At 55.1% G+C, this 115,343-nt stretch carries 95 protein-coding genes, 1 tRNA gene and 2 pseudogenes (2 of these 98 only partly in view); 38 read left to right on the plus strand and 60 right to left on the minus strand.

The genetic code is table 11. From position 1 onward, the window contains the following. On the minus strand, positions 1-415 hold the 5' portion of the coding sequence (gene hisG / locus CHB83_RS01010) for an ATP phosphoribosyltransferase (RefSeq protein WP_089331375.1). Its footprint begins 437 nt before the window's first position; the window shows 415 of its 852 coding nt (coding positions 1-415); its start codon is at positions 413-415; its stop codon lies off the left edge, out of view. Positions 416-940: 525 nt separating this feature from the next. Between hisG and CHB83_RS01015 the strand changes: the two genes are divergently transcribed. After that, positions 941-1,957: a DUF2911 domain-containing protein gene (locus CHB83_RS01015; protein WP_089331376.1), complete on the plus strand. Its 1,017-nt coding sequence runs from the start codon at positions 941-943 to the stop codon at positions 1,955-1,957. A gap of 116 nt (positions 1,958-2,073) precedes the next feature. On the opposite strand, the gene CHB83_RS01020 is transcribed toward CHB83_RS01015, so the two are convergent. The 9 genes and pseudogenes from CHB83_RS01020 to mnmA all read right to left on the minus strand — a co-directional run bounded on the left by CHB83_RS01020 (position 2,074) and on the right by mnmA (position 13,794). Next, positions 2,074-4,623, minus strand: coding sequence for a TonB-dependent receptor (locus CHB83_RS01020; RefSeq protein ID WP_089331377.1), 2,550 nt, complete (start codon positions 4,621-4,623; stop codon positions 2,074-2,076). Between the two features lie 10 nt (positions 4,624-4,633). Beyond that, positions 4,634-5,329 carry a ribulose-phosphate 3-epimerase gene (rpe, locus tag CHB83_RS01025; protein WP_394340133.1) on the minus strand — a complete coding sequence of 232 codons (696 nt, stop codon included), beginning with the start codon at positions 5,327-5,329 and terminating at the stop codon, positions 4,634-4,636. A 194-nt stretch (positions 5,330-5,523) separates the two neighbouring features. Further along, positions 5,524-5,844, minus strand: a complete 321-nt coding sequence (locus tag CHB83_RS01030; RefSeq protein WP_143436954.1) for a hypothetical protein — start codon at positions 5,842-5,844, stop codon at positions 5,524-5,526. Between the two features lie 206 nt (positions 5,845-6,050). Continuing rightward, a complete protein-coding gene (locus tag CHB83_RS01035) occupies positions 6,051-8,372 on the minus strand; it encodes a PAS domain-containing protein (RefSeq protein WP_262490724.1) in 2,322 nt (773 codons plus the stop codon). 12 nt (positions 8,373-8,384) lie between these two features. Next, positions 8,385-8,741, minus strand: a pseudogene (locus CHB83_RS24180) (PAS domain-containing protein); the annotation flags it as partial. Between the two features lie 18 nt (positions 8,742-8,759). Continuing rightward, positions 8,760-9,605: a PAS-domain containing protein gene (locus tag CHB83_RS01040; RefSeq protein WP_089331380.1), complete on the minus strand. Its 846-nt coding sequence runs from the start codon at positions 9,603-9,605 to the stop codon at positions 8,760-8,762. 169 nt (positions 9,606-9,774) lie between these two features. Then, positions 9,775-11,475, minus strand: a complete 1,701-nt coding sequence (locus CHB83_RS01045) for a S8 family serine peptidase (protein ID WP_089331381.1) — start codon at positions 11,473-11,475, stop codon at positions 9,775-9,777. Between the two features lie 279 nt (positions 11,476-11,754). Beyond that, the gene (locus CHB83_RS01050; protein ID WP_089331382.1) at positions 11,755-12,504 is read right to left on the minus strand and encodes a hypothetical protein; all 750 of its coding nucleotides are present in this window, start codon (positions 12,502-12,504) and stop codon (positions 11,755-11,757) included. A gap of 141 nt (positions 12,505-12,645) precedes the next feature. Beyond that, on the minus strand, positions 12,646-13,794 hold the full coding sequence (gene mnmA / locus CHB83_RS01055; RefSeq protein WP_072144853.1) for a tRNA 2-thiouridine(34) synthase MnmA: 1,149 nt from the start codon (positions 13,792-13,794) through the stop codon (positions 12,646-12,648). 271 nt (positions 13,795-14,065) lie between these two features. Here mnmA and CHB83_RS01060 point away from each other — a divergent pair, with 271 nt between their 5' ends. Next, a complete protein-coding gene (locus CHB83_RS01060; protein WP_089331383.1) occupies positions 14,066-14,689 on the plus strand; it encodes a beta/alpha barrel domain-containing protein in 624 nt (207 codons plus the stop codon). An 11-nt stretch (positions 14,690-14,700) separates the two neighbouring features. Here CHB83_RS01060 and CHB83_RS01065 read toward each other — a convergent pair whose 3' ends face one another. From CHB83_RS01065 to CHB83_RS01105, 9 genes are all read right to left on the minus strand, one after another. Further along, complete coding sequence (locus tag CHB83_RS01065; protein ID WP_089331384.1) at positions 14,701-15,540, minus strand: maleylpyruvate isomerase N-terminal domain-containing protein; 840 nt, start codon at positions 15,538-15,540, stop codon at positions 14,701-14,703. Between the two features lie 57 nt (positions 15,541-15,597). Continuing rightward, entirely contained in the window at positions 15,598-16,260 is a 663-nt protein-coding gene (trmB, locus tag CHB83_RS01070; protein ID WP_045689540.1) for a tRNA (guanosine(46)-N7)-methyltransferase TrmB, read from the minus strand. A 226-nt stretch (positions 16,261-16,486) separates the two neighbouring features. Next, a complete protein-coding gene (locus tag CHB83_RS01075; RefSeq protein WP_317044764.1) occupies positions 16,487-17,812 on the minus strand; it encodes a bifunctional folylpolyglutamate synthase/dihydrofolate synthase in 1,326 nt (441 codons plus the stop codon). Positions 17,813-17,962: 150 nt separating this feature from the next. Beyond that, positions 17,963-18,850 (minus strand): hypothetical protein, encoded by an 888-nt coding sequence (locus CHB83_RS01080; protein ID WP_089331386.1) that lies wholly within the window; start codon positions 18,848-18,850, stop codon positions 17,963-17,965. A 159-nt stretch (positions 18,851-19,009) separates the two neighbouring features. After that, a complete protein-coding gene (locus tag CHB83_RS01085) occupies positions 19,010-19,420 on the minus strand; it encodes an ExbD/TolR family protein (protein ID WP_045689531.1) in 411 nt (136 codons plus the stop codon). Between the two features lie 87 nt (positions 19,421-19,507). Next, positions 19,508-20,239, minus strand: a complete 732-nt coding sequence (locus CHB83_RS01090; RefSeq protein ID WP_089331387.1) for a MotA/TolQ/ExbB proton channel family protein — start codon at positions 20,237-20,239, stop codon at positions 19,508-19,510. A 104-nt stretch (positions 20,240-20,343) separates the two neighbouring features. After that, positions 20,344-21,513 carry an HU domain-containing protein gene (locus CHB83_RS01095; RefSeq protein WP_089331388.1) on the minus strand — a complete coding sequence of 390 codons (1,170 nt, stop codon included), beginning with the start codon at positions 21,511-21,513 and terminating at the stop codon, positions 20,344-20,346. 193 nt (positions 21,514-21,706) lie between these two features. Beyond that, positions 21,707-23,422, minus strand: coding sequence for a TonB-dependent receptor (locus CHB83_RS01100; protein WP_045689532.1), 1,716 nt, complete (start codon positions 23,420-23,422; stop codon positions 21,707-21,709). Positions 23,423-23,524: 102 nt separating this feature from the next. Beyond that, positions 23,525-26,746 (minus strand): tetratricopeptide repeat protein, encoded by a 3,222-nt coding sequence (locus CHB83_RS01105; protein WP_089331389.1) that lies wholly within the window; start codon positions 26,744-26,746, stop codon positions 23,525-23,527. A 189-nt stretch (positions 26,747-26,935) separates the two neighbouring features. Between CHB83_RS01105 and CHB83_RS01110 the strand changes: the two genes are divergently transcribed. From CHB83_RS01110 to CHB83_RS01120, 3 genes are all read left to right on the plus strand, one after another. Beyond that, a complete protein-coding gene (locus tag CHB83_RS01110) occupies positions 26,936-27,739 on the plus strand; it encodes a hypothetical protein (RefSeq protein WP_143436956.1) in 804 nt (267 codons plus the stop codon). Positions 27,740-27,836: 97 nt separating this feature from the next. Beyond that, positions 27,837-29,606, plus strand: coding sequence for an alpha/beta fold hydrolase (locus CHB83_RS01115; RefSeq protein WP_089331390.1), 1,770 nt, complete (start codon positions 27,837-27,839; stop codon positions 29,604-29,606). A gap of 161 nt (positions 29,607-29,767) precedes the next feature. Then, on the plus strand, positions 29,768-30,280 hold the full coding sequence (locus CHB83_RS01120) for a hypothetical protein (RefSeq protein WP_089331391.1): 513 nt from the start codon (positions 29,768-29,770) through the stop codon (positions 30,278-30,280). A gap of 12 nt (positions 30,281-30,292) precedes the next feature. Here the strand turns inward: CHB83_RS01120 and CHB83_RS01125 are convergent, their stop codons facing one another. Further along, positions 30,293-30,553, minus strand: coding sequence for a hypothetical protein (locus CHB83_RS01125; protein ID WP_089331392.1), 261 nt, complete (start codon positions 30,551-30,553; stop codon positions 30,293-30,295). A gap of 157 nt (positions 30,554-30,710) precedes the next feature. On the opposite strand from CHB83_RS01125, the gene CHB83_RS01130 reads away from it, so the two are divergent. Both CHB83_RS01130 and map read left to right on the plus strand, forming a co-directional pair. Further along, positions 30,711-31,244, plus strand: a complete 534-nt coding sequence (locus tag CHB83_RS01130; RefSeq protein WP_045689536.1) for a hypothetical protein — start codon at positions 30,711-30,713, stop codon at positions 31,242-31,244. Positions 31,245-31,649: 405 nt separating this feature from the next. Continuing rightward, positions 31,650-32,414 (plus strand): type I methionyl aminopeptidase, encoded by a 765-nt coding sequence (map, locus tag CHB83_RS01135; protein WP_089331393.1) that lies wholly within the window; start codon positions 31,650-31,652, stop codon positions 32,412-32,414. A gap of 43 nt (positions 32,415-32,457) precedes the next feature. Here the strand turns inward: map and CHB83_RS01140 are convergent, their stop codons facing one another. Both CHB83_RS01140 and holA read right to left on the minus strand, forming a co-directional pair. Beyond that, entirely contained in the window at positions 32,458-35,829 is a 3,372-nt protein-coding gene (locus CHB83_RS01140) for a DEAD/DEAH box helicase (protein WP_089331394.1), read from the minus strand. An 82-nt stretch (positions 35,830-35,911) separates the two neighbouring features. Beyond that, entirely contained in the window at positions 35,912-36,988 is a 1,077-nt protein-coding gene (gene holA / locus CHB83_RS01145; RefSeq protein WP_179225422.1) for a DNA polymerase III subunit delta, read from the minus strand. Positions 36,989-37,190: 202 nt separating this feature from the next. Between holA and tyrS the strand changes: the two genes are divergently transcribed. Further along, a complete protein-coding gene (gene tyrS / locus CHB83_RS01150; RefSeq protein WP_045690435.1) occupies positions 37,191-38,489 on the plus strand; it encodes a tyrosine--tRNA ligase in 1,299 nt (432 codons plus the stop codon). Between the two features lie 321 nt (positions 38,490-38,810). On the opposite strand, the pseudogene CHB83_RS01155 reads toward tyrS, so the two are convergent. Next, positions 38,811-38,984 (minus strand): annotated as a pseudogene (locus CHB83_RS01155) (histone H1); the annotation flags it as partial. Positions 38,985-39,225: 241 nt separating this feature from the next. After that, positions 39,226-40,476 carry an aminotransferase class I/II-fold pyridoxal phosphate-dependent enzyme gene (locus tag CHB83_RS01160; protein WP_045690434.1) on the minus strand — a complete coding sequence of 417 codons (1,251 nt, stop codon included), beginning with the start codon at positions 40,474-40,476 and terminating at the stop codon, positions 39,226-39,228. 280 nt (positions 40,477-40,756) lie between these two features. On the opposite strand from CHB83_RS01160, the gene accC reads away from it, so the two are divergent. Then, positions 40,757-42,265, plus strand: a complete 1,509-nt coding sequence (gene accC / locus CHB83_RS01165) for an acetyl-CoA carboxylase biotin carboxylase subunit (protein WP_089331396.1) — start codon at positions 40,757-40,759, stop codon at positions 42,263-42,265. 80 nt (positions 42,266-42,345) lie between these two features. Here accC and bshB1 read toward each other — a convergent pair whose 3' ends face one another. After that, the gene (gene bshB1 / locus CHB83_RS01170) at positions 42,346-43,065 is read right to left on the minus strand and encodes a bacillithiol biosynthesis deacetylase BshB1 (RefSeq protein WP_089331397.1); all 720 of its coding nucleotides are present in this window, start codon (positions 43,063-43,065) and stop codon (positions 42,346-42,348) included. A gap of 246 nt (positions 43,066-43,311) precedes the next feature. Here bshB1 and CHB83_RS01175 point away from each other — a divergent pair, with 246 nt between their 5' ends. Further along, a complete protein-coding gene (locus tag CHB83_RS01175; protein WP_089331398.1) occupies positions 43,312-44,328 on the plus strand; it encodes an aldo/keto reductase in 1,017 nt (338 codons plus the stop codon). Between the two features lie 129 nt (positions 44,329-44,457). Here CHB83_RS01175 and CHB83_RS01180 read toward each other — a convergent pair whose 3' ends face one another. The 7 genes from CHB83_RS01180 to CHB83_RS01210 form a co-directional block, all read right to left on the minus strand. Further along, a complete protein-coding gene (locus CHB83_RS01180; protein ID WP_245855246.1) occupies positions 44,458-45,615 on the minus strand; it encodes a M23 family metallopeptidase in 1,158 nt (385 codons plus the stop codon). A gap of 120 nt (positions 45,616-45,735) precedes the next feature. Then, on the minus strand, positions 45,736-46,719 hold the full coding sequence (gene trxB / locus CHB83_RS01185) for a thioredoxin-disulfide reductase (RefSeq protein WP_394340135.1): 984 nt from the start codon (positions 46,717-46,719) through the stop codon (positions 45,736-45,738). A 185-nt stretch (positions 46,720-46,904) separates the two neighbouring features. Then, a complete protein-coding gene (locus CHB83_RS01190) occupies positions 46,905-47,768 on the minus strand; it encodes a sigma-70 family RNA polymerase sigma factor (RefSeq protein WP_022823752.1) in 864 nt (287 codons plus the stop codon). A gap of 133 nt (positions 47,769-47,901) precedes the next feature. Continuing rightward, entirely contained in the window at positions 47,902-50,064 is a 2,163-nt protein-coding gene (gene pnp, locus CHB83_RS01195; RefSeq protein WP_089331401.1) for a polyribonucleotide nucleotidyltransferase, read from the minus strand. A gap of 197 nt (positions 50,065-50,261) precedes the next feature. After that, positions 50,262-50,537 (minus strand): 30S ribosomal protein S15, encoded by a 276-nt coding sequence (rpsO, locus tag CHB83_RS01200; protein WP_045688677.1) that lies wholly within the window; start codon positions 50,535-50,537, stop codon positions 50,262-50,264. 180 nt (positions 50,538-50,717) lie between these two features. Next, positions 50,718-52,151, minus strand: coding sequence for an LptF/LptG family permease (locus CHB83_RS01205; protein ID WP_045688678.1), 1,434 nt, complete (start codon positions 52,149-52,151; stop codon positions 50,718-50,720). A gap of 113 nt (positions 52,152-52,264) precedes the next feature. Next, positions 52,265-52,678, minus strand: a complete 414-nt coding sequence (locus tag CHB83_RS01210) for an START-like domain-containing protein (RefSeq protein ID WP_045688679.1) — start codon at positions 52,676-52,678, stop codon at positions 52,265-52,267. A 131-nt stretch (positions 52,679-52,809) separates the two neighbouring features. Here CHB83_RS01210 and CHB83_RS01215 point away from each other — a divergent pair. The 4 genes from CHB83_RS01215 (at position 52,810) to CHB83_RS23725 (ending at position 55,827) form a co-directional block, all read left to right on the plus strand. Next, positions 52,810-52,883, plus strand: a tRNA-Met gene (locus CHB83_RS01215). Between the two features lie 990 nt (positions 52,884-53,873). After that, the gene (locus tag CHB83_RS01220; protein ID WP_089331402.1) at positions 53,874-54,305 is read left to right on the plus strand and encodes a hypothetical protein; all 432 of its coding nucleotides are present in this window, start codon (positions 53,874-53,876) and stop codon (positions 54,303-54,305) included. 315 nt (positions 54,306-54,620) lie between these two features. Then, entirely contained in the window at positions 54,621-55,187 is a 567-nt protein-coding gene (locus CHB83_RS01225; protein WP_045688682.1) for a hypothetical protein, read from the plus strand. A gap of 502 nt (positions 55,188-55,689) precedes the next feature. Then, positions 55,690-55,827 carry a hypothetical protein gene (locus CHB83_RS23725; RefSeq protein WP_161806977.1) on the plus strand — a complete coding sequence of 46 codons (138 nt, stop codon included), beginning with the start codon at positions 55,690-55,692 and terminating at the stop codon, positions 55,825-55,827. 446 nt (positions 55,828-56,273) lie between these two features. Here the strand turns inward: CHB83_RS23725 and CHB83_RS23440 are convergent, their stop codons facing one another. The 9 genes from CHB83_RS23440 to CHB83_RS01275 form a co-directional block, all read right to left on the minus strand. Next, positions 56,274-56,714, minus strand: a complete 441-nt coding sequence (locus CHB83_RS23440; RefSeq protein WP_143436958.1) for a hypothetical protein — start codon at positions 56,712-56,714, stop codon at positions 56,274-56,276. Between the two features lie 565 nt (positions 56,715-57,279). Then, positions 57,280-57,624, minus strand: a complete 345-nt coding sequence (gene rplT / locus CHB83_RS01240; RefSeq protein WP_045688685.1) for a 50S ribosomal protein L20 — start codon at positions 57,622-57,624, stop codon at positions 57,280-57,282. Positions 57,625-57,778: 154 nt separating this feature from the next. Continuing rightward, on the minus strand, positions 57,779-57,973 hold the full coding sequence (rpmI, locus tag CHB83_RS01245) for a 50S ribosomal protein L35 (RefSeq protein ID WP_045688686.1): 195 nt from the start codon (positions 57,971-57,973) through the stop codon (positions 57,779-57,781). Positions 57,974-58,064: 91 nt separating this feature from the next. Beyond that, positions 58,065-58,682, minus strand: a complete 618-nt coding sequence (infC, locus tag CHB83_RS01250) for a translation initiation factor IF-3 (protein ID WP_072144859.1) — start codon at positions 58,680-58,682, stop codon at positions 58,065-58,067. A 224-nt stretch (positions 58,683-58,906) separates the two neighbouring features. After that, positions 58,907-60,856 carry a threonine--tRNA ligase gene (thrS, locus tag CHB83_RS01255; RefSeq protein WP_089331404.1) on the minus strand — a complete coding sequence of 650 codons (1,950 nt, stop codon included), beginning with the start codon at positions 60,854-60,856 and terminating at the stop codon, positions 58,907-58,909. A 158-nt stretch (positions 60,857-61,014) separates the two neighbouring features. After that, the gene (locus CHB83_RS01260) at positions 61,015-62,172 is read right to left on the minus strand and encodes a tetratricopeptide repeat protein (RefSeq protein WP_082455668.1); all 1,158 of its coding nucleotides are present in this window, start codon (positions 62,170-62,172) and stop codon (positions 61,015-61,017) included. A 79-nt stretch (positions 62,173-62,251) separates the two neighbouring features. After that, positions 62,252-63,067 (minus strand): tetratricopeptide repeat protein, encoded by an 816-nt coding sequence (locus tag CHB83_RS01265; protein ID WP_089331405.1) that lies wholly within the window; start codon positions 63,065-63,067, stop codon positions 62,252-62,254. Positions 63,068-63,246: 179 nt separating this feature from the next. Further along, positions 63,247-66,099 (minus strand): DNA gyrase/topoisomerase IV subunit A, encoded by a 2,853-nt coding sequence (locus CHB83_RS01270; protein ID WP_089331733.1) that lies wholly within the window; start codon positions 66,097-66,099, stop codon positions 63,247-63,249. A gap of 239 nt (positions 66,100-66,338) precedes the next feature. Further along, the gene (locus CHB83_RS01275) at positions 66,339-68,255 is read right to left on the minus strand and encodes a DNA topoisomerase IV subunit B (RefSeq protein ID WP_045688695.1); all 1,917 of its coding nucleotides are present in this window, start codon (positions 68,253-68,255) and stop codon (positions 66,339-66,341) included. 190 nt (positions 68,256-68,445) lie between these two features. Between CHB83_RS01275 and CHB83_RS01280 the strand changes: the two genes are divergently transcribed. The 3 genes from CHB83_RS01280 to CHB83_RS01290 all read left to right on the plus strand — a co-directional run bounded on the left by CHB83_RS01280 (position 68,446) and on the right by CHB83_RS01290 (position 71,966). Next, positions 68,446-69,630 carry an AI-2E family transporter gene (locus tag CHB83_RS01280; protein ID WP_082455670.1) on the plus strand — a complete coding sequence of 395 codons (1,185 nt, stop codon included), beginning with the start codon at positions 68,446-68,448 and terminating at the stop codon, positions 69,628-69,630. A 209-nt stretch (positions 69,631-69,839) separates the two neighbouring features. Further along, positions 69,840-70,310: a ferritin-like domain-containing protein gene (locus tag CHB83_RS01285; RefSeq protein ID WP_045688690.1), complete on the plus strand. Its 471-nt coding sequence runs from the start codon at positions 69,840-69,842 to the stop codon at positions 70,308-70,310. Between the two features lie 171 nt (positions 70,311-70,481). Then, a complete protein-coding gene (locus CHB83_RS01290; protein ID WP_089331406.1) occupies positions 70,482-71,966 on the plus strand; it encodes an exonuclease domain-containing protein in 1,485 nt (494 codons plus the stop codon). A gap of 588 nt (positions 71,967-72,554) precedes the next feature. Here the strand turns inward: CHB83_RS01290 and CHB83_RS01295 are convergent. Next, positions 72,555-74,096: a hypothetical protein gene (locus CHB83_RS01295; protein ID WP_089331407.1), complete on the minus strand. Its 1,542-nt coding sequence runs from the start codon at positions 74,094-74,096 to the stop codon at positions 72,555-72,557. A gap of 232 nt (positions 74,097-74,328) precedes the next feature. On the opposite strand from CHB83_RS01295, the gene CHB83_RS01300 reads away from it, so the two are divergent. Further along, positions 74,329-75,927: a hypothetical protein gene (locus tag CHB83_RS01300; protein WP_089331408.1), complete on the plus strand. Its 1,599-nt coding sequence runs from the start codon at positions 74,329-74,331 to the stop codon at positions 75,925-75,927. Positions 75,928-76,024: 97 nt separating this feature from the next. Here CHB83_RS01300 and CHB83_RS01305 read toward each other — a convergent pair whose 3' ends face one another. Then, positions 76,025-77,149, minus strand: a complete 1,125-nt coding sequence (locus CHB83_RS01305; protein ID WP_089331409.1) for a DNA topoisomerase IB — start codon at positions 77,147-77,149, stop codon at positions 76,025-76,027. A 318-nt stretch (positions 77,150-77,467) separates the two neighbouring features. Here CHB83_RS01305 and CHB83_RS01310 point away from each other — a divergent pair, with 318 nt between their 5' ends. Together CHB83_RS01310 and CHB83_RS01315 are read left to right on the plus strand one after the other, a co-directional pair. Then, the gene (locus tag CHB83_RS01310; RefSeq protein WP_089331410.1) at positions 77,468-78,277 is read left to right on the plus strand and encodes a M48 family metalloprotease; all 810 of its coding nucleotides are present in this window, start codon (positions 77,468-77,470) and stop codon (positions 78,275-78,277) included. A gap of 178 nt (positions 78,278-78,455) precedes the next feature. Continuing rightward, positions 78,456-79,640: an App1 family protein gene (locus tag CHB83_RS01315; RefSeq protein WP_089331734.1), complete on the plus strand. Its 1,185-nt coding sequence runs from the start codon at positions 78,456-78,458 to the stop codon at positions 79,638-79,640. Positions 79,641-79,724: 84 nt separating this feature from the next. On the opposite strand, the gene CHB83_RS01320 is transcribed toward CHB83_RS01315, so the two are convergent. Further along, on the minus strand, positions 79,725-80,171 hold the full coding sequence (locus CHB83_RS01320) for a YybH family protein (RefSeq protein ID WP_089331411.1): 447 nt from the start codon (positions 80,169-80,171) through the stop codon (positions 79,725-79,727). A gap of 57 nt (positions 80,172-80,228) precedes the next feature. After that, positions 80,229-80,972 (minus strand): monofunctional biosynthetic peptidoglycan transglycosylase, encoded by a 744-nt coding sequence (gene mtgA / locus CHB83_RS01325; RefSeq protein WP_045690318.1) that lies wholly within the window; start codon positions 80,970-80,972, stop codon positions 80,229-80,231. A gap of 127 nt (positions 80,973-81,099) precedes the next feature. Between mtgA and CHB83_RS01330 the strand changes: the two genes are divergently transcribed. Further along, the gene (locus tag CHB83_RS01330) at positions 81,100-81,735 is read left to right on the plus strand and encodes an LON peptidase substrate-binding domain-containing protein (RefSeq protein ID WP_089331412.1); all 636 of its coding nucleotides are present in this window, start codon (positions 81,100-81,102) and stop codon (positions 81,733-81,735) included. A 399-nt stretch (positions 81,736-82,134) separates the two neighbouring features. Then, positions 82,135-83,376, plus strand: coding sequence for a metallophosphoesterase (locus CHB83_RS01335; protein WP_245855247.1), 1,242 nt, complete (start codon positions 82,135-82,137; stop codon positions 83,374-83,376). 14 nt (positions 83,377-83,390) lie between these two features. On the opposite strand, the gene CHB83_RS01340 is transcribed toward CHB83_RS01335, so the two are convergent. Then, positions 83,391-84,314: a diacylglycerol/lipid kinase family protein gene (locus CHB83_RS01340; RefSeq protein WP_245855248.1), complete on the minus strand. Its 924-nt coding sequence runs from the start codon at positions 84,312-84,314 to the stop codon at positions 83,391-83,393. Between the two features lie 110 nt (positions 84,315-84,424). Continuing rightward, positions 84,425-85,234: a M48 family metallopeptidase gene (locus tag CHB83_RS01345; protein ID WP_045690316.1), complete on the minus strand. Its 810-nt coding sequence runs from the start codon at positions 85,232-85,234 to the stop codon at positions 84,425-84,427. Positions 85,235-85,429: 195 nt separating this feature from the next. On the opposite strand from CHB83_RS01345, the gene CHB83_RS01350 reads away from it, so the two are divergent. After that, positions 85,430-85,624 carry a hypothetical protein gene (locus CHB83_RS01350; protein ID WP_045690315.1) on the plus strand — a complete coding sequence of 65 codons (195 nt, stop codon included), beginning with the start codon at positions 85,430-85,432 and terminating at the stop codon, positions 85,622-85,624. 94 nt (positions 85,625-85,718) lie between these two features. Here the strand turns inward: CHB83_RS01350 and CHB83_RS01355 are convergent, their stop codons facing one another. After that, complete coding sequence (locus CHB83_RS01355; protein ID WP_179225423.1) at positions 85,719-86,411, minus strand: murein L,D-transpeptidase catalytic domain family protein; 693 nt, start codon at positions 86,409-86,411, stop codon at positions 85,719-85,721. Positions 86,412-86,649: 238 nt separating this feature from the next. On the opposite strand from CHB83_RS01355, the gene CHB83_RS01360 reads away from it, so the two are divergent. Then, entirely contained in the window at positions 86,650-87,045 is a 396-nt protein-coding gene (locus CHB83_RS01360) for a hypothetical protein (protein WP_143436960.1), read from the plus strand. A 105-nt stretch (positions 87,046-87,150) separates the two neighbouring features. Here CHB83_RS01360 and CHB83_RS01365 read toward each other — a convergent pair whose 3' ends face one another. Beyond that, on the minus strand, positions 87,151-87,555 hold the full coding sequence (locus CHB83_RS01365) for a hypothetical protein (protein ID WP_045690051.1): 405 nt from the start codon (positions 87,553-87,555) through the stop codon (positions 87,151-87,153). Positions 87,556-87,793: 238 nt separating this feature from the next. Then, positions 87,794-88,267: a DUF4199 domain-containing protein gene (locus tag CHB83_RS01370; protein WP_052695507.1), complete on the minus strand. Its 474-nt coding sequence runs from the start codon at positions 88,265-88,267 to the stop codon at positions 87,794-87,796. A gap of 306 nt (positions 88,268-88,573) precedes the next feature. Here CHB83_RS01370 and CHB83_RS01375 point away from each other — a divergent pair, with 306 nt between their 5' ends. After that, positions 88,574-90,196, plus strand: a complete 1,623-nt coding sequence (locus CHB83_RS01375; RefSeq protein WP_045690052.1) for an ABC-F family ATP-binding cassette domain-containing protein — start codon at positions 88,574-88,576, stop codon at positions 90,194-90,196. 18 nt (positions 90,197-90,214) lie between these two features. After that, positions 90,215-91,045 (plus strand): hypothetical protein, encoded by an 831-nt coding sequence (locus CHB83_RS23730; RefSeq protein ID WP_089331416.1) that lies wholly within the window; start codon positions 90,215-90,217, stop codon positions 91,043-91,045. Positions 91,046-91,159: 114 nt separating this feature from the next. Here CHB83_RS23730 and CHB83_RS23450 read toward each other — a convergent pair whose 3' ends face one another. Then, the gene (locus CHB83_RS23450) at positions 91,160-91,330 is read right to left on the minus strand and encodes a lmo0937 family membrane protein (protein ID WP_143436961.1); all 171 of its coding nucleotides are present in this window, start codon (positions 91,328-91,330) and stop codon (positions 91,160-91,162) included. Between the two features lie 347 nt (positions 91,331-91,677). On the opposite strand from CHB83_RS23450, the gene CHB83_RS01385 reads away from it, so the two are divergent. After that, positions 91,678-92,568 (plus strand): 3-hydroxyacyl-CoA dehydrogenase family protein, encoded by an 891-nt coding sequence (locus CHB83_RS01385; RefSeq protein ID WP_089331417.1) that lies wholly within the window; start codon positions 91,678-91,680, stop codon positions 92,566-92,568. Between the two features lie 256 nt (positions 92,569-92,824). After that, on the plus strand, positions 92,825-93,370 hold the full coding sequence (gene msrA, locus CHB83_RS01390; RefSeq protein WP_089331418.1) for a peptide-methionine (S)-S-oxide reductase MsrA: 546 nt from the start codon (positions 92,825-92,827) through the stop codon (positions 93,368-93,370). 79 nt (positions 93,371-93,449) lie between these two features. Here the strand turns inward: msrA and CHB83_RS01395 are convergent, their stop codons facing one another. Both CHB83_RS01395 and CHB83_RS01400 read right to left on the minus strand, forming a co-directional pair. Beyond that, positions 93,450-94,259: a hypothetical protein gene (locus CHB83_RS01395; RefSeq protein WP_045688595.1), complete on the minus strand. Its 810-nt coding sequence runs from the start codon at positions 94,257-94,259 to the stop codon at positions 93,450-93,452. A gap of 20 nt (positions 94,260-94,279) precedes the next feature. Further along, positions 94,280-95,104 carry a 2,3,4,5-tetrahydropyridine-2,6-dicarboxylate N-succinyltransferase gene (locus CHB83_RS01400; protein ID WP_089331419.1) on the minus strand — a complete coding sequence of 275 codons (825 nt, stop codon included), beginning with the start codon at positions 95,102-95,104 and terminating at the stop codon, positions 94,280-94,282. Positions 95,105-95,180: 76 nt separating this feature from the next. Between CHB83_RS01400 and CHB83_RS01405 the strand changes: the two genes are divergently transcribed. The 5 genes from CHB83_RS01405 to CHB83_RS01425 all read left to right on the plus strand — a co-directional run bounded on the left by CHB83_RS01405 (position 95,181) and on the right by CHB83_RS01425 (position 101,266). After that, positions 95,181-96,335 carry a glycosyltransferase family protein gene (locus CHB83_RS01405; RefSeq protein ID WP_143436962.1) on the plus strand — a complete coding sequence of 385 codons (1,155 nt, stop codon included), beginning with the start codon at positions 95,181-95,183 and terminating at the stop codon, positions 96,333-96,335. A gap of 95 nt (positions 96,336-96,430) precedes the next feature. Beyond that, positions 96,431-97,444 carry a 3-oxoacyl-ACP synthase III family protein gene (locus CHB83_RS01410; RefSeq protein WP_089331421.1) on the plus strand — a complete coding sequence of 338 codons (1,014 nt, stop codon included), beginning with the start codon at positions 96,431-96,433 and terminating at the stop codon, positions 97,442-97,444. Positions 97,445-97,554: 110 nt separating this feature from the next. Further along, positions 97,555-98,214: a metal-dependent transcriptional regulator gene (locus CHB83_RS01415; protein WP_045688590.1), complete on the plus strand. Its 660-nt coding sequence runs from the start codon at positions 97,555-97,557 to the stop codon at positions 98,212-98,214. A gap of 135 nt (positions 98,215-98,349) precedes the next feature. Then, positions 98,350-99,741, plus strand: a complete 1,392-nt coding sequence (gene mnmE / locus CHB83_RS01420) for a tRNA uridine-5-carboxymethylaminomethyl(34) synthesis GTPase MnmE (protein ID WP_089331422.1) — start codon at positions 98,350-98,352, stop codon at positions 99,739-99,741. Positions 99,742-99,979: 238 nt separating this feature from the next. Continuing rightward, positions 99,980-101,266 carry a citrate synthase gene (locus CHB83_RS01425; RefSeq protein ID WP_045688589.1) on the plus strand — a complete coding sequence of 429 codons (1,287 nt, stop codon included), beginning with the start codon at positions 99,980-99,982 and terminating at the stop codon, positions 101,264-101,266. Between the two features lie 100 nt (positions 101,267-101,366). Here CHB83_RS01425 and CHB83_RS01430 read toward each other — a convergent pair whose 3' ends face one another. The 7 genes from CHB83_RS01430 to lepA all read right to left on the minus strand — a co-directional run bounded on the left by CHB83_RS01430 (position 101,367) and on the right by lepA (position 108,485). Next, entirely contained in the window at positions 101,367-101,726 is a 360-nt protein-coding gene (locus tag CHB83_RS01430) for a hypothetical protein (protein ID WP_045688588.1), read from the minus strand. 227 nt (positions 101,727-101,953) lie between these two features. Further along, positions 101,954-102,388 (minus strand): hypothetical protein, encoded by a 435-nt coding sequence (locus CHB83_RS01440; RefSeq protein ID WP_045688587.1) that lies wholly within the window; start codon positions 102,386-102,388, stop codon positions 101,954-101,956. Positions 102,389-102,633: 245 nt separating this feature from the next. Then, on the minus strand, positions 102,634-104,583 hold the full coding sequence (locus CHB83_RS01445; protein WP_089331423.1) for an OmpA family protein: 1,950 nt from the start codon (positions 104,581-104,583) through the stop codon (positions 102,634-102,636). Between the two features lie 22 nt (positions 104,584-104,605). Then, positions 104,606-105,256, minus strand: a complete 651-nt coding sequence (locus tag CHB83_RS01450; protein WP_245855249.1) for a 7-carboxy-7-deazaguanine synthase QueE — start codon at positions 105,254-105,256, stop codon at positions 104,606-104,608. A 216-nt stretch (positions 105,257-105,472) separates the two neighbouring features. Continuing rightward, complete coding sequence (locus tag CHB83_RS01455; RefSeq protein WP_089331424.1) at positions 105,473-106,387, minus strand: bifunctional 5,10-methylenetetrahydrofolate dehydrogenase/5,10-methenyltetrahydrofolate cyclohydrolase; 915 nt, start codon at positions 106,385-106,387, stop codon at positions 105,473-105,475. Positions 106,388-106,399: 12 nt separating this feature from the next. Then, entirely contained in the window at positions 106,400-106,588 is a 189-nt protein-coding gene (locus CHB83_RS01460; protein ID WP_045688584.1) for a hypothetical protein, read from the minus strand. 109 nt (positions 106,589-106,697) lie between these two features. Next, on the minus strand, positions 106,698-108,485 hold the full coding sequence (gene lepA, locus CHB83_RS01465; RefSeq protein ID WP_045688583.1) for a translation elongation factor 4: 1,788 nt from the start codon (positions 108,483-108,485) through the stop codon (positions 106,698-106,700). A 240-nt stretch (positions 108,486-108,725) separates the two neighbouring features. Here lepA and CHB83_RS01470 point away from each other — a divergent pair, with 240 nt between their 5' ends. The 5 genes from CHB83_RS01470 to CHB83_RS01490 form a co-directional block, all read left to right on the plus strand. After that, a complete protein-coding gene (locus CHB83_RS01470) occupies positions 108,726-110,573 on the plus strand; it encodes a glycoside hydrolase family 15 protein (protein WP_089331425.1) in 1,848 nt (615 codons plus the stop codon). A gap of 153 nt (positions 110,574-110,726) precedes the next feature. Next, positions 110,727-111,677: a carboxypeptidase-like regulatory domain-containing protein gene (locus CHB83_RS01475; protein ID WP_089331426.1), complete on the plus strand. Its 951-nt coding sequence runs from the start codon at positions 110,727-110,729 to the stop codon at positions 111,675-111,677. Between the two features lie 129 nt (positions 111,678-111,806). Beyond that, entirely contained in the window at positions 111,807-112,160 is a 354-nt protein-coding gene (locus tag CHB83_RS01480; protein ID WP_045688580.1) for a hypothetical protein, read from the plus strand. A gap of 157 nt (positions 112,161-112,317) precedes the next feature. Beyond that, positions 112,318-113,166 (plus strand): carboxypeptidase-like regulatory domain-containing protein, encoded by an 849-nt coding sequence (locus CHB83_RS01485; protein ID WP_089331427.1) that lies wholly within the window; start codon positions 112,318-112,320, stop codon positions 113,164-113,166. Between the two features lie 383 nt (positions 113,167-113,549). Continuing rightward, a protein-coding gene (locus tag CHB83_RS01490; protein ID WP_089331428.1) for a methylmalonyl-CoA mutase family protein crosses the window boundary here: on the plus strand, positions 113,550-115,343 show its 5' portion. 1,686 nt of this gene lie beyond the right edge of the window; only the first 1,794 of its 3,480 coding nucleotides appear in the window; its start codon is at positions 113,550-113,552; the stop codon falls past the right edge of the window.

The raw sequence follows: 115,343 nt of genomic DNA on the forward strand, positions 1-115,343 counted from the left end.
CGCTAATGGTATGCAAGTTGGCTTCTACTCCCCGCTCCCGCAGGTAGGCACCCAGGATTTCCGGGTACGAAGTCGCAATATTTTTCCCCTGCAGGTCTGCCACCGAGTCATACGCGGCAGCCCGGGGCACGGCCAAACTCAGGCGGCACTTGCTAAAGCCCAGGCCTTCAATTTCCAGGTGGGGCAAGCCCGCTTCCACGAGTACGTTTTGCCCAACGATGCCCAAGTCGGCCACCCCATCCTGCACGTAGCCGGGGATGTCGTCGTCGCGCAGGTAGAGAATTTCGAGGGGAAAGTTGGTGGCTTCGGTTTTGAGCTTGTAGCTGCTGCTCAGAAAGCTGATGCCGCACTCCCGGATCAGGTTGAGGGAGTCTTCGCTAAGGCGGCCCGACTTCTGGATGGCAAGACGAATCATGGGGTAGTAAGAAAGTAGCGAGTAAAAGACAGCTAGCGGCCACCCAACGGGGCACTCACTAGAAATTTGCTCAGGGGAAATAGTAGGAAGCGGTACGGCAAGCAGGACCCGAACGTTGGAACTGGGCCATAAAAGGCCGGGGCCACCTGAGTGCGGGGGCCGGCGAACCTAGTGCGGCTCGCCCAACGGGGTCAATATGATGCGTATATTCCTCTAGAAAGAGGAATGATGCCCGCGATGATGGTGATGCAATACGCGCAGCCCGGCCGGGGCGCCACTACGAGGGGCAGCCAGCTGGCAGAGGGGGCTAAGGACTAATGCGGCGTAAAGCATACAGGCAGATTGCGAGGCAAATGTACGCGCCGGGCCGTAGGATGGAAACTTTTCAGGGAAAAATTTACCACAAAGGCAGACCTTTACGTTGTTCTAGTTCTCCAACCAGAAGTTGGCACCATTGTTTCAGGATGGCGGGAGACCCGTTTCTTGGCCTTGCTCACCTTCTGCTCACCACTTGTTGCGCTGCGTATGTTTTCTATTGCCCGGTTTTCGGCTCGTCTGGGCCTGGGTCTGAGTATGGCTTTTGCATCAACGGCTGCCTGGGCCCAAACCACCCCTGCGCTACCAACTGACACGGCCTTTGTCAAGCGTCCGGTGGCTACGCCGCCCGCCGCCCCCGTGCAGCCGGCTAGCCCCGGCGCGGGGGTACCCACGGCGCCCGCGTCCATGGCTAGTGCTCAGCCCGTTCAGCTGCCTCTACCCCAAGCAAGCCCCCACGCGGTGGTTACCCAAACGATAGGGTTGACGGAGGTAACGGTAGATTACCACGCCCCTGCCGTACGCAACCGTACCGTATGGGGTGGTTTGGTGCCCTACGACCAATTATGGCGGGCCGGCGCGAATGAGAACACCCTAATTCGCTTTTCAACTCCAGTGGTATTACACGGGCAAATGATTCCGGGCGGGCAGTACTCCTTCTACGTGTTTCCCCACGCCGATAAGGAATGGGAACTGGTACTAAACCGCGTCATCAACCACTGGGGCACCGAGAACTACGACCCTAAGGCCGACGTCATTCGCATTCCAGTAATGGCCGAGACGGCCCCATTTCACGAAACCTTGCTCTACTGGTTTTCCGAAATAAAGCCCACGGGAGCCCACTTAAACCTGACGTGGGAAAAGCGCACGTTGGTGCTACCCATCGAAACTGAAGTGCACAAGCAGGTTATCAGCGGCATTGAGCAGGTACTACAGCAGAAGCCCGGCGACTGGCAGCTTCTTGCCCAGGCCGCCGACTACATGGTGCAAAACAATATCCAGCCCGAGCGCGCCCTCACGCTCATCAACGAGTCGCTGAAGCTACAGGACGCCGCCACCAACAACTGGATTAAGGCGTGCTTGCTGGCGCAGCAGCAAGATTTCGGGACGGCTGTGGTGTATGCTCGCAAAGCTATTAAGCTGGTAGATAAGGAAGATTCGACCGTAAAGAACCAGCTCCCTACCATGCGCATAGCCCTCACGGAGTGGCAGGCGAAGGCCTACTAACACGACCATTACCTCCCAACGACAGCGGGGAGCTGCCGCCGCGTTTGCCAGATGGCTGCACGGCGGTAGCTCCCCGCTGTTCTATTCTACCCTGCCTATCCTATTGAGTGGCCGCCCTAGAACCGGGCAATGACGCGCAGGTTCACAACCCGGCGCGAGAGGAAATTGGGGATGGCGTAGATGCGACCATTCAAATCCTGTAGGTAGCTATAGCCCGCTACATTATCGGCACCGAGGATGTTGAGAATCTCGAGGCTGGCCCACAAGCTTTGCAGTTGCATTGCTTTACCACCGAACTGTGGCGCGGTCGTCCGTAAACTCAGCACTTTGGAAAAGCCCATATCTACTCGCTTATAGCTGCGGGTGAGCTTGTCAGTTCCGCGCAAATCAAGCAGGCCGGGTGGGCTAAAGGGCAGGCCCGTGCCGAATACCAAGTTCACGTAGCCTTTCACGGAAGGGTTGCCCGGCAGATTATCCTGAAAAAAGACGCCTAAGTTAAGGCGCTGGTCAGAAGGCCGCCGCAAATAGCCTTTGGGCACCCGACCCGTACTATTGCCGTTCGCGTCGTAGGTAGTGATGGAGTCGCCATCAATGTTTTCGCGGGTAGTGAGTATTCCGAGGCTAAACCAAGACTCAATTCCCTTCACAAATTCTCCGCTTACCCGGGCGTCAAGACCCGCGGCGTAGGCTTTGGCGTTGTTCTGAGCAAAGTACCGCAGCCGGACGTTGTCGATATCGTAGGGTACTACGTCGGTGAGGTACTTGTAGTAGGCTTCGCCCGTGAAGCGAAACGGCCGCCCCCACTGGGTAAAGCGCCGCTCGTTGCCCACAATAAAGTGCAAGGACCGTTGGGCCTTCAGGTCGAGGTTGAGTTGTCCCTGCTGGCGCTGGGGCGGGCCAATCTGGGCCCGCAACTCCCGGTAGAATGGGGGCTGATAGTACACGCCTGCAGCCGCCTTCCAGGATACGCGCGGATTGCGCCGGGATGTGAAGGCGTATTGCACGCGCGGACTCACGGTGGTCTGTCCATTCACCGTCCAGTAGTTTACCCGGGCACCGTAGGTTAGGGTGCGCAAGGAATCCAGGGCGTAGGTGTGCTGCACATAGCCCTGGTAGCGGCTGCTTTCCAGGGTTAGGTCAGACTGCAGGCGCGTGCGCCGGGCCGCGGGCACAAAGTCGGCCGAGTCCACGAAGCTATACTCATTCAGCTCATCCACTATTCTCTCCCGTCCGGCCTTGAGGCCCCAGCGCACCGTGTGGGCCGTGCCCGGCGTCCAGGTGCCGCGTGTTTCGAGGGTCGCAATCCGGGCTGTAAGGTAGTTCCGCGAGTGGTCAAAGCGGGAACCAATGTCGCGTTGCCGCACGGCTTGGTTGAAATCCGGATCATCCGGGTCGGTATTGATTTCCCCGAGACGGTAGGCGGCTTCCACATCGCGGTACTCAAACTCCCGCGAGTACAGCAGCCCCGCTAGCAGCTCCGCTTGCAAATTGGAGCGAAAGTTATGACGCAGGCTGAGCCCACCCTGATAGGTGTCGTACTGCATCCGTTCCCGGCCGCCGTAGCTAATAAACAGGCGCGTAAACTGGTTGGTGTTTGTGCTGAACGTGCTTTGGCCACTTTCCGGGTTAAAGCGGTAGTCGTTGTGGGCGAAGGTAGTTAGCAACCCCAGCGAAGTTTTGTTTTCGTCGCCTTTCGGTCCCAGGGCGGCCTTTATATAGGATTGACCGTCGTAGAAAGTAGGGTTGTAGCCCCCTTGCTGCTGCTGTAAGGAGTTGAGAACGTAGGTGGCATTCTTGTACCGTACGCCCGCCAAGTAGCTGATGCGCTTGTTCGGTGAAGTTGCTTCTACGTGCACCGAGCCGCCCACCAAACTAGCCGTTACGGATGCCCCAAACCTAGTCGGTTCCTTGTACTCTATACTCAGCACCGAGGACAGCTTGTCGCCGTACTTGGGTTGCCAGCCTCCAGTAGAAAACTCTACCCGGTTTACTAAATCGGGGTTGATGAAGCTGAGGCCTTCCTGCGCCGCGGCCGTAACCAAGAACGGCCGGTACACTTCGAAGCCGTTCACGTACACCAGATTTTCCTCGTAATTGCCCCCGCGCACGGAGTAGGTACTGCTCAGCTCGTTGTTGCTCACTACCCCTGGCAGCGTTTTGAGCACGGCATTAAAGTCGCCGAAGGGCGAAGGAATTTCCTTAGCCGTGCGCGGGTCCAGCGGAATAATGCTGACTTGCTCACGCGTATCTGTTTCAGTGGACCGCCCACGCACCGTCACGTTGCCCAACGCCCGCGAGTCTTCCGCCAGCGTGAGGGTAAGCTCCAGTGGATTCGAGAGATTCAAGGTGATGCGCTGGGTTTGATACCCCAAACGGCGCACCACCAGCACGGGTGGGTTTCCCCCTGCAGGAGATATCACGCCCAAGGTAAAGCGGCCCTGACTGTCGGTAGTAGCCCCGCCGCCGGGTTGCCCCTCCACTCCCACACTTACTTGCTCCAAAGGCTGCCCCGCGGCGTCGCGAATGATACCCTTGAGCAACACGCGGCTATTTTGCTGGGCTACCCCGGCGGGAGCCACCAGCACAAGGAGTGCACCGACTCCCGTTACTGGTCTTAGCGCTAACCGTAGCACAAGTGCCGAACGAGACAGGAAAGGGTGTGGCATGCAAGTACGCTTAATCTTCGGAGCTTACTATCGTTTCCAGCTCGCGGCGCATAGTAGCCAGGGTAGCCACGGGGTCGGGCGAGTTAAAGACAAACGACCCAGCTACCAGCGCATCTGCCCCGGCCTCCACCAAAGCGGCGGCGTTATCCATGGTCACGCCCCCGTCAATTTCAATCAGGGCTGCCGAACCGCTATCTACCAGCAGCTCTTTGAGGGCAGCTACTTTGCGTAGCGTGTTCGGAATAAACGACTGCCCTCCGAAGCCGGGGTTCACGGACATAATCAGCACTAGGTCCAAGTCGGCAGCCACATCTTCTAGCACCCAAATGGGCGTATGCGGATTCAGGGCCACGCCGGCCCGGCATCCGAGCTGCTTGATTTGCTGAATAACGCGGTGTAAATGCGTACATGCCTCGTAGTGCACGGTAATGTTGGCAGCACCAGCGTCGCGAAAGGCACTAAGGTAGTGCTGAGGCTCCTCAATCATGAGGTGCACATCAATGGGTTGCTGGGCGTGGCGTTGCACGGCCTGCAGCACGGGTAGGCCAAACGAAATATTGGGCACGAAGCGGCCGTCCATCACGTCGAAGTGCAGCCAATCGGCGGCACTGTCGGCTAGGCGTTCCAATTCGGATTGCAGATTGCCAAAATCGGCCGCGAGCAAAGAAGGCGCCAGCAGCGGAGCCATACGACGGGTAGAGTTCATACCACGAAAGTAGCAGTTTGGCGTGAGGTGCACATAAACAAGCCGAGCGGATGTAGCCAAGAAACGACGTGGCTAGTTGCTACTCTAGTTGAGACTTACTAAGCGCTATAAAAACAACGAGGCGCCCGAACCAATAGTGTTCAGGCGCCTCTGTTTCTACAAACCAATATGGACGAGGCAACAGCCGCAGGCTATTAGCTGGGTTTTTCCCACGCGCGCCAATCAAGTTTGCCGTCTTCCGTTTTGCGCAGGAATACCGTCTGATCATCGTCCTGACGCTTACCAAACGTAACGTCGCCGCGGCAGTCCAGGCATTTAAGCGAGGTGTATTTAAATTTATCCTGCGCTACCCGGGCCGTGAGGTCCAGATTATCGGAGCCACAGAGGCCACACTTGGGCACATCGGGGAAACTCAGCCGGTCGTATTCGGCAACCACTTCGTGGAAATTGGCGCCTTGCACCGTGAAGTGAAACTGTCGGCGCCCGATGCGCTTGGAGACCATCATTTGTAACATCTTGAAAAAGAATTGGGAGTAAGAAAAACAGCGTTTCCGCTGTCAGAATCAACAAAGACGAACGACGAATAATTGCGCTTTGACTAATTAAATTTGCAACAATCTAACCAAAATAGCAAACACAAGAACTGAACTTACTTCCCAAAACCGCCACATCTACAGCCTGTAGGCTACTTAGCGTCGGCATTTCACTGGCTATGAGGCAGCTATTGACTAGTAGCGGTGGCCGTTACCTGCAAGAGTAAGCGGTACAAGTCATCTTCCTCAAAAGGCTTGGTCAGACACGCGTTCATTCCGGCCGCCAAATACGCTTCCTGGTCCGCGTCAAAGGCGTTTGCGGTAAGCGCAATTAACGGAACGGAGGCGCGGGCAGCATCTGGGTGCTGCCGGACGGCACGGGTCACATCTACCCCACTCAGCCCCGGCATCTGAATGTCGAGTAGCGCGGCATCGTAGGACTTGGTTTCCAACTGGGCAAGCGCCTCCGTGCCCGTACCCACGGCATACACTAGCACGCCCCGCTGCTCCAGCAGCACCGTCGTAATCCATTGGTTTACCACATTATCTTCTGCCAGCAGCACCCGCAACCCTTCCAAGCCCTCGTAGTTAATAGGCACCGGAACAGCCGCCTCTGTGGTAGCATGTACCCGAGGCAAGGTAAGGGTAAAGGAAAAGGTAGTGCCTTCGCCCGGCGTGCTGCACAGCAGCAGCGAACCGCCCATGTGATGCACTAGTTGCTCACTGATGGCAAGCCCCAATCCCGTTCCGCCAAAACGATAACTAGTTGCCGCACTAGCCTGCGTAAAGGCATCAAAAATGCGTTCCTGGTGCTCCGGCTCAATGCCAATGCCAGTGTCTTGCACCCAAAACCGCACCGTCAGGGACTCAGCCACATCGACCAGTACGCTTGCCCCGAGTTGAACGCTACCCTGGGTAGTAAACTTCAACGCGTTGCTAAGCAAATTCAACAGGACTTGATGCAAGCGGTAGGCATCGCCCAGCACACGGGGCATTGCCGCGGTGGGTGGCTCTACCAGCAGCGTCAAGCCTTTCTGGGTAGCCAAGGCTGCTACCGTTTGCCCGGCACTTTGCAAAGCCATTACCAAGTCAAACTCAGCCTGATCAATTTGCAAGTGGTGGGTAGTGATTTTGGCCATATCCAGCACATCGTTCACCAGGGCCAACAGGTGCTGCCCCGCCTGCTGCATGGTGGTCAGGTATTCCTGCTGCTGCGGGGTAAGCGTTGTTTTCTCCAGGAGCACGGCCATCCCCAACACGCCATTGAGAGGAGTCCGGATTTCGTGGCTCATGCGGGACAAAAAGGATTCCTTAGCGTGAGCGTTGGCCTCGGCCTCCTGCTTAGCTTGAAGTAAAGCTCTTTCAGCGCGGATACCCTGAGTTACATCGTAGCCGGAGGCGACCACGTAAGGCGCGGCGTCTGCTTCCCGTACTTGATACGTGTAGTAATGGAGGTAGCGCCTCTCCCCAGTCGACGTCATAATGGTCATCAGGCGGGGTTCCGTAGTGGGCTGATTTGTACTAGCCAGGTAGTCAGCTACGGCAGACTGGTGTTCGGGCGGAATGGCTTCGCGAATGTTGCGGCCAATGAGGCGGGCAGCGGGCAGGTTCACCAACCGTTCAATGGCGGGATTCACCGTCAGCAGGGTACCCTCTAGATCGTGGGTGCAAATCAGCGCCTGGGAATAGCGTACTAAGTCGTGGTACTGTTTTTCCCGTTGCTCGAGGGCAAGGCGCGCCAGCTTTAGGTTGGTGATATCAGTACTTACCGTGAGTATTCCCGGGCTGCCATCGGCCGAGGCCATGGGACACATATACACCTGCAAGTGGCACGGCTCGCCTCGGCTCATGGTAAGCGACATCTCCGTTTTCAGCGGGCGGCTGGTAGCCATCACTTGTTTGTTCAACACCCGAATCTGCCAAAGCTCCTCTTGCACGGCAATGCTCTGCTCCTCCGTGGGTTGCCAGTGCTGCTTACTCCGTGACGCCAGCGCATCAAAGGCAGCATTACGAAACACCACTTGTCCGTTGGCATCCTTCACGTACACCACATCGGGCAGGGCGTCCACAATAAGCCGGACAAACGTTTGTTGCTCCCGCAGTTGCCTTTCTACCTGGCGCTGGCCTTCCTCTGCCGCGTAGCGCGCCGTAATATCAATACCGGAGCCTACTACTAGCTGCAAGGCACCACTCGCATCAAAAATGGGACGGAAGTTGCGTAAAATGTGCTTAACCCCTTTAGGCCCCGTCAACGTCTCCTCCCACGACACATCAGTCTTGGTGCGCACGGCCGACTCGAAGTGTTCTTGGCGCTGATCCGCCAAGGACATAGGCCGCCGCCGGGCCGCCATGTACTCATAATTGGTTTTGCCAATTACCTGTTGCCGGATGGAAGGATCAGAAATAGAGGATGGATTGACGAATAGGAAGCGGTGCTCGGCATCAAACACGGCAATATCAACAGGTAGCAGATTCAGAATTGCCTCGTAGAACTGCTGCTGCTGCGCCATTTGCTGCTCAGTACGCTTACGCTCCGTAATATCAATTCCGGAGCTAATTAGCAGTTGTGAGGACCCATCTGGGCCCACTGCGGAACTCAAACGACGCAGAAAAAAGCGCTGCTCCTGGCCCTTTTCTATTGTCTCCTCCCAAGTCATTTCCGACTTTCCACTCAGCACTTCCCGGAAGGCACGGCGGCGTTGCTGGGCAATGGCGGCGGGGCGCTGCCGGTGCTGGCACGACTCCTCGTTTGTTTTGCCAATCATCCAGCGCCGGATTTCCGGGTCGGGCTCAACGGAGGGATTTACGAACAGATAGCGTGAGTCAGCATCAATAACCGCTACGGCAATGGGTACTTGCTCCAGAATAGTTTCGTAGAACTTGCGCTGCTCAACTACTTACTGCTCGGCTTGCCGACGAGCTGTAATGTCGGTGAAGTACAGCACGGCACACTCCTCATTGGGCACGGCCATAGCCGTCAGGAGATAGTACTGGCCCTGCACGTCTAGTTCTGCCTGTATGGGGTCCGCCATCGTCAGCGCCTGTTGTACGAGCGCAGTGAGCTGTTGCTGGGCATGGCCTTGCGCATCAGCTGCCAGTGCTTGTAGCAGCGGCGCAGCCGCGGGGTTTGCATACAGCAGCTCTCCCGCGGCCGTCAGCCGCAGAATAGGACTGGGGCTTTGCTTGGGGATGTACGAAATCGTCCGCAACTGCGCGTCGCGCTGATGGCGTTCCGTCACGTCGCGGTAGCAGATAAGACGACCCGCTTGCACCTTATCCAACACTAAATAGTCTAGCTCTACCACCCGGCCATTAGCCAGCCGAAACTCTTCGCTGAGAACCGTCTCCCCCGCCGCATGGATGGCCTGGGCGCGCGCACCAAATTCCGCTGGGTTTTGAAAAGCCTGGTCAATAGCAATTGTATTGGCCGGGATGGGAGGATGGGTCTCGGCAATAGGCACCTCAGGGGGCAAGCTGAACAGCTCGCGGAAGTAGCTATTTACTAGCTGAATTGTACCCTCATGATCGACCAGGAGCAATCCTACCCGCATATTTTCCACCAGCGCCGATAACTGCTGCTGACAAAACTGGCTGTGCGTGGCGTTTTTGGCAATCTGCTCTTCCAGTGCTGCAATGCGTGCTTCAGCGGCGGCCAATGCTTCTTCCGCCTGCTGGCGGCGGCTCCGCTCCACTTCTACTTGGGCAGCCCAGGCATCGGGTGAGGATGACGGTGTTGGAGTCATAGCCTGTAGGATGGTCGTAAGCAATTCACTAGATATCGAAACCACCTTCGGTAAGGGTGGCTCTAACCAAATAACGTAGTTTCACCGTACTTGGTCGCATTCTGTTCCCCGCTGCAGTTGTTGAGCGGGTAGTAAGTTCACTGCCAAGCTGCGTGGTAGAGGCTATATTCTATAGCTTTACGAAGCGAAGGGTACGCTGTTCTTTTCCTGTACTCACTGTGCAAGTATACACCCCTTTGGTGAGCACGCCCGGATGCAAGCGCACCTCCGCCGCCGTAGTTGCCGCTACCTGCTGCTCCGTAACCAAGGCCCCACGGGCATCGAAGATGCGCACGCGAAGGGCTCTAGCTTGAAACGCAGGCGCCAGCTGCAAGTACAGCTCATCATCTTTCGCCGGATTGGGATAAATAATCAATTCCTGCCGGCCAGCAGGTGCCCCCGCCGCTAAAGGAGTGCCTGGGTTAGCCAGGTTATACGCCCGCACGAAGCTAGGAATGCCATAGCCCACTTGGTCGTCGGGAGTAGTTGCGCGGGTTCCGGAGCGTTGTAAGTAGCCGAGCACTTGCTGGGCGGTAAGCATAGGATTGGCCTGCCAGAAGCCCGCCGCCATACCCGCCAGCACCGGACACGAAAAGGAAGTACCACTACCACGCGTAGCAGCCCCCGAGGGACTGATAATGGCCGTTTGTAGTCCCATTGCCGACAAGTTCGGCTTGATACGCCCATCGGCCGTGGGACCCATTGAGCTAAAGTAAGCGCGATTCAGCAGGGAGTCGACCGCACCAACAGTTAGGATAGAGTCGGCGTCGGCGGGGGCTGTAATGTAGCGCCAGGTATTCCCGCCCTCGTTGCCAGCGCTGTTTACAACCAGCATCCCTACGCGGGCCGCCACGGTAGCAGCCCGCGTAGAAAGGGCCGTGCGCCCGTTCAGGTCGTTGTAGGTATAGTCGATAGAAGGATAATCAAAGGTGTTGTACCCTAGCGAGGAGCTAATAATATCGACGCCTGCGGAGTCGGCGTATTCAGCGGCCACCAGCCAGTTGGCTTCCTCTACCGGATGCTCCGAGTAAATATCTTCCGTAACGAAAAGACGGTAGGTAGCTTGGGGCGCCGTGCCAATGTAAAAACCAGGCGAGTTAGCGGCCATGGTAGAAAGGCAGTTGGTACCGTGGCTGTTTCGCCCGTACACTGCATTGTTTTTTTCTACCACGTTAAACGTACTGGCCAGCCGCTGCTCCTGAAACAACGGCGCAAAGGCGGCCGCGGTATTCACTCCCGTAAAGCCGGCATCAAATACGGCAATCTGCATGCCTTCGCCTCGGTAGCCCGCATCGTGCATAGCTACTGCGCCAATCATGTTGGCCTGGGTGTAGGCCGGCCCATACTGCGCGCGGGTTCCCCGCTGCTCAGCCGGCAGTTGTTCGCCAACCTCGCGTTTGCGAGAACCCGGAAGCCCACGGTTAAGCGTTTTGGCCGTACGCACGCACGGCAAAGCCTGCAACTGCAGCAGCGTGGCCGAATCACAGGCTACTATAGCGGCGTTGAACCAACGCGAGGTGTACCAGAGTTGTGCACCAGCCACCGCCTTCACCTGCTGCACGTAGCTGGGGTTGACCGGCAAATCGCGGGGTTGCACGGCAATATTCTGGCGCTGCCGGCGCTGAACAGCCCGCGCCGAAAGGAAGGCTAGCGGCTGCGTTGTGCTATAGGGCGAACCCGCCTTATCACGAAAGTAGATAAGGTGCTTGCGCACGGTGCCCGTAGTTTGCGTGGGGGCAACTGGCGTATTATGCGAAATAGGTGCTGTGGACGGAGTTGGCTCCGAGTTCGTCCATAATCCCGCAAGTAACAATAGGTGGGAGAGTTGCATTCAGATCAGAAAGTAGCGTACCGGAAGATACGAAGTAAAAGCCGGTTGGGCTTTTATACCTAGTTTATTTGCTATCCTAGAGAGGCAAATCTGGCTATAGAGAGGGTCGAATCTTAGCGCACTATATTGGTCCTTGGTCCTATAATAGAGCGCTGTCACTTGCAGAATCTGGCAACAGAGTGGGTATGGGAGTTGTTCACTATTGAACCGCTACCCTGCTCCAGCTAGCAGCAACTGTGCAATCCGCCTCCGTAGAATCCTACGGGCAACGATATGGAGTTATTTGCCAGATTCCACTAGCACCTCCCACCGCGACCGACCACTGTTAGGCCGGCTAGCATTTGGTATGCACCCCGGACTATTGTCGCAGAATGCGAAGTCCCGACGCACCCGGTACACCAGGCCCACCCCCTTGGCGTATACGGCACGGCGCACCGTAGCGTAGAAGAGGTTGACCTCGCCCCGGCCAAACAGGTTGCTGGTAGTTACCGTTTCGTTGTAGCTAAACTGGCGGCTCCCATTGCTGTAAGTAAAGGGCTGGTTTACGCGGTTATAGAAGCGGGTCTCGGCCGTAATCGAGTCTCGACTGTTGAAAGCATTCTGATTCCAGGTGCGCCCTTCCCGCACCGGGAACACCAGTTCCACCGTGCGCAGGTTGCTACGCTGCACTTGCAGGGCTTGGGCCGTGGGAGTTACTAAGAGCACACTATCAAAGCGCCAGGGCTCATTACGGGCGGCCCGGCGGTAGCGCACTACCTGGTAGGCCGGCAGGCCGGCCGCATCCGTTACCAGGGTAGAATCTTTTTCCTTGTACTGGTAGCGCTGGATAGTAGCCGTAAAATTGGAATAGGATGTATCGGCTACGTCATAAATGCGGTAGGCGCCCACGGCAAGGGGGTAATACTCGCGCCCTAACTCCGGACCCGCATCAGTAGTGTTTTCGCAGCCAGCAAGGGTTGCCGCCGTAACCGACAGCGCCAGTAGGGTCCGTAGCGTACGTTTCAACTCGAAGAAGTAAGGGTTGTGCATAAAGTATAAACTCGACCGGAAGATACGGCAAACGAAGGAGTGGGCGCACAAAAGAACGGCCCGGCACCTGCTTTCCACGTAGCAGATTGCCGAGCCGTTCAAAAATCGGGCCTATGCCCACGTTTGGGAGGCGCTTTCTAGTTATTCGGCAGCCAAGGCTACCTCCGCTGGTTCGGTTGCTTCACCAATGGTATGACGCTCAATCCAGCCACCGCCCAGCACATCTTGGCCGTCATAGAATACGGCAGCTTGCCCAGGCGTGACGGCGTGCACGGCCTGCTCAAAATACACGTAAATCTTGTCGCCCTTTTGCTCCAGAAACGCCGGAGAACCATCGTGGTTATAGCGAATCTTGGTAGTACTGGGCACAAGGCCTCGCCCCTCTAAAGAAGCAAACTTGCCCATATTGAGCTTGCCTACTACCGTTCGGGTACTGGCCAAGTCATCGAAATTGCCGAGCACCACCCGGTTCGTGTCGGGGTCAATAGCCGTGACGTAGGCCGGAAAGCCCAAAGCCACGCCCAAGCCTTTCCGCTGGCCAATGGTGTAGAAGGGGTAGCCTTCGTGTTTGCCTACCACCGTACCATCGCGCAGTACAAACTCACCACCGGCTACGCGCTCTTCCAGCCCTGGCACCCGGCGCCGCAGGAAACCACGGTAGTCGTTGTCGGGGATAAAGCAGATTTCGTAGCTCTCGGGCTTGTTCACAAGCTCGGTAAAGCCTCGCTCGCGGGCGAAATCGTAGATAGCCGTTTTGCGCAGCTGCCCCAGCGGAAACAGCGTGCGGCTCAGGCTCTCCTGGGTTACTCCCCACAGGGCATAGCTTTGGTCCTTGTTCTCATCTAGCCCCTTGCTGATGACGTAGCGGCCATTTTCCTGGCGTACTTGCGCGTAGTGGCCGGTAGCAATAAACTCGCACCCAAGCTGGTCGGCCCGGCGTAGTAGAGCATCCCACTTGATGTGCGTGTTGCACAATACGCAAGGGTTCGGCGTACGACCCGCCAAGTATTCCTCCGTAAAGTTGCTGATGACAAAGTCCCCGAACTCGTCGCGGATGTCAATGATGTAATGGGGAAAACCCAGCTCCACCGCAATCTGGCGGGCATCGTTGATACTATCGAGGGAACAGCAGCCCGTTTCCTTCTTGCTGCCGCCCGCCGAGGCGTAATCCCAGGTTTTCATGGTCATCCCAACCACTTCGTAGCCTTGCTCGTGCAGAAGCACGGCTGCTACGGAGCTGTCGATGCCGCCGCTCATAGCGACAAGCACCCGTCCTTTCGTTGTATTCATACGTGAATAAAATTGCGCCCGAAGCGTGAAAGGTTCCGGCCGAAGCAGCAAAGGTACGGGAATTGAAAAATAGAAGGTAGCAACACAGCAAATAGGTGCCCTTCAGGAAGAAGTTAGAAACGCTGATGCACCTCTGCCCCGCCAACCGAGTCGTAGTAAATTGCCGAAAGCAGCCGCGCAACCAAAATTTCCCCGAATATTGCACCCGCTACGCCGGGCTACCATGGCCGGGCGGCGTCTTCTCTCCTGCTCATCTTTTAGTTTTGCCTCTATGGCCCTCATCATACCCGTCATGGTGCGTGGCATCAACAACCTATCCGACGCCCGCTATTGCGCGGGCATGGGAGCTGATTGCTTAACGTTCCGCCTCGACCCCTCCTGGCCCGACCACCTTACCCCAGATGCCGTGCGCGAGCTTAGCGGGTGGGTGTCGGGCGTACAACTCATGGGGGAGTTTGATGGGCTGCCCATTGAAGAAATAAACGCGCTGGCTCAGGCCTGCGGGTTGCACGCGGTGCTCCTGCACCAGCGCCGCCCGGCCGAGGAACTGGCTCGCCTTACGGTGCCCGCCCTCAAGCTCATGCGCTGGATTCCGGATATGCTCCCCGAGGATGTAGACCTGCGCTTTCGGGAGCAGGCCTCGCTCTACCAAGGATTTGTGCTGGCGGCGGCGCCCGCCCAGTTGCCCAACTCGGCCGAGCTTACTCGTCTTACCGAGCAGGCTCGGACCTATCCTATTTGGCTGGGCGCGGGCTACGCACCTACTACCATCCGCAACTTCGCGGAGAGCGTGCGGCCAGCAGGCATTGTGCTCGACGGTGGCGATGAGATAAAGCCTGGCCTGCGCGATTTTGAGGAGATGGAAGCCGTATTCGAAGCCCTAGAATTAGATTAGCGTCTCCTCGCTTACGCCATGATGGCTAGCAAGGAGAATACGGGGTTAGTAAGACTTTCTGGCCCCTGGCAGGCAAGGTAGGCAGCGGCTTCGGCCGGGGGCAGGCTTTTGGTAAACAGCCGCCATGCTGCCGCTTCCGGTAGGTCAATGGTGGCCTGCACACTGCCCACGTATTCGCAGCCTACTTCCCAGCGGCTGGAGCTTCGGTGGAGAAACCACGTGCCGCCCGCCGGCCCACTTATGGTAAACTGCACCGTGGTGCCAGGCGCAGCCTCCACCGCCCGATAGTGGTGGGGCAGTGCGTGCACGCAAGTAGCAAGAAACGGATGGTACAGTGTGGGCAGTAGTAGCGCAGCTTCCTGCCCCACCGCTTGGCGGATTTGTTGCTGATGGTGCCATTTCTCCGTGTACTCCCGCGCTATATGAAAACGGTTGGTAGACTCGGCCTCGCCCGCCCAGGCTACTGCAAATTGGGCGGGCGAGGCCGGATCCAACGAATGCAGGAAGCTCGTGTAAGCAGGGCCGCTCACTTCCAGCAGCCATGCCAGCACGGCGGGACTAAGCCGTTGCCCTGCGGCTACCCAGGTTTGGTTAAGTGTGTTTAGGTACTCTACCACGTCGGCATAGGCGGACGTTGCGGGGCCCGGACCGCCAAAGTGCCCGTCGCGCAGCATGGACATACTGCGCAAATTACCATCCAGCAGGTGCAGGGCTACATCGCGCACCCGCCAGCCGGGCACCACCGTGGGCTGCTCCCACTCTGCTAGCGTTAGACGGCGCAACAGCTCCGACAGCAGCCGGTCAAGCTCCGCGAATAAGGGCAACGTGTTGGGCACTACGGCAGGTACCATACGCCAGGACGGTAGTAGAAGTGAAGAATGGGCCTACCACCGCGGCAGGCCCCCTACTCAGCTTAGTTGAAACTGCAGGTATTTGATAGGTACGCCCTGGGCCCGGTACTTGCTCTCGAAGTTGGTGACGATGTCCTCCGCGTGAGGCAGCAGGTCAGGCGTAGCGTATAAGTCTTTGGTGTGGGCCAGAATCGTAACTCCTGGGCGCGCTTGCACCGTTTCCAGGGAGTAGTCGAACAGCCCTTCATTATCGGTTTTTAGGTGCACGAGGCCACCCGGCCGGAGGAGTTGCTGGTACAGATCCAGAAAGCGTGGCGCGGTTAGACGGCGCTTAATATCTCGGTCGCGGGGCCTTGGGTCGGGAAACGTGATCCAAATTTCGTGAAGCTCACCCGGGGCAAAATGCGTCAGCAGATCGTGGGCGCGGGTTCGCACAAAGCCCACGTTGGTCAGGCCCAGTTCTTCGGCCCGCTGACTACCCCGCCAGATTCGGTCCCCTTTGATATCGAGCCCGAGGAAGTTGCGCTCGGGGTAACGAGCTGCTAACCCAACGGTGTACTCTCCCTTCCCACACCCTACTTCTAAGGTAATTGGGTTAGGGTTATGGAAGAAGTTCTCGTGCCAGTGCCCGCCCAGCTGTTGGTAATTGTCTTTGCCCGGCTCGACGATGTCATTGCGCCCAGCGTTGTCAGCAAAGCGCTTTAGTTTGATGCGACTCACGAAAAGTGAAATTGTGCGGTGATGAAGAGAGTTGTTTACTGGGCTAACATGCGCGTTAAGCTTGCCAGTGCATGCTAAGCACAGCACGTAGCGCACAATATCATGCAGTAAATCATCAGCAAAAGTACGGTACCCTCCCCACTATCTGCTAGTGCACCACCCGGGGTCAGGAGAAAGACCAATGGTAGCAAGCTCAGCGCCTGATCATGCGCCAAGAATCAGGCTGTTATAGCTCTTCGATTTCAGCCACTACGAACGTGCTGCCCCCAATAAATACTACATCATCGGCTCCGGCAGCGGCCCGGGCGGCGGCTACGGCTACCGGCACCGGGCCGTATGCTATACCCTGGAGGCCTTCTGCCCCTGCACGCTCGGCCAACTCAGTTGCGGGTAGCGCCCGCGGAATAGTAGCTTGGCAGAAATAGTACGTTGCGTCCCGTGGCAGCAGCTTCAGCATATTCGACACATCTTTATCGTTGACTACTCCGAGTACAAAATGAAGTTTCTGGTAGGTCAGCCGCGCCAATTGCGCCGTCACGAAACGCAGGCCGGCTTCGTTATGGCCCGTGTCGCAAACAACTAGCGGACGACGGCCCAGGATGGTCCACCGACCCCGGAACCCGGTAAGGCGGCTGACTTCGCGGAGCCCTTCCCGGACGGCACTTTCTGGCAGTATAAAGCCTTGCTGCTGCAACTCGTCCAGCGCGGCCAATACACCGGGCAGGTTTAGGCGCTGGTAGTCCCCGGCCAGCGCTAGCTCCACATTGTCGAGGTAAGGCATCCCCTCCCGAGTGATGCGCAGCAGCTGGGCGTCGGCATCGGGGGCGGGCGGGGCAACCAGTTCTACGTGGTAACGCTGGTCGGCGAAAAGAAGCGTAGTACTCTCGGCAGCGGCTTTCTGCACAAACACGGCTTCTACTTCCGGCTGGGTTTGGCTAACGATGGCAGGCACTCCGCCCTTGATGATGCCCGCCTTTTCTGCCGCAATCTGCGGTAGCGTGTTGCCGAGCAAGTGCTGGTGGTCGAGGCTGATATTGGTGATGAGAGAAACGAGAGGGCGAATGATATTGGTGGAATCTAGCCGTCCGCCCAACCCAACTTCAATTACAGCTACGTCTACTTGCTGCTCAGCAAAGTAGCAGAAGCACAAGGCCACGCACATTTCGAAGAATGAGGGCTGTACCTGCGCAAACGACGGCCACCACCTCTCTACCCACTCCACTAAGTACTCCGGTGCCACGTCTTGTCCGTTCACCTTGATGCGCTCCGTAAACTCACGCAAATGAGGAGAAGTGTAAAGCCCCACTTTATAGCCCGCCGCCTGTAGCACCGCCGCTAGCAAATTGCTACTGCTTCCCTTGCCATTGGTGCCCGCTACGTGCACGCTCTGAAACTGCTGCTCAGGGTGACCAGTCAATTCAGCCAGGGCTTCCGTGTTGCCTAGCCCTGGTTTGTAGCCAGCTTCTCCTACCCGCTGGAACATGGGTAACTGGGCGTACAGAAAATCGAGGGTCTCGCGGTAGGTCATGGCGGTGATAGTAGGAACGTGCACACATGGCGCACAGAACGGAAGGCTACCGATGGGAACTAGGCTACTTGCCTACCTCCGTCGGTCATGCAAAGGTCGCGTTCGAACTGGAAAAGCAAAGCCGCCAGCCGGAATCCTCCAACTGACGGCTTCGCATGTAGTTTTTCGGGGTGCTTACTGCACGGTAAAACGAAACGTGTAATAGCCCGTGGCGCCGCCTTCTGCATCGCTAGTACGGCGAAACTCCACGTTTGCCAGCGCATCGCGGCACACCTTATCCTGAGCTGGTGACACGTTGCCCGAAACTTTGGTGACGGCTTCTACCTCACCGTCGGCGTTGATCTTGATTCGGTAGCGCACAAAGCCCGAGTTATTGTCCAAGGCCGGAACGCTGGGTTTGCTGACGACGGCCCAACCTGCCATTTCGAGGCCGCCACTACCGGGGCTAGTGCCCCGCCCACCCTTACCCGGCTCACCGGAATAAGCACTGCCACCATAGGTGCCCCGGGGGTCCCCCTTGTCGCCCACGGTGCCAGGGTTGTCGCCGTTGTTGTTGCCAGTGGGGGCATTGCTGGTGCCATTCACCCCATTGCCGCCGCCTGCACTGCTGGAAGCGCGCGGCGTAAATACGGCTCGTTGGTCTACCTTAGGCTTGGGTGCCTCCCGAACGACTACCTCTTCTTTGCGGGGCGCAGGCTTCTCCACGGGCGGAACCGTTACGGGACTTTCTTCCGCTTCACTTGTCACAACGCGTTCCTCAGTCGGCGGAGTTGGGTCGGGCTGAGCTACGGGTTGCGGAGGCGTAGGGTCAGGCTGGGCAGCTGGTGGGCGGCTGTCCTCGCGGTTTTGCGATTCATTGGCCGGGGCCTGGCTTTGAATGTCACCGGAGCCTACTTCGTCAACCCCGTAGTTCAGCTCTACTCCATCGCCCCCCAGTGCCTCTAAGGGTGGGTCGGGGCCTTTAAAGACGGTAAAGAAGAACAAAGCTGCCAGCGCCGCGTGAAAAATCACGGTACCTAGCAGTGCTTCTTTGCGGTGCTCTTCGCGGTATTCAGTAGCCATGAGGCGGAGGCATTAAGTTGCGCTACCCAGCCAAGAAAGGCCAATCGGCAGCAATGGCATTCAAACAATACGCCCCGTTCCGGAAACGGCAAACGGGGCGTTGGGTGCTTCTCTATAACGACAAATCCGAGTAATCCGGTTCAGCTAGTGACGACCGAGCTATTTCGCGGAGGACTGCTGGGCCTGGGTAGCCATTACCATTTTTATTTTGAGTCGGTTGCCAATTTCCAGGATATCTACCAGTTTCTGCACATTCAGGGAAGCATCCACACGCAGCACTGCTGTTGGGCTTTCCAAACCTTGCACGCGGCTAGCGAGCTGCGTTTCCAGCTCCGATGCAGTGGTAGCTTGCCGGTCGATAAAATATTGACCGGTAGCATCCACGGAAATAGTAATGGGTTGCTTCATGGCTTGCTTGCCTGAGCGGGCATTGGGCAGCATGAGCTTAATTACATTGGGGTTTACCATCGTCGACACAATCAAGAAGAACAACATCAGAAAGAACATGATGTCGTTCATCGAGCTGGTCTCGACGTGGGAAGATACCTTACGGCGCCGGCTGAGGTCCATGGGGTGAAGTGGTGTACAGCAAACTCGTGAGCCTAGATGCGAGGAAAATCTGGATTCTACTTCGCCCCCAGCAGCACGGGTTCCGCTTTAGTTGTCCTGCAGAATATCCATGAACTCAATGGCAGAGTTTTCCATGCGGAATACCATGCGCTCGACCATAATGCTCAACCAGTGGTAGCCAATGTGCGCAATGATACCCACAATAAGCCCCGCAGCCGAGGTCACCATTTTGGTATACAGACCGCCAGAAATCTGGGCGATACCAAAGTCACCGGTGGAGCTGATGGCGTAGAAGATTTTGATAACCCCGATGATGGTACCTACGAAGCCTAGCATGGGTGCAATACCCGCCACAATGCCTAGCACGTTGATATTCTTTTCGAGACGGGCAATTTCAATCTTGCCCACGTTTTCTACGCTTGTTTCGATTTCTTTCAGGGGTAGCCCAATGCGGCGAATACCTTTCTCAATCATGCGCGCCAGCGGAGTTGGGTTCTGGGCGCAGAGCATCTTGGCACCTTGCAAGTCGCCTTTGACCATGAGGCCCCGAATACCAGGCATAAAAGACTCCGGCACTGAGCCAGCCTTCCGGATGGTGATGTAGCGCTCCAAGATAATGTAGACGGAGACGAACAGCAGCAGAAAGAGCGGTACCATAATCCATCCCCCGGCCAACACTAGGTCGATCAGTGAGAGGCCGCCCGCCGCGTTAGCGGCAGCGTTGGCAGCAGTAGCGGCCGAGTCAGCGGCGGCCGGCGAGGCAGTGGGAACGGCTTCTGTGGTGGGAGTCTGCAGCAGCAGAGAGAGCAAAAAGGTCATTCGAAGAAAGGAGTACCTGGAATATTCACATGTGCGTACGCTGCGAAGGTACGGCCCTCTACCAAAGGCCGGTTTGCTTCCTGCGTACCCCTCCGGTTTCGGAGTTAGTAGTTTTTAATCCACAAGCTGTTACCCATCCGCTTGCGCAGGATGCTGATTTGCCGATCAGCCGAAGCCCGGTCAGCATAATCACCAGCCGACAGCATGTACTGACGGCTACCGGGCTGGGGCAGAATCACCCGGGCCGGACGGTTCAGGCGAAGCAGCGCCTGCCGGCCTTTCTCGGCATTGGCGAGGCTAGTATAGCTGCCAGCAATGATATAGTAACGGCCTGTGCGGTTTTTAATGGTCGCACTTTCAGCCACGGTAGTTGCATTGGTAGCACGAGCTTTTTCCCAGCCCGGTGCTTTTGGCTTGGCCGCCGCCTTCTTTGGTGCTTTCTGGGTACCCAGGGCAGCAGCTACTACTGGCTTCGCAACGGACACGGGCTTTGAAGCTCCGGCTTCTACTGTAGGCACTATATTAGTTTCTAGCGGCTTAGCAACAGGTGCTTCAACTGGCACTTCCACTACTGGGCGAGGCGAAGAAGAAGTCATTTCTGCGGCCAGAGCGGCTTGCTGACGCGTTACGACGGGCTGAGTATTCGTGGAAGACGCCGGTGCGGCTTCGTTCCAGGTAATGCGCCAGCTATCGGGCAGGTAGCCGTTGTGGTCAGCAAACAAATAATTGGCCGACAAGCCGAGGCCGACAATAACGGCTCCGGCTAGTACCTGCAAGGCACGTACGGCCCGCTTGGAGCGGGATGCTGCCAGAATGGGGGCAGCCGTGGGCCGCTCCCGGGCTAGCAAGGCATCGGTAGCCCGGATGGGGCGCGAGACTAGTTCGGGCAGTCCGAAGCTAGCTGCTAGCAGATTTTCCTTACCAGTGTACTCAAACTCTAAGCCGCGGCCCGGAGCGTGCCGGAACAAACCTACTCCGCGCAACTCCGTGCGCTGACCTGTTTCTAGCTCCTGCTGCATGCGGTGCACGGCTTCCCGCACTAGCTGCCGGGCCTGCGCGGGCCCCACGTTCATGGCTCGTGCCACGGCATCTACCAGCAGCCCGTCGTTGCGGGTTAGGGACTGGTTAAAGGCGACGCGCTTCGTTGGCGGGGCCAGGGTATGGCGCACCGGGTGAATGCGAGCAGGCTCGTACTCCGTAATCAAGCCCCCAAAGTCGGGAATGATAACGCAGTCATGGTCGTGCAGGAGGTTATGAATATGATCAGCAAGCATTCGAAAGCAGCTACGGTGGGTAAAGTACTAAGCAAGAAACAGAATCGCCAAGACGCGGCAGTGGGCATCTGCACTGCAAAGGACCTTATTGACTACTACTGTGAACGTAGTAGGGCAACAAGGTCCTTTGCGGAGGTATACTAGCCACTACCTGATGCGGTAGTTCGGGCGGGTTTCTGCATTTACTCAGCAATTAAAATTCATACGTGGCACCGGCCAGTACGTTGATTCCCTTCACTGGATAGTTTAGGAAACGCTCGTACTTACGGCCCAGCAAGTTGTTGCCAAGAGCAAATATGGACAGATTTTCCATAATGCGGTAATCAGCACGCAGGTTCAGATCCACCACCGTATCCGTAGGCCGGGTGCGGGCGGTGTACAGAACGGGCCTTGGGGTGGGCGGCACGGATGGGTTTTCCTGCCGAAGGTAGCTCGTACCATAGCTGGAACTATAGGTGTATAGTTCGGCGCCTAGCAGCAGCTTATCGTACATGTTGTAGGTACCGAATAGCGTTGACTGAAAGGCAGGACGGTGGTAGGCTTCGGCGAGAGAATGCACCTTATACCCGTTGTAATCAGCCTTAAATCCTACCCGCGTTTTTTCGGCAGCGTTGTAAATAATTTCGCCGTGAATGTTGAGCAGTTGGGTTGCTTTCTTGTCATACACCAAGTCGAACTTGGTTGAGTCGCGCAAGGAGTTATTGTAGAAGTACAGATTCCGGTCGTTGCTCACCGTCACCTTCGCATTCACCTCCAGGGCCCGGGCGGGAGCAGCCTGGAAGCCCACGTACAAGGTAGGTCCCCGGCGGGTGTCGGCTACGCGCTGGTTGGGCGCCAACCAGGGATTTTCGGTGGTCAGGTCGTACATCGTTACCCGCTGGACAGCGCCTCCCAGGCCGGCAAAGACTAAGAACTTGTCTTCCGTAACAGTGTACCCCAACCGGATGGCCGGATAAGCATTAAACTGTTTGGCATTGCTAATAGTGTCGCCGGTATAGCCGAGGGTGGCTCCCACCGATACGGCCAGACGGTTCAAGGTTAGCTCGTAGGCCGGCGTAACTTGCACGTAGGGCCGGCTGTAGCTGAGGGAGTCCTTGAAGGAAATAAACGACACGTCGCCATCCACGCGTACCCGGCTGGTTTCGCCCAGCCGATAGGTAGAGCGCAAAGCGGCGAATACGTTGCTTTCCTTAGCAGTAAACCGGTCTTTCCAGTAGTTGAACCCTACGCCAAAATCGTACTGAAAGGCCGCGTCCGTGGCTCGGTTGCGGGCATACAGCTTGATGGCAGCGCGGGTAAAGGTTTGCTTAATAGAATCCTCCGCTGGGGGCAGCCGCAGGGTTTCACGGTTGTAGCCGTAGAAGTTGTACCGCTCCCGGCCTACGCTGGCCGTAGCTCCCAGCACCAGCGGCCCGTTGTAAGTTTCGCCGTTCAACGACAGACTCGTTTGGCTCTGCCCGGAGTTCTTCTTGTCGATGGGGCCGTTGGCCGACGAGAGATGACTGAAGTCGAGGCCGTAGCTGGCCGCGTCGCTCCGGGTGTTGTGCAGATGAGCTTTGCCGTACAGAGTGCCGTAGTTGCCTACCCCCGCTTTTAGGTAGTTGCCGGTGAGTGCAGGCAGTTCCTCCTGCCGGATAGTCAGCACGCGCACCGAGGGATTGAGCCGGTCGGCGGGCAGCTTAAAATCGGGGTACGTGTAGGCTACCTTGGGCCCACTTTTAGCGGGAGCCTCAATGGCAACCTTCTCAAAGTTGCGGGTAGCTTCGGGCAGCTCATTCACCCGCTCCTTCACAATCTCAATTTCGGCGTCCTCAATCTTGCCGCGCGTCTTCTGCGCCCACACTGTAGCGGGGGCAGCAACACTCAACAAAGCCGCAGCGGCCAGTAGTCTCGACGGTTGAAACGTCATACAATCGGGAGTTCAGTTAGCTGAAAGCACTGCCTGAAGCTTTGCTTTACAACTTTCTATTTTTCAGTTATTTATTTTCCGGCAAACTTGACTACTTCTCTCCTATTCCTCCTGTCCGATTGGGCCATCGGTGCGGTTACTGGTCGAATCAGCAGGCTGCGCTGTGGCCGGTGCTAGTGAGCTGCGCACGGACGTTTTGCTGGTTGCCTTACTTGGGGCAGGCTTGGTAGTCGAGGCCTTTGGAGTGGTTTTGCTGGGCGAGGTTTTGGGCGTGCTTGGTGCCGGGGTAGCCGGATCCGCAGGCAGTTCGGCCAACTGCTTCTTGGCGTCGTCTACCACTTCCTTCACCGGGAATTTATTGTCGATAATGGAATTGAGCGTGGCGCGGGCCTGGAAGATTTCGCCTTGGTCGCGGTAGATATCGGCAATGAGCAGGAAGGCCCGCCCCAACCACACATCATAATTGACGAAGTCGGAATTGCTCTTGTAGGCGGCGTCCAGGGCTTCGGGATATTTCTTTTGTTGATATAGTGCCGAGGCCAGCAAGTACTGGGCTTCGGCCCCACTTTCATCCTTCGCCGTGGCCGTAGTAGCTGTCAGCTCGGTGATGGCCTGATCGAAATTGCCGGCCTTGTAACTGGCTTTGCCGAGGTAGAGCGATGCCAGGTTGGTAGCGTTGAGAGCAGCTCCGCCCTGGGTTTGCAGCTCCTGCGCAATGCGACGAGTGCCTTCCAGGTCGCCCGCCTCGTAGTAGCTCTTCATCAACCCAATACCGGCATTGGCCACTTCCCGCTTATTCTGCGATACTTCTCGCAAGCGGGCGTAGTAGCGGGCAGCTTCGGCATAGTTCTTATTCTCGAACTCCAACTCAGCCAAGCGCCCCACGGCTCGGTTTACAAACTCGCTCTTCCCTTCGTCTACCACGGCTTTCAGACGAGGTAGCGCATCGGCTTTGCGGCCGGTCTTCAGGTAGGAATCGGCCAGGAAGAATCGGCCATCAGCCGCCAGCACCGTATTTGGATATTGTTGCAGGTAGCCCTCCAGGCGCGGAATAGCTTGGGCGTATTTCTCGGCGAGGTACAGCGACTTGGCCGCTTCAAACTCCACGCTTTCGGTGGCTTTGCTGTCGGGGTTCTGCTGCTTAAACTGGGCCAAGGACTGGTCAAACTCTTCGGTGCGCCCGAGGGCCGATAAGCTTTCCTGAAGGCTGTAAATAGCACTGCTGGCCGCCTTTGTGCGCGGGTACTGGCTGAGCACCTGGCGGAAGTCGGCCACGGCTTTTTCGTGCTGCTCCAGGTTCTGGTAGGCCACGCCCCGCTTTTGCAGCGCCTGAGGAATCAGGGTGGAGTTAGGCCGGTTCTGGATTAGCTTCGTGAAGCCATCTACGGCGGGCTGAAACTCCCCAGCTTCGTAGTCGAGCTGGGCCTGCTGGAACACGGCATCCTCCGCGTAGCGCGAACTAGGCGCGGTTTTCAGCAGGGTATTTAGGGTAGTAGCCGCTTCCTGGCGCTTACCCATAAGCCCCAGCGTAATTCCTTTCCGGTAATAGGCGTAGTCCTTGTCGGCGGCGTTGGCTTGAATTACTTTATCGTACTGGTCAAGAGCCTGCTGGTAGTTTTTCGACACGTAATAAATGTCGCCCAGGCGAAGGGTCACGTCGTAGTAGTTCGGATAAGTAGGCTTTGCCACGGGGTCCTGAAGCCAGGCTTGAAACTGCTGGCGGGCCCGGTCATACTGCTTGGTGTTGTAGTACGCGTAGCCTAGGCCGTAGCGAGCTTTCTGGTCGAAGTCGGTTTCGGCAGCCGAGCCGGTACGGGCCGTGCGGGCCGCCGCCGTATATGCCGTAATGGCGGGCTGGTATTGCAGTCCTACGCTGTAAATTTCGCCTTTCAGGACCTGAGCAGCGGCGCGCAGGGCCTCATCTTGCGGATATTTGAGGCTCTTATCGAGTACGGGTAACGCCTCCTGGTAGCGATTGTCGTTGTAGAGCGTGGCGGCCTGTAGGTAGGCTACGCGCTGGTAGGTAGCGTTGAGCTTGGTACTCCGGTCGTCAAGGTTATCAAGGTAGTTGAGGGCCTGGGCGTAGTCGGAGGAATTGAGGAAACTCTCGCTCAGGATGTCGTCGGCAGCGGCTTGATTTTTAGAGCGGGGATACTTCTTCTGGAAGTCGCGCAGGGCGGCAATTACTTCCTGCGTGTTGCCCAGTTCGTAGCTCACCTGCGCGTACTTCAGCGTAGAGTTCTCACTGATTACCTTGTCAAAGTTGAGCTTGCGCGCGGCATCAAACGAGTTTAGCGCAAGCTGCTTCTGGTTGGTTTGGAGGTAGCTGAGGCCCAAGTGGTAGGCAGCATTCTGGCCCAGGGTATCGCGGCGCACGGCTACGTTCTTTAGGCTTCCAATGGCACCTTTGAAGTCGCCCTGCTTGAAGTTGGAGTAGCCAATTTTGTACTGCACCTTGGGTTCAATGCTCTTGCGGCCCGCGGCGTACTTGTCAAAGTACTCGGCAGCTTGCTTGAAGTCCTGCTTCTGGTAGTAGGCGTCGCCCACCAGCAGCTGAATCTCGTCGGCGCTTTGGGGCGGCGGTGTTTGAGCCAGCGCACGCGACCCGTATTCAATGAGGCCGTCGTAGTTGCCTTCTTTATAGAAGATCTGCGTCATGAGGGCCGGTACTACCGGGCGGTAGGCATCGTTCTGTTCGGCCACCGCTAGGTCCTGACGGGCGGCGGCGTAGTCGCCAGCACTGGACGCCAAAATACCGGCGTAGTAGGAGCTGGCGTAGCGGTACTGGTGGTTGCCGGCTTTGTTACGGTCAAACTGCAGCTTGGCCTTGTCAAACTCCTTCTGGGAAAAGTAGCTGTAGCCCAGCTTAAATTCAGCTTCGGCCCGCTGGTCGTTGGTCAGGTTGTCGGGGCCCACTTTCTGCAGGTAGTCAATCGACTTCGCGTAATCCTTCTTATCGAAGTAAAACTTGCCGAGCTGAAAATAGGCTTCGGGGGCTTTGGGGTGGGCCGGATTGGCCGCCGCAAACGCTAGCACGCGGTCCTCCGCGTCGGGGTGAAACAGGTATAAGCCCGACACGGCGTAGTAATACTCGGCATCCACGGTGCGGCCCGGAGCCAACTCCCCGTTGCGGCGCTGGGTTAGCTCTAGGTAGCGCTGAAAGGACTGCTGCGCGGCACCATACTTACCTTTATCGAAGAGTTCGAGGCCCTCTTGGAAGTAGCGCTCGTCATTGGTGAACACCTGGGTTTGCTGGGCAGTGGCGGCCAGCGGCGCGGCGGCACTGAGCGAGGCGGCCAGCGCCAGACGGGGGAATAGTTTCATCAGGAAGCGTTACGCTTAGAACAGTCCGGGCCTTTACAGACCGCAGAATCAGCCAAAAGTAGCGAAAAGTTTGGCCGAGGTTGCCCGCAAAGAGGCCTTTTTGCCGGTGGTAACGCGGGCCGGTGAGTGTTTGGTGTAGGAAATCCGGAATTCCTGACGGGTTTGGGAGCCTATTCCCTCTATAGCTATATGCAACGTTTCTATTTCGCTTTACTCCTCGGGTTCATCAGCTTCTGCCTCGACGGTTGCTCCGAGCCTACTTCTTCTACCTCCGCTTACGCGCGAAACCCCACCATATCCGATGCGCGGGGTCGGCCGCGGAATTCCACTACGTTTTACTTTCCAGCCGCTGATTCCTCTTATCCATTCACTAACTCAGTGGAGTACCCACCTAGTCAATTACTATATGCTTCCTGCAATTTGCTGTACTTTGGCGCGCCGGTTCTCTCTAACTACTATCTGAATACTGATGTCTACCGGTTCCTGTGGCTGCGTTCTTTTAACCAACCAGTACTGCTGACGCTTCGCCGCAGTGCTACTGGCGGCAGCATCCGGACGCAATTTTTGGATAAGCCAAACTGCGGAATAAAACTGGTTACCGTACAATTTATTCCACCTAAGGCATCGGCGCAGCAGGTAAAGCAGCTGGAACAAGAGCTTCGAAAGCGCCAGGCTGACCTGCTACAGCAGCAAAGGATAGCTAAAATCAACCGGCCGCCCGTTCACATCACAAGCAAAGAAACTACCCGCTCTATTTCCCCGCAGCAGTGGCAACAATTTGAGCAGCTGCTAGCGCAGAGCAGATTTCAGCAATTGCCGCCCTTCGAAGCACCAACCGGGGCGATAGATGGTGCTTCCTGGCTATTGGAATCCCACCAAGCTAGCGGCTACCATATGGTGTTTCGCCACGAACCGAATGCAGCTGAAGGTTTTCGCAGAGCGTGCGAGTATTTACTCGACCTGAGTTCGGCACGTGCAGAAGAGCGTTATTAGGGTACCTGAGGTAGTGGCTTGCACCAGTAAATTCAGATGGCCGGGCAACCATCCAACGGGGCAAGGAGTCTTCTGGTTAGCCTATCTTTCCCCACCTATGCGCCTGCTGCTAGTTCTATTCTGTCTTTTCAGTGTATCTCCTGTCTCTCACCTACTAGCCCAAACCACCTTGCTGCAAGGCAAGGTGCTGGACGACAAAACGCAAGAGCCCATTCCCTTTGCCTCGGTGGGCATTGCCGGGCAGCCGTTTGGTACGGTTGCCAATGCGCAGGGTCAGTTTCAGTTTACCATTCCGGCTCCTTCCAGCAAGGCTACGGAAGCTGTATTGATTTCCTGCGTGGGGTACCAGACAGCTACGGTGCCAACGGCTACGTTACAAGCCGCCGGGCAGGTAGTGCGGCTTCACCCCAGCAGCATCAACCTAGCCGCCGTGACGGTGCGGCCGGGCAAGGTGAAGACCAAGACGTTTGGCCGCACTAGCAGCTCCACGCTCATGGGGGCTAGCATGTACACCGAGGCCGATTTGGTGAGTGATGCGCTGGCCAAAGAGCAGGGCACCATTTTGCCCGTTGATGAGGATTGCCGGCTGCGGGACTTTAACATGCACGTGGCCTTCAACCGCTTCAAGTCGATAAAATTCCGGTTGAACCTTTACAGCGTGCAGGCCGGTAGGCCTCACCAGCCCCTACTTCGCCAAGATATCCGTTTCGATGTAACCGAGCCTCGCGGCTGGGTGCGGGTAGACTTGACGCCCTACCAAGTACAAGTGCAGGGCCACAAAGCGGTAGCCGTTACAATCCAATGGCTAGAGAGCGAAGCTACCCCTGGCAACTCAAAAAGCTTTGGTATCTCGGCCGTACCCATGCCGGGACATAGCATTCTAACCCGTAGCAAAAGCCAAGCCCAGTGGCAGGAGCTTACCCCTGGCTACTTAAGCATGTACCTGACGTTGGACTCCTACCGCCCCCTTCCGAATAAAGCACTCGAAGCTGGTAAAGCCTCCCTAGCCACTGGCAACCAAGGCCCCCAGCAAGGCGAACCTGCTTCCGCGCCGGCCGACGACTACCAGCTGCCGGATAGCCTGCGCTACTTACGGTACGTGACGACCTCCTCAACACCCACGCTGACAAACCTCGCTGGTTATGGCCAGCACCCCACCGCCGGGCACTTTGTGCAACTGCCTGGCACCCGCCTCTACTACGAACGATACGGCCAGGGCGCTCCGCTCCTGCTTTTGCATGGTAACGGTCAGTCTATTGCTGCCTTTCAGGAGCAAATTAGTGAATTAGCGCAGCACTACGATGTACTTGCTGTGGATACACGGGCTCATGGCCGCAGCCTCGACTCTACCACTGCTAGTCTAACGTATAACCTGTTTGCCGCCGATGTAAAGCAACTGCTCGATTCTCTGCACCTCTCCAAGGTCAATGTGGTGGGTTGGAGTGACGGAGGGAATACGGCCCTTGCGCTGGCGCTGCGCTACCCTGCAAGCCTCAACCGGATGGTGGTAATGGGAGCAAATTTGTTTCCTACCGCCGAGGCTGTTGAGCCCGATTTTCTCCAACTGCTACGCAAGCAACTACGCGAAGCACAACGCCTGCCGGACGCCCACAGCAAGCAGGATGTCCGACGCCTACAGTTGCTGCTTCAAGAGCCTAACATGACCTTTCAGGAGCTGCACGCCATCACTACCCCCACCTTAGTAGTAGCCGGGCAGCACGACCTTATTCTGGAGAAGCACACTCGCGCCATTGCGCAGCACATTCCTGGCGCGCAACTCCTAATTATACCCGGTGCTTCGCACTACGCACCTCAGGAAAAGCCCCGCGAGTTTAACCAGGCGGTACTGCAGTTTTTTCAGAAGTAGGAACAGTCAAACCTGGGCTACCCACCAGCAGGGAGATATTACACGGCTTCGCTATAATGATTCTAATAAATATTTTTACTATTACAACTTAAACTATATATTCATCCTACTATATGACAGCGCAGATGTAGCGGGTCTTTGTTCACCTAACGCCCAATCGTATGTCCTTGACTACTCGTTTGTTTGGCACGGTAGCACTTATTGTAGGGATGGGTAGTGCCTATGTATTAGGTCAGCGGAGCCGCCCTGTAGCGCCCACCACCATTAAGAACGCGCAAGCGTCTCCGCAGACTCAGGTGGGCAACCACAACCCCAGGGCCGGGCGCCGAGTGGCCACGCCAGCGCGGAAGGATAGCATGGCTGCCTGGACGCGGCGCTTTCGGCAGCAGTACCCAGCCCTGCCCAAGGCCTATTACATCAACGCCAAGCTGGTAAGAGAAATCTTGTCCCAAGAGCAGGGTTCCAACCCCAATGACCCGAAGGGAGGCATGCGGCTGTACTTTGGCCTGGATTCCGCCCGCACTCCCCACGTTATTCTAGTAGGCGTGCGGGAGAATGGCACCAACGTATTAGAGCCAAAACGGCAAGTACCTCTCAGAGCTGGTTTCATTCTGGGAGAATCAGCAACCCGCTGCCCCGATAATTGCGACCGAAATAGCCCACTCGAACAATAAGCCCCGGGCTTTCTATAGCCGCACCAGCGTTACGTCGTCGCGAGTGAAGTCAAAGCGACTTTTGTCTACTACGCCCCGGCACACGGCCACCCGCGGGGGCGCCAGCTTGCCTTTGCGGCCCGCTTCTATCTGCGCCTCCCCCAATACTTCTAGTGTTGCTACGCCTTCGTTGTTACGGCGCAGTTCCCACATGCCCGGCATGATGTCGCCTTCCACCTGACCGGCGATGAACACCTCTTTGGGTGACATTTGAATGATATCGAATACTTGCATTAGCGGCTTTCCATTATGAGGTGTAGTTCTACTCTATTCTGGCTTTTTATGATAGTGTCTTGACTAATACGCAGGCATTAGGCCATCCATATGCACCCTACACCACACCCCGCTTTCATGCACCAGTCTGGCACCCTTTCCATCATATTCTACACCCATGGTCCCTAGTATTCATCTTTTCCGCAAAGTACTACACGCCGTCGGAATAGGTAGCGTCCTTACCTGCTGCCAGCAAGCCGATTCTCCAAACGCCACGGCAGATCGGCCTGCCCCTCCCCAAACCGTTAGTGCTGCCCCGGCCGGATCTACGCCATCGAACAACCACAATCCGGACGCTGGAAAACCCGTTACGGACGAAGCTGGCATAAACATACTAGCCGATTGGACTCGCCGATACCGGGTGTCCTTTCCAAACGCGTACTCGCATCCCCGCGCTTTTTACATCAATGAGAAGCTAGTCGCTGATATTTTAAAGCAGGTAAATTCCTCTGGTAATAAAGGCGGCCTGCGCATGTACCTAGGGCTCGACTCCTTGGGCGTAACCCATATGATTGTAGTAGCGGTAGATAGAAATGGGGTCGAAGTCGTTAGGCCTAGGGGCGCTACGGAAGGGTTGGTGGCTCCTATCGTGGGTGAAACGGATGCCCGCTGCCCCAATAACTGCGACACCAGTAGCCCACTCACACGGTAACCAGAGGTTGCAAGCGTTCAGCTCAAGTAGCAAACCAGCAACCGAACTAGACACCGTATGGAAAATGAGCGGCTACGTTTCTACGCGGTGACAGCGTGGCGAGCCTTGGGAAAGTACTTAGGGGCCAGCTAGTGGGTTCGGTACCCTTGCGCAACTGCTGGATTAGTAAAGACGCGCCGAAAGTTTTTCAGAATGGTGTACCTTGCCAGAGTCTATTCCTTACCAAGAACGGACTTTTTGGCCCTATTTAGCTAGGCTCCCGTTGGCTGAGTTGCCTAGCAGGCAGATAGGTAAACGTAAGCCTGCCTGAAAAGCTACCACCCAACTACGAACATAACTTAACGCCGCTTTTCCGTGTTAAGCAGCCAACGCTGTTTCATATCTGAGCACCCTATTTCTCTGCCCATGTCCATTACCTCCCAAGCAGACTTAGCTGGCCTGCAGCTCGTTAGTGAAGCCGTCGGTACTACCCTGAAACAAATGCGCGAGTATGCCCAGCCGGGTATGACAACCAAAGAGCTAGACGAATATGGCGGACGTATTTTGGCGGCGCTGGGTGCCAAATCGGCCCCGCGGCTTACCTATGGCTTTCCCGGCTGGACGTGCATCAGCGTGAATAACGAAGTGGCACATGGCATCCCATCGACCCGCAAGGTGCTACAGGACGGCGACTTGGTGAACATCGACGTGTCGGCGGAGCTAGGCGGTTACTGGGCCGATAATGGCGGCTCTTTTGTGCTCGGGGCCGATATTCACCAGCACCAGCCGCTGGTCGATGCCTCACGTCAAATCTTGCGCACCGCCCTTAGCCGCATTCGCGGTGGCGTACGCATTGCCGATATTGGCGGGCTGATTGAAGGCGAAGCACGAAAAGCGGGTTTTCGGGTTATCAAGAACCTGGTGGGGCACGGCATCGGCCGCAGCCTGCACGAGGAACCCAAGGAGATACCCTGCTACTACGACCGGTACAACTTAAAGCGCTTCAAGAAAAACTCAGTGGTAGCAGTAGAAACATTTATTTCTACCCGCGCCTCGCTGGCTCATCAGCTCAGCGACGGCTGGACCCTGGTAACTAAAGATGGCAGCTTTGTGGCTCAGCACGAGCATACCATTGTGATTACCGACGACAAGCCGATTATTCTAACAGAGGCAAACCATATTTGGGAGTAAGTAGCCCCGGCCTTGCTGAAAAGCCTTACAAAACAGGAGTTACTTAGCTAAATAGCGCTAATAGCTCCTGTTTTGTAAGGCTTTTCAGCAAGACCGTGTCGGTACGGATCAGTTCGTGGGCCAGCTCCCGCTTGCCTTCTTGCAGCTGCATCATTCGCTCCTCAATGGTATCGGGGCAAATCAGGCGAACGGCAACTACGTGCTTTGTTTGCCCAATGCGGTAGCTTCGGTCAATGGCTTGATTCTCAACGGCGGGGTTCCACCATGGGTCTACCAGGAACACGTAATCGGCCGCGGTGAGGTTGAGGCCCGTACCCCCGGCTTTCAGACTTACTAAGAAAACGCGCGTGCTTTCATCTTCCTGAAACGCTGTCACGGCGCCCGCCCGGTTGCGAGTTTGCCCCGTAAGCGTGACGCTGGGAATATCGTGGGCCTGCAACGCGTATCGAATGAGGTCTAGCATGGCTACGAACTGGGAGAATACCAGGATTTTATGCTCGGAAGCCTTATTTCTGATTTCCTCTACCAACACCTCTAGCTTAGCAGAGGCGTGGCCGTAGTCTTCCGTAGTACGCAGCAGGGCCGGCGAATTGCAGATTTGGCGCAGGCGCGTGATGCCCTGCAAGATGTGCAGGCTTTCCCGCTGCACCCCATCGTCTAACTGCCCCAGCAGCAGGTCGCGGTACTCTTGTTTGCAGGCTTCGTACACCCGGCGTTGCTCGGCTCCCATTTCGCAGTAGAGCACCATCTCCGTTTTCTCCGGTAGCTCAGAAGCTACCTGTGCCTTGGTGCGGCGCAGCACAAACGGGCTGATTTTCCGCTGCAACTCTCGGGCCCGCTCCCCATCCTTAAACTTGTCGATGGGGTCGGCGAAGTGGGCGCGGAACTGCTGGCGGGTACCCAACAAGCCGGGGCAGGCAAAGGATAGCTGCCCATACAGGTCGTAGGTATTGTTTTCCAGTGGCGTACCCGTCAGAACTACCCGGTTGCGGGCCTGCAGCAAGCAGGCCGCCTTGTAGCGCAGCGAGTCCGGATTCTTGATAGCCTGCGCCTCGTCCAGGAAAACATAGTTGAACCGGTATTCCTTCAGTTGTTTGATGTCGGCTACCAGAGTAGTGTAGGTGGTCAGTACGATAGCATAGGCAGCGTAGTCCATGGTGGCAGAGCGACCACCACCGTAGGCCACATGCACATGTAGAGAAGGCGCAAACTTGGCTATTTCAGCCTGCCAGTTGAATAGTAGTGAGGTAGGTACCACCACTAGGCTCGCCCCCGTGCGCCCCTGCTCCAGCTGCTGCAAGACAAAGGCCAGCACCTGAACGGTCTTACCAAGTCCCATATCATCGGCCAAGCACCCGCCAAAGCCGAAGGAATCTAGGAAAGTAAGCCAGTTCAGGCCCTGCTGCTGATAGCCACGTAGAGTAGCCCGCAAGGCCGCGGGCACCGCCACCTCCCCAATGCCGGCAAAGCTGGCCACGGCCGTGCGATACTCGGCCAGGCGAGCTTTGGTTTCGGTTGTGAGCATTGCTTCTTCGTAGAGCTCTTCCACCGAGGCGAAGCTCACGGCGGGGGTTCGGAGCTGCTCCTCTACTACCTGGCCAGCCCGGAAATAGGTGGCAAACTTCTCGACCCACTCCTGGGGCAAGATGCCGCGGGTGCCGTCATCGAGGTGCACGTAGCGGCTGCGGTTACGGACAGCGCGCTGCAACTGCCGAAGGGAGGCCTGTTGGGAGCCGAAACGCACCTGCACCTTAGTTTCAAACCAGTTGGTTTCACTGCTTACCTGCACGCTAATGCGAGCCTTGTGCCGGTTTAGTGTATTCTGCCGGAGCTGGTTGAAGCCGAACACCGTAATATGCTGCGCCTGCCAGCTCTCGAACGCATCCAGAAACCAGTTCTCATCCAAAAACTGAGCTTTTGGCATGTATAGGGTTTGCTGCGCCAACTGCTCCTGAAAGATAGGATACTGGCGTACAAGGGCCTGCAAGAAACGTTCTTCTGCTGCTGCATCACGGACGACTACAAAGGGTCGGCCCAGAACGTCGGTGGCGTACAGCTGGCGGCGCGACAACACCGATACCTCCCAGGTGCCGTAGCGCATTATGGGCAACAGTTCTACGTGCAGCCCCGCCTCAGACAGGTACAGGACCAGTTCGGGCGTTTGGTCAAAGCCCGCCTCCTGCAGTTGTCGGCGGGTAGCAGGCCGCACGTAAGAGTAGGTGATGCGCAGGCGGTCCTCCAAGTTCGTTAGCACCTCCCGCTGAAACTCGTCGAACTTTGACTGGTGGATCAGCAAGGCGTTGTTATGCTGTTTGAAGAACTCCACTACGCGCCATACCTCCAAGCTGTCGAGCAAGTATAACTCCCCATGCACGGCAACAAAGTATTCGTGCTGGATGGTTAGGTCTCTCAGCTCCAAGAGTTGGTCGAGCAGATGCAGCTTGCCCGTCACTTGATAGAACTCCGCTTGCTGGGTTACCAGTAGCCGCATTTCCAGCCGGACATGGTGCACCCGCACCGCCTCCACCGACTGCGCCGTAACTTTCTCACCCAGGGCCGAGCGGTGGGCAAGAACGGGGATTCCCTCGGGGTTCTTCACAACGGCCCGCAGGGCCTCCAGAGCCGCCCCAGTGCGGGCATCGTCGTAGTTATGCTGAAACCGCGCCAAGCCAGTATAGAACTTTAGGGCATCGGGGTCCGAGATGTTCCAGATGCCATCAAGCGGGTTCAGGAACGTGAGCGGATTCTTCGGCTTGCCGGCGGCAGTAGTCGCGGCTTCTACCAGCTGAATAGTTAGGTGCCCATAATAGCGGTGGCGCCCCAGCACGATAAAGCGCTGGCGCTGGGCTGTGTTCGGTTCCGGCAGATGCTGCTCGGGTAGCAACTGCCGTATGAGTTCCTGCTTGGTAGCAGCCGTTATGGGCAGCAGCGATGCGCGGATGGGCGCAATGGTTACAGCCTGGTCGGTATAAATTAGCTGCAGGTGTTCTTCTAGATTGGGTTCCTGCTCCAAGCCGTAGTCTTTAGCGGCCGCACGCAACCGATCCTGGCGCAGCTTTGCATCAAAGAAAATCCGCAGCTCCGAGCGGTGCAGCACGGCCAGCAGCACCTGGGCCTGGTGTTCACATAGCTGCGCTGCTGGGCCCGCACAGGTGCATGAAACCACCACGCTACGCTCCTGCTGCACTACCGCTACCGTGGGCCATGCCAGCCCCCCCGCCCTGCTGAATGTACCGTGGTTTAGGGTCAGAGCTTCGGGAGTAATAGCGTTGAGGGCACGCGTTTCCCTCGCCACAGGTGTGGCGCAGCGCTGTTCTACATCGGCGGCCGTTAGTTCCGCTACGGGTAGGCTGGCAAAGGTGTAACAATGCGCGGCCTCGTTTTCCGGCGTCTGGTGGTCGTCTTGGGGAGGCATGGCGTGCAGTAAGCAGACGGTTGGGGCGGGTTTTCTATTCTGGGGCGGCTCCTTGCTTCGAAAGGCCTAGGTGACAACCTGACTACATTCCAACCACTGCATGCAACGGCACGGGGTGCAGAATCAGCCAGACTAGTTCCCGCAGGATTTCCCCATCCGTCATGGAGCCGCTGTCGATACCCTTGCTTTGGGCGTCGGCCCGCCGAATGAGGTGCACGATGTCGCGGGTGCGGGCAAAGTCGAATACTTTCAGGCCGGTTTGGTAGTCGCGGCGGGCGTAGCTGTTGGCTAGGTTGAGGCGTTTCCAGTCGGCCTCCGTTGGGTTGGGCAACTGGTGCAGGGCCAGCAGACGCGAAAAGTAGTTGAACAGCAGCGTCAGGTTCGGAATGAGGGGGTTATTCTTAGGATTCGCCTCGAAGTAGAGCAGAATGCGGTTGGCCTTCAGCACGTCGCGGCGGATTAATGCGCTCTGTAGCTCGAAGATGTTGTACTCCTTACTAATGCCCACCATGCGCTGCACTAGGTCCTCATCAATGGCATGACCGGGCAACAGGTTTATCAGCATCTTGTCTACCTCATTGGTCAGTCGGCCCAGCTCAGCACCAATGTACTCGGCCAGCATGTTGGTCGCCTGGGGGGTGATTTGCTGGCCCTTGCTGCGCACATAGTTCGTGAGCCAGGGTGCCACCTGGTTGTCGTAGAGCTTTTTGCTGGTAAGCAGCACGGTACCGGCCGGGGCGGGCTCCTTCTTGTCGCCAGCCAGCAGCTTACCCAGCTTTTTGCGCGCATCCAGGGTTTTGTGCTTGTAGCAAAATACCAGCACGGTGCTTTGCAGCGGATTCTTGAGGTAGGCTTCCAGAAATGGCCACGCCTTTTCCGATTCTAAATCGGCCACGGCCTGGGCTTCCTTCACCAGCACCACCGAGCGCTCAGCCATCATAGGAAAGCGCTTGGCCTGCCCCAGAATGCCTGCTACATCTGTGTCCTTGCCATAGAGCACTACTTGGTTGAAGCCCTTTTCATGCTCCTGAAGTACCTGTTTCTCCAGCAAGTCGGCCACCAAGTCGATGTAGTAGGGCTCCTCCCCTTGCAGGAAATACACGGGCGCAAACTGCCGCTGCTGGAGTTGCTTAAGAATTTCGTCGGGGGTGAGGGTCACGCGCTGAAAACTGTGAGGTAGTGAAGGAAGTGAGCTGAAGGCTGGCATTTCCGATAAACAAAGGTACCAATGCTTACTACCTTTGTCCAGTTGTTAGGGCCGCGTCCTAGCAGCTGCTTGGATTTCACTGGCCTGGCTGTGCGCTCTGGGTTGCCAGTTCGGCCAAGCAGTACACCATTTCACCCATTCACGTTTTCATTCAGTGGATTTAATAGAAGAACTACGCTGGCGGGGCATGTTTCACGACATGATGCCCGGTACCGATGAACACCTCCGTCAGAATGCCCCCATCACGGGGTATATCGGGTTCGACCCGACAGCGCCTTCCCTGCACATCGGCAACCTGGCAACTATTATGCTGCTCGTGCACCTGCAGCGGGCCGGCCACCGCCCGCTTGCCCTCGTAGGCGGCGCTACTGGTATGATTGGCGACCCATCCGGCAAATCATCGGAGCGTAATTTACTGGATGAGGAGGCCTTGCGCCGCAACCAAGCCGGCATTCGGGCGCAGCTAGAGAAGTTTCTTGACTTCAACGAAAGCCCCACCGGCGCCAAAGTGGTCAACAACTACGACTGGTTTAAGGAGTTCGGCTTTCTGCAATTTCTGCGTGAGGTAGGCAAGCATCTCACGGTAAACTACATGATGGCCAAGGACTCGGTAAAGCGCCGCATCAGCGGTAACGAGGAGTCGGGTGCGGAAGGCCTCAGCTACACCGAGTTTAGCTATCAGCTGCTGCAGGGCTACGACTTCTTCCACCTCTACCAAAACCTGGGCACTACCTTGCAAATGGGGGCCTCCGATCAGTGGGGCAACATTACCACGGGCACGGAGCTTATTCGCCGCATGACTAGTGGCGAGGGCAAAGCGTACGCCCTCACCGGCCAGCTCATTACCAAGGCCGATGGCACCAAGTATGGCAAGAGCGAAACGGGCACGGTGTGGCTCGATGGCTCCATGACCTCGCCCTACCAGTTCTACCAGTTCTTCCTCAATGCTGCCGATGCTGACGTGCCACGCCTCATCCGCGTGTTTACCCTGCTACCCCAGGCCGAGATTGAAGCGCTAGAGGCTGAGCACGCCCAAGCGCCCCACTTGCGCACGTTGCAGAAAGCCTTGGCCAAAGACGTAACCACCCGGGTGCACGGTGAAGCTGCTTACGAAGCGGCCCTGTCGGCATCCCAGGTACTTTTCGGCGGGGGCGACCTAGCGACACTTGATGAGGCTACCCTGCTCGACGTATTCGCAGGCGTTCCGAGCATCGAAGTGCCCCAGACTGCACTGGCGGAGCAAAATGTTATTGGCTTGCTTAGCGAAGCAACCAACAGCATCATATTCTCTTCAAAAGGGGAAGCCCGCAAGATGATTCAGGGCGGAGGCGTCAGCCTGAACCGCACCAAGGCTACCCCCGAGCAGCAAGCTACGGAGGTTCCGTTGCTGCTGAATCAATACATAGTGGCCCAAAAAGGAAAGAAAAACTACTACCTCATCAAAGTAGTATAATCGCCTCACCCATTAAGCGTGCTGGCTGCCCATCCAACCCGAGCCCTTCCACTACTCGCCAATGCAGTAGCGGAAGGGCTCTACTTGTAAAGACGCTTAGTCCTTATAAGCGCGATAGGCAAAACCTAGGCGGCCAGCCTGAGGTGCTCCCCGGTTCAGCCAAATAAGAAAGGCCCCACCGTTAACCGGCAAGGCCTTACGTGTAACTATCGACACCGCAGAAGCTGCGGTGCCTACTTACTTCTTTTTAGCAGGTGCAGCTTTCTTGGCAGCAGGCGCAGCTTTCTTAGCAGCGGGAGCAGCTTTAGGCGCAGAGTCTGCAGCGGTATTCTTAGCGTTTTGTACTTCCGTACGGATGGTTTGGGCCATGTTCTTCAGCTCCTGCATGCCCTTACGCACGCGGGTGCCAGCGGCCGAGTTGCCCTTATCGTAGAACTTCTCGAAGTCGGCTTCCAGCGACAGCACCAGGTCTTTCAGTTGGCTAAAATTGCTCATTTGGGAGGGGTTGTTTGGTGTGGAAAAAGTGTTTAACCGGCTCTAATATACTGGGATTTCAAATACAAGCAATTTTTCAAGTTTTTTTCTTAAATGCCTTTTTCGGCGAGATAGAGCACTTTTTATGGATAAACACCTCAACAGTAGATGCAAGCTGTAGCAACCCCTACTGGAAATAGTACCAAATACAAAAGCCGGTCCCTGGGGTAGGAACCGGCTTTTGTATTTAGCAAAGCTGCATCTAGCCCTGCAGGTCTGCAGGTACTACTGCTTTGGAATATTGTCCTTTAGCCAACTTCTCTTGCACTGCTTCGAAGGCTGTAATGGTAGTGGCTACGTCCTCAAGGCTGTGCGCAGCCGTGGGGATGATGCGTAGCATGATAACGCCCTTAGGAACCACAGGATACACCACGATAGAGCAGAAAATACCGTGATTCTCACGCAGATCGAAGGTTACTTGGGTTGCGTCAGAAATCTGGCCCTGCAGGAGTACTGGCGTTACGGGCGACGTAGTAGTGCCAATATTGAAGCCTTTTTCGCGCAGGCCGCTTTGCAAGGCCCGTACTACCGTCCACAGGTTTTCCTTGAGCTCGGGGCGAGTGCGTAGCAGCTCCAAACGCTTCAACGCGCCCACCACCAGCGGCATGGGCAAGGATTTGGCGAAAATCTGGCTACGCATGTTGTAGCGCAAATATTCAATTACATTCTCGGGCCCTGCTACGAAAGCGCCGATGCTAGCCATGCTCTTGGCGAACGTAGAAAAATAAAGGTCGATACCGTCTTGTACGCCCTGTTCTTCGCCCGTTCCAGCGCCAGTAGTGCCCATGGTGCCGAACCCGTGCGCATCGTCAACGAACAACCGGAACTGGTACTTCTCTTTCAAAGCTACCACACCGCGTAAGTCGCCCTGGTTGCCTGACATGCCAAACACCCCCTCGGTGATTACCAAGATGCCGCCGCCCGTTTCGTCCGTAATTCGCTTTGCCCGCTCCAATTGCTTTTCCAGGCTGGCCATGTCGTTGTGCACGTACACGAAGCGCTTGCCGGCATGCAGGCGCACCCCGTCGATAATGCACGCGTGCGACTCCGCATCGTACACAATCACGTCGTGGCGGCCCACCATCGCATCAATGATGGATACTACGCCCTGGTAGCCGAAGTTGAGCAACATGCAATCCGGCTTCTGGATAAACTCCGCCAGTTCATTTTCTAGTTGCTCGTGCAGGTTGGAGTTGCCCGACATCATCCGGGCACCCATCGGCAGAGCCATGCCATACTCAGCGGCGGCGTCAGCATCGGCTTTGCGCACCTCTGGGTGGTTAGCAAGCCCCAGGTAGTTGTTCAGGCTCCAGGTGAGAACCTCTTTACCGCGAAAAATCATGCGGGGCTTAATCTCGCCTTCCAGCTTGGGGAATGCGAAATAGCCGTGCGCATAGTGTGAGTGGACACCTAGCGGGCCGCGGTTGGCGGCAATCTTCTCGAATAGATCCACGAGGGAACAGGTTGAATGTGAAACGAAAACGAGCGGTCAAGCCCAAGGGCTAAACTCTCAGGTAATGTACAAAGTTATGGCAATCCGCAAAGGTAGCCGCTTTCTGCATGCATCCAACCCTCGCCAAAACGGTCGATGGCGTTTTATGGTACGGCTAGAATGGCGTTTCTTTGACCAGGAAAACCCACTGGCTAGGGCGTATTACGCCATCTACGGCTAGCTCGTCAGTAGAGATATTCAGCTACGTTCTTTTTACCTCTCCCACCCGCACCCTCCCTACATGAAAAAGATTACCAAGCTACTCGTTGCCAACCGGGGCGAAATTGCTTTGCGCGTACTACGCTCAGCCAAAGAAATGGGCTTGCAAACCGTCGCTATTTATAGTGAAGCTGACCGCAATGCTTTGCACGTACGCTACGCCGATGAGGCCGTGTGTGTGGGCCCACCCGCCTCTAAGGACAGCTACCTCCGCGGCGATAAGATTCTCGACGTTTGCCGCCAACTGGGTGTCGATGCCATTCACCCTGGCTACGGCTTCCTATCTGAGAATGCCGAGTTTGCCCGCCAAGTGCAGGAGGCCGGACTGATTTTCGTGGGTCCCTCGCCCGAAGCTATGGATGTGATGGGTGACAAGCTCTCGGCTAAACAAGCCGTGAAAGCCTATAATATCCCGCTAGTGCCCGGCCTCGACCAAGCCATTACCGATGTGCAGGCTGCCAAGCAAATTGCTCAGCAGGTAGGCTTCCCGGTGCTTATCAAGGCCTCGGCCGGCGGCGGCGGCAAGGGCATGCGCCTAGTACATCACATGGACGAGTTTGAGGAGCAGATGCAGCTTGCCGTATCGGAAGCTACCTCCGCTTTCGGCGACGGCGCAGTGTTCATTGAGAAATTTGTAACTGGTCCGCGCCACATTGAAATACAGGTACTCGGCGACGAGCACGGCAACATTGTGCATCTGTTCGAGCGGGAGTGCTCCATTCAGCGCCGCCACCAAAAGGTAATTGAAGAGGCGCCCTCCTCGGTCCTCACGCCCGAGCTGCGGGCTGAAATGGGCCGTTGCGCCGTGGATGTAGCCCGGGCCTGCAACTACACCGGGGCCGGCACCGTGGAGTTCCTCCTGGACGACCAGCGCAACTTCTACTTCCTGGAGATGAATACCCGCCTGCAGGTAGAGCACCCCGTGACCGAGCAAATCACTGGCCTCGACCTGGTGAAGGAGCAGATCAAGGTAGCCCAGGGCCTGCCCCTTGCCTTCCGCCAGGAAGAGTTGGCCATTCAAGGCCACGCCCTGGAGCTGCGCGTGTATGCTGAAGACCCGCAGAACAACTTCCTACCCGATATTGGCACCCTGACTACCTACGTACGTCCTCAGGGGCCCGGCGTGCGCGTAGACGATGGCTTTGAGCAGGGCATGGACATTCCTATTTACTACGACCCCATGATTGCCAAACTCGTCACCTTCGGGGCTACCCGCCAGGAGGCCATTGAGCGAATGCTTCGAGCCATCGACGAGTACCAAATTACCGGCATTGAAACCACGCTGGGCTTCGGCCGCTACGTGTTGCAACACCCCGCTTTCGTGAGCGGCAACTTCGACACTAACTTCATCCGCGACCATTTCACGGCCGAGACCCTGAAGCCCGCTGTCCCGGATGCAACCACAGCCAAGCTCGCCGCGGTCCTCACCGCCATGCTCATGACGGAGAAGAAAGCCCCCGTGGCCGCTTCGGATGCTCCGGCTGCTTCCAACGGCTCGGCCTGGAAACGAAACCGGTTGGGCGTGCGGTAGTGCTTGCCTTCGTTACAAGACAAAGGCTCGGCCTAGGTGGCCGAGCCTTTGTCTTGTAACGAAACCAGCTACTGGTTTTTCTAAATCAACTCTGTCACCTCTCGTACCCCAATTGGCCGTTCGCGGGTGAAGCCTTCCCCGAACTCTACCCCAATCAGGTGGCCAAACTCGCGGGCGCGGGCTTCCATAAAGTTGCTGAACACCGGCGTGGAGAGATAGGTAGCTGGCTCGCTGCTGGCAGGATCGTGGAACTGAGTGCGGTACGCCTTGATGCTCTCCCACTTCTTGGGCCAATGGGCTGAAATGTCCACCACGAAATCGGCCGGGATCTGGCGGTCCTGGATGTAGTGGAATACCAAGCGGGGGCGCCAAGGCTCTTGGGGCTGCCCATCGTCGCCGAAGGTTTCAATCATGCGCAGACCGGAAAGAAAGCAGGATTCCGATACAAGCTGGGAACCGCGGCCGTGGTCGGGGTGCCGGTCGTTGATGGCGTTGCAGAGGACAATATCGGGCTGGTAGCGGCGCAGTGCGGCAATGACGGGCAGCTGGTGCTCCCGGTCGTTACGGAAGAAACCATCCGACAAGCCCAGATTCTCACGGGCGCTCAAGCCTAAGATGCGGCTGGCCGCTTCAGCCTCTTGCGCGCGGGTAGCGGGCGTACCACGGGTACCCAGCTCTCCCCTGGTTAAATCGACAATGCCCGTTTTCTTACCCGTAGCAGAAGCAGCTAGTAGAGTGCCAGAGCAGGACATTTCTACATCGTCGGGGTGCGAGCCAAAGGCCAGTATATCAAGTTTCATGTGAGGGGAAAAAAAGCAACCAAAAATTCAGGCCCCTACTTCGCGAGTATGCGGGCCTGGTACCTAGTGCAGCACGGGCAAAAGTACTAGGTTGGGCGGCTTTTACCGGTGCGTTATGTTTTAGCTCTTGTGCCGGCAAACATCCGCTGGCCCAACTACCTTTGCCGGATATGGGGTCTGTTCTGCTCTAGCAGCCCCCTATTCTTACGTTAATAGGGCCAACATCCGCGCCCATCTTCCCACCACATGGAACACAGACAATTAGGTGCCTCTGGCCTACGCATTCCCGTGCTAAGCTTCGGCACGGCCACTTTTGGCGGCGGCAATGAGTTTTTTAAAGCATGGGGCAGTACCCAAGTCGACGAAGCTCGGCGGCTAGTTGATATTTGCTTGGAGGCTGGCGTCAATTTATTCGACACGGCCAACGTGTACTCCCAGGGTATGGCCGAAACTATCCTGGGCAAAACCATCAAGAGCCGTCGTAACGAGGTGCTGCTTTCCACCAAAGCCACCTTCCCCATGGGCACCGACCCGAACGCATACGGCTCTTCTCGTCAGAACCTTGTGAGAGCGTGCGAGGACAGTTTGCGCCGTCTGGGCACCGATCATATCGACATCTATCACATGCATGGCTTCGACGCCCGCACGCCGGTAGAAGAAACCCTACGCACCCTCGATACACTGGTGCAAAGCGGCAAGGTGCGTTACATTGCTTGCTCCAACTTCTCGGGCTGGCACCTAATGAAGTCCCTGAGCGTATCGGAGCGCCATGGCTGGGCCCGCTACGTAGGACACCAGGCTTACTACTCCCTAGCTAACCGCGAATTTGAATGGGAACTCCAGCCCCTAGGTGTCGACCAGGGTGTCGGGACGATTGTATGGAGCCCTTTGTCGGCTGGCTTGCTGAGCGGAAAATTCCGCCGTGGTCAGCCCGCTCCCGCCAACAGCCGTCTAGCCCAGGGTGGCGGACAAGGTCCCCAAGTACCCGATGAGTTGCTATTCAACATCGTGGATGCCTTGGATCAAGTAGCGGCTCAGACCGGTAAGACGGTGGCCCAAGTTGCCTTAAACTGGCTTTTGCAACGCCCGACGGTAGTTAACCTGGTTATTGGGGCCCGTACCGAAGAACAGCTGCGGCAGAACCTAGCCGCCGCCGGCTGGAACCTCACTCCCGAACAGGTTGCGATACTAGACGCTGCCAGTGAAACCTCGCCCATCTACCCCTACTGGCACCAGCGAAGCTTCCCCATGCTTCAGCTCTAAAGAAACTACCGTAGGTAAACATACCTTGTAGCTCGCGTAAAAGCCGCCGTAGGCAGATCACCATAACGAAGGCCCACTGCAGTCAGACTGCAGTGGGCCTTCGTTATGGTGCGTAAGTGGTGTACTACGCTACTTAATTCGCAACGTGCGTCCTACCCGCAGCACGGCAGTACCGCCATTTAGGCGGCGCAACTGTGCTTGCGAGACGCCATACTTATCCGCAATTTCCGAGAGCGTGTCGCCACTTCTGATCTTGTGTGTCACGATCCGCCGCGCGGCGGATGGTTTGGCACTACTGCTGCTCCGGCTACTGCTGGTCCCACTTCCTGCGCCCGGTACGCTGCCACCGCGGTAGCGCAACGACTTGCTGTAATAAGCAAACAGGGCCGACGTAATCTGGAAGTTATCCTTGATCAGCCGGTAATCGGGGAAGTCATACATCCGCTCCGGGTCGATGGGGTTGCCTTCGTAGCGAATCTCGAAGTGCAAGTGAGACCCACTGCTCCGGCCCGTATTGCCCCCCCAACCTATTAGCTGTCCTGCCTTTACGAAAGTACCAGGCGTAACGAGTTGCTTTTGCAAGTGCCCATACAGCGTCTCAATACCATTGTAATGACGCACCAGAATATAGTTGCCGTAGCCTGAGCCATCCCATTTTACAATACGCACTACCCCGTCGAAGGCGGCCTTTACAGAATCGCCCGTTTCGAGGTCTAGGTCGGTACCATAGTGCCAGCGGTACCCACGAAACCCGAAGTCCGAGGTAATAGGCGTTCGGGTTAGAGGCATCTTAGCGAAGCGCTGTCGCTCCGGGTCCGTGAGCTTAAGGTTTAGCGTATCCTTGATGCGGCGACCATCTACTCGGTAAGGGTTGATGTTGTGGGTATCCCAAATGGCATAGTATCCCGCCACTTGAATCCAGCTAGAGTCAATCTGAACCTCCTCTTTTACTTCTACAATGTGTTGCTCACCCTCGTTGAGCGTGGTCGTGTCTTCACTTACGATGGACAGCTTCTTAGCAGGATTGAAGAAGATGGATTTGGCTGCGTCGGAGCTTTCGTCCGGCAGTTCCTCCGTTTCAATTAGAATAGTGGTATCGGGCCGCACGTAGCGGATAGTTGGCGATTTTATGCGAAAAAAGTCCTTTCGCTTACCTGCCGAGCCGGCTTTCGCCTTTGGCTCCGGTGTTTTGCGCCGCTGGGCAAGCAGCTGGCCGGGCAAGCTCAGAAACAGCCCGATCAGTAGCAGCGGCAGCAGCCAGATTTTCACAAAATGAAGCAAGAGCAAATCGGTGAGGTGGTGAAATAGTGAGGTGGTGAAGAGCAAAATGGAAGGTTCCGGCTTCGGTAGCAGAGCCCGCCCCGACAGAACGAAAAAACCTTCCATTTCACTATATCACTCGTTCACCTAATGGTCGCCTAAAGCTGCCAGGTAACGCTCGGCGTCAAGGGCCGCCATGCACCCAGAGCCCGCCGCTGTTACGGCTTGGCGGTAGGTGAAGTCTTGCACATCACCGCAGGCAAATACACCGTCTACGTTGGTTTTGGCAGTACCTGGCAGGGTTTTCAAGTAGCCCTGCTCATCATGATGCAAGTAGGGCTGGAATATTTTAGAGTTTGGCTCGTGGCCAATTGCTACGAAAAAGCCCTCAATGGGAAGCTCCCGCGTTTCGTGCGTAACGGTGTTTTTTACCCGAGCTGCTTCTACTGCGTGCTCTCCCAGAATTTCATCTGTGACGGTGTTCCACAGCACTTCAATCTTGGGGTTGTCAAGCACACGCTTCTGCATAATCTTGGATGCGCGCATTTCACCTTTGCGTACAATCATGTACACTTTGGAGCACAGGTTGGCCAAGTACGTAGCTTCCTCGGCCGCCGTATCGCCGGCGCCTACAATAGCCACGTCCTTTCCACGGTAGAAGAAGCCGTCGCACACGGCGCAGGCCGATACGCCAGAACCATTCAGGCGTTGCTCCGACGGCAGGCCGAGCCACTTGGCTGAAGCTCCAGTAGCAATGATGACAGTATCGGCCGTCAGCTCCAGCTTTTCGTCGATAGTTACCCGGTGCGGATGACCAGAGAAATCTACGGCGGTGGCAATACCATAGCGAATGTCTGTACCAAAGCGGGCCGCCTGCTTTTTCAGGTCCTCCATCATCTCTGGCCCCATGATGCCGTCAGGGTAGCCGGGGAAGTTCTCTACGTCGTTGGTAATGGTGAGCTGCCCACCGGGCTGCAGACCTTGATACATAATGGGTTGCAAGCCAGATCGCGAAGCATAAATAGCTGCGGTATAGCCCGCTGGGCCCGAACCGATAATTAAACACTTGATGTGTTCCGAGGTCGTATTCTCCATGAGAGTTGTCGAAGCGCCCCCAGGCAGCAACGCCATGGGGAGTTGAATTTGGGGTACAAAGGTAATAAGAGCCAGCAGTAAGATGGCGGCCGCAACCTCAGCAGTGCGAGCACGCTGCTAGCTTTGCCAGAAAAGCAAGTAGTCTTCGCTAGGCACGGGGCTTAAACTCAACAAAAAACCCCAACCAATGGTCAGGGTTTTAAGTAGTAGCGTAGAAAAAATTATCCCAAGTAAGGCTTGAGAGCTTTGCTACGCGAAGTATGGCGCAGACGACGAATCGCCTTTTCTTTGATTTGACGAACCCGCTCACGAGTCAGGTTGAACTTCTCACCAATTTCCTCCAATGTGAGGGAGTGCTCTCCATTCAAGCCAAAGTACAGCGTGATTACGTCTGCTTCTCGCTTGGTTAGCGTACTCAAGGCGCGCTGCACTTCCTTACGGAGCGAGTCGTTCATTAGGCCCGTATCAGGCGACTCCTCGTCCTCGTTTTCGAGTACGTCGAGCAGACGGTTTTCCTCACCCTGCACGAACGGAGCATCTACTGACACGTGGCGACCTGAGATCTTCAGGGTGTCCACTACTTCCGAAGTTGTCAGTTCCAGTACTTCGGCAATTTCTTCGGGCGAGGGCTCCCGCTCGAATTTCTGCTCTAGTTCAGAAAAAGACTTCGAAATCTTGTTTAGTGAGCCCACCCGGTTCAGGGGCAAACGGACAATACGCGACTGTTCAGCCAAAGCCTGCAGAATGGACTGACGAATCCACCATACGGCGTAAGAGATGAATTTAAAGCCGCGGGTTTCGTCGAAGCGCTTAGCAGCCTTGATCAGACCCAGGTTACCCTCGTTGATCAAGTCGCCCAGCGACAACCCTTGGTTTTGGTATTGCTTGGCAACCGACACCACGAAGCGTAGGTTTGCTTTGGTTAGTTTTTCCAGCGCTTGCTGGTCACCTTCCTTAATGCGTTGCGCCAGCGTTACCTCCTCGTCGGGGGTCAACAGATCTACCTTGCCAATCTCCTGGAGGTATTTATCCAGCGACTGGCTTTCGCGGTTGGTGATCTGCTTGCTGATTTTTAGCTGTCTCATTGCAGGCGCGTGAGAATTGAGTTGTTGATGCTAGAAAACGTCGTATTAGTCCGATATACGGAGGATACCCCAACGCGGGTACCGGCATTGATTGTGTGCAACACGCCGGTACCCGCTAAAGTTCGGAATATCCTTACTGAGCTGCGCCGTTTGATTCGGCGGCACGCTCTGGTTTAGGCAAAAGCACCTTCCGAGAGAGACGATATTTGCCCGTTTTCTTGTCGATATCGAGCAGTTTCACGTCAATCTCCTGTCCTACTTCCAGTACGCCTTCCAAGGAAGCCAAACGCTCGTGAGCTACCTCGGAAATATGCAACAAGCCATCTTTGCCCGGCATTATTTCCACAAACGCGCCGTACGGCTGGATGGAGCGAACCTTGCCCTTGTACGTTTCTCCCACTTCTGGGACGGCCGCAATTGCACGAATCCGGTCGATGGCAGCTTGCATGTCCGGCTGGTTTGAGGCGAAAATGCTCACGTGGCCTTTCTCGTCTTTTTCCTCAATGATAACCGTAGCGTTGGTATCCTTCTGGATTTGCTGGATGACTTTGCCACCTGGCCCAATTACAGCACCAATAAACTCTTTATCGATGAGCATTTTGTGCGAGCGAGGCGTATGAGGCTTCAACTCAGCCGCAGGGGCACTGATGGTCTTGGCCATCTCGCCGAGAATGTGCAGACGGCCTTCGCGGGCTTGGTGCAGGGCCTTTGTCAGGATTTCGCTGCTCAAGCCTTGTATTTTAATGTCCATCTGGCAAGCCACGATGCCTTTTTCGGTACCCGTTACCTTAAAGTCCATATCGCCGAGGTGGTCTTCGTCGCCTAGGATGTCCGAAAGCACTGCGTATTCGCCGGTTTCTTTATCCTGCACAAGACCCATGGCAATGCCCGATACGGCAGCCCGAACCTTGATGCCAGCATCCATCAGAGCTAGCGAACCAGCGCATACCGTTGCCATCGAGCTAGAGCCGTTCGACTCCAGAATATCCGACACGATGCGGATGGTATAAGGATTTTCGTCTTCCGAAGGCAGTACCTTTTTGAGGGAGCGCATTGCCAAATTGCCATGACCTACCTCCCGACGACCTGGGCCACGGTTTGGCTTTACTTCACCGGTAGAGAAAGCCGGGAAATTGTAGTGCAGCATGAACTTGTTATAGCCCGACTGCATAGCCGAGTCAATAATCTGCTCATCGAGTTTGGTACCCAGGGCAACCGTAGTGAGCGACTGGGTTTCACCGCGGGTAAACAGCGAGGAGCCGTGCGCACCGGGCAGGTAGTTAACTTCCGACCAGATGGGACGAATTTCCGTGAGCTGACGACCATCGAGGCGGGTGCGCTCCTTAATCATCATATCACGGATGGCCTTTTTCTCAGCCGAACCATAGTAGCGGCCGAACATTTTCAGGTCCAACTCAGGATTTTCAGCCTGCAACTCTTCCAGCAGTGGCTTCTTGATGGCGCTAAACGACTCCTTGCGGCCTGCTTTGCTCGTGTTACCTGACTTGGCTACTTCGTAGGCCTTTTGGTAAACAGCCGCAGTGATGCGCTGCTTTAGTTCGTCGTTCTCGTCGTATTTAGGGTAGTCACGCTTTACGTGCGACTTTTCAACTTCGGCGGCCAGTTCCTGCTGAACACGTACTTGCTCTTTGATGGCCTCGTGGGCGTAAGCAATGGCTTCTACCATTTCCTCTTCGCTCACTTCATCCATCTCGCCCTCTACCATGGCTACTGAGTCGGCGGTAGCGCCTACAATCAGATCAATGTCGGCGCGTGCTATGTCGTCCGTCTTAGGGTTAATCTGGAGCTTACCGTCAATGCGAGCGACCCGCACTTCCGAGATAGGACCAGCAAACGGAATATCAGAAACCGATAAGGCAGCGGAAGCAGCCAAGGCGGCAAGTGCGTCAGGCTGCACGTCCTTATCGGCTGAAATCAACGAAATCATTACCTGCACTTCGTAATGATAATCCTTAGGGAACATCGGACGCAAAATGCGGTCTACGAGGCGCGATACGAGTACTTCGTAATCAGAGAGGCGGCCTTCACGGCGCTGAAACGAGCCTGGAATTTTGCCGGCGCCACCAAATTTTTCTTGATAATCAACGGACAGCGGCAGGAAATCCACGTCACCGCGGGCGCTGGGCTGCGATACTACCGTGGCCAGCAGCATGGCGTCTCCCAACCGCACAACGACAGCACCGTCGGAAAATTTGGCCAGTTTGCCAGTTTCGATAGAAATCTGCCGCCCATCGGGCAGCGTGATGTGTTTGGTAACCGCAGTGTAATTGGGCATCTTCTAATATTGCTTTTTGAAAGCGTGCAGCGGGCGAGCAGCCGTAAAAATGGGGCCGGCATGGCCCTATTTTGCTCTGAGTTATCTTCTTTCCGGGAGGGGAACAACGAAACCAAAAGAATAATGCGGCTGGCTTCGCACAAAAAAAGAGCAGGGAACCTCTCCAATGGAAAGGCTCCCTGCTCCGGACCGTGGGCTTACTTACGAATACCCAGTTCCTTGATGATAGCGCGGTAGCGGTTGATTTCGCGGTGCTGGAGGTAATCCAGCATACGACGGCGCTTACCAACGAGCTTGAGCAGACCCAGGCGGGTCGAGTAATCCTTCTTGTTCACCTTCAAGTGCTCGGTCAGGTGCGAAATGCGGTGCGTAAACAGCGCAATCTGCGACTCGGCCGAACCGGTGTCGCTAGAGGACTTCTGCAGGCTGTTTTTCTCGAAAATAGCCTGTTTTGCTTCAGTTGTGAGTTGCATCGGCAGATAGGTTTCCCCGTCTTAGATTAAAAAATGAAAAAGAAAAGCCACCCCGCATTTCGGGGTGGCTGCAAAGGTAGTTGTTTCATGCGAGAAACGAGCAGGAATACTTTCTTAAGGCAGCAAATAACTAAAGCCGCGAAACTAATTTCCTAACGGCAGTTTAGCAGGGTTTCAACTCTATACTACCCGTTTGTAGCCCCGCAACGGCCAGCGCAACCACTGAGGCCGCAGCCGGGTCCAGTCAACATCTAAAATTCCGGAGTCATGCCGCGCTTGGTACAAGAAGAACAGTCCAACTGGCAGCAGAAGAATAAACGCCATCCACATGCCCACTCCTACCGGCATAATGATTTCGCGGCCATACTTCTCGCCCATAATGGACAGCACGTAATAGACGATAAAAAATACAATCGAAATCAAAATAGGAACCCCAAGCCCCCCTTTCTTAATGATAGCCCCTAGCGGTGCCCCAATCAGGAACATGAGTAGCACTGCCGCCGACTGGGTGAACTTGCGATAAAACTCAATCCGGAAGTTGGCGCGCTCCTTCGTAATACCAGTTAAGCGGTCTGAGCTGGTGCCGAGGAAGGAACGTACGTTGCGGGCACGGTTGGCAGCTTGCTGCGTAATGGGCAGAGTTACCGGCTTCAGGCGCGACGCAGGAATCTGCCAGCTAGCAACCCGTTGCATAGCCACCCTGCCCGTTGTGTCTAGGCGAAAAAACGAGTAATACGGGTTCAGTTGGGGTACCAACAAGCGTCGTTCATTGGACAAGCGAGTGCGGAGAGAATCGTTGAAATGATTCAACTCTCCTAAATTCAGCATCATCTTGTTTTCCTTGAACAGCTTGTCCGGGGTACGGTCGAGCCCGAAGGACGCCAACGACAAGGTAATCAGGTTGCGGTCGAAGTTCTGCCGTATGAAGTTCGCCCCTGATCGGCTGTTACCATCAGGCTGCTCTACGTACGTACGCCCCCGAAACAACTCTAATCCCAAATACTGGCCCCCAAACCGGGTAAACATACGGCCCGAGTCGGCCAGAATAACTGTGTTGCTACCGCGTCCCTGAGTATGATCATATATCATCACCCCCTTGAGCAAGTCGCCATTTTCGCCCAGCTTCTTGTTTACCTTGATTGTGTAGCCGGGAATGCCATTGTAGAATACTCCTTCGCGAATATCCAATGCTAGCTTCTGCTGACGCACGTCCCATAGCAAGCTATAGGCCTTCAAATTGGCCATAGGCACAATGGTATTATTGAACCACAGACCGGCCCCCGCTAGCAACAGACTTACTAGTAAAACAGGACGGAGGATACGCGTCAAGGAGATGCCAGAAGTCTTAATGGCCGTTAACTCGTGGTGCTCTCCCAGGGTCCCAAATGTCATCAACGACGATAGAAGTACGGCGAGCGGCAGAGAAATTGGGACAATCAGAACGCTGAAGAAGAACAGCAATTGAGCAATAACCCCTAAGCCTAAATCTTTTCCCACCAAGTCGTCCATGTATTTCATCATGAACTGCATGAGAAAAATAAACTGCACCACGGCGAAGGTGAGCAGAAAAGGCCCTGCAAAGGCCTTTAGGATAAGCTTATCGAGTTTTTTCATGGTTGAGAGAAGCCCAAGTGATGTGTGAGGACCAACTCACGAAAAAGGGCAAACACGGAACGAAGATACAGTTCGTTTCGCGTCTGCCCTTTGTGGCATTGTCGTAAACAGTGCTACCCTCCTACCTGTTCCCGCAACTTCAGGATCAGGTTGTCCCACATCTCCTGTAGTTCTACATCATCCGTTTCCTCGGAGTAGTCGATTACCCGCAAGTAGACTTCCTGAGTGAGTTGAGATTCTTCAAGAGTAAAATCTAAGTAATTAGCATCGGATGTGGGACGCTTGTTTCCATCTAAGAACACGAAGCGCGCACTCCGATTAGTTCGATGCGAATTTAGTTCGGCAAAGTGCGGTTGGTTGTCCCAAATGAAATTGAACCGTCGATCCTCATCCAGCCGCACATCCTGGCAGAACCACTGGGAAAGCCCAGAAGCACTAGCCAAGTACGGATACAGAATTTTAGGGGAAGCATTGATAGGGTATTCTACCGTAAATCGGTGTTTGCGGCGGGTAGCGGAGAGCGGCATAAGCAAATCGTGTAAAAATTTCTATCCGGTGTGCCAATGACTTACCGGCTAGAAGCCAATATACATGGTTTTTTTTCTCACAGGATTTGCATTCCGTCAAATCTTGTCTCTACCTTTGCAGCATCAAAACCGGCGGGGTAGCTCAGTTGGTTAGAGCACAGGATTCATAACCCTGAGGTCACGAGTTCAACTCTCGTCCCCGCTACTTGTAAAAACGGTCTTTCCATTGCGGAGAGACCGTTTTTTTGTGCCCGTTACTTTTTTATCACAACTCCATGTACGAGTCTGAGTACGAGCCTCGGCTGTTCGATGCGGACGGGGACCTGACAAAGCGCTGGCATATCGACTACCGGATATGGAATACTGATAAGCAGGCCTTCGTTCGGAAGCAGTAGATGGGCATGAACAAGTACAACACGCTCCGGGACCGGCGGCGCGTGTGCAAGCAAAAGCCGGCTGCTGGAGAAAGACTACACGGCCAGCGAGGCACCTACCATCACGATGAGGCTGGATCCCGAGAAGGCCAGCATTCAGCAAGCAGTGAACTGGGCGCAACAGTCTGGCATACTCAAAATATGATCTACTGCTACTTAGGAAAGTAGTACGACTGTGTATTCAGAAAACACAGTGTAGTATCTTCTAAAATGAAACCTAAACAAGGTTTAAGGGTTGCCTTGAGAGACCTGCTCTCTTACGTTATACTTGTACAAGTCTTTACTTCTGAAGAGCGGCACGATGGGCACCATTCGGTTTCTCTCACCAGACCAGTTCATTATTCACTGAAAGAGCGATTCTATCTGTGTTAAGGACAAGCAGGATCCACGCGTTACGACTATTGTTGTAATCTTTACGGGTTCTCGTTGAGTAAAAAATCCTTCAACCCATTTTTATGTCTCGATTACTATCCGCCCTACTTCTAAACAGCACTCTTCTAGCCACCTCCTACGGCAAAGATTCTCCTATGCCTATGCCCGAAATGCAAGGCAAATGGCCCCCACATCCTCTACTTACTACGGCTACAGCGCCACCAGTCAGTTTATAAAACAACAGGCGATTCCGGCTCAGCCTTACTATATGGTCATTACCGTAGACCCAAGCCGCAAGCCAGACATACCTTACCAGAAGGCAGACCACTATACCCGCTAAACACGAAGCCTGTAGTTCAGATTAGCTTTACACTCTATTCCTTATCCCGATGCAACGTGTACTCCACCTAATACTCCTGAGTCTGACGCTCCTCACGGCTACAGCTTGCTCTACTGATAAAGATTCCGAGCCTGCTCCCGCCTTGGAGGGGCGCTGGAATTTTGAGCGTAGCCAGACCTATAGCGCACAAGGTACGCTTCTCCCTATCCCTCTTCCAGGGACAATACCTGCCCCGCACTACCTAGAGGTCCACGGCACACAAGTGAGCAAGTACCTTGTCGGTAGCACCGCCACAGTCGTTCCCACGTATGTCTACGATGCCTCCCAAAGTACCCTCGTTGGTCAAGACGGAATTATTAGCCGTATAGAGGAATTGACCAAGAATACCTTGCGCATTCGCACTCCTACTTTCGTAGCGAGCCAGGGACCGATAACTGATCCGGTGGTACGCTACGATGTTGTGGCTTACTATACCCGCTAGCATATCCCTATACCCAGGTGCATAATTACCCTTTAGCAGGAAGTATTCCCTTCAAGAGCGCCGCCGCAGCAAATCGCACCACAGCGGCCCCAAAGCCCTAGCTGGTGCTGAGAAAAGCGGTACCTAGTGCTACGGCTGCGCACGTTCGTCAGCACGAGTTGTCGCTTGCAGGTGCGCTATACCTCACCTCATTGGGCTTGTTCATTTTCTTTCCTACTGCTTATACAGCAACTGAGAGGAAATTCAGACCGTAGAAAATATACCACTCTAGACACGCAGGTCCTTCCCGATTACTCCCATACTTAGTAGACCAATATGGCGAAACAAGCCCCCGCCACGAAAGCCGACAAGCTCAATAGCTTGTACAAAGAATGCGGCCTCATTAAGGAAGATGTTTTCCAGCACCAGCACTATACCATCCTTACCCGATCGGGCATTGAGAAGGTACAAGCCCATTATGGAATCCAGGTCAGCTACAAAGCCCTGAAGCTTGAACCCAAGTACGCGGTCATCAAGGCAGTAGCGCAGATGGACGAAGCCAGGGTAGAAACCTATGGTAGTGCCGTTCCGGAGAACTGCAAAAACAGCTATTTTGCAGAGACAGCGGAGAAACGAGCGCTCAGCCGGGCAGTGCTAAAGCTAACGGGCCTCTATCAACACGGCTTCTTTGGAGAAGAAGAATCTGAGCAGTTGACGGCGGAAGCGAAAGCAGCCCCACAGCAATCAACCGAAACTGACGTTCTCAACGATGCGCTAAGCCGCTTACATAGTGGGGACGCACCAGGCACGGTCTGGAAAAGCTACCCGGAACTGCATAGCCATGAGGGCTTCAAGGCTGCTGTAAAGGCCGAATCAGAACGACGCAAAGCGGCTGCAACCTAGAACGAACTACCCGAAAAGCACGAGAGGTCCAACCAGAAACCACTTTGCTTTTTTCTTCTAGTTTCCGTCTTCGTAGACCAAACCTCCAAGATATTCCCTCAGCTTTTTCATACGGCATCGTATCGAGACATGGTTCGAACAGCGTACGCAGCATTCAACGCCCGCGATATGCCGGGGGCCCTAGCCACCTTCCACCAACGAGTCCGTTGGTCGAGAGCATGGGAGGGCGATTATGCCTCTGGCCACGAGGAAGTCCGGGACTACCGCCCATAAGCCCACGGACGCTCAGCTACAGAAGCAAAACTGATTGCGGCCTTCCGCCTCTTATACGTGGAAGCCCCATGCTTTTCTACGGCGACGAAGACGGCTTGTAGAGTAGCAACTACCCTTACTACCACAAACCCATGGTGTGGGCCGAACAAAAGTACGTAGCCGAAACCCACAACCTAGACCAAGGCATTCACCCTCCCGACGAGGTAGGTTTCAATAAGGACTTATTTACTTGGCACCAAAATTTATTGGCTTGCGTCAGCGTTCCGCCGCTATTTGGCTGGGAAGCTTCACGACCGTCGCAACCGAGGATGCGCGGCAAGTTTATGCCTTCCGTCGCACATATGAGAAGGAAGATGTACTCGTTTAACCGTGGCAGTCAACCCGCCACTTTTAATCACTAAGTAACAGCTAGCCACCTGTACCGAGATGCCTTCAACTAAAGCAAAACTACCGAAGGTGACTATTCCGGCCCGGGACGTAGTTGGTTTGCGCGCTTAGTAACAAGGTTCTTTACCTGGTAACAAGCGGTATTTTGCCCCTTGCCACCCAACAAGCATCCTACTCCTGAATAGAAAAGGGGCGAAGGTTAGCTTCCGTACTAGGCAGCAAGTGGCCTACCACTAGTTGTATAACGATAACTAGATAGCGCCGCGCACCAGAAGTCATTCTGGTGATTTGTGACTAAGGCACAATGGGGTATCAAGACGAGTACGGTTTGTCGAGCTTCTGTACATTGGACTCCGCAACATGTTCTGGTAGATACTGCTCGCTCTAGCTTATCTAGTGATATGTAAAGGAATACGCGACACTAGATTACTTCGTCCGTCCTAACTGCGCTTTTTGCTTCTGCTGAAGCAGCCAAGCAACTGCATCTACTTCCTGTTCAAAGTACTGGTAGAGCATAGGCATATCGCGCACGGCCGTGGTTACACTACGCGTAGCCAAGCGCGCAAACGCATTTTCGGCTAACACAACTGCCCCAAATCGGTAGCTCCCTTCGGCTACCGCGCGTGGTAGCCATTGCTGGATCACGAAAATTTGTTCGGTTGGTGTAAACGGCGACATCAAGCGCTGATCAACTAGCAAGCACCCATCCCCTCGTTTCGCCAACAAACGGGTCACGTGCCCTAACAACGCCGCCATAGCTTCCGCATCACGCGTGCCGGGTTGGTAAGTTAGTCGAGCAAAGCCTAATGGGTCATCAACGGCACGACCAACAGCATTTTCATAATAGACGCGGTATCTAGTTGTCATTGTGCAAACCTACAATCCTAGCTGAGGGCAAGCAACTCCGTCAAATAGCTAGTATCTCGATTGCACCTTACTACCTTCCCAATACTCGAGCACTTCATTTGTATAGTGCACCCATACTACAGCGCATGATCTGTTCTAAAAACTGACCTTGCTATAATCAACGGCTTGCAATAAAGCGGCGATACGCGACTGAATAGTCTTTCTTCAAATCTGCGGCTTGAGACGACGCTACAAGACCATATAAGGGTTGGAGTCCTAGTGCTTTTAGTTCACCTAGCGTTGCTTCAAATGAATTGCTTCTCCCTTTCCCGTCATTGTAAATTTGAATCATCGCTTAAAGACAGGGTCAATACACGCTGATGTTTGAGCAATCAAAAACTATGGTAAGTTGCCTTTATAAGAGCTAGCATATTTCTACATAAGATAGTAGAAGATTGAGCTTACTAAACCTACATTGATACTGACAGATAAGCTGTGAAGAGCATTTTGGCGGCGAAGCCGTTAAAAACAAAGCGCCTGACCAATATTGGTCAGGCGCTTTGTTTAGCAGCTATAAAAGAATAGTCTACTTGATCTTTTCTACGATGCCTTTGAAGGCTTCGGGGTGGTTCAGGGCGAGATCAGCCAGAACTTTACGGTTCAAGTCGATACCAGCCTTTTTTAGGCCACCCATGAACTGAGAGTAAGACAAACCATACTCGCGCACACCAGCGTTAATACGCTGAATCCACAAAGCGCGGAACTCACGCTTTTTGGTTTTACGGTCACGGTAAGCATACAACAGACCTTTTTCAACAGCGTTTTTCGCTACGGTCCATACGTTTTTGCGACGGCCATAATAGCCTTTCGCCAAACGCATTACTTTTTTCCGACGGTGGCGCGAGGCCGCGTGGTTGACACTTCTTGGCATAACCTGTTTGTTTTTGGCGGCCGGCGGCGGATTTTTTACCGCAGCTTTCGTCTCAGCCGGACGCCTGGTGAAAAATTGATTGTTGGCTTAGCCCCTATTAATGAGTGTCATAAATAATCTTACTGGCACTCATTTCTTAAGAGGCACAAACCAATCAGATGTTGAGCATGTCCTTTACGCGGTTCATGTCGGCCGAGCTAACCAGACCAACGTGCGTGAGAGCACGCTTCTGCTTGGTGGTTTTCTTGGTCAAGATGTGGCTTTTAAAGGCGTGCTTGCGCTTTACTTTGCCCGTGCCAGTCAGCGAGAAACGCTTCTTAGCACCAGACTTGGTTTTTACTTTCGGCATTGTGGTGGTGGTAAAAGGTGAAAAACTGCGGCGGTCGGCTGCCTAGGGCCGGTGCGCCAGCGTGAAATAGGGCTAAAGCCCCAGAATAAGCTTATTCGGCGCTGTTTTCAGCGGGCTTTGCTTCCTTAGGTGCAGCCGCAGGCTTAGCAGCCTTTGCTGGCGCTACTGCCTTCGGAGCCAAGTAAAGGAACATGCGCTTGCCTTCCAGCTTGGGCAGTTGCTCTACCTTGCCAAGATCTTCGAGGGCCTGAGCAAACTTGAGTAGCAAGATTTCGCCGCGCTCTTTAAACACAATGCTACGACCCACAAAGTGAACGTAAGCTTTGATCTTGGCACCTTCGCGCAGAAACTCCTGTGCGTGCTTTAGTTTGAAAGCAAAGTCGTGGTCATCTGTATTGGGTCCGAAGCGGATTTCCTTGATGACTACTTTCGTTTGCTTAGCCTTCAGCTCGCGGGTTTTCTTCTTCTGCTCGTATTTGAACTTCGAGTAGTCGATGACGCGGCATACGGGGGGCACAGCAGTAGGAGAAATCTCTACTAGGTCGAGATTCTGCTCCTGAGCCATGCGACGGGCCTGCTCAGTGGGGTAAATGCCCTGCTCGATGTTATCGCCAACGAGGCGGACTTCACGGGCCGTAATCTTTTGATTGATTTTAAACGGCTCCTCGACTTGGGCGCGAGGGATATAGCGGCGGTTTGGGGTAGCTATGGCTAGTTCTCCTTTAGGTGAAAGTCGACTTCTACTGTAGTTGGTCTGGACGCAGAACGCATCCAATGGGTTCAACTAGCGGGCAAATATCCGCCATTTTTTCTACAACCTCAAGAAAGACTATATAAAATTGGCTATAGATGCTAAAATAACCCCAAGCCCAACGAACCAGTTCTATACCTGACGTCCGTTTAGCTTGGGATTATCTTGCTTACCGCGCTTACTTAAGCAGTTTTACCATCCATCATATCGTTCACCTGCTGCTGGAAGCTGCGGATGAACTCTTCCACGGGCATGGATCCAAGGTCGCCCTCCCCGTGTTTGCGCACGGAAACAACCCCGTTTTCCTGCTCCTTCTCTCCTACAATCAGCATGTAGGGTACCTTGGAAACTTCGGCGTCACGAATCTTGCGACCAATTTTCTCGTCGCGGTGGTCTACCTGCCCACGTAGCTCTGCCGCTTGCAACCGGTCGTAGATTTGCTGAGCGTAGTCGTGGTATTTCTCTGAGATTGGCAATACCGCAAACTGCTCGGGCGACAACCACAGGGGGAAGTTACCACCGCAGTGCTCAATTAGCACCGCCACAAAGCGCTCTAGCGAACCAAACGGAGCACGGTGAATCATGACTGGCCGCTGACGGGAGTTGTCAGGCGCCACATACTCCAGGTCAAAGCGCTCGGGCAGGTTATAGTCTACCTGAATGGTACCCAACTGCCACTTCCGGCCTAAGGCATCCCGAACCATGAAGTCAAGCTTGGGACCATAGAAGGCTGCTTCTCCAAGTTCGGTTACGGTGCTAAGTCCTTTCTCAGCAGCGGCTTCCTGAATTGCGGCTTCAGCCCGGGCCCAGTTTTCATCGGAACCGATGTACTTAGTTTTGTTCTCGGGGTCGCGCAGTGAGATCTGGGCTGTAAAATCCGGGAAATCTAAGGCTTTCAACACATAAAGCACGATGTCGATTACCTTGAGAAACTCTTCCTTCACCTGATCGGGCCGACAGAAGATATGGGCGTCGTCTTGCGTAAAACCGCGCACCCGAGTTAAGCCGTGCAACTCACCGCTTTGCTCATAGCGGTACACTGTGCCGAACTCGGCCAAGCGCACGGGCAAGTCGCGGTATGAGCGAGGCTTGCTGCGGTAAATTTCGCAGTGATGGGGACAGTTCATGGGCTTGAGGAAGAACTCCTCGCCCGGGTTTGGCGTCTTAATGGGCTGGAACGAGTCGGCACCGTACTTCTCGTAGTGGCCCGACGTTACATACAGCTCTTTGGCGCCGATATGAGGCGTCACGACGGGCTGATAGCCAGCTTTCATCTGCGCCCGACGCAGAAATTGCTCAAGCCGCTCGCGCAGGGCAGTGCCCTTGGGCAGCCACAGCGGAAGCCCCGCCCCTACTCTCTCAGAGAAGGTAAACAGCTCCAGCTCTTTGCCCAATTTGCGGTGGTCGCGGCGCTTGGCTTCTTCCAGCTTTTCTAGGTATTCGGTTAGCTCCTTCGCTTTGGGGAACGTAATGCCGTAGATACGTGTGAGTTGCTTATTCTTTTCGTCGCCGCGCCAATAAGCACCAGCTACGTTCAGGAGCTTTACTGCCTTAATAGGGCTAGTGTCTGGAATGTGCGGCCCTCGGCAGAGGTCCACGAAGTCGCCCTGCTGATAGAATGTGATGGAACCATCCTCAAGGCGTTCCAGCAAATCTAGCTTGTAGGGGTCTTCTTTCTCGGTGAAGTATGCAATAGCATCGGCCTTGCTTACTGAACGGCGCTCGAACTTGCTTTTGTTTTTAGCTAGTTCCAGCATCTTCTTCTCAATAACCGGGAAGTCCTCGGTAGAGATGGCGCGGCCTTCACCTAAGTCAATGTCGTAGTAGAAGCCGTTCTCAATGGACGGACCAATACCCAGTTTCACGCCGGGGTACAGCGCTTCGAGCGCTTCGGCCATTAGGTGAGCCGAAGAGTGCCAAAACGACGACTTACCATCGGTATCATTCCACGTCAGAATTTCAACTTTGGCATCTTGTTCAATGGGGCGGTGCAGGTCGCGCACTTCGCCATTGACGCGTACGCCGAGAGCATTACGGGCAAGGCCTTCGCTAATGCCGGCTGCAACGTCGTAGCCCGTGGCGCCATCTACAAACTGGCGCACTGAGCCGTCGGGGAGGGTGATATTGAGCATGTGTGGGTTGATAATGGCTATACAAACAGCCGTGAGGCCGCAAGTTAGGAGTTTCTAGTTGCTAGCGCAGCGGAAATCCCCTCCTTGCTCTCCACGCCCATTCAGACTTAAACCAATAAGCTTGGCTTAATTTGAGGGTAATGGGGCCACGTACTTAACTATAATCCTGTACCTGGCCGTTCCACTGTAATGGGTTCGATAGGTTCCACAGCCTGCCGAGGGGTCTCGTCTACAACAACTCCTTTCGCCCGATTTCCTACTTTCCAGGCCTTATAGGTCCAGTGCCGGTTACCGGGATATTCTGCTACCAGCAGCCGATACTGATCGGCAGCTTCGGGGTAGCGGCCGAGGCTTTCCAGGCTCTCTGCCAACATCTGTCGGGCTCCTACTAGCCGAGGCGAGCGGCGCAGGGCCCGTTGCAGGTGGGGCACCGCCTGAGCGTAGCGTCTGCTCTTGAACGCAGTCAACGCAATACGATAATCGGCGCGGTAGAAGGTTGTATCGAGCTGCACCGTGCGAACATAGCTACGCACGGCACTATCGGGCTGGTTTTGTAACTCAAACTGCCGACCATAGTCGTACCACAATGGGCCATACGTTGGGGCAATTTTCAGGCCTCGCGCGGCGTAAACAGCTGCTTTATCGGGCTGCCGGAAAGCATTCGAGAGAAAAGCTAGTTGGTGTAGCGTCTCCGGCTGTTGGGGGTCGCGGGCGAGGCTAGCTCGGAGGTAGTCCAGGGCCTGAACCGTATCTTGCAGTCCCACATAGGCAATACCCTTATAAAACAAGGCCGCACTATGATCGGGCTCTTGCTGCAAGGCACGGTCAAGCTGATCGAGGGCTTCTTGGTAGTGCCGCGCGGCCAAGTGGGTTTCTCCTACCAGCAGGTTAAGATCGGGAGAGGAAAAGCCGCGCCGGGAGGCTTGGTTTGCGGCGTCTAGGGCAGCTTGCAACCGTCCTTGCGCCCGCAAAGCGCGCGACTTAATGAAGTAGAACTCGCCAGGGCTATCATCTAATTCCAGCGCTTGATTGATATCTTCGAGGGCCGGCGCTACCTGTCCGGCATCGAGGCGGAAAGCCGCCCGCCGAGCGTAGAGGGACGCATTGCGGGGCTGGCGAGTAATAGCACCGTCTAGTTCGGCGGCTTGTATTTGAGGGCCACTCTGCACCGTCGCTAGATTAATCATAACCTCAGGCTGCTCGTCGGGCTCTTGCCCGCACCCGGTACTGAGCGCCAAGCCTACCACGGGCAACCACTGCAAAAGGCAGTGGCGGACGAGGCGGGAAAGATGAAAGTGAAAACGAGAACAGCGCATAGATCAGCAAAGGTACATAGCAGCTACAGCAACCCTGTTTTGCCGGGGAGTAGAAAACCTTAGGTGTTACTATAGTCCTTTAGTTTTTGCTACGGATGTAGCGTTGGACTTGCCGGTGGAGCTGACGGTTCAACTGGGCCAGCAAGAGTCGGCAGCGCCGACTTATTTCTAGCTCTTCGGCTGTTACGGGCGTAAGGGCTACGGCTTCCTGTAGCACGGCTACGGCCCTACTGCGCTGCCCTTGATTGAGATGGACGCGGGCAAGGTCATAGCACACTTGAATGCGTTTCGGATCTAATTCATGGGCCCGTACTAGGGCGTCAATGGCTTTGCGGGTACCAGCACCACTAGGCGTACCGCCTAGGAACAGCCGACTGAAGATGCGCTCTAGTAGGCTGTAGTGGTCAACACGGTAGTGCCACCGACCTAGCAGTTGCCAAGCGTCGGCCCAATCGGGGCGGCGCGCCACGGCCATGAACACGTGGGGTTTCATTTCGCGGTAGGCCAGCAAACGACCACGGGCGGTTAGTAAGGTGGCCTGGCTGGTCAGGGCCAAGGCCTCCGCGTAGTGCCCTTCTGCACCGTTGGATTTTACTACCAGCGCCCGGTTGGCGTAAAGACGGGCAGCCGAGAAGTACGCGGCTTTCCGGGTTTCATCGGTGTAGCGCGCTCCTATTCGCACACTAAGCACGGCGGCCTGCCACAGCGCTTCATAGGTAGCGGGGGCCTTACTTAATACCTGCTCGTACTTAGCCAACGCTTCCGACTCGTGGTACTGTGTTTGCAAAGTTTGTGCTTCGGTCAGCAGCTTTGCTATCGAGGCATCGGGCGGAGTGTCCGGCGACACGGAGGTAGCCAATTGTGCCTGCGCCGGAAAGGCAACTGCTAGCCCCATCCCTACCCTAAGTAGTACCGAAAAACAACCTGAGCGCAACATAGAGCACGATAACCCCACAAAGCTGGGGTTTTTCCTTAAAATCATTAGCACAACGGTAACCGTACCGTTTAGGTGTATGCTTGCTACCCATCCCACAAAAGAAAGCCCCACCCGTATAGCAGGTGGGGCTTTCGATCTTAGAATAGCTTGAGTTGGGACTTCGGTGTTTTAAGCACGGCCTGGGCCTGGGCAATATCGGCCTCTGAAATATCTACTGGGCCTGTTAGCTCGGGTAAGGGAGCCTGTTCGGGAGGGGAAGCGGCGGCGCTGGGCCGCGGAATGGTGGCCGGACCACGTTTCTTAGCTACCTCGCGCCGCTGAGGCTCTGGGCCTTCATCGGTGAGTAGAGCTACACCGTGCACTTTGAAGTAGTTCAGTTTGTTGCCCATGGCCTTCCACCCTTTCACGTCGATAAACTCGTGGAGGTGAAGGTGCTCATTTTCCTTGTCGGCTTTCTTGTCGCGCTGTAGCTTCACTTCGGCCTGTGGCTCAGGGTGGCAAGTAGCGCACACGAGCTTCGAGCCTTTGGTTTCCGAAATAAAGATAAAGCGCTTATCGAGAGTGCTGGTTTCTACCTTAAAGCGTTTCACATAGTGCGTCTTCGACTCCCCTTCTACATATACGCAACTGATGACCGTATCTGCTTCCAGCTTGCGAAGCACCATGATGTTGGGTACATCGAAGTGATGCATTAGCTCAGGAGCCCTTACCTCGTAGGTACCGTCTTTGTACACCACCAAAATGGTGTGCTCTGTATCGAAAGCACCGAGGTAGCGGCCATGACCAGCATGGTTGAGGCGTCCGACTACGTTGTCGAAAAACACTTCCCGACCGCCCAGGGTGGAGTCGCCCAGAACTTCCTGCTTAATTTTCTTGATGGGCTGCTTAGTTACGATGTTACCCATGGAGCCTTTGCCTTTGATGGCTAGCTCAGCAAAGTCAAAATCAAACAGTTTTACGCGGGCTGGTGCTTTATCCGACAGCTGCACACTCACAATTTCCGACTCCGAGTTGGGGTTAGCCGTGAGGTAGAGCACTTTCGTGCCCTTAGTGCCTTTAGTCAGATCGTAAACCTTATCACGAGTGATGCCCGTGACCAGGAAACGCTTGGCAAAGCTGATGCCCGAGGTGCCATCCTGATAAATCATGTTGTACACCAGACGGTCGTCGTTCTTATTATAGACGCCCACGTGGAGAATGTCCTTGCCAACAAAGGTTTTCTCAGCAATTTTAGACACCACAAAGGTACCGTCGCGGCGGATAGCAATGATATCGTCCAGGTCCGAGCAGTCGCATACGGTTACGGCTTTCTCGTCCTTCTTGAGACCGTACCCTACAAAGCCATCTTGGTAGTTTACGTAGAGCTTCTGGTTGGCCACGGCTACTTTCTGAGCCGTTACCACGTCGAAGGTGCGCAACTGAGTTTTCCGCTCCCGGCCTGTACCGTACTTCTTCAGCAAGCCCTCGAAGTAATTGATGGCGTAGCGGGTAAGGTTCACTAAGTGGTCGGCTACTTCGGCTAGCTCCGCCTCCAGCTTCAGGATAAATTCTTCGGCCTTAAAGCCGTCGTACTTGCTGATGCGCTTGATGCGAATTTCTGTCAGGCGTGTGAGGTCCTCCTCCGTAATGGCACGCCGCAGTACAATACGGGTGTCGTTGGCCTTGGACTTCTCCTCCTCAATGCGCACAAATTTCTTCAGGCCCGCATCAATGGTTTGGAGAATCTCCTCCCAGGTTTCGCACTCCTCGATTTTACGATAGATACGGTTTTCAATGAAAATCTTCTCCAGCGAAGCCGAATGCCACTTCTCCTGCAGCTCATCCTGGCGAATCTCCAACTCCCGCTCCAGCAGGCGCAGTGTTTTCTGAGTGCTTAGGCGCAACATATCTTCTACCCCCACAAAGCGCGGCTTATCCTCGATAATCACGCAGGTGTTGGGTGAGATGCTGATTTCGCAATCAGTAAAGGCGTAGAGGGCATCCATGGTGAGGTCGGGGCTCACGCCCGTGGGCAAGTGCACCTGAATCTCTACCTGGGCCGCCGTGTTATCGACCACCTTCTTGATCTTGATCTTATTGGCCTCCGACGCCTTCACAATGCTTTCCATCAGCGCCGTGGTGGTGGTGCCGTACGGAATGTCACGAATGACCAGCATGGTCTTGTCGGCCTTTTCAATGGTAGCGCGCAGACGAATTTTGGCGCCGCGCAGGCCCCCATTGTAGTTGCTCACGTCACAGAGACCCCCGGTGGGGAAATCCGGGAATAGCTGGATATCCTTGCCCCGCAGCACGTCAATGCTAGCCTTGCACAACTCACGAAAGTTGTGGGGCATAATCTTGGTACTCAGGCCCACTGCAATGCCTTCTACTCCTTGGGCCAGCAGCAAAGGAAACTTCACGGGTAGCGTGGTAGGCTCGCGCTTACGGCCGTCGTAGCTCATTTGCCATTCCGTAATGTCAGGATTGAACACCACGTCTAGCGCAAACTTGCTCAGGCGGGCTTCAATGTAACGCGGAGCAGCCGCACCGTCACCCGTCCGGATATCGCCCCAGTTGCCTTGGGTTTCAATCAGCAAATCCTTCTGGCCTAGGTTCACCATAGCGTCGCCAATGGAGGCGTCGCCGTGGGGGTGATACTGCATAGTTTGCCCAATGACGTTGGCTACCTTGTTGAAGCGGCCATCGTCCATTTCCTTCATGGCGTGCAAAATGCGCCGCTGCACGGGCTTCAGGCCGTCCTCAATAGCCGGCACGGCGCGCTCCAGAATCACATAGGAAGCATAATCCAGAAACCAGTTCTGGTACATGCCATTCACAGTAGCTACGTCGTGAATGGTTTCGCCGGGCGCAAACTTGGGCTCCTCCTCGGCTTCTTCCGTCACAGCTTCCGGCTCGGTCACGGTGTGCACCTCGTCCGACGATTCAGCCAGCAACAGTTCACCAGCCTCGCTCACTACAGACTGAGCCGCTGCGGCATCTTCCGCGTCCATATCCGCCGGGTTTTGCGGCGCAGACCCAAACTCAATGGAGTCGCCGGCCCCAAACAGGTTCGGTTGCTCGTCGTGGTTTAGGTCTTGGGGGTTCGTTTCTTCTGACACAGTAGGGGGTGGCACTTGCCACAATTATTGTTCTTGTACCTCTCTCCTACCTCCTGGTTATCAGTGAGGAAGAAGGTTAAAAAGCTAGGCTCATCGTACTGGGCGGCAGCGAAGCTCCACCGCCCAGTGTGCTACGCCAGATCTGCCTCGGCTACTTCGGCCAGCGGCAATACATCAGACGTCACCAGATCTTTCTCTAAACGCAGATTTTCGATGATGAATTCCTGCCGGGCTGGTGTGTTCTTACCCATGTAGTAGTTCAGCACCTGCTGGATGGAGCGGTCAGATTGCAGAATCACGGGTTCCAGTTTGATGTTGTCGCCAATGAACTTACCGAACTCGTCGGGGCTGATTTCGCCTAGCCCTTTAAAGCGCGTCACCTCGGGGTTGCGACCCAATTGGCGCATAGCCGTCTGCTTTTCCTGCTCGTTGTAGCAGTAGATAGTCGTCTTCTTGTTGCGGACGCGAAACAAGGGCGTTTCCAGAATGTACACGTGCCCGTTGCGCACCAAATCGGGGAAGAACTGCAGGAAGAAAGTCAGCAGCAGCAACCGGATGTGCATACCGTCCACATCAGCATCGGTGGCAATTACCACGCGGTTGTAGCGCAGGTTTTCAATGCCTTCCTCAATGTTGAGGGCGTGCTGCAGGAGGTTTAATTCCTCGTTTTCGTATACAATCTTCTTTTTCAGGCCAAAGCAGTTCAGGGGCTTACCACGCAGGGAAAAGACAGCCTCCGTTTCTACGTTGCGGCTCTTTGTAATGGAGCCCGAAGCAGAGTCACCCTCAGTAATAAACAAGGTAGTCAGCAGTGCCTTTTCCTCGTTTTTGGTTTCGTCTAGGTGCAAACGGCAGTCCCGAAGTTTGCGGTTGTGCAGGTTGGCTTTCTTGGCACGCTGGTTGGCCAGCTTCTTCACCCCCGCCATGTCCTTGCGCTCCCGCTCGCTCTGCTCAATGCGCTTTCTGAGAGCTTCTGCCGCAGCTGGGTTTTTGTGGAGGTAATTGTCGAGGTGCTCCTTTACGAAGTCCAGAATGAACCCGCGTACCGTCGGCCCATCCGGCCCCATGTTGATTGAGCCAAGCTTGGTTTTCGTCTGGCTCTCGAACACAGGCTCCTGTACGCGCACCGAAATGGCTGCTACAATGCTGGCCCGAACATCCGCCGCATCGAAATCCTTCTTGTAGAACTCGCGCAGTGTCTTCACTACCGCCTCGCGGAAGGCGGCCAAGTGCGTACCACCTTGGGTAGTATACTGCCCGTTCACGAAGGAGTAATACTCCTCCCCATAGTCATTGCCGTGGGTAAGGGCTAATTCGATATCCTCCCCTTTAAGGTGAATAATGGGGTAGCGCAGACTTTCCGGATCGGCTTTACGAGCTAATAGGTCCAGCAGGCCGTTCTGCGAGTAGTACTTCTGGCCGTTGAAGTTGATGGTCAGTCCGGCGTTCAGGTAAACGTAGTTCCAGATCTGATTTTCCAGGTACTCCGGAATGAAACGGTAGTTGCGGAAAATCGACTCATCGGGCTGGAAGGTCATCAGCGTACCGTTCCGCTGGCTGGTTTTCACCGGCTTGGGGTCACTGGTGAGGACTCCTTGCGAGAATTCCGCCGACTTCATCATCCCCTCGCGTACACTCTGCACCAAAAAGTAATTGCTGAGGGCGTTAACCGCTTTGGTCCCGACCCCGTTTAAGCCCACAGACTTCTGGAAGACTTTCGAGTCGTATTTGCCGCCTGTGTTGATCTTACTTACTACCTCCACCACTTTGCCCAGCGGGATGCCACGGCCATAGTCGCGCACTTGCACCCGCTGCTCCGAAATCTTGATTTCAATGGTGCGGCCGTGGCCCATCACGTGCTCATCAATGGAGTTATCAATGACTTCCTTCACGAGCACATAAATCCCGTCATCGTAGCTGGTGCCGTCGCCGAGCTTGCCGATGTACATGCCCGGGCGCAGCCGGATATGCTCGCGCCAGTCCAGGGAGCGGATACTGTCCTCGGTGTAGCCGTGGTCGGGGGTAGCAGGTACTTGTTCTTCAGCCATGAAATCGGTAATCAAATTTGAGGTAAAATAACACAGAAAATTGGCCTTTTCCGCGCTCTACTTTCGCTAGCTAAGTTAGCATTTTTCTTTTTCCCAACCCAGGTCCTACCGCGTTTGTTCCCATAAAAAAGGCAAAAAGCCTAACCCAGCCTCTTTCTCAGCACGTTCTTAATCCCAATTTTATTAGCAAATGTTTCCTCCTGCCAGTCAACATCACTTGCCGCCTTCTGGTCATAAGCCTAGTGCGGTAGTCAAGCAGACGCCAATTATTCAGTTTGCCTTCTTCATGATCGGGGCGGTACTGTTAGTGTATTCCCTCCGAGTCCTGGACGATATCTTGCTCCCGCTGCTGTTCTCCGGGGTATTCACGCTCCTGCTCCTACCCGTGTGCCGGTGGTTAGAGCTTCGGGGTATGCCCCGGGTCTTAGCTATTATAGTGTGCTTGCTATTGGTAATAGCCTTACTTGCCGGCATTATCTTAGGCTTTGGCTCCCAGCTTGCTCAATTCAAAAATGAGATACCCAAGCTGCAAGTCAAACTGACCCAGTTCTTCAATGAGACTCAGGAATGGGCCCACCTGAAGTTCGGGTACGAGCCCATGAGCATTGACGACCTGAAGGAAAGCACAGTGAAGGCCCTGAAGAAATCAGGCGGAACGTATTTGGGTACTACGCTTAATACTACCACGGCCGTACTCGGAAACCTGGCTCAGGTGCTGATCTACGTTTTCTGCTTTCTGTACTACCGGGACCACCTGCGCCAGTTTATGTTCCGGTTTGTGGCGCCCGATAAGCGTACTAGCGTGCTGCACACAGTCGACAACATTCAAACCGTTGTGCAAGCCTACATCTCGGGCCTGTTCAAAGTTATCATCATCGTATCGGTGCTGAACGGTATTGGGCTCGTGGCGCTGGGCGTGAAATTCGCCATCTTCTTTGCCATTTTCGCTTCTGTGCTAGCCGTGATTCCCTACATCGGCATCATGATTGGAGCTACCATACCAGCCATTATTACGTTGGTTGAAACGGGTTCCGTGGTACAAGCCGCCTTGGTAATTGGGGTATTTGTGGTGGTACAGTTCCTTGAAGGCAACTTTATTACACCCATGATTACCGGCTCTCAGGTGAGCATCAACCCCCTAGCCGCTATTCTGGCCCTAATCTTGGGTGGAGAGCTTTGGGGTACCCCAGGCATGATTCTGAGTATTCCGCTGATGGCAGTAATTAAAGTAGTACTAGATGCTAGCAAGGTGACTGAGCCTTGGGGCTTCTTATTAGGCGACACGGCCGAGGGCGAAGACTCAACTAAACCTGAAACCAAGCAACCCAACGGCATCCAAAAGCTCTGGCACCGCATGCTCGGTAAAGCAGCCTAATTAAGAGCTGCTGCTGCTTGTTCCAACGCCTCCATTGGTCTGCCAGTGGAGGCGTTGCGCGTAAATACCTCAGGCAGAACGCACACTGACGCACCGAAATTTTGCACACTGGTTTTAGCAACCTCGAGCGGAAACCCGCGGTATACTCCCCCAGATGCCACTTCCGGCGTCTTTGTACCGACTACCATCCAACCCTAATTCCGTTCATCATGGCAACTATCACTGGCGAAACCGCCCGCGCATACAACGACCTCGTAGAGATTAACAAAACGGCCGCCAAAGGCTACCAGGAAGCCGCCGAAGGGGTAAGCAGCCCAGATCTGAAATCGAAGTTTAGCGAGCTAAGCCAGCAGCGCGCCCAGTTTGCTTCTGAGTTGTCGCAGCATGCTAGCCAATATGGCATTTCAACTGAAGATGGCAACACCGTAGAAGGTGTAATTGCCGATGCGGCAGCAGCTGTACACCGCGGCTGGATCAACATCAAATCTGCCATTACAGGCCAAGACGACTCTGCTATTCTAGGCGAGTGCGAAACCGGCGACGCCACGGCACTGACTTCGTACGAAACGGCATTGAAATCGACAGAGCTTCCTACCGAAGCCCGCTCGGTAATCGAGAAGCAGCACAGCGAAATCCTTTCGGCTAAAAACTGGATTACCCAGCAGAAAGGCAACCGCTAAGCAACTTCGTTAAGCACAACAAAAAAGCCCGCCCCTTCGGCGGGCTTTTTTGTTGTGGCCCAGGCGCAGCAAGTGCTGTTCGGGGTAGTATACACCAAACGCAACCTTTCTCGGGCGTATCTTTGTTACCAATTGCATTAGCATCATTCATTACCCGATTTCGCGCCCGATTTGTACGCCATCATCGACCTTGAAACCACTGGTGGGCAGCCCACGCAGGACCGCATCACAGAAATTGCCATCTACATTCACGACGGTGATAAAGTGGTAGATGAGTATAGCACCCTGCTGAATCCTGGCCGGTCTATCCCCTTCTTCATTACCCAGCTCACCGGGATAAATGATGATATGGTGCGCGACGCACCTAAGTTTCATGAGGTGGCCCGCAAGGTGGTGGAAATGACAGAAGGCTGCGTATTTGTGGCCCACAATGTACGCTTCGACTATTCTTTCCTGAAGAAGGAGTTTGCTGATCTGGGCTACAACTACTCGCGCAAAACGTTATGCACGGTGCGCCTCAGCCGCTCCCTAATGCCGGGCCAGCCGAGCTATAGCCTAGGGAAGCTGTGCCAAAACATTGGGATTCCTCTGCACGACCGGCACCGCGCTGCCGGCGACGCCGCGGCTACTGCTATCCTGTTCGACCGCCTGCTTAAAATCAGCCAGCAGGAAGAAGCTCTCAAAAGTCCGGCTCTTTCCCCCGCCGAAACTCTAGCAGCGGTAGATGCTACCGCTCCCTCGGGCCGTTCGGCTACTACACCCAAGCAGCCCTCGCCCCGGAAAGTGAAGGCCGTGCAGGAAGCTATACGCACGGCCCTCCTACCGCCAAATATCACGCCTGAGAAGGTAGCCTCCCTTCCACAGGAGGCTGGCGTGTACTACTTCCACAACGAGCAGGGCGAGGTGATTTATGTGGGTAAGAGCATCAATATCTATAAGCGCATCCAGCAGCACTTCGCCGTCGATTACAAGTCCCGCAAGAGCTTGGAGTTCAAGAACTCCATCTCGGACATTACATGGGAGTTGACGGGCTCGGAGTTAGTAGCGCTGTTGTACGAATCGCATGAGATAAAGCGACTGAAGCCCCTCTACAATCGTCAGCAGCGGCGCTCAGTATTCCCCGCGGGCATTTTCCTGCGCACCGACGAGAATGGCTACAAGCACTTGTACTACGGCCGCGCTGATGATCATGCTGAGTCGCACCCACTGATTGCGCTTGGCAATCAGTACAAGGCCAAGGGGTTCCTCTTTCACAAGGTAGCGAAGTTTAACCTCTGCCAGAAGATGTGTGATTTGTACAAAACCACCGGCTCTTGCTTCGACTACCAGGTTCACCGCTGCAAAGGTGCCTGCATTGGGTTAGAGCCAGCCGAGGAGTACAACCAACGGGTAGAAGCGGCCATTGAGTCGTTTACGTATGAGCACGGCTCGTTTGTAGTAGCTGGAGCGGGCCGTTCGGCTACAGAGAAAAGCGTAGTGGTGGTTGAAAACGGGCGTTACCTGGGCTTCGGCTACGTAGACGAAACCTTTTCGGCTCGCAAGCTCAACGACTTTAAGGACGTCATCACCCGCTACAACGACAACAAGGACGTGCAGCAGATAATCCGGCAGTACCTGCGCACCAAGCACAAGGACAAAGTAAAAATCTTCAAGTAGCGCACGTATTCACCCTGCTTTTAAAACAGCTTGGCGCTGGGTATACTAAAGGAGGCACTATACTATTGAGCTGTTTGGGGCCATTGCGCAGCATGCATCTTATCGTTGAAGCGGGCATGTGGTACGCGCGTATGGGATCGGCATCCGCCAGGGCACATGCTGGCGACAACTGAGTAATTTCTGGGTAGAAAGGCGACAGTGATTGACTCTTTTACACAGCCTGCCCCAAGTAAGAACTGAGCACGGAAAACTCTCGAAGCCCTCACTGAGTTGTTTCGACATCGGCGGGCAGGCGACGACCATTAAGCAGCAAGCAAGAACAGTGGCACGCTTAGGCACCTTCCAAGATTAGCTGGTACCTGTAACAGGTTTCGCTACCCAACACTGGTCGCATCCAACGCACCACCAAGAAATGCAGGTCGGAACGGTACGTTAGGGTAAGGACCTCAGGAACAGTAAACTCTTGCATCGCTTGGGGCTAGAGCCCAATGCTATCAATTATGCCTCATTGCTTCTGGGCTGGTAGAATGACGAGCAGTTGCTGGCTACTCCACCAGCCACTCAATGAGTTGGCACCTATCACCTTGCCTAGAACAGACGGTGACGCAGCAACCAGCCTGCCGCATCAAACTCCTGGGCTTGAGGTTGATATTTCTCTACCTTAATTGGGTCCGCGACCCGGAGAATGTTGCCATCCCCGCTATCAAATATTGTAACGTGGGGGGAGGCACCAGCGGCCAGGGTAGCCGTAAACAAATCCTGACCTGCGCCATCGTAGAGGCTAATGGTAAATTGGGAGCTAAGAGCACCGCGCACCTCGAAGGCATCATTTCCTCCCAGCCCGAAAATGCGAATAATGCGGGTTTGGCGAGCCTCGAACGTACGCTGGCTAATAAGCTGGTCGCCCTGGGGCAGCAGGCGGAACAGTTGCACCCGAACTTTGTCGGTGCCCACAGCTTCAACCACAAAGCGCTCCGCCTCATCTGTACCAGGAAGCTCTATCTCACGGGCTAATAGTTGGTAAAACTTGTCGGCCACAGCGGGCAACTGCTCGCGGCGGCTACGCAGCTTCTGGTTGAACTCTGTCGTGCTCATTTTCTGCACTTCCGCGGGCCATACGTGCAGGGCATCTGCAATAACCTGATCGGTAAGCTGCCGCTGGAGCGAGTCACTGATTTGGCGGAAGTCGTCGTGCGTGAGGTAAGCCAGCAACGACTTATCCATGGGCAAAGCCGCCCGATTCAGGCCCTCCACATCTTGCAGGCGAATGTTCTCGTGGAAGCTTTGGTAGTTGGATTTCACCCACCCAATAATGTGGGTTAGGAAACCATCGTCGAACTTAAAGAAAGCATGGTCCCGGTCGCGAGGAATGGCACGGTACACAGTAGCGCCGCTACCGGTTGAGAAGCTAGCCCAACGCCACTGGTCCTCGCGGCGGCTCCAGTCGCCCAGCCACATATCAAAAAGGCGGCTGCGGAGGTACTGGCGCGCATCTACCCGGTATTGGTTGCTAGCTACTAAGTTGGTGAATACCTTCCGTGAGCTTTCTACCTGAGCTGAGCGCCCAAAGCTGGCGACAGTGCGCTGGTCGCCCTCGGGCCGTTCTTCAAATAAATACAGCGCATTGGCAAACGCCGTCCGGTACTCCCCCAGAGCAGGGTCGTCGGCTAGGTACACGAGGCGCGGGTTGGTATGGTACACGCCCGCCGCGTCGGCCAGGGGTGCCACTATGTAAGCGCCGTAGGGATGAATGACGCTGGTTTGGTCTTTCATCAGGCGGCCTATCATGCCACCCTGTAGGCTTACAGGCAAGGCTTTAGTGGCGTCCTTATCTACCGAGCGCAGCACGTACTGCACTCCGTTTTTATCCACTAGTCGCAGGTTCTTGGTTTGAAAAGAGCCTCCCTCCCGAATGGGCGTGAGGCCGCCGGGAACCGCTGTGCGCAGGTTGAACACCGGCGCCGTGACGGGTAGTGCCCACAAGGCCCGGTAGTGCTGCCCCCAAAAGAAACGATATAAGCCACTGCGCTGGTACTGCGGACCGGCGGCCACTACCACGGTAGAATCGGGGCGTATGGCAGGTAGGGCAGTGGTGGAAGGAGCGGCAGGCGAAGAACAGGAATACAGCATCAGACACCCCAGCAAGCCCGCTGGTAGGCGCCCCTTAGCAACCCAAGAAAATAAAGGATGAGGCACAAACGTGGGTATTACAAGGACAAGATGGCCGGACCACACGTGTGGCGCCGCCTGTATAGCGCAAACTTGCCCCTTGCGGTTGTTGAGCTGACGGTTGTTGAGCTCACTGTTGACTTTTCAGGACAAGTTGCGTTGAAGGACATAAGCTGCGTTTTTTAACTCCTGCATGATCTTACGTCTCCTCCCGCCACTGCTACTACTAGGTGCGGTGGGCTGCTCCCGCGACACCTTTTTTCAACCGGATGCCCGGGTAGCCTACCCCGCACCCCTTCCACCGGGGGCCGATAGTGCCCGCGTGACGGCGGGGCGCCACTACAAGCACGGCCCCCTACATACACTACTGCTAGGCCCGCACTACCGCCAAACGTGGAGCCAACCTGTTACCCTACCCGTCTTTAAGCCCGCTACTGTTGTAGCAGGGGGGCTGAAGTTTGAAAAGCTAGGGGGCGGATTCCAAACTACCAGCATGACCCTGGTAGACCCGAGCGGTCGTAGCTACGCCTTGCGCAGCATCGACAAAGACCCGTATAAAACCCTGCCCAAAGTACTGCGCCAGGGCTTTATACTAGGCACTGTGCGCGATGCTACCTCGGCGGGCATGCCCTACGGCGCCTTTGTGGTACCTCCGCTGGCGGAAGCGGCTGGTGTACTGCACACTACTCCGCGCCCCTACTACGTGCGCCTCGATGAACAAGGGCTTGGCCAGGCGTCGGAGCGCTTGCAGGGCGATGTGGTTATGCTAGAGGATAAGTTTTCAAACAAGAACGACCGGGTAGATGCCTTGCGCGAGGCTGAAGAGTTTGAGGAAAGTGACGTTGTACTTTCGGAGCGGTATAAAAATCAAAAAAACCGGCTCGACGAATCAGCTTACCTACGGGCCCGGCTGCTCGATTTATGGATTGGAGATTGGGACCGACACGAAGGGCAGTGGGACTGGGCGGCCTTCGCCCAACCCGACGGCACCCGCTTATGGCGGCCCATCCCTAAAGACCGGGACCAAGTATTTTTTCGGTTTGATGATGGCCTGCTCTCGTGGGTAGTCAGCCGCATAGTGCCTAAGTTCCGCACTTTTGGGCCCCACTACCAAAGCATTGAGGGCTATACTCGCAACGCCCGGTTCATAGACGAACGAGCCTTGGCTAGTATGACGGAAGAGGCCTACCTGCGCACCGCTAAGGACTTGCAACAGCGCCTTACGGATGATGTAATCAAACAAGCCGTGCGCCAAGGACTGCCCAAAGAAGTGTACCAGCGCGAAGGTGCGCGAATGGAAGCAAACCTGCAGGCGCGTCGCGCTCAGCTCCCTAAAGCCGCTCAGGAATTCTACCACTTGCAGGCTCATCGGGTGGTAGTACCTGGCTCCGACCAAGAGGAACGCTTTGTAGTGGAGCGGCTAAATGATACAGCTACTGTAGTTTCCGTATATGGGCAAGCCAAGGGTGGCAAAGACTCTCAAGGTGCCCCCCTGCTCTACCAACGGCGCTTCAACCCGCGCGATACGCATACGGTGGTATTGCACGGCTTGCAGGGTGAGGACGAGTTTATCGTGAGCGGCTCGGTAGCTAAGTCACCCTTCATCGATATTTACGGAGGCCCCGATGAAGACATCGTGCGTGATAGTTCTCATGTGGGCGGCTTGCGCAAGAAAACCCGCTTTTTCGATACCGCCCGCAACAATGAGCTGATTGGCGGTAAGGAAACCAAAGACCGCACCGAGCATAGCGTGGTCTCCCACGCCTTTGACCGGGACGGGTCGGGAAGGTAAGCTACTGTTATCCTACAGTACACCCAGTACGAAAGAAGGGCCCCGGCTGAACCATGGTTCAGCCGGGGCCCTTCTTTCGTACTGGGCACTTTGTGTTTTATAGCTTTGGCTTTTCTAGCTCCTGCAGCATATCCAGTACCATATGCTCGGTGGGCGTAAGCAAGTCATTTTCGCTGGGGTCGGCGTCGTGACGGCGCAGGTAGTCAATCAGTTTGTCTGAGTTAAACAACTCCACTACTTGGGGGTGAATGTAGTACTTGGAGCAAACGCTGGGGGTATTGCCCAGGTTTTCAGCTACGTCTTTCACCGCCCGTTTCAAGGTTTTGGGTTTGGGAAAGTTAGGTTCCTCATCCAATACCCGCTCCAGGCACTCCACCATTTTCACGGTGCCGCCCCAGGTGCGGAAGTCCTTAGCCGACAAGGCCATGCCCGTTACCTGGTGCAGGTATTCGTTCACGTCGCCCGATTCTAACTCTTGCCGGTGTCCGTCGGGGGTGTAGTATTGAAACAGATGCTGCCCCGGTATTTCCTTGCATTTCTGCACGAGGCGGGCCAGTTTTCGGTCGTGAATGGTGAGGTCGTGCGCTACCCCCTTCTTACCCACGAAGGCAAAGCGCACGTCGCTGCCTTGCACCTGCACGTGCTTGTCGCGCAGAGTAGTGAGGCCGTAGGTCTTGTTTTTCTTGGCGTATTCCCGGTTGCCGATCCGAATAAACGACTGGTCCATGAGCGTAAGCACCAAAGCAATGACCTTCTGCTTGTCGAGTTGGGGGCGCGCTAGGTCCTTGTGCATTTGTTGGCGCAAGGTAGCCAGCTGCTCGCCGAAGGCGCGCAAACGGCTAAACTTGGTTAGACTGCGCGCTTGGTCCCAGGCGGCGTGGTAGAGGTACTGCTTGCGACCTTTGGCGTCGCGGCCCGTTACCTGCAAATGGGAGTTCGACGACGGCGAAATCCACACGTCCGTCCAGGCCGGAGGAATCACAAAGCTATTGATCCGGGCCAGGGTTTTCTCGTCGGTTATGGGCTCTCCCTTGGCCGTATGGTAGGCAAAGGCTCCGTCGGAACCGGCAATCCGAGTATGGCCCGGTTTCACGTCGGTGAGGTAGCGCAGGCCCGCCAGCTCAGCTTGGCGAGCGGGGTCCTTATAGAGCACGTGAGCCTCTTCAAGGGGCTCTAGGCGCTTCTTCTTGGTTTTTGGGCGGGCAGAGGTAGTGGCAGACATGGCAGAACAAAAAACCCGCCAGCCAAAGGAGCCGCGGGTTCAGGTCCTACGCAAAAGCTCATCCGGAAGTTAATACTGCCCCAGCCCAGCCCGGCTCCATTGCTAATATCCGCTTCGGTAGGTCAGGTGAACTGGCCTCATTCTTTTACTCGCAGCCATATTTTTCGGGCTGATTTTCCGTTGGATAGAAGAAAGATGAGCGCGGCGACAACTCTACCACGGGCACTAGCGTACCGCAGCAGCCACATTCTGGCACCGTTTTTTCTACTCGCCTGGGCATAATCCAACCGCTTCACTCCCCAACCCTCTCCTTATTTCATGCGTCATTACCTTCTTAAACCTTGGCTATTCCTTGGCCTGCTAATTACTCTTGGCACTGCAGCTTCCTGCTCGAAAGACGGGGACGGGGTGCTGCTATTTTCGGTAGAAGATGACAAAGCCCTGGGCGAACAAGTAGCGCGCACCACCGACTCTACCTACCGGGCCAAGAGACAACTGCTGGAAAAGACGTCGAACGCCCGCGCCTACGCTCTACTCAATCAGATAGTGGAGCGCGTGCTTAACTCGGGACAACTGCAGTATCGCACTGAGTTTCCCTGGGACGTACAGATCATTAAGGATGATAACACCCTGAATGCTTTTGCTACTCCCGGCGGCCACATTTACGTATTTTCTGGTCTCATCAAATACCTCGACAGCGAGGAGCAACTGGCAGGAGTGCTGGGGCACGAAATTGCCCACGCCGACCGGCGCCATACGTCCCGGCAGTTGCAGCAGCAGTACGGCATCAACCTGCTGCTCAGCGTGCTCCTAGGCAACAACCCCGGTCAGCTTGCGCAAATTGCTACCGGCCTGGGTCAGCTCAAGTTCAGCCGCGACTACGAGCAAGAAGCTGATGACTATTCTGTCGTTTACCTCAATGGCACCAACTACTACGCCTGCGACGGTGCCGCCGGCTTCTTCATCAAAGCCGAAAAAGAAGCTACCGCCAGCACCCCCGAGTTTTTGAGCACCCATCCCAACCCTGGTTCACGGGTAGAGGCCATCCAAACCAAGGCCACGCAGCTGAACTGCCGCAACCGAACTTCCAGCAGTGCTGCTTTCAACGAGTTGAAGTCGCTGCTTTAGTTCTCGCGAAGCCATTCCCCATAAAAAAAGCCAGCTGCCGAGGTAGCTGGCTTTTTTTATGGGGAAGAGCAACCTAGAGGCGCACTACTCTGGCGAAGCTGAACAGGAATTTAAGGCCCGTAGCCTAACTCCACGGCCCGCTCAACCGTTACTGGAAATTCTCCATCCTTACACGTACATGGCATCTTTACTCAACAAACTCAGTGACTGGTCGGAACGGGCTGATGATGTACTGACGCGGGCGCGGGCCCGTCTCGGGTTGCTTCATCCCTTACAGGTAGTATCGTACCGGAGCTATGGCACGCCCGACCGGCTGTATGTAAAAGGGCGGCTCCTGACTGATAAAGGCATTGGGGAGCCCGACCCGTCTGATTCGCGCTGGCACAATTTGCTGAACATGTACCGCCGCTTTGATAGCAACGAAATCAGTGGGGCAGTGCTAGATGTGCGCCCTGCCGATGGCTCGGCCCATCCCGTAGTGACGGACGAAGAGGGCTACTTCACCCTAAACCTGGAACCCAAAGTTCTCCCCGAGCCTATCGACTACCTCTGGTACCCCGTTGACGTGGCCGTGCAGCAGGTACCTGCTCCGTTTCCTTTGCCCGCCCAGCTCGCTACCCAAGCTATGGTGTTGATACCGCCCGCCGATGCGGAGTACGGCATTATCTCCGACCTTGATGATACTGTTATTCAGACTTCGGCTACCGACTTGCTGCGTATGGCGCGCACGGTTTTGCTACGCAACGCCCGCTCACGCCTGCCCTTTAAGGGAGTAGCTGAGTTTTACCGCCAGCTACAGCTAGGCCGTAACGGCAAGCGTAACAACCCATTCTTCTACGTGAGCAGCTCGCCTTGGAACCTCTATGATCTGCTGGAAGACTTTCTCAACCTCAACGATATTCCTCCCGGACCGTTACTGCTGCGCGATATGGCACTGGGCGGCAAAAAGGCGGGCGATGCTTCGGCCCACCATGGCCACAAGCTCAAGGAAATCGACAACCTCCTGCTCACTTATCCTAAACTGCCCTTCGTGCTCATCGGCGACTCGGGTCAGGAGGATGCCAACATTTATCGCGAGGTAGTGCGGCGCCACCCTGGGCGTATCCTTGCCATTTACATTCGTGACGTGAACTTGCCGGAGCGCTCGGCCATGGTGGCGCGCGTATCGGAGGAGTTACGCTCCGACAAGGTGGAAATGCTACTGGTGAAAGACACCGTGCAAGCCGCCGAGCACGCAGCCGGCGCAGGCCTAGTTTTCCAAGAAGCTGTTTCGGCTGTAGAAGCCGAGAAGCAGAAAGACGAACAACCCGACGACAACGGCGAGTTAGATGGCAAAGGCTCCGGTCAGCCAGTGATGAAGTAGGTATCCCCTACCGAAAAACAGCCCAGGCTGCCTAGGTAACATACCTGAGCAGCCCGGGCTGTTTTATTTCTATTCGGGTGTCGGCTAGCTAGAATGATCGGCAACAATGACCCACTGGCCTTTGATACGACGAAATACTAGCAGAAAGTGTCCCTGCAAGTCGCCGGCGGTGGGCCGAGCCAAGTGCCAACGGCCAATCACGTGGGCCGCATCGGCACTCAAGGGCTGAATACTCAGCTTCGTAAAGTCTAGCTGACCCATGGCGGCGCTGTTGGGGTAGCTCCGGCGGTAGTTATCGAGGGTAGGCTGCCATCCATAGGTAAGGCCACTCTTGCCAATAAACACTAAGGAGTCGTTTTGCCAGTAGCCCTGCATGAAGGTTTGCACGTCGCCACGGTTCCAGGCTGCGGTTTGCGCGCTCAGCACCTGGGTAATTTCGCTGCGGATGGCGCTGGTAGGCGGTAGCTGGGCGGCGGGCGCGCAAGCCGTCAGTAGCCCGCTCAGGGCAAGTGGAAAGGCAAATCGTGTCATGGCCGCCAATATATACGTTCCTCAACGTACTACCCAACCCTACCAACGGGTCTGGCTTTACTCTTCCATTAGCTCGCGCACATAGGCCGAGCCACCCAAGCGGCGCATGTTGCGGAGTACCCGACGCTGTTTGGCGCGGGCTTGGGGACCAGGATTGCTAGCCCGGAAGCGTAAGGGATTGGGCAGCACTCCGGCCAGGAGAGCTGCTTCCTGGGAAGAGAGCTTGTTGGCCGACTTGTGGAAGTATTGCTGCGAGGCTGCCTCCACCCCAAATATGCAGTCCCCCATTTCCGCTACGTTGAGGTACATTTCCATAATGCGGCGCTTGTCCCAGAAGAGTTCAATGAGCAGCGTGAAGTAGGCCTCGGCAGCTTTGCGTATGTAGCTGCGGCCGTGCCACAGAAACACGTTTTTGGCTACCTGCTGGGAAATAGTGCTTCCGCCACGCAACGTCTTGCCCCCGCTCATATTTGACTTAGCTGCCTGCCAAAGCGCGTCGCCATCAAACCCGTGGTGAATAAGAAAACGCTGGTCTTCGGCCGCCACCATAGCTAGGGGCAGGTTTGATGATACTTCGTCAAGGGACCGGAACTGGTAGCTAATGCGCCGATGGTCTTCCCGAATACCATAGTATCCTTTGCCAACGGGAGCATGCGCCCGGCGCTCCAGCATCAGCCACGTAGCCGGGGGCGACACCCAGCGGTATACTAGCACCCAGGCCACAGAAATAAGAAATAGAGCCGCTACTACTTGCAGCGCCGTCCGCCCTACCCGGCGGCTAAGTTGTGCGTACTTGGTCACGACCAGCTAAAACTACGTTCACTACCTGCGCCGCACCTGCGGCCGGGCAAAAGTAGGGGAATTCAGCGGCCAGCACCGTATACTGGCTTCTTTCTACTACTTTCCCATCCTCTACCGCTCTGCTTCTATGACACGTTTGCTGGCCCTGTTTCCCCTAAATCTCGTTGCATTTCCCGGCGAGAAGCTAAACCTGCACATTTTTGAGCCGCGCTACCGTCAGCTCATCCACGACTGCATAGAGGGGGGTATCACTTTCGGTATTCCGCCCTACATTAATAACGCCGTCAGCAAACTGGGCACCGAAATGCGCCTGCTCAGCGTGGAAAAGACGTATGAGAATGGGGAAATGGATATCCGGACGAAAGCAGTAGGCATATTTCGCATTGAAGAGCTTTTCCGGGAAGCACCAGGGAAGCTATACGCCGGCGCCCAAGTCACGGACCTACCCGATGATTCCGTTGGTGACCCGCGGCAGCACACCCAAATTCGGGAGCAAGTGCAGCAGCTTTACGATGTACTGGGGCTGCGCCGCTTGTTCACGGAGCTACCTCCTGACTTCCGCGTGTACGATATTGCGCACAACCTGGGGCTGAGTACCGAGCAAGAGTATCAGTTACTCGAAGCTACTACGGAAACGGCGCGGCAGCGCCAAGTACTTGGTCACCTAGAGCACATCCTTCCCGTGCTGCTGGAAACGGAACGCTTGAAAGACCGGGTGCGCCTAAATGGCCATTTCAAAAACCTGACCCCGCCAAACTTTTAGCCGCCCGCGCCACAACGGGCGCTGCCTATGTGGCCCCACTTTTTAGCAAGTCCTGCCCCACCCCTGGCGTGTAGTGCTGTCTGTGCAAGGAGGCCGCAATTCTCATGGGTTTTACTGGGTACACCGAGGCAAAAACGGAATGCGCTAGGCAAAGAGCCCTACTATGCTCTCAGATTACTTATTTGTAATGCAGTTAGCAACAAGGGAATCTTACAAGAGTACGTTGAATGCTTTGCCCTGTGTGCGCCGGCAGGAAAAGGCACTCCCAGGCGGGTAGTTGGGTTAGAGTAGTACGTATGGCATGTATTAGGCGATGAGGGCCCAAGTAGAGTTCTTCTAGTTTCGCCACTCCTCCCGAACATCGGTTTTCTACGTATAGCCAGCTCAATCCTGCTTCTTGTGTCTACCTCGTCTTTTCTACTATACCTAGTGCTGGCGGTTGCTGCTGTTATGGCGGTATGGCTAGCGTGGCGCTTCTGGCAGGAGCGCCAGTACCGACGCCGCCCATACGTAGACCCCGCTTACCTCGACTGGCCTCAGCATGAACCCGATCCGGCCTTGACTCCGGTGCACCGGGTAGCGCTCCTCGGAGACCCGGGCGCCGTAGCTACCGACGGTACGGACCCTATTCTGAATTTGCTGGAAAGCTGGCAAAATCAAACCGGTCCGGCCGGCACCGTTGTTATCCTGGGCGACAATGTGTATCCCATTGGCTTACCTGCTACCCACCACCCCGGTCGAGGGGCAGCCGAGGCCCGTTTTAATACGCTACTCGATGTGCTAGGACGCTTCCAAGGCCGCGTGGTACTACTCAGTGGCAACCACGACTGGCACAAAGGTCGCCCCGACGGCTGGGAGTACCTGCGCCGCCAGGAAACTTACGTGCACGAGTATTTACCCACGGCTCACTACCTACCAGCGGGCGGTACACCCGGCCCCGTCACGTTGCAGCTCACCGAGGGGGTACTGCTGGTAGTGATGAACACGCAATGGTGGGTACAGCGCGGTGCCCGCCCCACCGGAAACTCTAAGGAAGCGTTTCGGCAGTTACGGGAGGTGCTGGCGGCCAACCGCCACCAGCGCGTTGTGGTAGCAGGCCACCACCCACTGTACTCCAATGCCTTGCACGGAGGCAAGTTTACGGCCAAGCAACACGTGTTTCCACTGACTACGGTGCATAAGCGGGCGTATGTGCCGTTGCCCATTATTGGCTCCTTGCTGCCTCTGTACCGCAAGCTGGTAGGAGCAGCCGAGGATATGTCGCACCCGCGCTACCGCAAGATGCGCCGCCGCATGCTGCGAGTACTACAGGAATTCCCGAACGTAATCTACGCGGCCGGCCACGACCATAATCTTCAGTACTTCCACCATCGTGCAGGGCACTATTTGGTAAGTGGCTCAGGTAGCAAAACCGCTTTCGTGCAGAAAGGCGGCCGCGCGACGTTTGTCCATGAGCAGAAAGGCTTCTTCAGCCTCGACTTTTATGAATCAGGCGACACGTGGCTGCGCACACTCGAACCAGCAGTAGCGGGTTCCTTAGCGCCAGCGGCCGAGGTGTTTCGCCTTCGTTTACACCCTGCTCCCGTTTCTTCGCCGGTATCTACGTCGTTGTTGGCCTCTTTTGCTCGCCACGTTGGGTAAGGAAGGCACGGCTGTTACTTGGCGGCCGGGGCTGAAGTTGGGGCCAGTACCCGCAAATTGCGCACGTCAATTTCTACCTCTACGGGGGATGGCAAGTGGCACGGTTCGCCGTCGATTTGGACTAAGACTTCCGTAGCTCCCGGCACCGAAATCCGGGCCTTGCGGCAGCAGAGCCGCCGCGTGTAGTCAGAATCATCGAAGCCATTTGTATAGAGCCGATACAGAATGCCGGGCGTAGCCGTGTTCGGGAATGGCTCGATGATACACAGTTCAAACTGCCCGTCGTCCATCCGGCTATCAGGATTGATAATGACGTTACTACCGAAGGTGTTAGCATTTGCAATGGTGAGCATAAAGGCTGGCCCCTCCCAGGCTTCCTCATCTGTTTCGATGTGGTAGGTGGCTGGTTGGTAGCCTAAATATTCTTGAGTAGCTACTCGCACGTAGGCGGCGGGTCCGCGGGCTTCGCCCTGGTCGTAGCGCTCCACAATTAAGGCGTTGAAACCCAAATCGGCCAGGTGAGCGGCGAAGCGCCCACCTACCCGCAACGTATCCAAAAGGCGCAGTTCATGGTCCCAGGTTAAGCGCAATGCGGCCTCTACATCCTGCGGAATCCCGAGGTCTTTGGATAACCCATTGCCTGAGCCTAGCGGCAAAATACCCAAGGGAACTTCTCCTCCGGCTAGCGCCTCGGCTACTAAGCTCACGGTGCCGTCGCCCCCGGCCGCAAACACGGCGTCGTAAGCATGGGTAGCCAAGTGGGCGCGCAGGTGCTCCAGATCAGCGTCGCCGGTAGTGTGGTAGAAGGCGGCGGCGCGTCCTCGCTCCTTGCAGTACGCAGTGACGGTATCTTCCAGATTATCCTTGTTGATGTCACCAGAAATCGGGTTCAGCACAAATAGCAGATGACGCAGGGTGGTGGGCATAGGAGTAGGCATGAGGGGCAAGTAGGGTAAGGCGCTGTTTCGACGCACTTACTCGGGTGAGAAGGGGATAAATGCAACGTGGCCGGCCAATTGGCCGGCCACGCTATGGGTACTACTGAAGGTTAAGGCTTGAGCCCGGCGGGTAGCCCCTGGGGAAAGTCAGAAGCAATGTCCCGCTCCAGTTCCGTAATGCGGTTGCCTGGGTTGGGGTGAGTGCTCAAGAACTCGGGTGGCTTGCTCCCGTGATTTTCACGGTCCAAAATCTCCATTACCTGAATCATAGAGCGGGGGTCAAAACCAGCGGCGGGGGTGAAGTCAACGGCCAGTCGATCGGCTTCTAGCTCGTCTTCGCGGCCGTAGCGCAACGTGAGCAGCTTGCCTACCATAGCGGCAGCGGCAGCACTAGCCATCGTAGCCGGTCTATCTGGATCATACAGGCCAATGGCGGCGGCACCGGTCAAACCACTTGTTAGGCGCGACTTTGCTACTTGCTCGGCCGAGTGACGAGCTACTACGTGGCCTATTTCATGGGCCAGCACGCCGGCTACTTGGCCTTCCGTTTTTAGGTTCTTCAGCAAGCCAGCCGTAATAAACACCTGTCCGCCGGGCAAGGCAAACGCGTTGATTGTGTTTTCGTCGGCTAACAAGTGAAACTGAAAGCGGTAGGGCGTTTGGCCTGCTTTCGTGCTACGCACAATTTGCTGCCCAATGCGCTCTACGGCGGCTCCCGCTTGTTTGTCGGGGTGGATGCCACCGTATTGCTGGGCCATTTGTGGGGCGGCCTGTAAGCCCAGGGCTATTTCCTGGTCGGCCGACATATCTACGTGCTGCACTTCCCCAGTTACTTCATTTTTCTGGGTGTTGCAGTAGTACGGGATAAAGGCGAAGGCCGCCATTACCAGGGCAATGATGAACCGAAGATTTCCTCGCATGATTGGTTGAAGGGAATAGGGAGTAAAAAGTGCGGACACGGACGAGCCAGGGCCCATCAAAGGCTTGTAACGCGTAGCCTTCACTAGGGTTGCTAGAGCCGGCACACCCAAATTGCGTCAACTATCGTATCAGGCCCAACCCCGTTTTCAACGAACTCCTCTCTCCTTCTTCTGACGCTTTTCATTCTCTGCACCATGAACCAGAAACGCACGTTCGGCAGCATCCTCACTATCCTGGGCATCTTAGGCATTATTGCTGGTGCTCTTGGTTTCCTCCAAATTGGTGGTTTGGGCCTGAGCAAGATGAATTCCCTTGTTCCTTTCGTTGTGGGCCTGATCTTCTTTTTCGCCGGCATCAACCTTGTGAAAACCACTGGCGACCGGGCCTAGCCCTACCTCCCCAGCGACAACGAGAACGGGCCCACCGAACAGTGTTCGGTGAGCCCGTTCTCGTTACCTGTTTCCTTATCTGGAAAGCTGGTGGCTAGCTACCGCTCAGCCCTTTGCTACGAGCAAATGCCAGCAGTGCGCCATCCAGTTGCAACCAGTCGGACTGGTAGTGCGTGTTCAGGGGGCCGTTGGCAAAAACTACGCTGCCTCCCTTGATTGTTTGAATGATAGCGCTGGATTGATGCACGGGCAAGGCGGGGCAGCCCTGGCTGCGGCCCAAGCGGCCGTGCTGCCGCACAAACTCTTCGCTCACGTACTCGGCCCCATGCACTACCACGGCGCGGCTGGCAGCATTGGTATTGTATCCCGCGTCTACACCCTGCAACTTCAACGACAAGCCGTGCTTGCCTTGGTAGGTGTTGCCAGTGAGGTAGAACCCCAAGCTACTCATCTCCGAGCCTTCGCGGTTTGAGAAAGTATGGGCAAACTCTTCGCCGGTATTCTTCCCGTGCGCAACCAGCGTATGGTACAGAACTCGGCCCTGATCCACATCGACCACCCACAGGCGCTTTTGCTTACTGGAGCGGCTAAAGTCAATGACGGTGAGTGTGGTCTCGTTCCGGTTGGTAAGGCCGCGCTGCTGTAGATGGTAAAAACCAATCATAGCCTTCCGGTACACCTGCACGGATAGCCCTGAGCTAGCCAGCCCCGCTTGAATGTAGGTGGCCATTACGTGCTGCTCAAACGCGGCCATGTAGCTAGTGCGCAGAGCAGGGTTCGTAATCAAAAGTCTGGGAGGAGTAGGTGCGCCACCTGTCTTGCCTAGGCTTGCTAGTGGCAACCAAGAAAACAGCGTCAGTAGCAAACCGGCAGTAGCAGTCGGCAAAAAAGTCATCGACGAAACTAGTTGAAACAACGTGAGCAGATGGCTAATTAACTTCCAATATACTTGTGGGACACCAAAACTAGTAGTTTTGTGCCATATATCCACCTGCGTAAGGCGGCTATTCATTTACTTTTCGTCTATGTCCCTTCGTCGCTTTCCTGCATATCTTGCTATCGGCCTCCTAGTAGCCTCTTGCGGGCACGCCCTTCCCGAGATGCCAGAATTTGATGGCTCGGCTTGGCGCAAAGACCCCTATGGTTGCACAAGCCGGCGGGCAGCCCTCCTCCCTTCATTCACCAAATACCGTGAGCAACTGTACGGAGCCCGCATCAGCGACGTAGATGCTCTGCTAGGCCACCCAGACGAGGAAGAACTGAGCGAACAAAGTGAGAAGATCTATATCTACTACACGGCTACCGGACCGCAGTGTGTGAAAGGGCACCCTAGGGCAGCCGGTGGCCGCGTTGTATTGCGGTTTGGGGCTACCGGTACCATCACAGAAGCTCAGTTCCCGGTTAGTACTGTAGCGCCCTAAGTAGGTACCCTATTAGGGTAATATCGAGCAAGCCTACACCAAAGAAAGAGGCCACCCAATGTTGGGTGGCCTCTTTCTTTGGTGTAGGCTTATAAGTGCTATCAGTTATCCTACGCCCCCATCATTGGTAGTAGGAGACGTTGGTACTGCATCACGCTTGTTTTCTTCCTGAAGCATGCTCAACTGGGTGGGAGTAAGGATGCGGCCACACTCCGATTCGTACTGCGCTTCCAGCTCCATCATTTTGCTATTACGAGTTGCCGGATCTTGGTAATAGTCCCACTTGATTTCGTCTACCCGGGCTAGCTTGATCTTATTTACGGCACGCAGACGGACGACCTGCGCTTCCGAGAGCTTAAGCTGACTGCTCATCTGACGAGTCATAGCCTCTACCCGCTCCGGAGAAGGATCGAGAGAGCCCATCCGCTCCGACTGACTATCCTTCATTTGCGCAGTAGCACTAACTGCTACTCCCAACATCATCGCGAAGGCCAAAAACAAGGATTTCATTATACTAACTAAAGGTGCAGGAGGTCCAGTAATTGAAGCATCAAACACAGGTACAAGCGGAACAATTCCTCTGCTTGTCACTTTATTTAATACAAACTTATATTGATTTCAATATAGAAACAACAGGTAAACGAAATAAAGTCTATGTTTTTATTGGAATATTTAAGTGTTGTTGTGATTTACCAACAAAAAAGCCACGCTCTGTGATAGAACGTGGCTCATTTGGCTGTGGAGAAGCTTATTCAATGCCTGTAATAGGCTTGTGATCAGGGCTCTTGTAGTACTGCATAGCTACCAACGAAATAATTACGCCAGCCATGGCACCTTGTAGCAGAATAGCTAGTACGGCTACCGTAATAGACAAATCGAAGCCTAGACGGTCCCAGGTACGGATATTCTGCATGATTTTTGGGTTTAACAGCCCGGCATACACTACGAAGAAGATGCCGAACACGACAGAAGCTACAATAGCAGTAATAATACCAGTGCCAAACCCTTGCAAGTACGGCATACGATCTTGGCAGTAGCGCTTAAAGTTGGCAATGGCAAAGCAAATGCCGACGGCCAGAATAACCCCATTCAGAAAGCTGAACTCAATGCGGTCAGTCAGACCTGTTAGAGAGGCAATGAGAAAGTACACTATCATGCCAGCAGCGGCAAACAGACCATAGCGGACCCCATTGGTTTCGGGAGTAATACGTGCGTTAGTCATAGAACAAAGAAAAGTCAGAAGATGTGGTTGGTGGGTTGTTAAGGGCCTGGTTATCCGGCGGAACTACGTGGCAGGCAGCATTTGTTATCAACCCGACCACTTCTCCGGCACCAGCTGTTTTTTTATACCGTATTGTCCGGCAAGGGGTTGTGCTAACAGCCCATTTTTTTAGCCTTAAAAGTATGGTCTGCTTGCTTTTTTAGTTGTCTAACAAAGTAGGCGGGCCATTTTACGTACTTTTGCATGTTGCTCAGGGGTGTTCACGCCCGGGCACTCCTTCACGTGTTTCTCCGCACTTAGTCATTTATGATCAGCACCTCCAACGTAAGCCTGCGCTACGGCAAGCGCATCTTGTTTGAAGACGTTACCATTAAGTTCATGCCGGGCAACGTGTATGGTCTTATTGGGGCCAACGGCGCCGGCAAATCCACGTTCCTAAAAATCCTTTCGGGGGAGATTGAGGCAAACACTGGCTCAGTAGACATGCCCAAGGGCGCCCGTTTGTCGGTTTTGAAGCAGGACCAGTTTGCTCACGACCAGTATCCAGTACTTCAAACCGTGATTATGGGCCACCAGCGCCTGTGGAAGGTGATGGAGGAAAAAGACGCGCTCTACGCCAAGGCTGATTTTTCGGATGCCGATGGTGAGCGAGCTGCGGCCCTAGAAGGCGAGTTTGCTGACCTGGAAGGCTGGAATGCGGAGTACGAAGCTGCCGAGCTGCTCTCTGGTCTGGGCATCTCGGAAGATAAGCACTACACCCAAATGGGCGACCTAGGTACATCCGACAAGGTGCGGGTACTGCTAGCGCAAGCTCTGTTCGGCAACCCCGACGTTCTACTCCTCGACGAACCAACTAACGGCTTGGATGCCGAAACGGTACTCTGGCTGGAAAACTTCCTTGACTCCTTCCAGAACACGGTAATTGTAGTAAGCCACGACCGCCACTTCTTAGATGCGGTGTGTAACTACATGGCCGACTTGGACTTCTCGAAAATCACGATGTACCCCGGCAACTACTCGTTCTGGTACGAGTCGTCGCAGTTGGCTTTGCGCCAGCGCCAGGAGGTAAACAAGAAGACGGAAGATAAGCGCAAGGAACTGGAAGAATTTGTGCGCCGCTTCTCAGCCAACGCCTCGAAGAGCAAGCAGGCTACTTCGCGTCAGAAGCTGCTGCAAAAGCTCACCCTGGAAGAAATCAAACCGTCCTCCCGCAAGTACCCCTACATCGCCTTTAAGTCGGAGCGCGAGGCTGGCAACCAGTTGCTGACGGTGGAGAACCTGAGCAAGTCGGTGGATGGCCAAACCATCTTCCGCAATGTTTCTTTCTCCCTCGATAAGAAAGATAAGGTAGCCATCATCAGCCGCGACGACCGGGCCGCCTCCCTCCTCTTCGATATTCTATTTAACGAAGCGAAGGCCGATTCAGGCGACTTCAAATGGGGCACTACCATTACGCCGAGCTACTTCCCCAAGGAAAATACCGAGTTCTTCAATACTGATTTGAACCTGGTTGACTGGCTACGCCAGTACAGCACGGAAAAGGACGAGTCGTTCATTCGGGGGTTCCTGGGACGGATGCTATTCTCGGGCGAAGAGTCGCAGAAGAAATCCAACGTGCTAAGCGGAGGTGAAAAAGTACGCTGCATGTTATCAAAGATGATGATGGAAGGCGGCAACGTTTTGGTCCTCGACGATCCGACGAACCACCTCGACCTTGAAAGCATCACAGCCCTCAACAACTCGTTGCGCGACTTTACTGGCACCCTGCTATTCGCTTCTCACGACTTACAAGTAGTGGAAACGGTAGCTAACCGCATCATTGAGCTCACGCCCGACGGCATCATCGACCGCCGGATGAGCTACGAGGAATATTTGGCCGATGAAAACATTAAAGCGCAACGCCAGCGCATGTACCAACTAGTTTCCTAATAGCGTTGTAGCGGGGATATGAAACGACTGTTGTTTTTACTGGCTTTAGGCGGAGCGGGCTTGCGCTGGGCTCCGGCCGCAAAGGCACAGGGTACGGATACTACCCGTACCGTGAAGCCTCAGCTTAATACGGCACCTCCCGGCTCAACGGTGCCCGCGCCGGCACCCCGACCAGCCGCTACGCCTACGCCCGCGCCGGTTTACACGCCAGCCCCCGCTCCATCGGTACCGGCTCCTCAGCCCAACCAAGGCTACGACCCCAACCGCCCATCCGGCCTCGACTTGCCGGATCGGCCGGGAGTTGCTGCACCACCACCACCTCTACGCAAGTGGTTTGTGTACAGCAACTTTGGCTTGGGCTACAGCAGCATCAGCGGCGCTGGACTGTTTAATGCTAGCATTGGACCGGCCATTGGTTATCAGGTTACGGATCGGTTTGCTATCGGCCCCGGCCTGAGCTACATCTACAATCATTACTCATTCCCAGACGACATACGGCAGTATGGCTACCCCTCTAGCTTAAGCCTGCACAGCCTGGGAATCAAGGCTTTTGCTCAGTACCGGGTAATCGACCAGTTCTTGGTTCACTTGGAGTATGAGGTAACCAATGCTCAAGCGTATGCTGAACGCGTAATAAGTGCGCAGCAAGTGGAGATTATAAAGGTAAATCGTACTTACCAAACCCCACTAGCTGGTATAGGCTACCGCCAAGAGTTAGGGGAACGTATTGCCGCCGACATCTTGCTGCTCTACAACTTCAACGACGGGGTGGACCGGTACGGCAACTCCCTGTCGCCGTATAGCCAGCCGGTCATCCGATTCAACTTCCTTTATCGCCTAGGTCGTTAGTACCTGTTGAACAGGTAGTTTGCACACAAAAAAGCCCTTCTCATACGAGAAGGGCTTTTTTGTGTTTTTCGGGGTTTACTGTCTCGTTCCACTACCAATGGAACTAGGCGGTAGTTAGACTACCCGACCGCCGCGAATCACACGCAGCAGGATGGCGATAATGGCAATTACCAACAGGATGTGGATTAGGCTATTGCCCTGAATACCGGCACCCAGTACGCCGAAGAAGCCTAAAGCCCAGATGATGATCAGAATGACGGCGATGATATACAGCAGATTTCCCATGATGATTGAAAGTGTGAGGTGGAGAGAGTGGAAAAGGAATCCTAAGACCGCCTACCCAGCAAGCAGAATATAACTTCTGAAAGTTGAAGAGGCGATTTGCGGATTTGTACGGCGAGGATTTTCAAAAGGATATTATTCCGTTAAAAAAATTCAACTACATCGATATATATTCCAATGAAATGTGCCTTTACAGGCTGTAAGTGGCTTTTTTGCCTTAGAAAAAAAACCAGTTGGTTGTTGTTATAGTTAAGCACCCGAGAGTGAGCGAGGCCAGTTTTCAGGTTAGCTTTGCGGTCTGCACTGGGGTACTGCCCCTACTTCATCCCACCCAATTTTCTTATTTCCGCATGATGAACATCGCCGTAATTGGCTCCGGCACGATGGGCAATGGTATTGCGCACGTTTTTGCCCAGTATGGATTTCCCGTTGCTCTGATTGACATTAGTCAGCCTGCTCTTGACAAGGCGCTTGCTACTATTGGCAAAAACATCGACCGCCAGGTAGCAAAGGGTGCCCTCACCGAAGACGACAAGACGGCTACGCTAGCTCGTTTGACTACTTACACTAGCTTGGCCGAAGGCGTACGCGCGGCTGACCTAGTGGTAGAAGCCGCCACGGAGAACGTAGACCTGAAGCTCAACATCTTTCGGGAGCTTGACGCGCACGCGCCCGCAGGAGCCATTCTGGCCTCTAACACGTCGTCTATCTCCATTACCAAAATTGCGGCCGTAACCAAGCGCCCCGAGCAGGTGATTGGCATGCACTTCATGAACCCCGTACCGGTAATGAAGCTGGTGGAAGTAATTCGGGGGTATGCCACTTCGGATGCCGTAACTCAACGCGTAATGGATTTGTCGCGTGAGCTAGGCAAAACACCCACCGAAGTAAACGACTACCCCGGTTTCGTGGCCAACCGCATTCTGATGCCGATGATTAACGAGGCTATTTATAGCCTCTACGAAGGCGTGGCAGGCGTAGAAGAAATTGATACGGTGATGAAGCTGGGAATGGCGCACCCTATGGGGCCCTTGCAACTAGCTGACTTCATTGGCCTCGACGTGTGCCTAGCTATTCTGCGGGTACTGCACGAAGGCCTTGGCAACCAGAAGTACGCCCCGTGCCCTTTGCTTGTGAACATGGTAACGGCCGGCCGCCTCGGGGTGAAGTCGGGCGAGGGATTCTATAGCTGGGGGCATGGCACCAAAGAATTGGTGCTAGCTGAACGCTTCCGCAAATAACTCTCAGGTAGTAACCGCCTAGCTTATTAGCTAACTACTTGCTATTCAAAGGCCCTTTTTCTGCGGAAAGAGGGCCTTTTTTCGATGGGTAGTATTTTTCACTAAGCTCGTCGCTGTCACTAAACTTTTATTGTCAAAAAATCATTTTATACGTATGGTTAGAACGATTCTAACCTTCTTGGTTTGGATGGGCTTTCTATCCACTATAGTTGCCCAGCCAGCTACCAACTTACCATCTACTAACACTTCCCTACGAATGGAACAGGCAACATTTGGTGCCGGCTGCTTTTGGTGCGTCGAGGCCGTATTTCAAAATCTTAAGGGCGTTGAGAAAGTCGTTTCGGGCTACACAGGTGGGCGTATCGCCAACCCTACTTATAAAGAAGTTTGCAGCGGCCTGACAGGTCACGCTGAGGTTATTCAGATTACGTACGACCCTGCTCAAATTAGCTTTTCCGAGCTGCTGGAAATATTCTGGAAGACGCACGATCCAACCACGCTAAATCGCCAAGGGGCGGATACCGGGACTCAGTATCGCTCGGCCATCTTCTACCACAATGAAGAGCAGCGTCGCTTAGCCGAAGAGTATAAGCAGAAGCTTAACGAAGCCCACGCCTTCCCCAACCCCATTGTGACGGAGATAGTACCGACGGCTACGTTTTACGCTGCCGAGAACTACCACCAGAATTACTACAACCAGAACGGCCGTCAGCCCTACTGCCAATTTGTGGTGAAGCCAAAGGTTGATAAAGTACGTGAAGTATTCGGCAACAAGCTAAAAGCCGAAGCCCTAGCGAAATAGCAGAAGCTTCTTATACAAAAAAGCCCGCTTTGCTAATGCAAAGCGGGCTTTTTTGTACCGTTAGTAAGTGTTTAAAAGCTTACACGTGCTGCTGTGAGAAATCAATCTGGAACGGACCGTAGTCGCGGCCAATGGCGTAGAACAACGCCAGTTGATTCACCAAGGTACGTACGTACAAGGGTAGGCGGTCTACCTCTACAATTTGGTTGTTCTTCACGATAATGAATCCGCCAATCTCTCCGGGGTAGGCTCCGTCCTCTCCCACGGGCGGAATGGGCTCGAAGGGCGAGTGTGACTTCACAGGGATGAAAGACAGCTTGGGTAGCTCAAACAACGTTGTCTCGCCAATGGGCATAAAGCCTTTCAGCTGAGAATAACGAAAGTTGGGATTCCACAGCCAGCTACCATTAAAGATGTAGTACTCCTCGGTGCCGACGCGCAGAAACTCCCGCAACGATACATTGACAGCAATACGCCAGTTGGCGCGGTCTTGCAAAGCGTTCTGGATAACCGACAACCGGGTGGGGTCGGGGGTTTCCGTGAAGGGCTCCGTGAGCCGCGAACGGGCCGCCAGTTCGCATCCGGCGTATAGGTTTAGGAGCTGCTGGCGCCAGGCATTGGCCGTGCCTAGCTCATAGGCTTCGGGCCGGGTTAGCTCAAAGAAGTTGTACGTGTAGGGCCCGGCAATAGCCACCCCATCGCGTCCGTTGGGAGCGGCCCACTCCACCAGAAAGCACGGGCGCGTGCGGCCATCAACCCACGGTAGTTCTCGGTTGAACGCCACTCGGGTTTGCACTTCATCTGGCGCTATGCCCAACTCCTGCGCTAGATAGTCGCGTACTTCATCGCGGGCCTGGGCCGCCGATACTACAGATTTCGGAGTACTCATCAGTGGAAAGGGTCCGGCCGTTAAACGGCCACGTTATGCTCGCGCAGGGCGTCGTTGAGGGAAGTTTTGAGGTCGGTGCTAGGCTTGCGTTGGCCGATGATAAGGGCGCAGGGCACGTGGTACTCACCCGCCGGGAACTGCTTGGGCAGGGTGCCAGGAATTACAACGGAACGCGCTGGCACATACCCGCGGTATTCCTTCGGCTCGGCGCCTGTTACGTCGATAATGCGGGTGCTACCCGTAATGGTAACGCCAGCGCCAATAACGGCTTCCTTACCCACAAAGCAGCCTTCAACCAAGATGCTGCGCGAGCCCACGAAAGCACCATCCTCTACAATTACGGGAGCAGCCTGCACGGGCTCCAGCACGCCGCCAATTCCAACGCCGCCGCTCAAGTGTACCCCAGCTCCAATTTGGGCGCAGGAACCTACCGTGGCCCAGGTATCTACCATGGTGCCTTCGCCTACCCATGCGCCAATGTTCACGTAGCTCGGCATCATGATTACGCCCGCAGCCAGGTAAGAACCATACCGAGCCACGGCGGGCGGCACTACGCGCACACCTTGCTGCTCGTAGTTAGTCTTCAGGCGCATCTTGTCACGAAACTCGAAGGGGCCTACCTCAATAGTTTCCATCTGGCGGATGGGGAAGTACAGGATAACGGCTTTCTTTACCCAGTCATTCACTTGCCAGTCGGCTCCTTCGGTAGCGCCAGGCTGGGCCACGCGCAGGCGGCCCTTGTCCAGCTCTTCAATTACGTGGTTGATGGCATCGGTGGTAGCAGTCTGCTGCAGGAGGCTCCGGTCGTTCCAGGCAGCTTCAATCAAAGATTGGAGGTCAGTCATTGGGGTTGATTTTCAAATGGCCAATGCGCGGAGGGTTGCGCACCAGAACCACAAACTTACCATCTTCACGGCCAATATGCCGCTTCCGACCACTGTTTTGCTTGCCTCGGTGCTCAAGCCCCTCGATGACACCCGTATGCTGGGCAAATTTGGGCGTGCGCTAGCGTCACGGCTGAGCACTCACGTGCACGTAGCCGGCCGCTTGGCACCCACCCCACCAAACCTGCCGCCAAACCTGCACACGCACGCATTGCTGGCGGGCGCTCGTTTTAGTATGGCCCGCGTGGGCGCGCAATGGCGCTATTGGCAGCTATTGCGGCAGTTGAATCCCAACGTAGTAATTGTGCATGCTCCGGAGCTACTCCCCCTTACGGTACTCTGGCGCGCTGTAGGCCGTGGGCGGCAGTTTGTGTACGATGTGCGCGAAAACTATGCGCTCAACATCCAAACTCAGCGCGTGTACCCCGCCTGGGCGCGGGGTCTGTTGGCTAGCTTGGTGCGGAAACTAGAAACCTTGGCCGCTACTAAGGCGGCGGGACTGATCCTAGCCGAACGTAGCTACGCCGACGAGCTACCCTTTGCTACCCCGGCCCGGACGATACTTCTCGAAAACAAATATCAACCCCGCACCGACGAAACACCAGCACTACCCACCCACCGGCTACCCGTTCCTGATGAGCCTCTGCGCCTTTTGTACTCCGGGACCATATCGGAGCTGAACGGCGTGTTTGAGGCCCTTGAATTTGCGCGGCAGCTCCGGCAGCTGTGGCCTAGTGTGCACCTCACCATCATCGGGTTTTGCCAACAACCCGCCCAATTAGTCCGCTTACGCACGGCAGTAGCCGCGGCTAGCGGAGGGGTCTCTCTTATTGGTGGCGGCACACTGGTGCCTCATGCTCAGGTAGTGCAGGAAATTGAACGTAGCCATCTGGGCTTGCTGCCTTACCGCCCCCATCCTAGCACGGCTAGGTGCGTACCCACCAAACTATTTGAGTACTTAGCGCATGGCCTACCAATGGTAGTGCCGCCCAATCCGCTGTGGCAACAACTGGTGGAACGTTACGAGGCAGGCGTCTGTCTTGACTTTCAGCAGCTGGGCAGTAGCCATACGCTGACGGCTGACTTTTTGGTGCAGCTTCGGCGTCCATTCTACCCACTTGGCGTCCCCGAAGAAGCTTTTTGGGCTTCAGAAGCCGAAAAATTGCATCGCCTAATGGATTCTATCCAGTAACTACCGACCTTTGCGGCCCGTTTACGGGGCGGGATGCTGAATCTTACTACCTTCGATTTTGTATTTCGACCTATCTGCCTCGCAAACCCACCTCGATGAACAATACTCTCCGACTCTCTGAAATTGCTGGTGTGGGCCACTACGTGCCCAACCGTGTGGTCACCAACGCAGACCTAACCGGCCTAATGGATACCACCGATGAGTGGATTCAGGAGCGCACCGGCATCCGGGAGCGTCGCTGGTTTGAAGAAGGCAAAGACACCACGGCCAACATGGGCGCCAACGCTGCTCGCAAGGCCTTGGAAATGGCCGGCCTCACCCCTGATGACGTTCAACTCATTGTCTTCGCTACGCTCTCGCCCGACTACTTCTTCCCAGGCTCGGGCGTACTACTGCAGCGTGAGCTTGGCATTCAGGCACCCATTCCGGCTTTTGACGTACGTAACCAGTGCTCGGGCTTTGTGTATGCCTTATCAATGGCCGACCAGTTCATTAAGACGGGCATGTACGATACTGTACTAGTTGTTGGCTCCGAGATTCACTCGTCGGGCCTCGACATCAGCACCCGCGGGCGGGCCGTATCGGTTATTTTCGGGGATGGCGCCGGCGCGGTGGTACTGCGCCCCAGCACCCGCGCCGAACACGGCATTCTAAGCACCCACCTGCATTCCCAAGGAGAGCATGCCGAGGAGCTTATTGTGAAGGAGCCCGGCTCTAACCGCAATAATCGCGTGGAGTACGTGGTAGCCAACGAACTGGATATGTACCCCTACATGAACGGCCAGAACGTGTTCAAGCACGCAGTGGTACGCTTCCCGCAGGTAATCAAAGAGGCCCTAGACCAAAACGGCTACCAACCTCAGGACCTCGATATGCTGATTCCGCACCAAGCAAACCTGCGTATCACGCAGTACGTGCAGCAGAAGATGGGTCTGCCAGAAAGCAAAATTTTCAGCAACATCCAGCGCTACGGCAACACTACGGCAGCCTCCGTGCCCATTGCCCTAAGTGAAGCTGTTCAGGAAGGCCGCATTAAGCGCGGCGACTTGGTATGCTTGGCCGCCTTTGGCTCGGGCTTTACTTGGGCTTCCGCGCTCATCAAATGGTAGTAAACCGGCTAGAAAGCAAGAGGTAACTATACGGGCGGCCAGCCGGACATTATCGTCTAGTTGGCCGCCCCGGTTTTTACTTCTTCTTTTTTACTTCTTACTTGACACTCATGCCTAGCTACACCGAGGAAAACTATCTAAAGGCCATTTTTAAGCTTGCAGAAGCCCAGCCCGGCGTTGAGGTCAGCACCAACCGTGTTGCGGAGGAATTGCAAACCCGGGCGGCCTCCGTCACGGATATGTTGCGTCGCCTCGGCGAGAAGGGCCTCTTGCATTACACCCGGTACCGCGGAGTATCGCTAACAGCCGAGGGCCGGCGGTTGGCACTCCTCACCATCCGGAAGCATCGTCTCTGGGAAGTGTTTCTGGTGCAGCAGCTGAACTTCAGTTGGGATGAGGTCCATGATGTGGCCGAGCAGATGGAACACATCGACTCTGACCTGCTGATTCGTCGGCTTGATGAGTTTTTGGGTTTCCCTCAGCTCGACCCGCACGGCGACCCCATCCCCACCGCAGAGGGCGCCATCCTCCGGCCCCAGCACCGCCTGCTAGCCGACCTGTACCCTGGGGACCAAGGTACCGTAACGGCCGTCAAGAATACGTCCGTTCCCTTCCTACAGTACCTCGACAAGGTAGGCCTGAATTTGGGTGCGCATATTGAAGTACTGGATAAGATAGTATTTGACAACTCTCTTGAAATCAGAGTCAACAACTCTGATAAATACCTCGTATCGGCAGAAGTTAGCCGCAACCTTTTTGTGACGGACTAACTCGTTGCAGTACCCTTTTGTAGCTTACGTTTAGTGGCCCGCTGGCCTCTCTCCACCGCCATTAGGCAGGTACGCTAGGGAGTCAATTCACCCTCACGGCCACTGACTGTTTCAACCCCCTTAGCCCTCTCCCCCGTGGCTTCCTTGCTCCCTCCTTCGCTTTCCGATACCATTGTTGCCCTGTCCACGCCGCCGGGTGCGGGTGCCATTGCGCTTGTCCGTCTTTCTGGGCCGCAGGCAATCAGCATCACGGATGGCGTATTCATTGGCAAGCGTCTGCGCGACCAGGCAGGCCATACCTTGCACTACGGCACCATTCGGGAGGGCGAGCGAATTATTGACGAAGTAGTCGTTTCTCTGTACCGTTCTCCTCACTCCTATACCCGCGAGGATGTAGTTGAAATCAGTGCCCACGGCTCCGACTACATTGTGCAGGAGTTACTAAGTCTTTTTGTGCGGCGGGGCGCCCGCTTAGCCGAGGCCGGGGAGTTTACCAAACGTGCTTTCCTACACGGCGCCTTCGACTTGGCTCAGGCCGAAGCTGTAGCCGACCTTATTGCTTCGGATTCTCAGCTTTCACACCAAGTAGCCATGCGCCAGATGCGGGGCGGCTTCTCACAAGAGCTGAAAGAACTCCGCAGCCGGTTAATACATTTCGCGGCTCTCCTAGAGTTGGAACTGGATTTCGGAGAGGAAGATGTAGAGTTTGCCGACCGCACTGGCCTAGTAGCCCTATTGCAAGAGGTACAAGGCCTAGTGCGACGCTTACTACGTTCATTTGCATTGGGCAATGTCATCAAACACGGGGTTACCTCGGTCATTGCGGGGCGTCCTAATGCGGGTAAAAGCACCCTGCTCAATGCCCTGCTTAATGAGGAGCGGGCCATCGTTTCCGACATTGCTGGTACTACCCGGGACTTAATTGAAGATGAAGTAAGCATCGACGGGATTCGGTTCCGGTTCGTGGATACGGCTGGCTTGCGCGACACCACAGATGTAGTAGAATCTATTGGGGTAGAGCGCACCCTAAAGCGGGTTCAGCAGGCCGCTTTGGTTTTATATCTATTTGATATAACAAATACTACCCCCCAGCAGCTTGAAGCAGAAATTGAGGTACTACATGCTCCAGCAGGCGTTCCAGTACTGGCCGTTGGGAACAAGCTGGATGTAGCTTCCGATGCCGAGCTATCCTCTTTCCAGCACCGCCCCAGCACTGTACTCATTGCGGCTTCCCGGGGCGATGGACTAGATGAACTTCGTGAAACCTTGCTGGCTCTAGTGCGGGGCGAAGGACTCGACCGGACGGGTAGCAGTACCATCGTTACCAACGTGCGGCATGCCCGCAGCTTAGAGCAAGCCTTGCAGCACCTTGATGCAGTAGTACTCGGTTTGGAAGCTGGTACGGGTACGGAATTGCTAGCTGCCGATTTACGCCATGCACTGGCCGCCCTAGGGCAGATAACCGGCGAAATCAGCAACGATGACTTGCTGACGAGCATCTTCACCCAGTTTTGCATCGGCAAGTAGATTGCCAGCAACCTAGTTTTTACTAACAGACTACCAGCATCTTCCCCATTATGCTTGTATCAAAAAGTGAAGTTCATACTGCACATATGGACTGGCGGATGTTTATTTGTGGCAGAGCCCTGCGGCAAACAACAACCGCTTGGGTTTTGTAGTATAGATCTCAACGCTCATGGGGCTTTCGGCCTTGTCCGTAATTCTTTAGTTTCGCCCCGTAACCCCACCCCCTTACTCTACGCTTATGGCAGAATCTGCTGAACTTACCCTTGACGGCAAAACCTATTCCTTACCCGTCATTGAAGGCTCCGAACACGAAAAAGCTTTCGACATCGGCAAACTGCGCGACCAGACTGGCTACGTAACCCTGGATTCTGGTTACAAAAACACCGGTGCTACCAAGAGCGCCATCACCTTCCTTGATGGTGAAGAAGGCATTCTACGCTACCGCGGCTACCCCATTGAGCAACTGGCAGAGAAGTCTACGTTTATTGAGGTTGCCTACCTCCTGATCTATGGCAAGCTGCCCAACCAGGCTGAGCTTGACAACTTCAGCCTCCAAATCACCAAGCATACTTTGGTGCACGAGGACGTGCGCAAGATTTTCGACGGCTTTCCCTCGGCAGCCCATCCAATGGCTATTCTGAGCAGCCTGATTTGCTCGCTCACGGCTTTCTACCCCGAAAGCGTATCGCCCGACCTGAGCAAGGAGGAAATCGACCTGAACGTAATTCGTCTCATGGCCAAGATTTCGACCATTGCGGCTTGGACGTACAAGAACAACATGGGTCATCCGCTGAATTACCCGCGCAATGACCTCGACTACTGCTCGAACTTCCTGTACATGATGTTCAGCTTCCCCACGGAGAAGTATGAAATCGACCCACGCATTGTGAGCGCCCTCAACAAGCTGCTCATTCTGCACGCCGACCACGAGCAGAACTGCTCTACCTCCACGGTGCGCTTGGTTGGCTCGGCCAACGCTTCCTTGTACGGCTCGGTTTCAGCTGGCATCAACGCCCTGTGGGGTCCCCTGCACGGTGGTGCCAACCAGGAAGTATTGGAGATGCTGCAAGCTATTCAGCGCGACGGCGGAGACACGAGCAAATTTATTGCAAAGGCTAAAGACAAAAACGACTCGTTCCGTCTGATGGGCTTTGGTCACCGCGTGTACAAGAACTTTGACCCCCGCGCCAAAATCATCAAGAAGGCCGCCGATGAAGTACTAGCTGCCTTGGGTATTGATGACCCTCTCCTGAAGATTGCTCAGGAGTTGGAGCAGGCCGCTCTTACGGACCAGTACTTCGTAGACCGTAAGCTGTACCCCAACGTTGACTTCTATTCCGGCATCATTTACCGCGCCATCGGTATTCCTACCGAAATGTTCACAGTGATGTTTGCCCTAGGCCGTCTTCCCGGCTGGATTGCCCAGTGGAAAGAAATGCGCGAAAACAAGGAACCCATTGGTCGTCCCCGCCAGATTTACACTGGCGAAACCGAGCGTGATTACGTAAGCATTGATCAGCGCTAGACGCTCTCCCTCCATAAAAAAAGCCCGCGTAATGCGGGCTTTTTTTATGGAGTAACTAGTTGATTACATACATCTTTGCTTTACCTAGTTCAAGCTGTTTCTAACGCGTGCTTAGCGCAGTCATGTTCTGTTTTGTCTGGTCATACACGGCCATCTGGCGGGGCCGTAGAATAGTAGCCAAGTCCCACTCGTAACGGAGTTGAATATCAGCTACGGCAGCGTCCATGGCAGCTGCATCATTAGTAATCTTACGCGCTTCGTTCATCTCGGTCAGTAGGCGCAGATTGAGTTGGCGCACCTTCACGTATTGGCCTTCGTTGAGGGCAGTTTTGGCGGCGAGGTTACGCGTGAGTTCGGTGGCTCGCTCCCGAAGCCGGGCACCATCGCCTGGGCCAGCTTGGCTATCGTGGCCGGCAGCACACATGCAGGCCAGCGCAAGTAGAGTCAATACTTTTTTCATAACCGTGTAGTGGGTGTTAAGATGGAAAATGGAGAGTGCAGCACGAGAGTATGAGCACCGAGTGAAAAGGCTGGTGCTAATGCAGATATTGAAAGAATTAATTTACTATATATTTATAACAAAGTCAATATATTGTTGCAATAATATAATTTTTCTCAAGCATTATCTTTCCCGTTGCCTGGAGGGAGACATTCATTACTCCCCCCAGGACAATGGGTAGCGGGTTTTTATCGGGGCGAACGTCCCAATGCTGTCATGCTAGTTCGAGCCTGCTGGTATACTGCCACTTGTGCCGGACGCAGCAAAGCCATCAAATCAGCTTCGTATCTGGCTTGAATTTCGGCCAAGTGTTGATCGAGCATTGCTTGATCAGCAGTATAACGGGATTTAATCTCATCCATTTCCGTTAACATTTTGGTGTTCAGCTGCTTCACGCGCAAGTACTGGCCTTCGTCGAGGTGGGCCTTTTCGGCAATAGAGCGAGTAAGAGCGGTGGCACGCGCATGCACTCCCGATGAGCCATCTCCAGCGGATACTGGCAGTGCAGATGTGGTGCTCTGTAGCCCTAAAAGTGCGCATGCAAGAAAGTAAGCTTTTTTCATGTGGATTAACATTGGCAAAATGACTAAATAAGTGTGAATCAGTTTGGCAGCTATTTTCATCGACGGCAGCAAAAGAGGATTATGTCCTGTACCGATGAGTTAGCAACTGATCAAACGTAGTCCTTAAATATTTAATAATAAAAAGAAATTTTATAACTATTATATTTCATCACTTTTACTATAGAATTAGACACATCTCATTATCAGACTTCTAATAGTGCTATTAAAAACAAATACTACAATGCAAAAAAACCTTGCCTACAGCAGTAGACAAGGCTTTTATAGCGGACAAAGCGGGTTTGATGCTAAAGAATGCGAAACTCTATTCGTCTGTTCTGCTGACGGTGCTGATCTGAGTCGTTCGGATTGAGCGGTTTGGTTTCGCCATAGCCGCGAAAGCGCAAGCGTGGGGCTTTTACGCCTTGTCCTACCAAGTAGCTGTACACTGCTTTTGCCCGGTTCTGAGACAAGGTCAAGTTGTCCTCATCCGACCCGACATCATCGGTATGGCCCGAGATTTCTACCTGCACATCCGGGTACTGCTTCATGAAGGCAATCAGCCGGTTGAGTTCGGTTCGGGACTTGGGCTTAAGCTCAAACTGGTTGGTGTCGAAAAACAAGTTGTTAAGTACAATGCTACGACCTGACCGTACGGGTTCCAAGTAAATGTCTAGGGTAAGTGGGTCGAAGGCACGCTTATCACTGTAGTCAAAGCTCAGGCTTTTCATGAGGTACTTATTTGCAGCCGCGTACATGGCGTACTGCCGTCCTTCATTCAAGACTACGGTATACTCGCCGTTCTCACTATCCGAGGCAACGTATTGTACCAGCTCATCTGTATTGAGGTCGTAGAGCTGCACATCAGCAGCAATAGGCTTTTTGGTGATGGCATCGAACACCCGCCCTTGGGTGTAGGTGCTGGTTTCTCGTGCCCGTACAGCCTGGGGTACTTCGAAGCTGAATAGCTCTACAGGACGGTCTCGTTCTTGCTTGACGCCCGCTTCGGCCGCCCGGGAGCGGGAGCAAAAGCCCCGCCGATTGTCGGAGCTGATAAATAAAGAGGCTTCATTTTCGAAGGTATTGAGCGGATAGCCCAAGTTTTGGGGAATACTCCACTTGTTTGCTGCCTGCTGCTCACATCGGTACACATCTAGCCCGCCCATGCCTACTAGACCATCGGTGACGTAGTAGAGGGTAGTTCCGCTAGCGTGAATGAAAGGAGCCATATCCTTACCCGAGGTATTTACCGGCTCGCCCAAGTTGCGGGCGGGGCTCCAGTTGCCATCGGCCCCAAGAGTAGTAACGTAAATATCCTCCTGGCCTCGCCCGCCCCGGCGAGTACTGGTGAAGTACAGGGTACGCCCGTCGGCGGACAGCGTCGGCTGAGAATCCCACTCCGGGGAGTTTACATTGCGACCCAGGTTTTGCGGCTTGCTCCAGGAGTTGCCCGTGCGCCGCGAGATGTATAGGTCGCAGTTACCAACGGAGTTGGGCCGGTCGCAGGAAGCAAATACCAGCGTCTTGCCGTCGCCGGCGATGGTGCCGGCTCCTTCATTGTAGGGCGTATTGATGGCTGGTGAGATAGGAACTGGCGCTCCAATTGTGCCCTCCTTGGCAAATCGGCTGATAAACAAGTCCTCCCCACTATCGGCTGCTGGGCGCCCCGTGAACAACAGGAAACGACTATCCGCAGTGAGGGCGGGAAAATACTGAAACCGGAAGGTGTTCAGCGGCTCACCCAGGCGCTCTGGCTGAGGTCCGGTGGGCGCCGCCATTGCTTTCTGAGCAAACTCACAGTTGAGCAGTTGCCGTTGCACACGCGGGCCATTGCGGTTGCTCTTAGGGGCCGTCTTAAGGTACTTTCGGTAGCTATCGGCGGCGGTAGCGTACTCTCCGAAGCTCATAGCTAGCTCACCCAATGCGTAGTAGTCGCTAGCACGGGTAGGGTCTAGGGGTATTTTGCTGATCCCCATACGGTAGGCCTCAAACGCCGGACGATTGTCGCCCATGGCTTTCAGCAAGGAGCCTTTCAGCAGATAAGGCTCCCCCAGCGACGGAAACTTCTGGTTAAGTTGGGTGAGCGTTTCAATAGCCTTGGTAAAATCCCGGTCCTTGGCTTGGGCCTGCGCCTTTTCCCACAAGTTGCGGGCTTTGGTGTTGGTAGTTATGGGTTTGGTCTGAGCGGGAGCGGCCAAGGGCAACAGCATACCGCACGATAACAGCACGACTAACGAAGCGGGCAACAAAAGACGCATATGGGGTGGGGCGAGATATAGGCTACGGGATGTCGAGAAATTTGTGCGTTTGCAGCGATACTTGCCACTTAGGATTCTCCTTCACATAGTCCACAATCAGGGGCATCATCTGGGGAGCCTTGCTCCACTCGGGCTGCAAGTAAAGTCGACACGTTGGACTCACCTGGGCGGCATGTTGCTCGGCCCAAGCAAAGTCAGACTTGTTGAAGATGATGATCTTTAACTCGTGCGCCGCAGCCAGCACTTCGGGCAGCGGCGCCTTAAATTTCTTGGGCGAAACGCAAATCCAATCCCACTGACCACTCAGCGGGTAGGCACCGCTCGTTTCAATCCAGGTTTGGCAGCCGGCCGTTTGAAGGGCAGTTGTGAGCGGCCTAAGGTTGTGCATGAGGGGCTCGCCCCCGGTAATCACCACATTGCGCCCGGCATGAGCCGTAGCCATGGTCACAATATCAGCAACAGCTACTCGGGGATGAGCGTCAACGTCCCACGACTCTTTCACATCGCACCACACGCAACCAACATCGCAGCCGCCAAGGCGCACAAAGTAGGCGGCGCGGCCAGTGTTGTAGCCTTCGCCTTGAATGGTGTAAAACTGCTCCATGAGGGGCAGGGCAAGCGCCGGGGCCCCACTGGTCGGGGCAGCCGACGTAACGGGAAGTTCGTGCAGCAAAACTCTGGTATTCTAAAAGTAAGTCGGGCCGCTGGATGAGAGACAGAACGCCTGCGCGCCCTGCCCTTTCCAACAGTCCGACTTTAAAAGTAGTACACCGTTCCGACTTCTAAAAGGCTGAGACGGTATATATTGGATTTTGACGGGCGAAGTGGCGCTTGAACTCGCTCTGCTGAGCTACCTCATCGTTTTCCACTAGCATATCCCGTCCGTTTCTTACTTCGGATAGACCTCCCCCTTAGCTGCCCGCAAGGTATTTAGCAGCAACATGGCAATGGTCATGGGACCAACGCCGCCGGGTACAGGCGTAATGTAGGAGGCTAGCGGTGCCACCTCCGCAAAGTTTACGTCGCCCTTCAGCACGAAACCAGACTTACGGCTGGCATCTTCTACCCGCGTAGTACCCACGTCAATTACTACTGCGCCTGGCTTCACCATGTCGCCTGTCACGAATTCTGGTCGGCCAAGCGCCGCTACCACGATGTCAGCCTGACGCGTGATTTCGGCCAGGTTTGCAGTACGCGAATGACATAAAGTAACCGTGCAGTTGCCAGGCTCTAAGTTCTTAGCCAGCAAGATGCTAACGGGTGTGCCCACAATGTTGGATCGACCGATAACCACGCAGTGCTTGCCGCTGGTCTTAATCTGATAGCGCTTTAAAAGCTCCACAATACCCGAAGGGGTAGCGGGGAGCAAGGCGGGCAACCCCGTCACCATGCGACCAATGTTCATGGGATGGAAACCGTCCACATCCTTCTCGGGCCGAATAGCCTCAATCACCTTTTCGGGGTCGATGTGGCGGGGTAAGGGAAGCTGCACGATAAAGCCATCAATTTCGGGGTCCTGGTTCAGCTCTTCAACCTTAGCCAGCAGTTCGGCTTCCGTGATAGTATCTTCATAGCGCAGCAGTGTGCTACCGTATCCTACCCGCTCACAGGCCAGCACCTTGTTGCGCACATACGTTTCAGAGCCGCCGTCATGGCCTACCAAGATGGCGGCCAAGTGTGGCACTTTCTGGCCACTGGTTTTGAGCTTCTCTACTTCAGCGGCAATTTCGATTTTGATGTCTTCGGCTGTTTTCTTGCCATCGATGAGTTGGTAGGTGGTAGTCTGCTCAGAAGCGGTGTTCATGCGGAGTTAGGGTTATTCTGGAAGAATGCTATCAACTTGATGCGTGCGGTTGTACTCACGAATGGCGGCGTTGCCGTTGGCTACCAGCGTAGCTTCCATAGCAGGCCAATCATCGCGCCAGCGGAACTTACGTTCCTGCCCTTTACGGATCTTTTCTAACTGCTCTTGACTCGTACAGTTCTTGGTGAGGTTGTCAGACATGTGTTGGGTGTATAAGTCATACCACGCCGTGTCAAGAAGTGTATGAGGTGAAAAAACAGGTAAAGCAGACGCAAAAAAAAACGCGCCTCAATGGGGCGCGTTTTTTTCATTAATCGATTTTCAGGACAGCCAGGAAGGCCTCTTGAGGAATTTCTACGGAGCCCACTTGGCGCATCCGCTTTTTACCTTCTTTTTGCTTCTCCAGCAGCTTCCGCTTCCGCGAAATGTCGCCGCCGTAGCATTTGGCAATTACGTTTTTGCGTAGGGCCTTCACCGTTTCACGGGCTACAATCTTCTGCCCTATGCTAGCCTGGATGGCAATTTCAAATTGCTGACGTGGCAACAGTTCCCGTAGTTTTTCGCAGAGGCGCTTGCCCCACTCGTAGCTCTTGGAACGGTGCACAATGGCCGACAGGGCATCTACTTTCTCCCCGTTGAGCATGATGTCGAGCTTCACCATGTCAGACTCCCGGAAGCCGATCAGCTCGTAGTCGAGGGAAGCATACCCGCGGGAAATGGTCTTGAGCTTGTCGAAGAAGTCGAACACGATTTCTGACAGTGGCAGTTCGAAGCTCATTTCTACCCGCTCAGAAGTCAGGTAGCTTTGGCCCTTAATGATGCCACGCTTCTCCATGCACAGGGTGATGATGGGCCCCACATAGTCAGAAGCGGTGATAATCTGCGCCTTGATGTACGGCTCCTCAATCAGTTTGATCATGTTCGGCTCCGGCATTTCCGACGGGGCGTTGATGGTCAGCAGCTGATCTTTGGTGCCAGTGGCGTGGAACTGTACCGAAGGCACGGTGGTAATCACCGTCATATTGAACTCGCGCTCCAGGCGCTCCTGCACAATTTCCATGTGCAGCATGCCCAGGAAGCCGCACCGGAAGCCGAAGCCCAGCGCCACCGACGTTTCGGGCTCCCAAACCAAGGAGGCGTCGTTGAGCTGAAGCTTTTCCATGCACGAGCGCAATTCCTCATACTCGGTGGTATCAACGGGGTAGATACCCGCAAATACCATGGGCTTTACGTCGGCAAAGCCCTGAATGGCTTCCTTAGTCGGATTCGTAACGTGCGTAATGGTGTCGCCTACTTTTACCTCCCGGGCTTCTTTGATGCCTGAGATAAGGTAGCCTACGTTGCCAGCGCGCATTTCGGGGCGGGGCTCCTGGTTGAGGCCCAGAATACCGATTTCGTCGGCGCCGTATTCCTTACCAGTGGCCATGAAACGGAGCTTGTCGCCCTTGCGCATGGTGCCATTTTTGATGCGGAACAGCACCTCAATACCCCGGTACGAGTTGAACACCGAGTCGAAGATAAGCGCCTGTAGCGGAGCCTCCGGGTCTCCTTGGGGGGCCGGAATACGCTCACAGATGGCGTTCAGAATATCTTCAATACCGATACCTGCCTTACCCGAGGCGTGAATGATTTCGTCCCGGTCGCAGCCAATCAAGTCCACAATTTCATCGGATACCTCCTCCGGCATGGAGTGCGGCAGATCGATCTTATTGAGAACCGGGATGATGGTCAAATCGGAGCCAATAGCCAGGTAAAGGTTCGAGATGGTTTGGGCTTCAATGCCCTGGGAAGAATCCACAATCAGCAGAGCGCCTTCGCAGGCGGCAATGGAACGGGATACTTCGTAACTAAAATCGACGTGGCCAGGCGTATCAATCAGGTTGAGCGTGTACTGCTCACCTTTGTACTGATACTGCATCTGGATGGCGTGGCTCTTGATAGTAATGCCCCGCTCCCGCTCCAAGTCCATGTTGTCGAGCAGCTGGGCTTGCATATCGCGCTTAGCCACAGTCTGGGTGAATTCCAGCAGGCGGTCGGCCAGGGTGCTTTTGCCGTGGTCGATATGAGCAATGATGCAGAAATTGCGAATGTTCTTCACTAGAGGCGGTTTTTTCCAACCGCGAAGGTAGCAGATTAGGCCCGGAAAAGCTAAAGTGCTTGGAGGCTCCTCGTGCAAGGCACTGGCCCTGGCAAGCTCAGAATGCAACAACGTGCGGGCGCTGGCCAGCTGAGACAGCCTTTAGTACTACCCTAAACCGTTCTATTTTTTGGCGTTTTTGCCCCCGAACTCGGCAGGCATGGACTATTCTGCGTTAAGCACGACAAACACCTATCCTGTATGACCCAAGCTACCCCCCTAGAAGACTATGGCCTTATTGGTAACCTGCACACAGTAGCCCTGGTTTCGAAGGCTGGCTCCCTGGACTATCTGCCCTTTACGCGCTTTGATTCGCCCACCATTTTTGCCGCACTGCTAGATGTAGAAAAAGGCGGTTCCTGGCTTCTGCAGCCCGTGGGCGAGGCCGTCCGCAGCAAGCAGCTCTACCTCCCCGATACCGGCATCCTACTTACCCGCTTCTTCACCGATGATGGTATTGCCGAGCTAACGGACTTCATGCCCGTGAAGCGCCACGAGCAGAACTGCGCCGTGGTTCGAATACTGCGGGTAGTGAAGGGTACTATGGAATTCCAAATGCGGTGCGCCCCCCGCTTCGACTACGCGCGCACCGCCCACGAAGTGCAGGCTCAGGACGACGGAAGCCTGTTGTTTCGTAGCACGGGCCCCGATGGTTTTCAGTTCCGACTGCTGGGCAACCAGCCCTTTGCCGCGGAGCAGGACGATGCTGCTGGCAGCTGGACGCTACAGGCCGGCGACACGGCAGGCTTTGTGATTGAGGCTACCCCCATTGAGGACCCCACCTTCATTGCCCGAGACCTAGCCCACTATACCCAAGCCGCCTTCCACGACACGCTGAGCTTCTGGCGGGAATGGGTGGAAAGCAGCACGTACACGGGGCGCTGGCGCGAAACGGTTTTGCGCTCTGCCATTACCCTTAAGCTGCTGACTTCCCTGCAGCACGGCTCTACGGTGGCAGCCGCCACCTTCAGCCTGCCCGAATGCGTAGGCGGCAACCGCAATTGGGACTACCGCTACACCTGGATTCGGGATGCGGCCTTTACTATGTACGCCTTTCTGCGCCTGGGCTTCACCGAAGAATCGAAGTCGTTCCTGCGCTGGATTATGGAGCGGCTTGAAGGCCTGGAGCGGGCCGAGGACTTGCAGCTAATGTACGCCGTAGATGGCACTTCCGACCTACCCGAGAAAGAGCTTACACACCTAGAGGGCTACCGTGGCTCCCGCCCTGTGCGCATTGGCAATGGGGCCGCCCAACAGTTTCAGCTCGATATTTACGGGGAACTGCTCGATACCATCTACCTCTATAATAAGTATGGTGGGGCCATTACCTACGATTTCTGGCAACACGTATGCCGCCTTGTAGACTTTGTGACGCAAAACTGGCAACGGCCCGACCATGGCATCTGGGAAGTTCGGGACGAGGAGCGGCAGTTCCTATCGGGCAAGATGATGTGCTGGGTTGCCCTCGACCGCGCCATTCGCATTGCCCGCGACCGGTCGTTTCCAGCGCCGCTGGTGGAATGGCTCCGCACCCGCGACGAAATTTACGAGGAAGTGTACACCCACTATTGGAGCGAGAAGAAGCAGGCCTTTGTGCAGTACAAAGGTGGGCACGTGCTCGACGCTACCGTCCTACTACTACCCTTGATTCGTATGTTCAGCCCCGCCGAACCGCGCTGGCAAGCCACCATGCGCACCATTGAGCAGGAATTGGTACTTGACTCCCTGATGTTCCGCTACCATGCCAAGGGCGGTGCTACCGACGGCTTGGCCGGCGAAGAGGGCACCTTCACTATGTGCTCGTTTTGGTACATCGAAAACCTTTCGCGGGGCGGCGAGCTAGACAAGGCGCGCCTGCTGTTTGAGAAGCTATTAGGCTTTGCTAGCCCTTTAGGCCTCTACTCCGAGCAGATTGGCCCCCAAGGCGAGCAGATTGGCAATTACCCCCAGGCCTTTACTCACCTAGCACTTATCAGCGCCGCCTTTCAGCTCAACCGCGACCTAGATGCCCGGCACAACGGACAACACGGCGGCCACCAATTTGTGTAGCCTCTGTGAAGTAGTAGCAGGCAGGTCCACGACTCCCCGCTGGCATAGTTTGTCAGCGGGGAGTCGTGCTTTTAATGCGGTCTTACCGGGTCAGTCATGCAACTCCTGCCCATGCGGCTTGCTCTTGCTAGCAATCCAACACCTGCTTGAGCTATGGCACCTGCTTATTACCATCCCTATCCACTTACACAGAGCCACAAGGCTTCTACCACTACCCTATTTCCTGGTGTACTTCTATTAGGTAGTATTTTACTTGTGTTGCTGAGTTGGCTTGGCTATCCTACTCCAGTTCTTGGGCAGGGGATTACGCAGGGCACCATTATCCGAGCCGACACTCGTGAGCCGGTTCCGTATGCCTCCGTGGGGGTGAAAGGCAAGCCTTTAGGCACGGTAGCCAATGAGGTCGGACTGTTTCGGTTACAGCCCTTGGAGCAGGCTTTGCCTACTGATACTGTAATAATATCGTGCGTGGGGTTCATGGCTCAAAAGCGGCTTGCAGCGGAACTGAGGCAACACCCGGCTATCCTTCTTACTCCGCAAGCCACCCAGCTTACGGAAGTAGCCGTCCGCCACGGCAAGCTCCGGCCGCAGGTGCTGGGCCGGGAAGGCACGGGTGGTATGGCGCACTGGGGCAACTGGGCCCCCAAAGACAGCTTGCCCAAGGACAAACGCGGGTGGGAAGTCGGCACTTTCCTTACCCCTTCCGACAATTGTTTCGTGGATGCTTTTTCGCTGTACGTAGAGCTCAATAACTTCCGATTCGTGCGCTTTCGGGTGATGCTCTATGCCGTGGAGGAGAACCGCCCCACCACCCCGCTTACCAACCAGGATATGCAGTTTGTACTCGGTGACCAGCACACTGGCTGGGTTAAGGTTGATTTGCGGCCATACAACCTGCACCTGAAAAAGGATCAAAAAATTGCCTTAGCCCTACAATGGCTTGATAACGACGAGCCCATGACGAAGGGTAAGCACCTGAGCGTACCTGCCGCCTTCCCCGACCCATTCCACCGCGCCTACGTTCGCGACAAAAGTCAGGCACAGTGGCAGCTATATCCAGTTAGTCCCAGCATGAATCTTAGCGTGCAGTCATACCAAGACTAGATAGCATAACCTTCCTCTGACACCTTAGCGAGCTACAGCTCAACCTTAACGGAAAGCATAGTGGGCGCGTACCCATACGGGAAGCGGACTATCCGCCCTACCCTTTCCGTTCACCCAACTTCTCCCCTCATGAGCATGAAACTGAATCCCGAAGCCGTCAAGTTTGCTAAGCAGCTTATTCAGGAGGGCAAACTCAAAAACGATGAAGGCCATTGGGGCCAGCACAACCCCGACTCCAGCCAGGAAAACAAGTTTCTGGAAAAGCACGAAGTAGCTGAGTATGGCCAATGGCACCTCGGCCTTGACGAAAGCAAGGGCGAAGACACCAAAGGTCGCTACCACTTCCCCTACGGCGACTTCAAAACGGTGCATCGCGATGGCCTTATTGCGGCCAAGGAGCGCGCCGCGCAGCAAGGCTATGCTGATATTGAAAAAGCTGCCGATGACCTCCTACAGGCTTTAGAGAAGCAAGCCGCAAAATAGCTTAGTGCTCTTTTCGCTACCCCGAAAAACAGCTGAGTCACTTACATGGTGGCTCAGCTGTTTTTTTATTCCCGCCTACATTCTCTCCGCTCCCGCCCATACGGCGCCTATATTGCGCCGATTTTAGCTAGAGGGTCGTGCTGCCTTTATTCATCTAATGTTTCGTAGTGTTCTTGTTTTCCTGCTGCTGTGGCTGCTAGCTACCAGCGTGAGGGCCCAAACCATCATTGAAGGCCGAGTTGTACACGCTCAAACCGGCGCACCAGTGCCTTTCGCCACGCTGGGGGTACCGGGCCGGGGGCTGGGCACCGTAGCCGATGAGCACGGCCACTACCTCCTACGCCTACCCGACTTGCGCGATACCCTCGTTGTTTCGTGCGTAGGCTTCACCCGGCACGTAGTAGTGCCGGCAGCGCTGGCCGCTGGTCAGCGCGAGTTTCGGCTGGCTCCCCAAGAACAAGCATTACGCGATGTAGTGGTAGAGCACCGCCGGGTTCACCCTGGTTTGTTAGGTCGTAATAAGGAAAAGGCCGATGTTCTCTGGATGGGCGGTTCTAGCGGCAAAGAAACCGTGGATGATGAGTGGGGCTGGGAATTTGGCACCGTGCTGCGGCCCACGCATCATACCTACCTAGAGGAGTTTCATGTCTTCCTCGCCACCAACAACTACGAGCAACTCCGCTTCCGCCTGAATCTGTATACCCTAGAGCAGGGCAAGCCTGGCCGTGCGCTACTCTCGAAAGACGTTCAGCTAATCTGCACCAACAAGCAGCGCGGCTGGCTTACAGTAGACTTGCGGCCCTACGAAATTCAGCTAGATGCTCAGCCGGTGGTGGCTACCATTCAATGGCTGCAAAGTGAGAAGACGGACCCGTGGGACAAGTACTTCTCTATCCCCGTCACCCGCCAAGCCAAGCAGGTGGTAGTAGAACGGGAGAACAGCGAAGCCGCCTGGACCCTCCACCCCATGCAGCCCAGCCTCTACTTCACCGTGATGACGGAGTAGTTTTTATTGCTACTTATCTATTTAACAGGGTGGTTAGAACTGCAATAGCTTACCGCGAACTTACCATAAGTCCCAATAGAACTACTAGGGTAAGAGTAATAGATACATTGCTAAAGGCATCTTCTAGATAATCAGAATACGAGCGTTTCGTGAGGCCCTAAGGAACTCCGAAAAAATACCCAGCGGACCGATCCGCCTAACAAGGCGAAAAAGCTTTTAACGATTACTGCACCTAAAATTTCCTCCATTAGTTAGGTGTCGATAAATGAAGCTTGAAAGTAGAAATGGATTAGTAGGACTATTTCCAAAAAGCCCCCGCCTCCCCCGCCGGGGCTTTTTTCGTACCTTCGTTACCCCAAATTCCACCCAATTCCGACCTCGCTATGCAAGCAGCTCCCGTAGCTCCGTATAAGCCCCAGAACCACGTTCGTATCGTAACGGCGGCGGCCCTGTTTGATGGGCACGACGCCGCCATTAATATTATGCGCCGCATTATTCAGAGCAGCGGCGCCGAGGTAATTCACCTGGGTCACAACCGCTCGGTGCAGGAAATCGTGGACTGCGCCATTCAGGAAGATGCCCAGGCCATTGCCATTACTTCCTACCAGGGCGGCCACAACGAGTACTTCAAGTACATGTTTGACCTGCTGAAGGAGCGCGACGCCGGCCACGTGAAGATCTTCGGCGGCGGCGGCGGCGTAATTCTGCCTTCCGAGATTGAGGAGCTCGAGGCTTACGGCATCACCCGCATCTACTCCCCCGACCACGGCCGCGCCATGGGCCTGCAGGGCATGATCAACGACCTGCTCCAAAAGTCAGACTTCCCCACCGGCCAGAACCTCAACGGCGAGGCCGGCCACGTGAAGGAGAAAGACGCCCGTAGCATTGGCCGCCTGATTTCCGCCGCCGAGAACTTCCCCCAGGAGTTTGAGCGCGTAAAAGGCCAGCTGATTGCCGATTTTCAGAAGTCGGAAGCGGGCAACGACCAGCGTATCGATCCTACTCCGGCCGCAGCCAAGAAAGCGCCCATCCTCGGTATCACCGGTACGGGTGGGGCGGGTAAGTCGAGTTTAGTAGATGAGCTGGTGCGCCGCTTCCTGCATGATTTCCCGGAGAAGACCATTGCTATTATTTCCGTAGACCCCAGCAAGCGCAAAACCGGCGGGGCTCTGCTCGGCGACCGAATTCGGATGAACGCCATCAACTCGCCGCGGGTGTACATGCGCAGCCTGGCCACGCGCCAGAGCAACCTGGCCCTGAGCAAGTATGTGCAGGATGCCGTGGACGTGGTGCGCGCCGCCGACTTCGACCTGATTATCCTCGAAACCTCGGGCATCGGCCAGTCGGACACCGAAATCATCGAGCACTCCGACGCCAGCCTGTACGTGATGACGCCCGAGTACGGCGCCGCCACCCAGCTGGAGAAAATCGACATGCTCGATTTTGCCGACGTCATTGCCCTTAACAAGTTCGACAAGCGCGGCGCCCTCGACGCTCTGCGCGACGTGCGCAAGCAATTCCAGCGCAACCACCAACTCTGGGACAAGCCCCTAGATGAGATGCCGGTGTTCGGCACCATTGCTTCCCAGTTCAACGACCCCGGCATGAACCGCCTCTACCGCGCCGTGCTGGGTACCGTAGAAGCTAAGACGGGGGTGCCCTTTGCCTCTCAACTTGAAACCAGCAAAGAGGACTCGGAAAAGATTTATATTATTCCACCTCACCGCACACGTTATCTTTCTGAAATAGCCGAAACCAACCGCCAATATGATCAGTGGGTTCAAAAACAAGCTGACACTGCTCAGCAACTCTACGGAATCCGGCAAGCCATCGGAGCCGTCCAAAGCCTCCCCGGAAACACCACCGCTGGAGGACCTGGCGCCGGGAACGACAGCAACGCCCCCAGCTCAGCAAACCTCATCACCGGCCTGGAGAGCACCTTCGATGAGATCAAGCTTCGGCTGGACGGACAGAACTGGAAACTCCTGGAGACCTGGCCGCAAAAGGTAGCCGCCTACAAAGCCCCGGAGTTTGTGTTCAAGGTGCGCGATAAGGAAATCCGCATCCAGACCCACACCACCAGCCTATCCAACCAGCAGATTCCGAAGGTCAGCCTGCCGCGCTACACCGCGTGGGGTGACTTGCTGCGCTGGCAACTGCAGGAGAACGTACCGGGC

The organism is Hymenobacter mucosus (assembly GCF_900188255.1).
Classification (GTDB): Bacteria; Bacteroidota; Bacteroidia; order Cytophagales; family Hymenobacteraceae; genus Hymenobacter; species Hymenobacter mucosus.

Excerpts from the sequence above, each read along its gene's own strand:
- CHB83_RS01395 (WP_045688595.1), bottom strand. The coding sequence starts at position 94,259 with ATGAGTACTCCGAAATCTGTAGTATCGGCGGCCCAGGCCCGCGATGAA.
- CHB83_RS01260 (WP_082455668.1), bottom strand. The coding sequence starts at position 62,172 with ATGCGCTGTTCTCGTTTTCACTTTCATCTTTCCCGCCTCGTCCGCCAC.
- CHB83_RS23730 (WP_089331416.1), top strand. The coding sequence starts at position 90,215 with ATGAAACGACTGTTGTTTTTACTGGCTTTAGGCGGAGCGGGCTTGCGC.
- CHB83_RS01295 (WP_089331407.1), bottom strand. The coding sequence starts at position 74,096 with ATGCTGTATTCCTGTTCTTCGCCTGCCGCTCCTTCCACCACTGCCCTA.
- CHB83_RS01115 (WP_089331390.1), top strand. The coding sequence starts at position 27,837 with ATGCGCCTGCTGCTAGTTCTATTCTGTCTTTTCAGTGTATCTCCTGTC.
- CHB83_RS01310 (WP_089331410.1), top strand. The coding sequence starts at position 77,468 with ATGCGTCATTACCTTCTTAAACCTTGGCTATTCCTTGGCCTGCTAATT.
- CHB83_RS01060 (WP_089331383.1), top strand. The coding sequence starts at position 14,066 with ATGGCCCTCATCATACCCGTCATGGTGCGTGGCATCAACAACCTATCC.
- CHB83_RS01065 (WP_089331384.1), bottom strand. The coding sequence starts at position 15,540 with ATGGTACCTGCCGTAGTGCCCAACACGTTGCCCTTATTCGCGGAGCTT.
- CHB83_RS01340 (WP_245855248.1), bottom strand. The coding sequence starts at position 84,314 with ATGCCTACTCCTATGCCCACCACCCTGCGTCATCTGCTATTTGTGCTG.
- CHB83_RS01220 (WP_089331402.1), top strand. The coding sequence starts at position 53,874 with ATGCAACGTGTACTCCACCTAATACTCCTGAGTCTGACGCTCCTCACG.
- CHB83_RS01275 (WP_045688695.1), bottom strand. The coding sequence starts at position 68,255 with ATGGCTGAAGAACAAGTACCTGCTACCCCCGACCACGGCTACACCGAG.
- CHB83_RS01470 (WP_089331425.1), top strand. The coding sequence starts at position 108,726 with ATGACCCAAGCTACCCCCCTAGAAGACTATGGCCTTATTGGTAACCTG.
- msrA (WP_089331418.1), top strand. The coding sequence starts at position 92,825 with ATGGAACAGGCAACATTTGGTGCCGGCTGCTTTTGGTGCGTCGAGGCC.
- CHB83_RS01045 (WP_089331381.1), bottom strand. The coding sequence starts at position 11,475 with ATGCAACTCTCCCACCTATTGTTACTTGCGGGATTATGGACGAACTCG.
- CHB83_RS01120 (WP_089331391.1), top strand. The coding sequence starts at position 29,768 with ATGTCCTTGACTACTCGTTTGTTTGGCACGGTAGCACTTATTGTAGGG.
- CHB83_RS01455 (WP_089331424.1), bottom strand. The coding sequence starts at position 106,387 with ATGAACACCGCTTCTGAGCAGACTACCACCTACCAACTCATCGATGGC.
- CHB83_RS01020 (WP_089331377.1), bottom strand. The coding sequence starts at position 4,623 with ATGCCACACCCTTTCCTGTCTCGTTCGGCACTTGTGCTACGGTTAGCG.
- CHB83_RS01425 (WP_045688589.1), top strand. The coding sequence starts at position 99,980 with ATGGCAGAATCTGCTGAACTTACCCTTGACGGCAAAACCTATTCCTTA.
- CHB83_RS01175 (WP_089331398.1), top strand. The coding sequence starts at position 43,312 with ATGGAACACAGACAATTAGGTGCCTCTGGCCTACGCATTCCCGTGCTA.
- rplT (WP_045688685.1), bottom strand. The coding sequence starts at position 57,624 with ATGCCAAGAAGTGTCAACCACGCGGCCTCGCGCCACCGTCGGAAAAAA.
- CHB83_RS01105 (WP_089331389.1), bottom strand. The coding sequence starts at position 26,746 with ATGAAACTATTCCCCCGTCTGGCGCTGGCCGCCTCGCTCAGTGCCGCC.
- CHB83_RS01460 (WP_045688584.1), bottom strand. The coding sequence starts at position 106,588 with ATGTCTGACAACCTCACCAAGAACTGTACGAGTCAAGAGCAGTTAGAA.
- CHB83_RS01400 (WP_089331419.1), bottom strand. The coding sequence starts at position 95,104 with ATGACTGACCTCCAATCTTTGATTGAAGCTGCCTGGAACGACCGGAGC.
- CHB83_RS01480 (WP_045688580.1), top strand. The coding sequence starts at position 111,807 with ATGAGCATGAAACTGAATCCCGAAGCCGTCAAGTTTGCTAAGCAGCTT.
- CHB83_RS01085 (WP_045689531.1), bottom strand. The coding sequence starts at position 19,420 with ATGGACCTCAGCCGGCGCCGTAAGGTATCTTCCCACGTCGAGACCAGC.
- CHB83_RS01035 (WP_262490724.1), bottom strand. The coding sequence starts at position 8,372 with ATGGCGCAGCAGCAGCAGTTCTACGAGGCAATTCTGAATCTGCTACCT.
- rpmI (WP_045688686.1), bottom strand. The coding sequence starts at position 57,973 with ATGCCGAAAGTAAAAACCAAGTCTGGTGCTAAGAAGCGTTTCTCGCTG.
- accC (WP_089331396.1), top strand. The coding sequence starts at position 40,757 with ATGAAAAAGATTACCAAGCTACTCGTTGCCAACCGGGGCGAAATTGCT.
- CHB83_RS01140 (WP_089331394.1), bottom strand. The coding sequence starts at position 35,829 with ATGCCTCCCCAAGACGACCACCAGACGCCGGAAAACGAGGCCGCGCAT.
- CHB83_RS01430 (WP_045688588.1), bottom strand. The coding sequence starts at position 101,726 with ATGAAAAAAGTATTGACTCTACTTGCGCTGGCCTGCATGTGTGCTGCC.
- map (WP_089331393.1), top strand. The coding sequence starts at position 31,650 with ATGTCCATTACCTCCCAAGCAGACTTAGCTGGCCTGCAGCTCGTTAGT.
- CHB83_RS01375 (WP_045690052.1), top strand. The coding sequence starts at position 88,574 with ATGATCAGCACCTCCAACGTAAGCCTGCGCTACGGCAAGCGCATCTTG.
- CHB83_RS01370 (WP_052695507.1), bottom strand. The coding sequence starts at position 88,267 with ATGACTAACGCACGTATTACTCCCGAAACCAATGGGGTCCGCTATGGT.
- CHB83_RS01205 (WP_045688678.1), bottom strand. The coding sequence starts at position 52,151 with ATGAAAAAACTCGATAAGCTTATCCTAAAGGCCTTTGCAGGGCCTTTT.
- CHB83_RS01030 (WP_143436954.1), bottom strand. The coding sequence starts at position 5,844 with ATGTTACAAATGATGGTCTCCAAGCGCATCGGGCGCCGACAGTTTCAC.
- CHB83_RS01040 (WP_089331380.1), bottom strand. The coding sequence starts at position 9,605 with ATGACTCCAACACCGTCATCCTCACCCGATGCCTGGGCTGCCCAAGTA.
- CHB83_RS01100 (WP_045689532.1), bottom strand. The coding sequence starts at position 23,422 with ATGACGTTTCAACCGTCGAGACTACTGGCCGCTGCGGCTTTGTTGAGT.
- CHB83_RS01485 (WP_089331427.1), top strand. The coding sequence starts at position 112,318 with ATGTTTCGTAGTGTTCTTGTTTTCCTGCTGCTGTGGCTGCTAGCTACC.
- CHB83_RS01300 (WP_089331408.1), top strand. The coding sequence starts at position 74,329 with ATGATCTTACGTCTCCTCCCGCCACTGCTACTACTAGGTGCGGTGGGC.
- CHB83_RS23450 (WP_143436961.1), bottom strand. The coding sequence starts at position 91,330 with ATGGGAAATCTGCTGTATATCATCGCCGTCATTCTGATCATCATCTGG.
- CHB83_RS01210 (WP_045688679.1), bottom strand. The coding sequence starts at position 52,678 with ATGCCGCTCTCCGCTACCCGCCGCAAACACCGATTTACGGTAGAATAC.
- CHB83_RS01270 (WP_089331733.1), bottom strand. The coding sequence starts at position 66,099 with ATGGACGCGGAAGATGCCGCAGCGGCTCAGTCTGTAGTGAGCGAGGCT.
- CHB83_RS01385 (WP_089331417.1), top strand. The coding sequence starts at position 91,678 with ATGATGAACATCGCCGTAATTGGCTCCGGCACGATGGGCAATGGTATT.
- CHB83_RS01405 (WP_143436962.1), top strand. The coding sequence starts at position 95,181 with ATGCCGCTTCCGACCACTGTTTTGCTTGCCTCGGTGCTCAAGCCCCTC.
- CHB83_RS01125 (WP_089331392.1), bottom strand. The coding sequence starts at position 30,553 with ATGCAAGTATTCGATATCATTCAAATGTCACCCAAAGAGGTGTTCATC.
- CHB83_RS01190 (WP_022823752.1), bottom strand. The coding sequence starts at position 47,768 with ATGAGACAGCTAAAAATCAGCAAGCAGATCACCAACCGCGAAAGCCAG.
- CHB83_RS01285 (WP_045688690.1), top strand. The coding sequence starts at position 69,840 with ATGGCAACTATCACTGGCGAAACCGCCCGCGCATACAACGACCTCGTA.
- CHB83_RS23440 (WP_143436958.1), bottom strand. The coding sequence starts at position 56,714 with ATGACAACTAGATACCGCGTCTATTATGAAAATGCTGTTGGTCGTGCC.
- CHB83_RS01415 (WP_045688590.1), top strand. The coding sequence starts at position 97,555 with ATGCCTAGCTACACCGAGGAAAACTATCTAAAGGCCATTTTTAAGCTT.
- CHB83_RS01320 (WP_089331411.1), bottom strand. The coding sequence starts at position 80,171 with ATGACACGATTTGCCTTTCCACTTGCCCTGAGCGGGCTACTGACGGCT.
- CHB83_RS01095 (WP_089331388.1), bottom strand. The coding sequence starts at position 21,513 with ATGCTTGCTGATCATATTCATAACCTCCTGCACGACCATGACTGCGTT.
- CHB83_RS01050 (WP_089331382.1), bottom strand. The coding sequence starts at position 12,504 with ATGCACAACCCTTACTTCTTCGAGTTGAAACGTACGCTACGGACCCTA.
- CHB83_RS01280 (WP_082455670.1), top strand. The coding sequence starts at position 68,446 with ATGTTTCCTCCTGCCAGTCAACATCACTTGCCGCCTTCTGGTCATAAG.
- pnp (WP_089331401.1), bottom strand. The coding sequence starts at position 50,064 with ATGCCCAATTACACTGCGGTTACCAAACACATCACGCTGCCCGATGGG.
- CHB83_RS01315 (WP_089331734.1), top strand. The coding sequence starts at position 78,456 with ATGGCATCTTTACTCAACAAACTCAGTGACTGGTCGGAACGGGCTGAT.
- CHB83_RS01345 (WP_045690316.1), bottom strand. The coding sequence starts at position 85,234 with ATGCGAGGAAATCTTCGGTTCATCATTGCCCTGGTAATGGCGGCCTTC.
- CHB83_RS01265 (WP_089331405.1), bottom strand. The coding sequence starts at position 63,067 with ATGGGGCTAGCAGTTGCCTTTCCGGCGCAGGCACAATTGGCTACCTCC.
- CHB83_RS01305 (WP_089331409.1), bottom strand. The coding sequence starts at position 77,149 with ATGTCTGCCACTACCTCTGCCCGCCCAAAAACCAAGAAGAAGCGCCTA.
- CHB83_RS01445 (WP_089331423.1), bottom strand. The coding sequence starts at position 104,583 with ATGCGTCTTTTGTTGCCCGCTTCGTTAGTCGTGCTGTTATCGTGCGGT.
- CHB83_RS01475 (WP_089331426.1), top strand. The coding sequence starts at position 110,727 with ATGGCACCTGCTTATTACCATCCCTATCCACTTACACAGAGCCACAAG.
- mnmA (WP_072144853.1), bottom strand. The coding sequence starts at position 13,794 with ATGAATACAACGAAAGGACGGGTGCTTGTCGCTATGAGCGGCGGCATC.
- CHB83_RS01410 (WP_089331421.1), top strand. The coding sequence starts at position 96,431 with ATGAACAATACTCTCCGACTCTCTGAAATTGCTGGTGTGGGCCACTAC.
- bshB1 (WP_089331397.1), bottom strand. The coding sequence starts at position 43,065 with ATGAAACTTGATATACTGGCCTTTGGCTCGCACCCCGACGATGTAGAA.
- CHB83_RS01365 (WP_045690051.1), bottom strand. The coding sequence starts at position 87,555 with ATGAAATCCTTGTTTTTGGCCTTCGCGATGATGTTGGGAGTAGCAGTT.
- thrS (WP_089331404.1), bottom strand. The coding sequence starts at position 60,856 with ATGCTCAATATCACCCTCCCCGACGGCTCAGTGCGCCAGTTTGTAGAT.
- CHB83_RS01330 (WP_089331412.1), top strand. The coding sequence starts at position 81,100 with ATGACACGTTTGCTGGCCCTGTTTCCCCTAAATCTCGTTGCATTTCCC.
- CHB83_RS01130 (WP_045689536.1), top strand. The coding sequence starts at position 30,711 with ATGGTCCCTAGTATTCATCTTTTCCGCAAAGTACTACACGCCGTCGGA.
- CHB83_RS01110 (WP_143436956.1), top strand. The coding sequence starts at position 26,936 with ATGCAACGTTTCTATTTCGCTTTACTCCTCGGGTTCATCAGCTTCTGC.
- trxB (WP_394340135.1), bottom strand. The coding sequence starts at position 46,719 with ATGGCGTTGCTGCCTGGGGGCGCTTCGACAACTCTCATGGAGAATACG.
- CHB83_RS01350 (WP_045690315.1), top strand. The coding sequence starts at position 85,430 with ATGAACCAGAAACGCACGTTCGGCAGCATCCTCACTATCCTGGGCATC.
- CHB83_RS01090 (WP_089331387.1), bottom strand. The coding sequence starts at position 20,239 with ATGACCTTTTTGCTCTCTCTGCTGCTGCAGACTCCCACCACAGAAGCC.
- rpe (WP_394340133.1), bottom strand. The coding sequence starts at position 5,329 with ATGAACTCTACCCGTCGTATGGCTCCGCTGCTGGCGCCTTCTTTGCTC.
- CHB83_RS01080 (WP_089331386.1), bottom strand. The coding sequence starts at position 18,850 with ATGGCTACTGAATACCGCGAAGAGCACCGCAAAGAAGCACTGCTAGGT.
- CHB83_RS01015 (WP_089331376.1), top strand. The coding sequence starts at position 941 with ATGTTTTCTATTGCCCGGTTTTCGGCTCGTCTGGGCCTGGGTCTGAGT.
- CHB83_RS01440 (WP_045688587.1), bottom strand. The coding sequence starts at position 102,388 with ATGAAAATAGCTGCCAAACTGATTCACACTTATTTAGTCATTTTGCCA.
- CHB83_RS01225 (WP_045688682.1), top strand. The coding sequence starts at position 54,621 with ATGGCGAAACAAGCCCCCGCCACGAAAGCCGACAAGCTCAATAGCTTG.
- CHB83_RS01360 (WP_143436960.1), top strand. The coding sequence starts at position 86,650 with ATGTCCCTTCGTCGCTTTCCTGCATATCTTGCTATCGGCCTCCTAGTA.
- rpsO (WP_045688677.1), bottom strand. The coding sequence starts at position 50,537 with ATGCAACTCACAACTGAAGCAAAACAGGCTATTTTCGAGAAAAACAGC.